The organism is Pseudomonas sp. 29 (assembly GCF_002754355.1).
In the GTDB taxonomy this organism is placed as follows: Bacteria; Pseudomonadota; Gammaproteobacteria; order Pseudomonadales; family Pseudomonadaceae; genus Aquipseudomonas; species Aquipseudomonas neuropathica.
This window is the reverse complement of sequence record NZ_PEEY01000001.1, coordinates 1,230,001-1,343,970: the sequence shown is the minus strand read 5'-3', so window position 1 is coordinate 1,343,970 and position 113,970 is coordinate 1,230,001. Positions and strand designations below refer to the sequence as shown.

The 113,970-nt window shown below is 58.6% G+C and carries 103 protein-coding genes, 4 tRNA genes, 4 pseudogenes and 1 riboswitch (1 of these 112 only partly in view); of the genes and pseudogenes, 67 read left to right on the top strand and 44 right to left on the bottom strand.

All coding sequences use genetic code 11. From position 1 onward, the window contains the following. From CLU80_RS06305 to gap, 4 genes are all read right to left on the bottom strand, one after another. Positions 1-613: the 5' portion of a TonB-dependent receptor gene (locus tag CLU80_RS06305; protein ID WP_099756998.1), read on the bottom strand. It extends 1,973 nt beyond the left edge of the window; only the first 613 of its 2,586 coding nucleotides appear in the window; its start codon is at positions 611-613; the stop codon falls past the left edge of the window. Between the two features lie 122 nt (positions 614-735). Next, positions 736-1,701 (bottom strand): FecR family protein, encoded by a 966-nt coding sequence (locus CLU80_RS06300; RefSeq protein WP_099756997.1) that lies wholly within the window; start codon positions 1,699-1,701, stop codon positions 736-738. A 125-nt stretch (positions 1,702-1,826) separates the two neighbouring features. Continuing rightward, positions 1,827-2,345, bottom strand: coding sequence for an RNA polymerase sigma factor (locus tag CLU80_RS06295; protein WP_093430467.1), 519 nt, complete (start codon positions 2,343-2,345; stop codon positions 1,827-1,829). 190 nt (positions 2,346-2,535) lie between these two features. Next, on the bottom strand, positions 2,536-3,537 hold the full coding sequence (gene gap, locus CLU80_RS06290; protein ID WP_099756996.1) for a type I glyceraldehyde-3-phosphate dehydrogenase: 1,002 nt from the start codon (positions 3,535-3,537) through the stop codon (positions 2,536-2,538). A 220-nt stretch (positions 3,538-3,757) separates the two neighbouring features. Between gap and edd the strand changes: the two genes are divergently transcribed. The 11 genes from edd to CLU80_RS06230 all read left to right on the top strand — a co-directional run bounded on the left by edd (position 3,758) and on the right by CLU80_RS06230 (position 17,489). After that, a complete protein-coding gene (gene edd, locus CLU80_RS06285) occupies positions 3,758-5,584 on the top strand; it encodes a phosphogluconate dehydratase (protein ID WP_093430466.1) in 1,827 nt (608 codons plus the stop codon). Continuing rightward, a complete protein-coding gene (locus tag CLU80_RS06280; RefSeq protein ID WP_099756995.1) occupies positions 5,581-6,540 on the top strand; it encodes a glucokinase in 960 nt (319 codons plus the stop codon). The genes edd and CLU80_RS06280 overlap by 4 nt, the downstream gene beginning before the upstream one ends. A 179-nt stretch (positions 6,541-6,719) precedes the next feature. Next, on the top strand, positions 6,720-7,451 hold the full coding sequence (locus CLU80_RS06275; protein WP_003227460.1) for a response regulator: 732 nt from the start codon (positions 6,720-6,722) through the stop codon (positions 7,449-7,451). After that, positions 7,441-8,910 carry an ATP-binding protein gene (locus tag CLU80_RS06270; RefSeq protein WP_099756994.1) on the top strand — a complete coding sequence of 490 codons (1,470 nt, stop codon included), beginning with the start codon at positions 7,441-7,443 and terminating at the stop codon, positions 8,908-8,910. Before CLU80_RS06275 ends, CLU80_RS06270 begins: the two co-directional genes overlap by 11 nt. A gap of 311 nt (positions 8,911-9,221) precedes the next feature. Next, the gene (locus CLU80_RS06265; protein WP_099756993.1) at positions 9,222-10,481 is read left to right on the top strand and encodes a D-mannose isomerase; all 1,260 of its coding nucleotides are present in this window, start codon (positions 9,222-9,224) and stop codon (positions 10,479-10,481) included. 130 nt (positions 10,482-10,611) lie between these two features. Beyond that, complete coding sequence (locus CLU80_RS06260) at positions 10,612-11,913, top strand: ABC transporter substrate-binding protein (RefSeq protein WP_016983700.1); 1,302 nt, start codon at positions 10,612-10,614, stop codon at positions 11,911-11,913. A gap of 157 nt (positions 11,914-12,070) precedes the next feature. After that, the gene (locus tag CLU80_RS06250; protein ID WP_007917874.1) at positions 12,071-12,979 is read left to right on the top strand and encodes a carbohydrate ABC transporter permease; all 909 of its coding nucleotides are present in this window, start codon (positions 12,071-12,073) and stop codon (positions 12,977-12,979) included. Next, the gene (locus CLU80_RS06245; RefSeq protein ID WP_093430462.1) at positions 12,972-13,817 is read left to right on the top strand and encodes a carbohydrate ABC transporter permease; all 846 of its coding nucleotides are present in this window, start codon (positions 12,972-12,974) and stop codon (positions 13,815-13,817) included. Before CLU80_RS06250 ends, CLU80_RS06245 begins: the two co-directional genes overlap by 8 nt. 2 nt (positions 13,818-13,819) lie before the next feature. Beyond that, positions 13,820-14,980: an ABC transporter ATP-binding protein gene (locus CLU80_RS06240; protein ID WP_095048187.1), complete on the top strand. Its 1,161-nt coding sequence runs from the start codon at positions 13,820-13,822 to the stop codon at positions 14,978-14,980. Positions 14,981-15,171: 191 nt separating this feature from the next. Further along, the gene (locus CLU80_RS06235; protein WP_093430461.1) at positions 15,172-16,521 is read left to right on the top strand and encodes a carbohydrate porin; all 1,350 of its coding nucleotides are present in this window, start codon (positions 15,172-15,174) and stop codon (positions 16,519-16,521) included. A gap of 113 nt (positions 16,522-16,634) precedes the next feature. Further along, positions 16,635-17,489 (top strand): D-hexose-6-phosphate mutarotase, encoded by an 855-nt coding sequence (locus CLU80_RS06230; protein WP_093430701.1) that lies wholly within the window; start codon positions 16,635-16,637, stop codon positions 17,487-17,489. A gap of 208 nt (positions 17,490-17,697) precedes the next feature. Here the strand turns inward: CLU80_RS06230 and CLU80_RS06225 are convergent, their stop codons facing one another. Then, positions 17,698-18,558 (bottom strand): MurR/RpiR family transcriptional regulator, encoded by an 861-nt coding sequence (locus tag CLU80_RS06225; RefSeq protein ID WP_171057240.1) that lies wholly within the window; start codon positions 18,556-18,558, stop codon positions 17,698-17,700. Positions 18,559-18,784: 226 nt separating this feature from the next. Here CLU80_RS06225 and zwf point away from each other — a divergent pair, with 226 nt between their 5' ends. From zwf to CLU80_RS06205, 4 genes are all read left to right on the top strand, one after another. Beyond that, positions 18,785-20,251 (top strand): glucose-6-phosphate dehydrogenase, encoded by a 1,467-nt coding sequence (zwf, locus tag CLU80_RS06220; RefSeq protein ID WP_064119140.1) that lies wholly within the window; start codon positions 18,785-18,787, stop codon positions 20,249-20,251. Next, positions 20,238-20,948, top strand: a complete 711-nt coding sequence (pgl, locus tag CLU80_RS06215) for a 6-phosphogluconolactonase (protein ID WP_095048185.1) — start codon at positions 20,238-20,240, stop codon at positions 20,946-20,948. Before zwf ends, pgl begins: the two co-directional genes overlap by 14 nt. A 17-nt stretch (positions 20,949-20,965) precedes the next feature. Further along, positions 20,966-21,631 (top strand): bifunctional 4-hydroxy-2-oxoglutarate aldolase/2-dehydro-3-deoxy-phosphogluconate aldolase, encoded by a 666-nt coding sequence (locus tag CLU80_RS06210; RefSeq protein ID WP_008082815.1) that lies wholly within the window; start codon positions 20,966-20,968, stop codon positions 21,629-21,631. 172 nt (positions 21,632-21,803) lie between these two features. Next, a complete protein-coding gene (locus CLU80_RS06205) occupies positions 21,804-22,379 on the top strand; it encodes a peptidase associated/transthyretin-like domain-containing protein (RefSeq protein ID WP_099756992.1) in 576 nt (191 codons plus the stop codon). On the opposite strand, the gene CLU80_RS06200 is transcribed toward CLU80_RS06205, so the two are convergent. After that, the gene (locus CLU80_RS06200) at positions 22,376-23,557 is read right to left on the bottom strand and encodes an aminotransferase class V-fold PLP-dependent enzyme (protein ID WP_099756991.1); all 1,182 of its coding nucleotides are present in this window, start codon (positions 23,555-23,557) and stop codon (positions 22,376-22,378) included. The genes CLU80_RS06205 and CLU80_RS06200 overlap by 4 nt on opposite strands. 29 nt (positions 23,558-23,586) lie before the next feature. After that, positions 23,587-23,823 carry a DUF3820 family protein gene (locus CLU80_RS06195; RefSeq protein ID WP_003227425.1) on the bottom strand — a complete coding sequence of 79 codons (237 nt, stop codon included), beginning with the start codon at positions 23,821-23,823 and terminating at the stop codon, positions 23,587-23,589. 205 nt (positions 23,824-24,028) lie between these two features. Here CLU80_RS06195 and CLU80_RS06190 point away from each other — a divergent pair, with 205 nt between their 5' ends. Beyond that, positions 24,029-24,496 carry a ferritin-like domain-containing protein gene (locus CLU80_RS06190; protein ID WP_016983691.1) on the top strand — a complete coding sequence of 156 codons (468 nt, stop codon included), beginning with the start codon at positions 24,029-24,031 and terminating at the stop codon, positions 24,494-24,496. Between the two features lie 255 nt (positions 24,497-24,751). Here CLU80_RS06190 and CLU80_RS06185 read toward each other — a convergent pair whose 3' ends face one another. Then, on the bottom strand, positions 24,752-25,222 hold the full coding sequence (locus CLU80_RS06185) for a MaoC family dehydratase (protein ID WP_093099066.1): 471 nt from the start codon (positions 25,220-25,222) through the stop codon (positions 24,752-24,754). 42 nt (positions 25,223-25,264) lie between these two features. Beyond that, positions 25,265-26,209 carry an alpha/beta hydrolase gene (locus CLU80_RS06180; RefSeq protein WP_099756990.1) on the bottom strand — a complete coding sequence of 315 codons (945 nt, stop codon included), beginning with the start codon at positions 26,207-26,209 and terminating at the stop codon, positions 25,265-25,267. Between the two features lie 199 nt (positions 26,210-26,408). Between CLU80_RS06180 and fadD2 the strand changes: the two genes are divergently transcribed. Both fadD2 and fadD1 read left to right on the top strand, forming a co-directional pair. Beyond that, the gene (fadD2, locus tag CLU80_RS06175; RefSeq protein ID WP_099756989.1) at positions 26,409-28,097 is read left to right on the top strand and encodes a long-chain-fatty-acid--CoA ligase FadD2; all 1,689 of its coding nucleotides are present in this window, start codon (positions 26,409-26,411) and stop codon (positions 28,095-28,097) included. 346 nt (positions 28,098-28,443) lie between these two features. Then, on the top strand, positions 28,444-30,141 hold the full coding sequence (gene fadD1, locus CLU80_RS06170) for a long-chain-fatty-acid--CoA ligase FadD1 (RefSeq protein ID WP_099756988.1): 1,698 nt from the start codon (positions 28,444-28,446) through the stop codon (positions 30,139-30,141). A gap of 339 nt (positions 30,142-30,480) precedes the next feature. Here fadD1 and CLU80_RS06165 read toward each other — a convergent pair whose 3' ends face one another. Then, positions 30,481-30,858: a hypothetical protein gene (locus tag CLU80_RS06165; protein ID WP_007917843.1), complete on the bottom strand. Its 378-nt coding sequence runs from the start codon at positions 30,856-30,858 to the stop codon at positions 30,481-30,483. A 197-nt stretch (positions 30,859-31,055) separates the two neighbouring features. Here CLU80_RS06165 and CLU80_RS06160 point away from each other — a divergent pair, with 197 nt between their 5' ends. From CLU80_RS06160 to def, 3 genes are all read left to right on the top strand, one after another. Next, positions 31,056-31,247: a CsbD family protein gene (locus CLU80_RS06160; protein WP_093430455.1), complete on the top strand. Its 192-nt coding sequence runs from the start codon at positions 31,056-31,058 to the stop codon at positions 31,245-31,247. Positions 31,248-31,411: 164 nt separating this feature from the next. After that, positions 31,412-32,362, top strand: a complete 951-nt coding sequence (locus CLU80_RS06155) for a YihY/virulence factor BrkB family protein (RefSeq protein WP_007917840.1) — start codon at positions 31,412-31,414, stop codon at positions 32,360-32,362. Positions 32,363-32,364: 2 nt separating this feature from the next. Continuing rightward, positions 32,365-32,904, top strand: a complete 540-nt coding sequence (def, locus tag CLU80_RS06150; protein ID WP_099756987.1) for a peptide deformylase — start codon at positions 32,365-32,367, stop codon at positions 32,902-32,904. A gap of 120 nt (positions 32,905-33,024) precedes the next feature. Here def and CLU80_RS06140 read toward each other — a convergent pair whose 3' ends face one another. Continuing rightward, complete coding sequence (locus CLU80_RS06140) at positions 33,025-33,441, bottom strand: GNAT family N-acetyltransferase (protein ID WP_099756986.1); 417 nt, start codon at positions 33,439-33,441, stop codon at positions 33,025-33,027. Positions 33,442-33,766: 325 nt separating this feature from the next. On the opposite strand from CLU80_RS06140, the pseudogene CLU80_RS06135 reads away from it, so the two are divergent. The 3 genes and pseudogenes from CLU80_RS06135 to CLU80_RS30590 form a co-directional block, all read left to right on the top strand. After that, positions 33,767-33,958 (top strand): annotated as a pseudogene (locus CLU80_RS06135) (fatty acid desaturase); the annotation flags it as partial. A gap of 546 nt (positions 33,959-34,504) precedes the next feature. Next, positions 34,505-35,281: pseudogene (locus CLU80_RS30595) on the top strand (PAS domain-containing protein); the annotation flags it as partial. A 3-nt stretch (positions 35,282-35,284) separates the two neighbouring features. Beyond that, entirely contained in the window at positions 35,285-35,824 is a 540-nt protein-coding gene (locus CLU80_RS30590; RefSeq protein ID WP_225919999.1) for a methyl-accepting chemotaxis protein, read from the top strand. Between the two features lie 135 nt (positions 35,825-35,959). Here CLU80_RS30590 and CLU80_RS06125 read toward each other — a convergent pair whose 3' ends face one another. The 3 genes from CLU80_RS06125 to CLU80_RS06115 form a co-directional block, all read right to left on the bottom strand. Further along, positions 35,960-36,505, bottom strand: coding sequence for a hypothetical protein (locus tag CLU80_RS06125; protein ID WP_095048171.1), 546 nt, complete (start codon positions 36,503-36,505; stop codon positions 35,960-35,962). Between the two features lie 153 nt (positions 36,506-36,658). Next, positions 36,659-38,083, bottom strand: coding sequence for an MFS transporter (locus CLU80_RS06120; RefSeq protein ID WP_099756984.1), 1,425 nt, complete (start codon positions 38,081-38,083; stop codon positions 36,659-36,661). A gap of 125 nt (positions 38,084-38,208) precedes the next feature. Beyond that, positions 38,209-38,649, bottom strand: a complete 441-nt coding sequence (locus tag CLU80_RS06115; protein ID WP_034153370.1) for a PACE efflux transporter — start codon at positions 38,647-38,649, stop codon at positions 38,209-38,211. A 122-nt stretch (positions 38,650-38,771) separates the two neighbouring features. On the opposite strand from CLU80_RS06115, the gene CLU80_RS06110 reads away from it, so the two are divergent. Continuing rightward, entirely contained in the window at positions 38,772-39,644 is an 873-nt protein-coding gene (locus CLU80_RS06110; protein ID WP_099756983.1) for a LysR family transcriptional regulator, read from the top strand. Positions 39,645-39,685: 41 nt separating this feature from the next. On the opposite strand, the gene gntR is transcribed toward CLU80_RS06110, so the two are convergent. After that, on the bottom strand, positions 39,686-40,717 hold the full coding sequence (gene gntR / locus CLU80_RS06105) for an HTH-type transcriptional regulator GntR (RefSeq protein WP_093430446.1): 1,032 nt from the start codon (positions 40,715-40,717) through the stop codon (positions 39,686-39,688). A 216-nt stretch (positions 40,718-40,933) separates the two neighbouring features. Between gntR and CLU80_RS06100 the strand changes: the two genes are divergently transcribed. Continuing rightward, positions 40,934-41,467 (top strand): gluconokinase, encoded by a 534-nt coding sequence (locus CLU80_RS06100; protein WP_095048167.1) that lies wholly within the window; start codon positions 40,934-40,936, stop codon positions 41,465-41,467. An 82-nt stretch (positions 41,468-41,549) separates the two neighbouring features. After that, positions 41,550-42,905, top strand: a complete 1,356-nt coding sequence (locus tag CLU80_RS06095) for a GntP family permease (RefSeq protein WP_099756982.1) — start codon at positions 41,550-41,552, stop codon at positions 42,903-42,905. A gap of 181 nt (positions 42,906-43,086) precedes the next feature. On the opposite strand, the gene alaC is transcribed toward CLU80_RS06095, so the two are convergent. Next, positions 43,087-44,304, bottom strand: coding sequence for an alanine transaminase (gene alaC, locus CLU80_RS06090; RefSeq protein ID WP_093430443.1), 1,218 nt, complete (start codon positions 44,302-44,304; stop codon positions 43,087-43,089). Positions 44,305-44,443: 139 nt separating this feature from the next. Here alaC and CLU80_RS06085 point away from each other — a divergent pair, with 139 nt between their 5' ends. From CLU80_RS06085 to CLU80_RS06075, 3 genes are all read left to right on the top strand, one after another. Then, entirely contained in the window at positions 44,444-45,106 is a 663-nt protein-coding gene (locus tag CLU80_RS06085) for a LysE family translocator (protein ID WP_099756981.1), read from the top strand. Positions 45,107-45,174: 68 nt separating this feature from the next. Continuing rightward, a complete protein-coding gene (locus tag CLU80_RS06080; protein ID WP_093430441.1) occupies positions 45,175-45,669 on the top strand; it encodes a GyrI-like domain-containing protein in 495 nt (164 codons plus the stop codon). A 324-nt stretch (positions 45,670-45,993) separates the two neighbouring features. Next, on the top strand, positions 45,994-46,482 hold the full coding sequence (locus CLU80_RS06075) for a GNAT family N-acetyltransferase (RefSeq protein ID WP_099756980.1): 489 nt from the start codon (positions 45,994-45,996) through the stop codon (positions 46,480-46,482). Between the two features lie 59 nt (positions 46,483-46,541). Here CLU80_RS06075 and CLU80_RS06070 read toward each other — a convergent pair whose 3' ends face one another. Further along, positions 46,542-47,147, bottom strand: coding sequence for a pyridoxamine 5'-phosphate oxidase family protein (locus tag CLU80_RS06070; protein WP_099756979.1), 606 nt, complete (start codon positions 47,145-47,147; stop codon positions 46,542-46,544). An 18-nt stretch (positions 47,148-47,165) separates the two neighbouring features. Further along, the gene (locus CLU80_RS06065) at positions 47,166-47,651 is read right to left on the bottom strand and encodes a GNAT family N-acetyltransferase (RefSeq protein WP_099756978.1); all 486 of its coding nucleotides are present in this window, start codon (positions 47,649-47,651) and stop codon (positions 47,166-47,168) included. A 145-nt stretch (positions 47,652-47,796) separates the two neighbouring features. Here CLU80_RS06065 and CLU80_RS06060 point away from each other — a divergent pair, with 145 nt between their 5' ends. Genes CLU80_RS06060 through CLU80_RS06050 form a run of 3 tightly spaced genes read left to right on the top strand, consistent with a single transcriptional unit; the run spans position 47,797 to position 49,841 of the window. After that, a complete protein-coding gene (locus CLU80_RS06060; protein ID WP_099756977.1) occupies positions 47,797-48,222 on the top strand; it encodes a YybH family protein in 426 nt (141 codons plus the stop codon). A gap of 40 nt (positions 48,223-48,262) precedes the next feature. Continuing rightward, a complete protein-coding gene (locus CLU80_RS06055) occupies positions 48,263-48,607 on the top strand; it encodes a YciI family protein (protein ID WP_099756976.1) in 345 nt (114 codons plus the stop codon). Next, positions 48,600-49,841, top strand: a complete 1,242-nt coding sequence (locus CLU80_RS06050; protein ID WP_099756975.1) for an RNA polymerase sigma factor — start codon at positions 48,600-48,602, stop codon at positions 49,839-49,841. The genes CLU80_RS06055 and CLU80_RS06050 overlap by 8 nt, the downstream gene beginning before the upstream one ends. Positions 49,842-50,204: 363 nt before the next feature. On the opposite strand, the gene CLU80_RS06045 is transcribed toward CLU80_RS06050, so the two are convergent. After that, a complete protein-coding gene (locus tag CLU80_RS06045) occupies positions 50,205-51,059 on the bottom strand; it encodes a LysR family transcriptional regulator (protein WP_093430435.1) in 855 nt (284 codons plus the stop codon). Between the two features lie 89 nt (positions 51,060-51,148). Here CLU80_RS06045 and CLU80_RS06040 point away from each other — a divergent pair, with 89 nt between their 5' ends. Then, positions 51,149-51,586 carry a multidrug/biocide efflux PACE transporter gene (locus CLU80_RS06040; RefSeq protein WP_093430434.1) on the top strand — a complete coding sequence of 146 codons (438 nt, stop codon included), beginning with the start codon at positions 51,149-51,151 and terminating at the stop codon, positions 51,584-51,586. Positions 51,587-51,704: 118 nt separating this feature from the next. On the opposite strand, the gene CLU80_RS06035 is transcribed toward CLU80_RS06040, so the two are convergent. Next, entirely contained in the window at positions 51,705-52,463 is a 759-nt protein-coding gene (locus tag CLU80_RS06035; RefSeq protein ID WP_099756974.1) for an SDR family NAD(P)-dependent oxidoreductase, read from the bottom strand. Positions 52,464-52,583: 120 nt separating this feature from the next. Here CLU80_RS06035 and CLU80_RS06030 point away from each other — a divergent pair, with 120 nt between their 5' ends. Beyond that, positions 52,584-53,480 (top strand): LysR family transcriptional regulator, encoded by an 897-nt coding sequence (locus CLU80_RS06030; RefSeq protein WP_099756973.1) that lies wholly within the window; start codon positions 52,584-52,586, stop codon positions 53,478-53,480. 123 nt (positions 53,481-53,603) lie between these two features. On the opposite strand, the gene CLU80_RS06025 is transcribed toward CLU80_RS06030, so the two are convergent. Together CLU80_RS06025 and CLU80_RS06020 are read right to left on the bottom strand one after the other, a co-directional pair. Then, positions 53,604-55,217, bottom strand: a complete 1,614-nt coding sequence (locus tag CLU80_RS06025; protein ID WP_099756972.1) for an inorganic phosphate transporter — start codon at positions 55,215-55,217, stop codon at positions 53,604-53,606. Positions 55,218-55,465: 248 nt separating this feature from the next. Then, the gene (locus tag CLU80_RS06020) at positions 55,466-56,488 is read right to left on the bottom strand and encodes a transporter (protein WP_099756971.1); all 1,023 of its coding nucleotides are present in this window, start codon (positions 56,486-56,488) and stop codon (positions 55,466-55,468) included. Between the two features lie 277 nt (positions 56,489-56,765). Here CLU80_RS06020 and CLU80_RS06015 point away from each other — a divergent pair, with 277 nt between their 5' ends. After that, positions 56,766-58,388 (top strand): methyl-accepting chemotaxis protein, encoded by a 1,623-nt coding sequence (locus CLU80_RS06015; RefSeq protein ID WP_095048152.1) that lies wholly within the window; start codon positions 56,766-56,768, stop codon positions 58,386-58,388. A gap of 110 nt (positions 58,389-58,498) precedes the next feature. Further along, the gene (locus CLU80_RS06010; protein ID WP_093430428.1) at positions 58,499-58,945 is read left to right on the top strand and encodes a hypothetical protein; all 447 of its coding nucleotides are present in this window, start codon (positions 58,499-58,501) and stop codon (positions 58,943-58,945) included. A 279-nt stretch (positions 58,946-59,224) separates the two neighbouring features. Here the strand turns inward: CLU80_RS06010 and CLU80_RS06005 are convergent, their stop codons facing one another. Both CLU80_RS06005 and CLU80_RS06000 read right to left on the bottom strand, forming a co-directional pair. Then, positions 59,225-59,530, bottom strand: coding sequence for a PepSY domain-containing protein (locus tag CLU80_RS06005; protein ID WP_099756970.1), 306 nt, complete (start codon positions 59,528-59,530; stop codon positions 59,225-59,227). 161 nt (positions 59,531-59,691) lie between these two features. Continuing rightward, positions 59,692-60,819, bottom strand: coding sequence for a glycerophosphodiester phosphodiesterase (locus tag CLU80_RS06000; protein WP_099756969.1), 1,128 nt, complete (start codon positions 60,817-60,819; stop codon positions 59,692-59,694). A gap of 221 nt (positions 60,820-61,040) precedes the next feature. Here CLU80_RS06000 and CLU80_RS05995 point away from each other — a divergent pair, with 221 nt between their 5' ends. Then, a complete protein-coding gene (locus CLU80_RS05995) occupies positions 61,041-61,367 on the top strand; it encodes a DUF2025 family protein (protein ID WP_093430425.1) in 327 nt (108 codons plus the stop codon). Positions 61,368-61,492: 125 nt separating this feature from the next. Here CLU80_RS05995 and CLU80_RS05990 read toward each other — a convergent pair whose 3' ends face one another. After that, positions 61,493-61,798, bottom strand: a complete 306-nt coding sequence (locus CLU80_RS05990; RefSeq protein ID WP_099756968.1) for an antibiotic biosynthesis monooxygenase family protein — start codon at positions 61,796-61,798, stop codon at positions 61,493-61,495. Further along, positions 61,798-62,502, bottom strand: coding sequence for a CTP synthase C-terminal region-related (seleno)protein (locus CLU80_RS05985; RefSeq protein WP_099756967.1), 705 nt, complete (start codon positions 62,500-62,502; stop codon positions 61,798-61,800). The genes CLU80_RS05990 and CLU80_RS05985 overlap by 1 nt, the downstream gene beginning before the upstream one ends. Before the next feature lie 15 nt (positions 62,503-62,517). Here CLU80_RS05985 and CLU80_RS05980 point away from each other — a divergent pair, with 15 nt between their 5' ends. Beyond that, positions 62,518-63,459: a LysR family transcriptional regulator gene (locus CLU80_RS05980; RefSeq protein WP_099756966.1), complete on the top strand. Its 942-nt coding sequence runs from the start codon at positions 62,518-62,520 to the stop codon at positions 63,457-63,459. On the opposite strand, the gene CLU80_RS05975 is transcribed toward CLU80_RS05980, so the two are convergent. From CLU80_RS05975 to CLU80_RS05960, 5 genes and pseudogenes are all read right to left on the bottom strand, one after another. Further along, entirely contained in the window at positions 63,460-63,993 is a 534-nt protein-coding gene (locus tag CLU80_RS05975) for a DUF1003 domain-containing protein (protein WP_099756965.1), read from the bottom strand. A gap of 177 nt (positions 63,994-64,170) precedes the next feature. Then, positions 64,171-64,608 (bottom strand): annotated as a pseudogene (locus CLU80_RS30585) (methyl-accepting chemotaxis protein); the annotation flags it as partial. A 108-nt stretch (positions 64,609-64,716) separates the two neighbouring features. Then, positions 64,717-65,400: pseudogene (locus tag CLU80_RS30580) on the bottom strand (PAS domain-containing protein); the annotation flags it as partial. Positions 65,401-65,680: 280 nt separating this feature from the next. Continuing rightward, a complete protein-coding gene (locus tag CLU80_RS05965) occupies positions 65,681-66,748 on the bottom strand; it encodes a diguanylate cyclase (protein WP_099759345.1) in 1,068 nt (355 codons plus the stop codon). A gap of 156 nt (positions 66,749-66,904) precedes the next feature. Then, positions 66,905-67,513 carry a TetR/AcrR family transcriptional regulator gene (locus CLU80_RS05960; RefSeq protein WP_093430419.1) on the bottom strand — a complete coding sequence of 203 codons (609 nt, stop codon included), beginning with the start codon at positions 67,511-67,513 and terminating at the stop codon, positions 66,905-66,907. A gap of 217 nt (positions 67,514-67,730) precedes the next feature. Here CLU80_RS05960 and CLU80_RS05955 point away from each other — a divergent pair, with 217 nt between their 5' ends. After that, positions 67,731-68,786 (top strand): MBL fold metallo-hydrolase, encoded by a 1,056-nt coding sequence (locus CLU80_RS05955; protein WP_099756963.1) that lies wholly within the window; start codon positions 67,731-67,733, stop codon positions 68,784-68,786. A gap of 36 nt (positions 68,787-68,822) precedes the next feature. Here the strand turns inward: CLU80_RS05955 and CLU80_RS05950 are convergent, their stop codons facing one another. Next, entirely contained in the window at positions 68,823-69,140 is a 318-nt protein-coding gene (locus tag CLU80_RS05950; protein ID WP_099756962.1) for a helix-turn-helix domain-containing protein, read from the bottom strand. A gap of 93 nt (positions 69,141-69,233) precedes the next feature. Beyond that, positions 69,234-70,001 carry an AraC family transcriptional regulator gene (locus CLU80_RS05945; protein WP_099756961.1) on the bottom strand — a complete coding sequence of 256 codons (768 nt, stop codon included), beginning with the start codon at positions 69,999-70,001 and terminating at the stop codon, positions 69,234-69,236. A gap of 112 nt (positions 70,002-70,113) precedes the next feature. Here CLU80_RS05945 and CLU80_RS05940 point away from each other — a divergent pair, with 112 nt between their 5' ends. The 3 genes from CLU80_RS05940 (at position 70,114) to CLU80_RS05930 (ending at position 73,002) form a co-directional block, all read left to right on the top strand. Continuing rightward, complete coding sequence (locus CLU80_RS05940) at positions 70,114-70,929, top strand: sulfite exporter TauE/SafE family protein (protein WP_099756960.1); 816 nt, start codon at positions 70,114-70,116, stop codon at positions 70,927-70,929. Between the two features lie 77 nt (positions 70,930-71,006). Then, positions 71,007-71,726, top strand: a complete 720-nt coding sequence (locus CLU80_RS05935) for a DUF6933 domain-containing protein (protein ID WP_099756959.1) — start codon at positions 71,007-71,009, stop codon at positions 71,724-71,726. An 85-nt stretch (positions 71,727-71,811) separates the two neighbouring features. After that, positions 71,812-73,002, top strand: a complete 1,191-nt coding sequence (locus CLU80_RS05930) for a hypothetical protein (RefSeq protein ID WP_099756958.1) — start codon at positions 71,812-71,814, stop codon at positions 73,000-73,002. Between the two features lie 3 nt (positions 73,003-73,005). Here the strand turns inward: CLU80_RS05930 and CLU80_RS05925 are convergent, their stop codons facing one another. The 5 genes from CLU80_RS05925 to CLU80_RS05905 all read right to left on the bottom strand — a co-directional run bounded on the left by CLU80_RS05925 (position 73,006) and on the right by CLU80_RS05905 (position 78,005). Continuing rightward, the gene (locus tag CLU80_RS05925) at positions 73,006-73,992 is read right to left on the bottom strand and encodes a hypothetical protein (protein WP_099756957.1); all 987 of its coding nucleotides are present in this window, start codon (positions 73,990-73,992) and stop codon (positions 73,006-73,008) included. A 250-nt stretch (positions 73,993-74,242) separates the two neighbouring features. Beyond that, on the bottom strand, positions 74,243-74,956 hold the full coding sequence (locus tag CLU80_RS05920) for an HNH endonuclease (protein WP_099756956.1): 714 nt from the start codon (positions 74,954-74,956) through the stop codon (positions 74,243-74,245). A gap of 113 nt (positions 74,957-75,069) precedes the next feature. Then, on the bottom strand, positions 75,070-75,603 hold the full coding sequence (locus tag CLU80_RS05915; protein ID WP_099756955.1) for a BRO-N domain-containing protein: 534 nt from the start codon (positions 75,601-75,603) through the stop codon (positions 75,070-75,072). A gap of 348 nt (positions 75,604-75,951) precedes the next feature. Then, positions 75,952-77,202 carry a ribonucleotide-diphosphate reductase subunit beta gene (locus tag CLU80_RS05910; protein ID WP_093430406.1) on the bottom strand — a complete coding sequence of 417 codons (1,251 nt, stop codon included), beginning with the start codon at positions 77,200-77,202 and terminating at the stop codon, positions 75,952-75,954. A gap of 542 nt (positions 77,203-77,744) precedes the next feature. Then, entirely contained in the window at positions 77,745-78,005 is a 261-nt protein-coding gene (locus tag CLU80_RS05905; RefSeq protein WP_093430405.1) for a DUF2790 domain-containing protein, read from the bottom strand. A gap of 464 nt (positions 78,006-78,469) precedes the next feature. Between CLU80_RS05905 and acs the strand changes: the two genes are divergently transcribed. From acs to argR, 7 genes are all read left to right on the top strand, one after another. Next, positions 78,470-80,425 carry an acetate--CoA ligase gene (gene acs, locus CLU80_RS05900; protein WP_007912698.1) on the top strand — a complete coding sequence of 652 codons (1,956 nt, stop codon included), beginning with the start codon at positions 78,470-78,472 and terminating at the stop codon, positions 80,423-80,425. A gap of 729 nt (positions 80,426-81,154) precedes the next feature. Beyond that, complete coding sequence (aotJ, locus tag CLU80_RS05895; RefSeq protein ID WP_038366516.1) at positions 81,155-81,928, top strand: L-arginine-binding protein AotJ; 774 nt, start codon at positions 81,155-81,157, stop codon at positions 81,926-81,928. Positions 81,929-82,019: 91 nt separating this feature from the next. Further along, positions 82,020-82,709 carry an ABC transporter permease gene (locus tag CLU80_RS05890; RefSeq protein ID WP_007912702.1) on the top strand — a complete coding sequence of 230 codons (690 nt, stop codon included), beginning with the start codon at positions 82,020-82,022 and terminating at the stop codon, positions 82,707-82,709. Next, a complete protein-coding gene (locus CLU80_RS05885; protein WP_007912703.1) occupies positions 82,706-83,404 on the top strand; it encodes an ABC transporter permease in 699 nt (232 codons plus the stop codon). Before CLU80_RS05890 ends, CLU80_RS05885 begins: the two co-directional genes overlap by 4 nt. 1 nt (position 83,405) lies before the next feature. Then, positions 83,406-84,518: a M14 family metallopeptidase gene (locus CLU80_RS05880; RefSeq protein ID WP_099756954.1), complete on the top strand. Its 1,113-nt coding sequence runs from the start codon at positions 83,406-83,408 to the stop codon at positions 84,516-84,518. Positions 84,519-84,545: 27 nt separating this feature from the next. Continuing rightward, a complete protein-coding gene (locus CLU80_RS05875; protein ID WP_007912705.1) occupies positions 84,546-85,310 on the top strand; it encodes an ABC transporter ATP-binding protein in 765 nt (254 codons plus the stop codon). A 245-nt stretch (positions 85,311-85,555) separates the two neighbouring features. After that, a complete protein-coding gene (gene argR, locus CLU80_RS05865) occupies positions 85,556-86,548 on the top strand; it encodes a transcriptional regulator ArgR (protein WP_176471324.1) in 993 nt (330 codons plus the stop codon). A gap of 7 nt (positions 86,549-86,555) precedes the next feature. Here argR and CLU80_RS05860 read toward each other — a convergent pair whose 3' ends face one another. Further along, positions 86,556-94,343 carry a dermonecrotic toxin domain-containing protein gene (locus tag CLU80_RS05860; protein ID WP_099756952.1) on the bottom strand — a complete coding sequence of 2,596 codons (7,788 nt, stop codon included), beginning with the start codon at positions 94,341-94,343 and terminating at the stop codon, positions 86,556-86,558. Between the two features lie 304 nt (positions 94,344-94,647). On the opposite strand from CLU80_RS05860, the gene CLU80_RS05855 reads away from it, so the two are divergent. The 7 genes from CLU80_RS05855 (at position 94,648) to astE (ending at position 102,514) form a co-directional block, all read left to right on the top strand. Next, the gene (locus tag CLU80_RS05855) at positions 94,648-95,868 is read left to right on the top strand and encodes an aspartate aminotransferase family protein (RefSeq protein ID WP_008077923.1); all 1,221 of its coding nucleotides are present in this window, start codon (positions 94,648-94,650) and stop codon (positions 95,866-95,868) included. 202 nt (positions 95,869-96,070) lie between these two features. Beyond that, on the top strand, positions 96,071-97,090 hold the full coding sequence (gene aruF, locus CLU80_RS05850) for an arginine/ornithine succinyltransferase subunit alpha (RefSeq protein WP_099756951.1): 1,020 nt from the start codon (positions 96,071-96,073) through the stop codon (positions 97,088-97,090). A gap of 51 nt (positions 97,091-97,141) precedes the next feature. After that, the gene (astA, locus tag CLU80_RS05845; RefSeq protein WP_093430400.1) at positions 97,142-98,167 is read left to right on the top strand and encodes an arginine N-succinyltransferase; all 1,026 of its coding nucleotides are present in this window, start codon (positions 97,142-97,144) and stop codon (positions 98,165-98,167) included. Continuing rightward, positions 98,164-99,633, top strand: a complete 1,470-nt coding sequence (gene astD / locus CLU80_RS05840; protein ID WP_286079815.1) for a succinylglutamate-semialdehyde dehydrogenase — start codon at positions 98,164-98,166, stop codon at positions 99,631-99,633. The genes astA and astD overlap by 4 nt, the downstream gene beginning before the upstream one ends. Positions 99,634-99,796: 163 nt before the next feature. Then, entirely contained in the window at positions 99,797-101,143 is a 1,347-nt protein-coding gene (astB, locus tag CLU80_RS05835) for an N-succinylarginine dihydrolase (RefSeq protein ID WP_099756949.1), read from the top strand. 57 nt (positions 101,144-101,200) lie between these two features. After that, positions 101,201-101,491 carry a hypothetical protein gene (locus CLU80_RS05830; RefSeq protein WP_016983958.1) on the top strand — a complete coding sequence of 97 codons (291 nt, stop codon included), beginning with the start codon at positions 101,201-101,203 and terminating at the stop codon, positions 101,489-101,491. A 12-nt stretch (positions 101,492-101,503) separates the two neighbouring features. Next, entirely contained in the window at positions 101,504-102,514 is a 1,011-nt protein-coding gene (gene astE / locus CLU80_RS05825; protein WP_093430392.1) for a succinylglutamate desuccinylase, read from the top strand. A 156-nt stretch (positions 102,515-102,670) separates the two neighbouring features. Here astE and CLU80_RS05820 read toward each other — a convergent pair whose 3' ends face one another. Further along, positions 102,671-103,180 carry a 6,7-dimethyl-8-ribityllumazine synthase gene (locus tag CLU80_RS05820; protein ID WP_093430389.1) on the bottom strand — a complete coding sequence of 170 codons (510 nt, stop codon included), beginning with the start codon at positions 103,178-103,180 and terminating at the stop codon, positions 102,671-102,673. Between the two features lie 101 nt (positions 103,181-103,281). Continuing rightward, positions 103,282-103,453, bottom strand: a riboswitch (FMN riboswitch). A gap of 198 nt (positions 103,454-103,651) precedes the next feature. Between CLU80_RS05820 and ltaE the strand changes: the two genes are divergently transcribed. The 8 genes from ltaE to CLU80_RS05780 all read left to right on the top strand — a co-directional run bounded on the left by ltaE (position 103,652) and on the right by CLU80_RS05780 (position 109,763). Continuing rightward, positions 103,652-104,656 carry a low-specificity L-threonine aldolase gene (gene ltaE / locus CLU80_RS05815; protein WP_099756948.1) on the top strand — a complete coding sequence of 335 codons (1,005 nt, stop codon included), beginning with the start codon at positions 103,652-103,654 and terminating at the stop codon, positions 104,654-104,656. Positions 104,657-104,802: 146 nt separating this feature from the next. Next, positions 104,803-107,421: an alanine--tRNA ligase gene (gene alaS / locus CLU80_RS05810; RefSeq protein ID WP_095048115.1), complete on the top strand. Its 2,619-nt coding sequence runs from the start codon at positions 104,803-104,805 to the stop codon at positions 107,419-107,421. Positions 107,422-107,511: 90 nt separating this feature from the next. Continuing rightward, a complete protein-coding gene (locus CLU80_RS05805; RefSeq protein WP_007919332.1) occupies positions 107,512-108,753 on the top strand; it encodes an aspartate kinase in 1,242 nt (413 codons plus the stop codon). Positions 108,754-108,940: 187 nt separating this feature from the next. Beyond that, positions 108,941-109,129 carry a carbon storage regulator CsrA gene (gene csrA, locus CLU80_RS05800; protein ID WP_002554426.1) on the top strand — a complete coding sequence of 63 codons (189 nt, stop codon included), beginning with the start codon at positions 108,941-108,943 and terminating at the stop codon, positions 109,127-109,129. A gap of 62 nt (positions 109,130-109,191) precedes the next feature. Continuing rightward, a tRNA-Ser gene (locus tag CLU80_RS05795) sits at positions 109,192-109,282 on the top strand. Between the two features lie 107 nt (positions 109,283-109,389). Beyond that, positions 109,390-109,466: transfer RNA gene (locus tag CLU80_RS05790), tRNA-Arg, on the top strand. Positions 109,467-109,538: 72 nt separating this feature from the next. Beyond that, a tRNA-Arg gene (locus CLU80_RS05785) sits at positions 109,539-109,615 on the top strand. Positions 109,616-109,686: 71 nt separating this feature from the next. Next, positions 109,687-109,763 (top strand) — tRNA-Arg (locus CLU80_RS05780). Between the two features lie 19 nt (positions 109,764-109,782). Here the strand turns inward: CLU80_RS05780 and CLU80_RS05775 are convergent. Next, a complete protein-coding gene (locus CLU80_RS05775; protein ID WP_099756947.1) occupies positions 109,783-110,301 on the bottom strand; it encodes a cell envelope protein SmpA in 519 nt (172 codons plus the stop codon). Between the two features lie 320 nt (positions 110,302-110,621). Between CLU80_RS05775 and mgtE the strand changes: the two genes are divergently transcribed. Continuing rightward, positions 110,622-112,064 carry a magnesium transporter gene (mgtE, locus tag CLU80_RS05770; RefSeq protein ID WP_007919330.1) on the top strand — a complete coding sequence of 481 codons (1,443 nt, stop codon included), beginning with the start codon at positions 110,622-110,624 and terminating at the stop codon, positions 112,062-112,064. Between the two features lie 114 nt (positions 112,065-112,178). Here the strand turns inward: mgtE and CLU80_RS05765 are convergent, their stop codons facing one another. Next, complete coding sequence (locus tag CLU80_RS05765) at positions 112,179-112,505, bottom strand: Arc family DNA-binding protein (protein WP_003178899.1); 327 nt, start codon at positions 112,503-112,505, stop codon at positions 112,179-112,181. Positions 112,506-112,895: 390 nt separating this feature from the next. On the opposite strand from CLU80_RS05765, the gene phnN reads away from it, so the two are divergent. Beyond that, positions 112,896-113,465 (top strand): phosphonate metabolism protein/1,5-bisphosphokinase (PRPP-forming) PhnN, encoded by a 570-nt coding sequence (gene phnN, locus CLU80_RS05760; RefSeq protein WP_099756946.1) that lies wholly within the window; start codon positions 112,896-112,898, stop codon positions 113,463-113,465. Here the strand turns inward: phnN and CLU80_RS05755 are convergent. Both CLU80_RS05755 and CLU80_RS05750 read right to left on the bottom strand, forming a co-directional pair. After that, positions 113,440-113,619, bottom strand: coding sequence for a PA3371 family protein (locus CLU80_RS05755; RefSeq protein WP_099756945.1), 180 nt, complete (start codon positions 113,617-113,619; stop codon positions 113,440-113,442). The two genes, phnN and CLU80_RS05755, sit on opposite strands and share 26 nt — an antisense overlap. A gap of 20 nt (positions 113,620-113,639) precedes the next feature. Continuing rightward, positions 113,640-113,876, bottom strand: coding sequence for a hypothetical protein (locus CLU80_RS05750; RefSeq protein WP_093430377.1), 237 nt, complete (start codon positions 113,874-113,876; stop codon positions 113,640-113,642). Between the last annotated feature and the right edge of the window lie 94 nt (positions 113,877-113,970).

The window sequence follows — 113,970 nt, the reverse complement described above, 5'->3', positions numbered from 1 at the left end:
CGACGCCATCCACCTGAGTCAGGATGCGGTCGCCGTCGATGCCGCGAATGTTATAGCCGCTGATGCCGCCGCGGGTGCCGGCGCCGCCGACGGAAACACCCGGTTCGTAGCGGACCAGATCCTTGATGGTGTTGACGTTGTTGCGGTCCAGATCCTGACGGGTCTGCACGGTGACAGTGGCCGGCACGCTGTTGACCGACTGCTCCTGCCGGGTGGCGCTGATGGTCACCTGATCGAGATTGAGCGTGCCGCTGGCGTTGCGCTTTTCCAGCACGACATTGTTGTTGCTGATTTTGCGGAAGCTCAGGTTGGTCCCCACCAACAGACGCTCGAGGGCTTTTTCCGGTGGCAGCGAGCCACGCACGCCCGGTGACGACACGCCTTGACCCAATTCTGCCGGCAAGCCAACCTGCCAACCGGTCACGGCGGTGAAGGCATTGAGCGCCGACACCAGCGGCTGCTGGCCGATGGCGAACGAGTAATCGCCCATGTTGCGCGACGGTTGTTCGGTCGCAGCCATCAGCGGCGCAGCACCGGCCATCAGGATGGCAGCGGTCAGCAGCGACAGCACGCGGGAAGGGGAGGAGGTCTGGCGGGTAAGGCGTGAGGACATCGATAGCGCTCCGTGTCGCACGAATCTTTATAGGGGCTGATTGGCTTCGCGTGTTGCGAATCAATTGCATTGGCTATAACGAGACGTACTGACGTTGGCTATCGAGTAAAAATAATTCTCATTTAGTTCAGGATGACCAAGGCGGGGAATTCTTTCAGTTGCGCCGAGGTGATGTGCGCGAGGGAACGGACCACGTCGAGCGGCTGGTCGAGTCGGTAATTGCCGGTTACGGCGACGTCGGCCAACTGCTCGTTGGTGTTGATGATCCAGCCCGGATAGTAGCGGCGCAATTCGGCCAGCACCTGATTCAGCGGGCAGTTCTCGAACACCAGTCGGCCCTGGACCCAGGCCAGGTCCGTGTTGGCATCGAGTTTGGCCGGGCGGTCGAAACCGTTGGGGCCGATGCGGATGCTCTCACCGGCAGTCAGACGCACGCGGGCGTCGTTGTGCGTGGCGCGCAAATCGACGTCGCCGCGCTGCACATTGACCTGCGCGACGCCATCGAGATAACGCACGGCGAACGCGGTATCGCGCACGCTGGCGGTGACCGGGCCGGCATCGATTTCCAGCGGTTGACTGCGGCCGCTGGCGATCTCGAAAAACGCTTCGCCCTGAAACAACCGGGCAACACGCTGTTGATCGTTGATGGTGCTGGAGAATGCCGAATTGGTATTGAGCAGGACTTTCGAGCCGTCCTCCAGTTGCAGACGCTGGCGCTCGCCAACCACCGTGAGGTGATCGGCCTGAAGGCGCATCGGCAAGTTGCTGAAACTGAACAAACCGAGGATCAGCACGGCGGCAGTGGCCAGTGGTTTCCAGTGCGGACGCAGACGCTTGAGAAAAGTGACCTTCGCAGGTTTGGCCGCCAGGCTTTGCGCGCATTGGGCGACTTGCGGGCCATCCCAGATCGCCTGGGCCTTGGCGAACGCTTCGGCATTCAACGGATCGGCCGCCAGCCAGGCATGAAATTGCCGGGTCTGCTCCTCGTCCGGGCTGCCGAGCACGATGAGCCAGTCCAAAGCCTGGTCCATTGCGTTGGCAGCGTCCTGCACCGAATCCGGCGAAGGCGAGCGGTGGGTGTCCGTCACGGTGTTTCCTCGGCAGTGTCTGCGCACGGCTGTTTTTTTAAGTGAAGCGTGAAAGTCGGGCAAGGGTAACAAAGCCCGATGATCCGTGCAGGCGATCCTGGCACTTACAGAAAAGGCCTACGACCTCAGTCGCCATTCAGACGCTCGGCGACGCCGATACAAATGCTCATGATCAGCTTCAGTTCTTTTTGCACGGTGCTGAGGGAAACATTCAGCTCATCGGCGATTTCCTGATAACTGTTTCCGTGCAAACGGCTGAGGATGAAAATCTGTTGCTGGCGGGGGCTGAGTTGACTGAGGCTCACGTTCAGGCGCTCCAGCATCTGTTCGGCGTGGGCGGCGTCTTCGGCGCTGCTGGCAGGGGCGGCGACGCTGTGCACGACATCCTGCGGCACATCATCGACCATGGTTCGCGAATGGATCTTGCGCGCACGCAAGTGATCCAGCGCCAGATTGCGTGCGGTCTGGAAGACAAAAGGTTCGAGGTGATCGATGGCCCGCTCGCTCAACGCCCGCGTCACGCGCAGGTAGGTCTCCTGCAACAGGTCTTCAGCGGTGCTGTGATTGTTGACCATCCGTTCCAGCGTACGCAGCAAGGATGTGCGCTGGGTGAGGAAAACGTGGTTGAAGCGCGATTGACTCACGGGAGGACCTGATCGATTTCAAGCGAATGATAATGCTTATCATCTAGTCGAATGGTCAAGTGTTGATTTCAAATTGAAATCGAAACCCTGTGGGAGCGAGCTTGCTCGCGAAGGCGTAGTGTCAGCCAATTCAACTAGCGACTGACCCACCGCTTTCGCGAGCAAGCTCGCTCCCACAGGGATAGGGGGATTACTCGGCGTTACACAGCGCCAGGCAGTTATCCAGCATACGGTTGGAGAAGCCCCACTCATTGTCATACCAGGCCAGCACTTTCAGCAGTTTGCCGCTGGCTTTGGTGTGGTTGGCGTCGAAGATCGACGACAACGGGTTGTGGTTAAAGTCACTGGACACCAGCGGCAGGGTGTTGAAGCCGAGAATCTTCGAATGTTGGCTCGCAGCTTTCATCAGCGCGTTGACTTCCTCGGCGCTGGCTTCTTTTTTCAGCTGCACGGTCAGGTCCACCAGCGACACATTGATCACCGGCACCCGCACGGCCATGCCGGTCAATTTGCCCGCCAGTTCCGGCAGCACCAGGCCCACCGCTTCAGCCGCGCCGGTCTTGCTCGGGATCATGTTCTGTGTGGCCGAGCGCGCGCGGTACGGGTCGGTGTGATAGACGTCAGTGAGGTTCTGATCGTTGGTGTAGGCGTGAATGGTGGTCATCAAACCGCTTTCGATCCCCAGCTCGCGGTGCAGCACTTGCGCCACTGGCGCCAGGCAGTTGGTGGTGCACGAAGCGTTGGAGATGATCTGGTGCGACTGGCGCAGAATGTCGTGGTTCACACCATATACAACCGTGGCGTCGGCACCTTTGGCCGGCGCCGAGATGATCACTTTGCGTGCGCCGGCAGTAATATGCGCGGCCGCTTTGGCGCGATCGGTAAAGAGACCGGTGCATTCGAACACCACATCAATCTTTTCCGCCGCCCATGGCAATTCGGCCGGGTTGCGAATCGCGCTGACCGCAATGCGGTCGCCGTTGACGGTCAGACTTTCGTTGTCATGCTCGACCTGAGCGTCGAACGTGCCGTGAACGGTGTCGTATTTGAGCAGATGAGCATTGATCGAGCTGTCGCCCAGATCATTGATGGCGACGATCTGCAGATCCTGTCGATAGCCTTGGGTATACAGTGCGCGCAGGACATTACGGCCGATGCGGCCAAAACCATTGATTGCGATTCGAAGAGTCATGGAACAGCGCCGCCGTCGTTTTGTTGTTGGAATTACAAGATTATTCGCATAAAAATAGAAAACAAGCCTTTTTAGTGGCAATATTTTGTTTTATCTACAACGAGTGACCTGAATCAACTGGTCCGAATGGTCAAAAAAGCCGTCTGTCATTCCAACAACAACGGCGTTTGATCAGCATAGACAATCAGGTCGCCACATCCGTTAGCCTGGAGTTCTACACATGCATCCCCGCGTCCTTGAGGTCACCGAACGGCTTATCGCCCGCAGCCGCGCCACGCGTCAGGCTTACCTTGCACTGATTCGCGGCGCCGCCACCGACGGGCCGATGCGCGGCAAGCTGCAATGCGCCAACTTCGCCCACGGCGTGGCCGGTTGCGGCAGCGAAGACAAGCACAGCCTGCGGATGATGAACTCGGCGAACATCGCCATTGTTTCTTCGTATAACGACATGCTCTCGGCGCACCAGCCGTACGAAGTGTTCCCGGAACAAATCAAGAATGCCCTGCGCGAAATCGGCTCGGTCGGCCAGTTCGCTGGCGGTACGCCGGCGATGTGCGACGGTGTGACCCAAGGCGAGCCGGGCATGGAACTGAGCCTGCCGAGTCGCGAAGTGATCGCCATGTCGACCGCCGTGGCGCTGTCGCACAACATGTTCGACGGCGCACTGATGCTCGGCATCTGCGACAAGATCGTGCCGGGCCTGATGATGGGGTCGCTGCGTTTCGGTCACCTGCCGACGATTTTCGTCCCGGGCGGGCCGATGGTCTCGGGGATTTCCAACAAGGAAAAAGCCGACGTCCGTCAGAAGTACGCCGAAGGCAAAGCCACCCGCGAAGAGCTGCTGGAATCGGAGATGAAGTCCTACCACAGCCCGGGTACCTGCACCTTCTACGGCACCGCCAACACCAACCAGTTGCTGATGGAAGTCATGGGCCTGCACTTGCCGGGCGCCTCGTTCGTCAACCCGAACACGCCGCTGCGTGATGCGCTGACCCGTGAAGCCGCGCACCAAGTCACGCGTCTGACCAAACAAAATGGCAACTTCATGCCGATCGGTGAAATCGTCGACGAGAAGTCGCTGGTCAACTCGATTGTTGCGCTGCACGCCACCGGCGGCTCGACCAACCACACCCTGCACATGCCGGCCATCGCCATGGCGGCGGGCATTCAACTGACCTGGCAGGACATGGCCGACCTCTCCGAAGTCGTGCCGACCCTGAGCCACGTTTACCCGAACGGCAAAGCCGACATCAACCACTTCCAGGCAGCGGGCGGCATGTCGTTCCTGATCCGCGAACTGCTCGGCGCCGGGCTGCTGCACGAAGACGTCAACACCGTGCTCGGCCACGGCTTGAGCCAGTACACCAAAGAGCCGTTCCTCGATAACGGCCAGTTGGTATGGCGCGAAGGCCCGACGGACAGCCTCGACGAAAACATCCTGCGTCCAGTGGCGCGTGCGTTCTCGGCGGAGGGTGGTCTGCGCGTGATGGAGGGCAATCTCGGTCGCGGTGTGATGAAGGTTTCTGCGGTCGCGTTGGAAAACCAGATCGTCGAAGCGCCAGCCATGGTGTTCCAGGATCAGCAGGACTTGGCCGATGCATTCAAGGCCGGTTTGCTGGAGAAGGATTTTGTCGCCGTGATGCGCTTCCAGGGCCCGCGTTCCAATGGCATGCCGGAACTGCACAAGATGACGCCGTTCCTCGGCGTGCTGCAGGATCGCGGCTTCAAAGTGGCATTGGTGACTGACGGCCGGATGTCCGGCGCCTCGGGGAAAATCCCCGCAGCGATTCACGTCAGTCCGGAAGCTTATGTCGGTGGCGCTTTGGCGCGCGTGCAAGAGGGCGATATCATCCGCGTCGATGGCGTCAAAGGCACCTTGGAACTGAAGGTCGACGCCGCCGAATTTGCAGCGCGCGAACCCGCCAAAGGCCTGTTGGGCAACAACATCGGCAGCGGGCGCGAACTGTTCGGCTTCATGCGCATGGCCTTCAGCTCGGCGGAGCAGGGCGCCAGCGCCTTCACTTCTGCCCTGGAGACGCTTAATTGAAACTGGCTTTGGTCGGTGACATCGGAGGCACCAACGCGCGGTTTGCGTTGTGGAAAAACCAGCAACTGGAATCGGTTCAGGTGCTGGCCACGGCCGACCATGCCAGCCCGGAAGAGGCAATCAGCCTCTATCTGAGCGGGCTCGGTCTGGCGCCTGGTTCGATCGGTTCGGTGTGCTTGTCCGTGGCAGGTCCGGTCAGTGGTGATGAATTCAAATTCACCAACAATCACTGGCGCTTGAGTCGCACCGCGTTCTGCAAAACCTTGCAGGTCGAGCAGTTGTTGCTGGTCAACGACTTCTCGGCGATGGCGCTGGGCATGACCCGTTTGCAGCCCGGCGAATTCCGCGTGGTCTGCGAGGGCACGCCGGAGCCGTTGCGCCCGGCGGTGGTGATCGGCCCGGGCACTGGCCTTGGCGTCGGCACCTTGCTCGATCTTGGCGAGGGCCGTTTCGCGGCGTTGCCGGGCGAGGGCGGGCATGTTGATCTGCCGTTGAGCAGCCCGCGTGAAACGCAGCTGTGGCAGCACATCCACAACGAAATCGGCCATGTCAGCGCGGAAACTGCGTTGAGCGGCGGCGGTTTGCCACGGGTTTACCGGGCGATCTGTGCGGTGGATGGGCACGAGCCAACGCTTGATACCCCGGAAGCGATCACGGCGGCCGGTCTTGCGGGTGATCCGATTGCCCTGGAAGTGCTGGAGCAGTTCTGCTGCTGGCTCGGCCGTGTGGCCGGCAACAACGTGCTGACCACGGGCGCACGTGGCGGGGTGTATATCGTTGGCGGGGTGATTCCCCGGTTTGCCGATTTCTTCCTCGAAAGCGGTTTTGCCCGCAGCTTTGCTGACAAAGGCTGCATGAGCGATTACTTCAAAGGCATTCCGGTGTGGCTGGTGACAGCGCCGTATTCCGGACTGATGGGCGCGGGTGTGGCCCTCGAGCAATCCATCCCTGTCTGAAATGCAATCAAACTGTAGGAGTGAGCCTGCTCGCGATAGCGGCATATCAGTCAACCAATGTGTTGAATGCAAGACCTCTATCGCGAGCAGGCTCACTCCTACAGTTGTTTTGTGGTGTTTGTAAAATCAGTGCTTAAGGCATAATCCGCCCCAATTCCAACAACAAGGATGCCTTCGAAGTGAGCTCAGTCAACAAGTCGATATTGTTGGTCGATGACGACCAGGAAATACGCGAGTTGCTGGAAACCTACCTGACCCGCGCCGGGTTTCAGGTACGGGCCACCGCCGACGGTGCCAGTTTCCGTCAGGCCCTCAACGAGGCGCCGAGCGATCTGGTGATCCTCGATGTCATGCTGCCCGACGAAGACGGCTTCAGCCTGTGCCGTTGGGTGCGTCAGCATCCGCGTCAGGCGCAGGTGCCGATCATCATGCTCACCGCCAGTTCCGACGAAGCCGACCGCGTGATCGGTCTGGAACTCGGCGCCGACGACTACCTTGGCAAACCCTTCAGCCCCCGCGAACTGCAAGCGCGCATCAAGGCGTTGCTGCGGCGTGCGCAATTTGGACAGGAGCGCAGTGGCAGCGACGTGCTGGCCTTTGACGAGTGGCGGCTGGACATGGTCAGCCATCGCCTGTTTCACACCGATGGCGAAGAAGTAATTCTCTCCGGTGCCGACTTCGCCCTGCTGAAACTGTTCCTCGATCACCCGCAGGAAATCCTCGACCGCGACACCATCGGCAACGCCACCCGTGGTCGCGATTTGATGCCGCTCGATCGCATCGTCGACATGGCCGTCAGCCGTTTGCGCCAACGCCTGCGCGACACGGAAAAACCGCCACGGCTGATTCGTACCGTGCGCGGCAGTGGCTACCAACTGGCAGCCAACGTGGTTGCCGGCAATGGTCACTGAGTCGCTGCGCAAATTCGCCGCCAAAGTGCCGATGCCGCGTTCGCTGCTCGGGCGGATGTTGCTGCTGACGTTGCTCGCTGTGCTGTTCGCGCAGACCTTGTCGAGCGTGATCTGGGTCTCGCAACTGCGCGCTACGCAACTCGAAGGCCTGGTCACCAGCGCCCGCAGCCTCGCCCATTCGATGACCGCCAGCGTCAGTTACTTCCGCTCGTTGCCGGTGGCTTATCGGCCGTTGGTGCTCGATCAATTGCGCAGCATGGGCGGCACGCGATTCGTGGTGACGCTCAACGACAAGCCACTGGGCATGGATGTGCTACCGGTGACGCCGCGTAAAGCGGCGGTGATGAAAGCGGTCGACGAAGTGCTGCGTCAGACGCTCGGTAATGACACGGATATTTCGGTGACCTTTGTCAGCCCCGAAGATCTGCGGATTTTCAACGCCGGGCTGAAGCTTGATGAGCTGCCGCGCTCTTGGGCGCATTACGCGCTGACCCTGGAACCGGTGAATCCACCCGTGCTGGTCACGCAGATTCAAATGGCCCCGGGCGAATGGCTGTACATCGCCTCGCTGTTGCCGGAGCCGTACACCAGTCTTGAAGAGCAAGGCCTGCCATCGCAGCAGGTGTGGTTCATCGTCCTCACCAGTGGATTCCTGCTGCTGTTTATCGGCCTGCTGGTGCATTGGCAGAGCCGGCCGCTCAAGCGTCTGGCGCGGGCGGCGCGGGATTTGTCGCTGGGTGCCGACGTCGAGCCCGTGGCCGAGGGCGGCGGCAGTGAAGTGGTGGAAGTGGGGCGCGCCTTCAACACCATGCGCGAGCGCATCAGCCGTTACCTGACCGAGCGCAGCCAGTTGTTCAGCGCGATCTCCCATGACCTGCGCACGCCGATCACCCGTTTGCGCTTGCGCGTCGAATTGCTTGAAGACGAACAGCTGCAGGCCAAGTTCGGCCGTGATCTGGATGAGTTGGAACTGCTGGTCAAAGGCGCGCTGCAATGTGTGAAGGACACCGACATCCACGAGAACATCGAGCCGGTGGACTTGAACCACGTGCTCGACTGTCTGGTGGAGCCGTATCTGGCGCCGCACGGCAATGGCCGCGTGACGCAGCAGGGCAAGGCGCTGGCGGCTTATCCGGGCAAGCCGCTGGCGTTGAAACGCTGCATCGGTAACCTGATCGACAATGCGTTGAAGTACGGGCAAAACGCGCATTTGCACATCGACGACGATGAGCGCGCGTTTGTTCTGCACGTCGACGATGAAGGGCCGGGTGTTCCAGAGCAGCGGCTGGAGCAAGTGTTCGAACCGCACTTCCGTCTGGCGGGGCAGCAGCAGGGTTATGGCTTGGGGTTGGGCATCGCGCGCAATATTGCCCACAGCCATGGTGGGGAAGTGACGCTGCAGAATCTGCGTGAGGGTGGGTTGCGGGTGACCCTGCAATTGCCGCGTTCGGCGGATTGAGTCAAAGGCTTTCCCTCACCCTAGCCCTCTCCCAGGGGGAGAGGGGACCGATCGCGTTGTTCATTCGAATTGCGCCGACCTGATGCATTGAGTCGATTATGGATTCGGTACAGCTCTTTCAGGTCGGCGCAACTCTTCAGCATTCTGCGATCGGCCCCCTCTCCCTACGGGCGGTCCGACGTTTCGGGAGGGCTGGGGTGAGGGGTAGCTCTTTGTCACCGCTCAGTGACAAACCCCGCCCCCTTCGTTACAAGCCCACCCCGACCCGTTGTTTAGACTCCCCGCAGTCATAACAACAAAAAAGGCCACCCATGGATCTCTTCCACCCAGGCTTCAGCAGTTGGCTGAACGCCCCTGCTCACCAGCAATGGCTTGCCGCCGAAGGCCTGCGTCTGCTGGATTTTGCCAAGGCATCGAAACTGCCCGAAGGCTTTGGCAACCTCGACGAGCGCGGCCGTCTGTCAGCGAACGCACAAGCCGAAACCATGAACACCGCGCGCATGACCCACAGCTTCGCCATGGCCCACATTCAGGGTTTTCCGGGTTTTGCCGAATTGGTCGATCATGGCATCGCCGCCCTGCGCGGGCCGTTGCGTGATGCCCTGCACGGTGGCTGGTTTGCGGTCGCCGAACACCGCGATGACAACACCGGCAAGAACGCCTATCTGCATGCCTTCGTTGCGCTTGCGGCCAGCTCTGCGGTGGTCGCACAGCGCCCTGGCGCACAGGCGTTGCTGGATGATGCGATTGACATCATCGACACGTATTTCTGGAGCGAAGAAGAGGGCGCCATGCGCGAATTCTTCAATCGCGACTGGAGCGAAGAAGAAGCCTATCGCGGTGCCAACAGCAACATGCACGCGACCGAAGCGTTCCTTGCGCTGGCCGATGTCACTGAAGATCCGCGCTGGTTGATTCGCGCGCAACGCATCGTCGAACGCGTTATTCACGGGCACGCCGCCGCCAACGGTTACATGGTCATCGAGCACTTCGACCGCGACTGGCAGCCGCTACGCGAATACAACCACGACAATCCCGCCGACGGCTTCCGCCCTTACGGCACCACGCCGGGCCACGGTTTCGAATGGGCGCGGCTGCTGCTGCACCTCGAAGCTGCGCGGGTGCAAGCCGGCATGCTCACGCCCGGTTGGCTCGCCACCGATGCGCAAAAACTGTTCGAGAACAATTGCCGCAACGGTTGGGATGTCGATGGTCTGCCGGGCATCGTCTACACCCTCGACTGGGACAACAAAGCCGTCGTTCGCCATCGCCTGCATTGGACGCACGCCGAGGCCAGTGCCGCTGCCAGTGCTTTGCTCAAACGCACGGGTGATGCGCAATACGAAACCTGGTACCGGCTGTTCTGGGAATTCTGCGAAGTGAATTTCATCGACCGTTGCAACGGTAGCTGGCACCACGAACTCAATCCGCAAAACCTGCCAAGTGCCGATATCTGGCCGGGCAAACCCGATCTCTATCACGCCTGGCAAGCCGTGCTGATCCCTCGTCTACCCTTGTCACCGAGTATGGCAACGGCTCTGGCGCAGTTGTCCCAGAGCGTTGCCATGTGACCAATCATGTAACCATGTAGTGACATTCGCGCGTCCCTTCGTTACCTGCGAAGGGAAACGTCCTGTTTAAACTCCTGTGCAGCGCAAGCACCAGACTTGCATGCATAACAACAAGAAAGGTACATCTCAGATGAATGCGATTTCTCGCCTCGCTACTGTCATTTCTGTCGCCTCCCTGTTCCCGCTCGCAATTCTGCCTCTCAGTGTTTCTGCTGCCGAATCCAAAGGTTCGGTCGAAGTCGTGCATTGGTGGACGTCCGGTGGCGAAAAAGCTGCCGTTGATGTGCTCAAGGCCCAAGTCGAAAAAGACGGTTTCACCTGGAAAGACGGCGCTGTCGCCGGTGGTGGCGGTGCAACTGCCATGACCGTGCTGAAAAGCCGCGCAGTCGCCGGCAACCCGCCTGGCGTAGCCCAGATCAAAGGACCGGACATCCAGGAATGGGCGTCGACCGGTCTGCTCGACACTGACGTGTTGAAAGACGTCGCCAAGTCGGAAAAGTGGGACAGCCTGCTCGACAAGAAAGTCTCCGATACCGTGAAGTACGACGGTGATTACGTGGCCGTGCCGGTGAACATTCACCGTGTGAACTGGCTGTGGATCAACCCGGAAGTGTTCAAGAAAGCCGGGATCACCAAGAACCCGACCACCCTCGAAGAATTCTATGCCGCTGGCGACAAGCTGAAGGCTGCGGGCTTCATTCCGCTGGCCCACGGCGGTCAGCCTTGGCAGGACAGCACCGTGTTCGAAGCCGTGGTGCTCTCGGTCATGGGTGTCGATGGCTACAAGAAAGCCCTGGTTGACCTGGACAATGCCGCGCTGACCGGCCCGGAAATGGTCAAGGCGCTGACCGAGCTGAAGAAAGTCGCGACCTACATGGACGCCGATGGCAAAGGTCAGGACTGGAACCTGGAAGCGGCCAAGGTCATCAACGGCAAGGCCGGCATGCAGATCATGGGTGACTGGGCCAAGTCCGAATGGACCGCTGCCAAGAAAGTCGCCGGCAAGGATTACGAGTGCGTAGCCTTCCCGGGCACCGACAAGGCGTTCACCTACAACATCGACTCGCTGGCCGTGTTCAAGCAGAAGGACGCAGGCACTGCGGCCGGTCAGCAGGACATCGCCAAAGTCGTGTTGGGTGAAAACTTCCAGAAAGTCTTCAGCATCAATAAAGGTTCGATCCCGGTACGCAACGACATGTTGAACAACATGGACAAGCTCGGTTTCGACTCTTGCGCGCAAACCGCTGCCAAAGACTTCCTGGCGGACGCCAAGTCCGGCGGCCTGCAGCCAAGCATGGCGCACAACATGGCGACCACGCTGGCGGTGCAAGGCGCGTTCTTTGATGTCGTGACCAACTACATCAACGACCCGAAAGCCGACCCGGCCGACACCGCCAAGAAACTGGGCGCAGCGATCAAGTCGTCCAAATAAGCGTCGGTAGCGCAGGCTTCTCCTGTGGGAGCGAGCCTGCTCGCGAAGGCGTCGTGTCAGTTGCTCCATCCGTCGACTGACACACCGTTTTCGCGAGCAGACTCGCTCCCACAAGGGATCTCACTGTAGTTTTTTATTCCCTGTACTGGATTTCCCCATGAGTTCTGTTGCTGTGTTCAGCAAGGCCTCGCCGTTCGATGCATTGCAACGCTGGCTGCCAAAACTGGTGCTGGCGCCGAGCATGTTCATCGTGCTGGTGGGCTTCTATGGCTACATCCTGTGGACGTTCGTGCTGTCGTTCACCACCTCGACGTTCCTGCCCAACTACAAATGGGCCGGTCTGGCGCAATACGCGCGGTTGTTCGACAACGATCGCTGGTGGGTCGCGAGCAAGAACCTCGCAGTTTTCGGCGGCATGTTCATCGGCATCACCTTGGTGATTGGCGTGTTGCTGGCGGTGTTCCTCGACCAGCGCATCCGTCGCGAAGGCTTTATCCGCACCATTTACCTGTACCCGATGGCGCTCTCGATGATCGTTACCGGTACCGCTTGGAAATGGCTGCTCAACCCGGGCATGGGCCTGGACAAACTGTTGCGTGACTGGGGCTGGGAAGGCTTCCGTCTCGACTGGCTGATCGACCCGGATCGCGTGGTCTACTGCCTGGTGATCGCCGCTGTCTGGCAAGCCTCGGGCTTCATCATGGCGATGTTCCTCGCCGGCCTGCGTGGCGTTGATCAATCGATTATCCGCGCTGCACAGATCGATGGCGCGAGCATGCCGACGATCTACTGGAAAGTGGTGCTGCCAAGCCTGCGTCCGGTGTTCTTCAGTGCAGTGATGATTCTGGCGCACATCGCGATCAAGAGCTTCGACCTGGTCGCGGCGATGACCGCTGGTGGCCCGGGTTATTCCTCCGACCTGCCGGCGATGTTCATGTATTCCTTCACCTTCAGTCGCGGCCAGATGGGCATGGGCTCGGCCAGTGCGATTCTGATGCTCGGCGCGATCCTCGCGATCATCGTGCCTTACCTGTATTCCGAGCTGAGGACCAAGCGCAATGACTAGTCTCGCCGCCAAACCTGCGATCAGCCTGAGTCGCATCGCGATCTACGCGGTGCTGATCATCGCCGTACTGCTTTATCTGGTGCCGCTGGTGGTTATGTTGCTGACCAGCTTCAAGACCCCGGAAGACATCAGCACCGGCAACCTGCTGAGCTGGCCGACCGTGGTCAGCGGCATCGGCTGGGTCAAGGCCTGGGCCACGGTTGACGGTTACTTCTGGAACTCGATCAAGATCACCGTTCCGGCGGTAATCATCTCCACCGCCATCGGTGCATTGAACGGTTATGTGCTGTCGTTCTGGCGCTTCCGTGGTTCGCAGTTGTTCTTCGGTCTGCTGTTGTTCGGCTGCTTCCTGCCGTTCCAGACCGTGCTGCTGCCGGCCTCGTTCACCCTCGGCAAGATGGGCCTGGCGAGCACCACCACCGGTCTGGTGTTTATCCACGTGGTTTACGGTCTGGCGTTCACCACGCTGTTCTTCCGTAACTATTACGTGAGCATTCCGGATGCGCTGGTGAAAGCCGCACGCCTCGACGGCGCAGGTTTCTTCACGATTTTCCGCCGCATCATTCTGCCGATGTCGACGCCGATCATCATGGTCTGCCTGATCTGGCAGTTCACCCAGATCTGGAACGACTTCCTGTTCGGTGTGGTGTTCTCCAGCGGTGATTCGCAACCGATCACGGTGGCGCTGAACAACCTGGTCAACACCAGCACCGGCGCCAAGGAATACAACGTTGATATGGCAGCGGCGATGATCGCCGGCCTGCCGACCCTGCTGGTCTATGTGGTCGCAGGCAAGTATTTCGTGCGCGGGCTGACAGCCGGCGCAGTCAAGGGGTAATCATGGCAACGCTCGAACTTCGCAACGTCAACAAGACCTACGGTGCCGGCCTGCCGGACACCCTGAAGAACATCGAACTGTCGATCAAGGACGGTGAATTCCTGATCCTCGTCGGCCCGTCGGGCTGCGGCAAGTCGACCCTGATGAACTGCATCGCCGGTCTGGAAACCATCACCGGCGGCGCGATCATGATCGGCGATCAGGACGTCAGCGGCATGAGCCCGAAGGATCGCGACATCGCCATGGTGTTCCAGTCCTACGCGCTGTACCCGACCATGAGCGTGCGCGAGAACATCGAATTCGGTCTGAAGATCCGCAAGATGCCGCAGTCGGCGATCGACGAAGAAGTCGCGCGCGTCGCCAAGCTGTTGCAGATCGAACACCTGCTGAACCGTAAGCCGGGTCAACTCTCCGGTGGTCAGCAACAGCGTGTAGCGATGGGCCGTGCCTTGGCGCGTCGGCCGAAGATCTACCTGTTCGACGAACCGCTGTCCAACCTCGACGCCAAGCTGCGCGTCGAGATGCGCACCGAAATGAAACTGATGCACCAGCGCCTGAAAACCACCACGGTCTACGTGACCCACGACCAGATCGAAGCAATGACTCTGGGCGACAAGGTGGCGGTGATGAAGGACGGCATCATTCAGCAGTTCGGCACGCCAAAAGAGATCTACAACGATCCGGCCAACCTGTTCGTGGCGAGCTTCATCGGTTCGCCGCCGATGAACTTCATTCCGCTGCGCCTGCAGCGCAAGGACGGTCGTCTGCTGGCGCTGCTCGACAGCGGTCAGGCGCGTTGCGAGTTACCGATGAGCATGCAGGACGCCGGGCTTGAAGATCGCGAAGTGATCCTCGGCCTACGCCCGGAGCAAATCGTACTGGCGAACGGCGAGGGCAATGGCCTGCCGAGCATTCGCGCCGAAGTACAGGTGACCGAGCCGACCGGTCCGGACACGCTGGTGTTCGTCAATCTGAATGAAACCAAAGTCTGCTGCCGTCTGGCGCCGGATGTGGCGCCGCAGGTGGGCGAGAACCTGACACTGCAATTCGATCCATCGAAAGTGCTGTTGTTTGATGCCAACACCGGTGAGCGCCTCGGCACTGCCGGTCAACCACAGACCGATGCGCGGTCTGCGAACGTCGCCCAGTTCAAGGGGCGCTGAGGAACAGTGTAGGAGTGAGCCTGCTCGCGATGACGGTGTATCAGTCGACAGAGATGTTGAATGTAAAACCGCTATCGCGAGCAGGCTCACTCCTACAAGGAGCACGCGGTGTCCGGCCTGTCGAGCACCGCACTTTATGTAAACCGCGTTAGATAAAAACAGTTAATAACAATAAAGACGAGGATGTAGGGATGAAAAAGAAACACGTCAATGCCCGGTTGATCTGCCAAGTGTCGGCTGCGGCGGCTTTGGTGCTGGCCGGTAACGCCATGGCGGCGGATGCCTTCAGTTCCGATTCGAAATGGATGACCGGCGACTGGGGTGGCGAGCGTACCAAGCTGATCGAGCAGGGTATCGACATCAAGGCTGACTACGTTGGGGAAGTCGGTGGCAACCTGCACGGTGGCTACAACGACGACAAGACCGCGCGTTACGCTGACCAGTTCGGTCTGGGCGTGGCACTCGATCTGCAAAAGCTGTGGGGCTGGGATAACACTCAGGCGAAGATCCAGCTGACCAACCGTAACGGCTACAACATCTCCAACGACCGCGTTGGCGATCCGCGTGCCGGCACCTTGAGTTCGTCGCAGGAAGTCTACGGCCGTGGCCACATGGTGCGTCTGACCCAGTTGTGGATTCAGCACCAGTTCTTCGACAACAAGCTCGACGTCAAGGCCGGTTACTTCGGTGAAGGCGAAGACTTCAACACCTTCCCGTGCGACTTCCAGAACCTCGCGTTCTGCGGTTCGCAAGTGGGTAACTGGGCGACCAACATCTGGTACAACTGGCCGGTCAGCCAGGCCGCGATCCGTGTGAAGTACAACATCAACGACGAGCTTTACGCGCAGATCGGTGCGTACAACCAGAACCCGTCGCAGCTGGAACACGGCAACGGCTTCAAGCTCAGTGGCAGCGGCACCAAAGGTACCGTTCTTCCGGTCGAGCTGGTCTGGTCGCCGAAGGTCAACAGCCTGCCAGGCGAATACCGTGTGGGTTACTACAAGAGCACGGCCGATGCCGACGACGTTCGTGAAGACGTCAACGGTTTCGACGCAGCCACCACTGGTGATGCCTACAAAACCCACAGCAGCAAAAGCGGCTACTGGTTTGTGGCGCAACAGCAACTCACCAGCCACAACGGTGATGCTTCTCGCGGTCTGAATATTGCCGCCAACGCCACGTTCCACGACAAGGACACCAACTTCATCGACAACTACCAGTCGGTGATGTTTGTCTACAAAGGCCCGTTCGACGCGCGTCCGAAGGATGACGTCGGTATTGGCGCGGCGCGTATCCACGTTAACGATGACGTGAAGAAAAACGCCGAACTGCTGAACGCTTCCAACGGGGTTTCGGACTACGACAATCCGGTGTTCTCGCCGATTCGTGAAACCGAATACAACTACGAGATCAACTACGGCTTCCACGTCACCAACTGGCTGACCGTACGTCCTAACCTGCAATACATCACTCACCCGGGTGGTGTGGATGAAGTGGACAACGCTTTGGTCGCTGGCCTGAAAATTCAGTCTACGTTCTAACGCGTCTGCGATAAGCTCCTCTCTATGTGCGCATATTTGCGGACAGCCCAGGCTGTCCGCTTTTTTTTGGGGGCTGGCGCAGCCCGTAACAGATGAATTCGGAACCGTGGCAAATGCATGAGCATCCGCTACAACGCTTCTTCAAATCCTTGCGTGAACAACCGGTGTTCGCCTGGGAGCGCTATCAGATGCGCGACGTGTTGGTGATCGATCATCCGCTGTGTCAGGCGGTGTTCAGTCGTCAGGGCGCACAGTTGCTGCACTTTCAGCCGCGTGGGCAAAAGCCGTGGTTGTGGTGCGCGGCGAAGTGGCCGCACGTGGGTGCCATTCGCGGTGGCGTGCCGGTGTGCTGGCCGTGGTATGGCCGTCATCCCAGCGAAAACGCCTGGCCATCGCATGGTTGGGCGCGCTTGCTCGACTGGAAGTTGCTCGACAGCAGCAGCGCCGAAGACGGCGTGCGCCTGCATTGGCAATTGCAGCTGTGCGACTGGCAGGTCGACCTGCACGCGCATCTGGGCGAACGCATGGAATTACGCCTGAGTACCGAGCATCAGGACGACATGCCATGCCAGTTGAGCCAGGCTTTGCACGCTTACTGGCGTATTGGTGATGTCGGTGAGATAGCGCTGTCTGGGCTTGAAGGGGCGCAGGGCTATGACCAGTTGAACCGGCAGATTTGTCAGCAGGAAGGCGAGTTGCGAGTGGATGGCGGCTGTCAGCGGGTGTTCCAGCATGACGGTGAATTGCAGCTGAAAGATCACGCCTGGCAGCGCGAGTTGTGCATTGATACCGGTGACAGTGCGGATACGGTGGTGTGGCATCCGGGCGCGCGGCCGTTGTTGGGCGTGACGTGGGATGAGATTTCGGAGTTTGTCTGTGTGGAAGCGGCGGCGGGTGGGACTGACAGCCTGCATTTAGCGCCGGGGGAGAAGGCGCATTTGAGTTTGCAGGCGTGGGCGGCGGCTTGAGTGTGTCAAGTACACCGCTACCCTCACCCTAGCCCTCTCCCAGAGGGAGAGGGGACTGATTGCGGGATATTGGAGAGTTTCACCGAAATGAAAGATCGGCTGTGAATCCATAATCGACTCGGTCTCTCAGGTCGATGCATGACGGAAGACACGTCGGTCGGCCCCCTCTCCCACCGGGAGAGGGCTGGGGTGAGGGTGCTTTTGATCTTTAGTTGAATTCATCCCCAACCGGATACCGGCTGGCATTCAAACTCTCTTTGATCTTGCGCAGATGCGGCTGGAAATCCACCCCGCGACGCAAGGTCATACCCGTCGCCAACACATCCAGCACGGTCAACTGAATGATCCGCGATGTCATCGGCATATAGATGTCAGTGTCTTCCGGCAACGGAATGTTCAGGCTCAAGGTACTCGCCTTGGCCAGCGGCGAATTCTCCGCCGTCAAACCCAACACCGAAGCACCGTTTTCCCGAGCAATACGCGCCACTTCGACCAGCTCACGGGTGCGCCCGGTGTAGGAAATGATCACGAACAACTCACCGGTGTGCGCCACCGACGCAATCATCCGCTGCATCAGCACATCGGCATGCGCGGTCACCGCCAGGTTGAAGCGGAAGAACTTGTGCTGCGCATCCAGTGCCACCGGTGCCGAAGCGCCGAGGCCGAAGAAGTGGATCTGCCGCGCCTGAATCAACAGGTCGACGGCGCGGCTGATCAGGTTCGGGTCCAGCGCCTGACAAGCACTGTCCAGCGAGGCAATGGCACTGCCGAAAATCTTTTGCGTGTACGCCTCTGGATTGTCGTCGGCCTCGACCGCGCGGCTGACATACGCCGCGCCGCTGGCCAGACTCTGCGCCAGTTGCAGTTTGAGTTCGGGATAGCCGCTGACACCGAACGAACGGCAGAAACGGTTGACCGTCGGTTCGCTCACCGAGGCTGCCTGGGCGAGGGCGGCGATGCTGAAGCGGGTGGCCTGCTGCGGGTTGAGCAGGATCACCTCGGCGACTTTGCGTTCGGCCTTGTTCAGGTCTTCAAGGCGACTCTGGATCTGTTCCAGTAAATTTCGCACGCGGTCCATATGGAATTCCTAATTCACCTGCGCAAAGGTGCGCCGGGCTATGCAAATTGGGCCTTTGATATGGCCCGTAACGGTGGCCTATCCTACTGATGCGTCCGAGCGACCACCACTCGGAATCTGTATTTTGCGAAAATGTTGTGGTTATTACTACATTTTCCCTTGAGTGATGCCTTGAAAAAAGGTATTTGTAGCTTAACTTGATAAAAGAACAAACATCATGCCTTCGATTACGGTTGAACCGTGCACCTTTGCCTTGTTCGGCGCGCTTGGCGATCTAGCCCTGCGCAAGCTGTTTCCTGCCCTTTATCACCTCGATGGCGCCGATCTGTTGCACGAGGACACGCGCATCATCGCGTTGGCCCGTGAAGAAGGTTCCGAGCAACAGCACATGGCGTTCATCGCCGCCGAACTGCGTCGTTATGTGGGCAAAGAGCTGGACGAGGCCGTCGCTGAGCGTTTTCTCGCACGCCTGACCTACCTGCACGTCGACTTCCTCAAATCCGAAGATTACGTGGCGCTGGCCGAACTGGCTGGCAGCACGCAACGCATGATTGCCTACTTCGCCACCCCTGCGGCGGTGTACGGCGCGATCTGCGAGAACCTGGCGAAAGTCGGTCTGGCAGAAAATACCCGCGTGGTACTGGAAAAGCCGATCGGCTCCGACCTCGAATCCTCGCGCAAGGTTAACGACGCCGTGGCGCAGTTCTTCCCGGAGAACCGTACCTACCGCATCGACCACTACCTGGGCAAAGAAACCGTTCAGAACCTGATCGCCCTGCGTTTCGCCAACAGCCTGTTCGAAACCCAGTGGAACCAGAATTACATCTCCCACGTGGAAATCACCGTGGCCGAGAAGGTTGGCATCGAAGGCCGTTGGGGCTACTTCGACAAGGCCGGCCAACTGCGCGACATGATCCAGAATCACCTGTTACAGCTGCTTTGCCTGATCGCCATGGACCCGCCGGCCGACCTGTCCGCCGACAGCATCCGCGACGAAAAGGTAAAAGTGCTCAAGGCCCTGGCGCCGATCAGCCCGGAAGGCCTCACCACCCAAGTAGTGCGTGGCCAGTACATTGCCGGCCACAGCGAAGGCAAATCCGTACCGGGTTACCTCGAAGAACCGAATTCCAATACCCAGAGCGACACCGAAACCTTCGTCGCTTTGCGTGCCGATATCCGCAACTGGCGCTGGGCCGGCGTGCCGTTCTACCTGCGCACCGGCAAACGCATGCCGCAAAAACTGTCGCAGATCGTCATCCACTTCAAGGAACCGTCGCACTACATCTTCGCCCCTGAGCAGCGTTTGCAGATCAGCAACAAACTGATCATTCGTCTGCAACCGGACGAAGGCATTTCCTTGCGCGTGATGACCAAAGAGCAGGGCCTGGACAAAGGCATGCAACTGCGCAGCGGCCCGCTGCAACTGAATTTCTCCGACACCTGGCGTAGCGCGCGGATCCCCGATGCCTACGAGCGGTTGTTGCTGGAAGTGATGAACGGCAATCAGAACCTGTTTGTCCGTAAAGATGAAATCGAAGCCGCGTGGAAGTGGTGTGACCAACTGATCGCCGGGTGGAAAAAATCCGGTGACGCGCCCAAGCCGTATGCGGCCGGGTCGTGGGGGCCGATGAGCTCCATTGCATTGATCACGCGGGACGGGAGGTCGTGGTATGGCGATATCTGATGTGCAACTGCCTGCGGGCGTGAACGCTCACGAATTCAAGAGCCCGGTGTTGTTGGCCGAAGGTCTGGCGCTGAACGTCGCCAAGCAATTGAGCGACGCCATTGCTGCACGCGGCAACGCGGTGCTGGTGGTGTCCGGCGGTCGTAGCCCTGTGGCGTTTTTCCAGCACCTGGCCAAGCAGGAACTGGACTGGTCGAAGGTCGTCGTGACCCTCGCCGACGAGCGCTGGGTACCGGTTGAACATGCCGACAGTAATGCCGGTTTGCTCAAGCAATACCTGCTCAAAGGCCCGGCAGCCAAGGCGCAGTTCCTCAGCCTGTATAGCGCGGCGGCCAACGTCGAGCAGGCTGCTGAACAGGCTGATCGCTTGCTTGCCGAATTGCCGCCGATTGACGTGCTGGTATTGGGCATGGGCGATGACGGTCACACCGCGTCGCTGTTCCCCGACAGCCCGAACCTCGCCGAAGCGCTGCAGGCTGATGGCACGCGCCGTTGCTGGCCGATGCTGGCGCCAAGCGTGCCGCGTCAACGCCTGACCATGAGTCGTGCGCTGCTGGCCTCGGCCAAACACAAGATTCTGTCGATTTCCGGTCAGTCGAAACTGACCACCCTGAATGCCGCGCTGGCATCCGACGTCGCCGCCATGCCGGTGCGCGCGTTTCTGCAACCTACGTTAGAGATTTACTGGTGCCCATGAGCCAAGGAACAGCCGCTATGACAACCCCATCCCCGACCGTTTCCATGGCGGACAAAGTTGCCCTGATCGACAGCCTCTGCGCCAAGGCGCGGATCCTGCCGGTGATTACCATCGCTCGCGAACAGGACGTGCTGCCACTGGCTGACGCTCTGGCTGCCGGTGGCCTCACCGCGCTGGAAGTGACCCTGCGTTCGCAGTTTGGCCTCAAGGCCATCCAGATCCTGCGCGACCAGCGTCCGGAATTGATGACCGGTGCTGGCACCGTGCTCGATCGCAACATGCTCGCGGCTGCCGAAGCCGCTGGCTCGCAGTTCATTGTCACCCCAGGCATCACCCGCGACCTGCTGGAGGCCAGCGTCGACAGCCCGATTCCGCTGTTGCCGGGCATCAGCAACGCCTCCGGCATCATGGAAGGCTACGGTCTGGGTTATCGCCGCTTCAAGCTGTTCCCGGCTGAAGTCAGCGGTGGTGTAGCAGCAATCAAGGCCCTCGGCGGTCCGTTCGGCGAAGTGAAATTCTGCCCGACTGGCGGCGTCGGCCCGGCCAACATCAAGAGCTACATGGCGCTGAAAAACGTCATGTGCGTGGGCGGTAGCTGGATGCTTGATCCGGAGTGGATCAAGAACGGCGACTGGGCCCGTATTCAGGAATGCACCGCTGAGGCACTGGCGCTGCTGGACTGATTGTTACCAGACACTTCGTTGTGTGTTCTACGGCTTTACGGTGCGCTTGGTCGGTGCACCGTTTTTTTTTGCCTTGAAGAAAGTGTCAGGACATCACGCGATACATAGTTACCGCACAGCCGCGTTTGCGTGGCGCTAATCTGCGTTCATCTTACGGAAGAGAGAACGCCTCATGGACGACCATCAATCTTTAGCTTTATCAGTCAACGCTCTGCACCCACGGCAGTTGCCCGTGGTTGGCAGTTTCGATTGGCACAACAGCCAGGGCAAGGTGCGCAACATCAGCGCGGGCATCGAAGGCTTGCCTCTTCTATTGCGGCTGGCCCTGGTCGATGCCATGACCGGCGAGCCGGTCAGTGGCGCCGTGGTCCGCATCGAGCAGCACATTGGCACCGACACACTGTGCGGCAGTCAGTCGACCGACAGTAAAGGCATCGTTCGTTTCACCAGCCTTTATCCGGATCGGCAAACTGCCTTTTCATGCATCGCTCTGAGCGTCGCCATCGCCAATGACGATCAACAGCCGCAGCTGTACCAAGAGGCCTGGGCGGGGCGCCTGCATCTGCCCTGTGCCTGCAATTGCACAGCCACTGATAACGATGCCGTTCGGCTGGCGTTGCGGCCGATCACAGACGATGGCCCGGAGGACGGCTACTTCGGCAACCTGACGATCGGCGTCGACACCTTTGCACTGTCATCGCAGATCGGCGTAGCGGGCTACGACAAATACCTGATCACGGTGTTTTAACGCAGCTCGTTCAGCGCCCGCACCAGTAACTGCATGTCGGCAGCGGTGGTGGTCAGCCCCGGTGTAATGCGGATGCTCGGCCCGCTGGCTGCGCCATGGCGCACCACGGTGAACAGGTTGTAGTCGTTGAGCAGACGCTCGGCCATCGCCTGTTGATCGTCGTGCCGAGTGAAGCGCATGGATGTGATGCCGCAATACAGCCGAGGGTCGTCTGGCGTCATCACTTCGATGCCCGGCAAGTGCCGCACCGCGCTGACCCAGAGGTTGCGCAGATAATTGAGGCGAGCGCCCTTGGCTGGTGCGCCGCCGAGGGAACGGTGCTCTTCGAACACCAGCGGCAAGGTCATCAGCGCCGGAATGTTGGGCGTGCTGTACGAAGTGCGCGCACGGATGTCATTGCCCGGGTAATGCATTTCACCCATGTCCGGATCAATGTCGGCCAGGCGGTGTGGCGCGATATAGAGGAAGCCGAGGGTGAGCGGTGCGCCGATCCATTTGTGCAGGTTGTATCCGGCGAAAGCGATGCCGAGGGCATCAAGATCGAACTCGATCTGACCGAGTGCATGGGCGCCGTCGAGGATGACATCGACGCCATGCTCTTTGGCCAGCGCGGCGATGGCTTGCACTGGCATGACCAGACCGGTGCGGTGAGTGACGTGAGTCAGGGCCATCAGCTTGATTTGCGGATGACCGACGAAGGCTTCGCGGTAAGTCTCCACCAGGCTGTCGTAGCTCGCCGGGTGCGCGTGAGCAATCTCGATCACCTCGGCGCCGCGCTGCCTAGCGAGCCAGCGCATGGCGCCTTTGACCGTGTCGTATTCCAGATCGCTGATCAGCACCTGATCGCCCGGTTGCAAGCGGTTGTAGTTGCGAATCAGCGACTGCAGACCTTCGGTGGCATTGCGGGTGAACGCCACACTCTGCGCACGCACGCCAATCAACTCGGCCAGTTGTGCGCGTATATCGAGGTTGTCGTGCTGCTCGAAACGCTGGCGCACGTACACCGAGTTGCTGGTGTTGATCAGCTCGATGTTGCGCTGGTATTCCTCGATCACCGTGCGCGACATGCGCCCGAAATAACCGTTTTCCAGGTTCACGGGACCGGGTTGAACGTCGTAGCGATCGGCGAACGTTCGCCAAAAGGCTTCGTCACGGGCGCGGCGGGTGTTATCGGGCATGGTCGGCTGACTCTAGAGAGGAGGGCGCTTCAGTGGCGCGGGGCAGGTTTGCCGTGTTTGGCGCGCAGCGGTTCGAGCAGGTCCGAGAGGCCGTTATGGTCGATCTCCTGCATCAGCGCGAGCAAGCCACCGAGTTCGCCGTGAGGGAAACCTTCGCGGGCAAACCAGTTCAGGTATGGGCCTGGCAGGTCGGCAATGATCCGGCCCTTGTACTTGCCGAAGGGCATTTCGCGGGTGATCAGCAGTTCGAGTTTTTCGGGATTCATCAGTGAGATCGTCTGGCTTCAAATCAGCTTGGAAAATACAGGCATTCTGCATGCAGGCCAAATGACAGATCATGCAAATAACCGTGATACAGATAGTTCACTTATCTTTAACTTGCTGATTTATAAGTATTTTTTAAAAATAAAAAAGCTGGCATGCACACTGCAATATCCCTTGCATCTTCAACCAATCGCAAGGAATTGAAAAATGACCGACATGAATAAAGAAGCCATCTCTGTACTCAATGACCTGATTGAAACCAGCAAGGACGGTCAGGAAGGGTTCAAGACTTGCGCTGAAGACATCAAGCACCCAGAACTGAAAACCCTGTTTGTAACTCGCTCCGCTGATTGCGCCACCGCTGCAGCAGAACTGCAAGCCGAAGTTCGCAAGCTGGGCGGCGATCCGGAAACTTCCACCAGCGTCAGCGGTGACCTGCACCGTCGCTGGGTCGACGTCAAAGCCATGTTCACCGGCAAAGACGAAGAGGCTGTGCTGAACGAAGCAGAGCGCGGTGAAGACCATGCGCTGAAGGCTTACAAAGAAGCCCTCGAGAAAATCAGCAAGCATAATCTGGTGGGTATTCGTGATCTGGTTGAACGCCAATACCACGGCGTACAACGCAACCACGACCAGGTGAAAGCCCTGCGTAACCAGGCTCGCGCTCGTTCGTAAGCGTTTGCCGGTTATAAAAAACGCCAGCTAGTCTGGCGTTTTTTGTGTCTGGAAAAAGCACAAGCCCCTCACCCTAGCCCTCTCCCGGAGGGAGAGGGGACTGACCGAGGTGGCTGTTGGAGATACACCGACTTGAGCGATCTGAGGTGAACTCAGGTTTTGAAAAGCACGAAGATCGGCTCCCTTTCCCCCTCGCCCCCCTGGGGAGAGGCTGGGGTGAGGGGGAAAAGCTTTACCTGACACCCCACCAATCAATCAGCCAATGCTGATCGGCGGCAAAGTCGGCAACGTCACCGTCTGCTGCTTACGCGGCGCCAGAATCTCAGCCTCGCCATCCACCACCAGCTCATCACGCTGGTTGAACACACGAGTGGCAATGCGCACGCGAAACTTCGGCAGCTTCTCGAGAATTTCCAGGCGCACGGTCAGCGTGTCACCGATCTTCACCGGTTTCTGAAAGCTCATCTGCTGACCGATATAAATAGTGCCCGGCCCAGGCAGCTCGCAGGCAACGGCGGCACTGATCAGCGCGCCACTGAACATACCGTGAGCGATACGCTCCTTGAACATGCTCGCGGCGGCAAACTCGGCGTCCAGGTGCACCGGGTTGTGGTCGCCCGACATCGCGGCGAACAGCTGGATGTCGCGCTCTTCGACGGTCTTGCTGTAGCTGGCGGTCTGGCCGACTTCGAGGGCTTCGTAAGGGATGTTGGTAACCTGGGTCATCGGTCTCGATTCCTGTGACGGATTCAGTGAATCCACAAAAAATTATTCGCTGCGATGAGGGCGCGGATGGCTCAAGGCCTGATCGATCCAGGCCAGCACATCAGCGATCACTTCGTCGCGGTTGGTTTCGTTGAACAATTCGTGCCGCGCCTGCGGGTAGATCTTCAGTTGCAGGTGCTGGCTGCCGGCCGTGCGCAAGGCATTGGCCAGATCTGTCAGACGCTTGCCTTCACTCACCGGATCACATTCGCCGCCGATTACCAGCAGCGGCAGGCCCGGGTCGATCTGGGCGAGATTGGACGCTTTGCTGATCTGCTGCAAGCCGCCGAGGAGGTCTATCCACAGTTGATTGGTGCAGCGAAAGCCACACAGTGGGTCGTTGGCGTACAGGTCGACCTCGGCCGGGTCGCGGCTCAGCCAGTCGAACGGTGTGCGCGCCGGTTTGAACTTGTTATTGAACGAGCCGAACGACAGCCACTCGATCAGCGCACTGCGACCCTTGCCACCCTGACGCAATTTTTCCAGGCGAGCGATCTGCCGCGCAGCGCGGTACAGCGCAACGGGCTGAAAGTTGGAACCACTGAGAATCGCTCCATGCAGGCTGGCGCTGTGATGCAGCAAATAACCTTGGGCGATATAGCTGCCCATGCTGTGTCCCAGCAGGATGATCGGCACGCCGGGGTGCTGCTGGCCGATGTGCTGATTGAGGCTGGCCAGATCGCCGAGCACTTTGCACCAGCCGTCGTTATCGGCGAAGTGGCCGAGGGTACCGTGATTGGCGGTTTTGCCATGTCCGCGCAAATCCGGGGCGTACACGCCATATCCTTTGTCGCAAAACGTCTCGGCCAGTCGCGCGTAGCGGCCGCTGTGTTCGGCCATGCCATGGGCCAGCAGGATTACCGCTTTCAACGGCACCGCCGGCAGCCATTGATTGACGAACAGGCGGCTGCGGTCACTCGCGTCCAGCCATAGGGTGTCGTGGATCATGGCGATTCCTTTGCTCAGAGTCGGATCATTGTATAGCGCGTCTGATCAGCTCACGCCACGGCAGGAAGATTCACACGATCAATGACGGCTTTGGCCATATTTGCCTCAATGGCCATAACTGCTAGTGTCCGTGAAGCTCCGCTTTTTCAGAAATGACAGAAAGCGGCCCGGATCGGCTCAGGTAAAGAGGACAAGAACAATGCAACCTGATTTCTGGAACGACAAACGCCCGGCCGGCGTACCGCTGGACATCGACATGGGCGAGTTCAAGTCGGTGATCGAGGTGTTCGAGCGTTCCTGCAAGAAGTTCGCTGATCGCCCGGCGTTCAGCAATATGGGGATCACCCTGACTTACGCTGAACTTGAGCGGCAGAGCGCCGCCTTCGCCGGTTACCTGCAGGCGCATACCGATCTGGTTCCGGGCGATCGCATCGCCGTGCAGATGCCCAACATCCTGCATTACCCGATTGCCGTGTTCGGTGCACTGCGTGCCGGGCTGATCGTGGTCAACACCAACCCGCTGTATACCGCACGGGAGATGCGCCACCAGTTCAAGGATTCCGGCGCGCGGGCGCTGGTGTACCTGAACATGTTCGGCCAGAAGGTCCAGGAAGTGCTGGCCGATACCGACATTCAGTACCTGATCGAAGCGAAGATGGGCGACCTGATGCCCAGCGCCAAGGGCTGGCTGGTCAACACCGTGGTCAGCAAAGTGAAGAAAATGGTCCCGGCGTATTCGTTGCCGCAGGCGATCTCCTTCAAAAGCGCACTGCGCATGGGCCGTGGCCTGGGGATCAAGCCGCTGAAGGTCAGCCTCGACGACATCGCCGTGCTGCAATACACCGGTGGCACCACCGGGCTGGCGAAAGGCGCGATGCTCACCCACGGCAATCTGGTGGCGAACATGCAGCAAGTGCGCGCCTGTCTCGCGCAACTCGGCCCGGACGGGCAGCCGCTGCTGCGCGAAGGCCAGGAAGTGATGATCGCGCCGTTGCCGCTGTATCACATCTATGCCTTCACCGCGAACTGCATGTGCATGATGGTTTCCGGCAACCACAACGTGCTGATCACCAACCCGCGCGATATTGCCGGCTTCATCAAGGAGCTGAAGAACTGGCGCTTCTCCGCGCTGTTGGGCCTGAACACCTTGTTCGTGGCGCTGATGGATCACCCGGATTTCAAGACCCTCGATTTCTCCAGCCTGAAGCTCACCAACTCCGGCGGTACCGCGCTGGTCAAAGCCACCGCCGAGCGCTGGGAACAGATGACCGGTTGCCGCATCACCGAGGGTTACGGCCTGACCGAAACCTCACCAGTGGCCTGCACCAACCCGTACGGCGACCAGTCGCGGCTGGGCACGGTCGGCTTGCCGGTGCCGGGCACCTTGCTCAAAGTCATCAACGATGACGGTGTCGAACAGCCGATGGGCGAGCGCGGCGAGTTGTGCATCAAGGGCCCGCAGATCATGAAAGGTTATTGGCACAAGCCTGAGGCCACTGCCGAAGTGCTGGATGCCGAGGGCTGGTTCAAGTCCGGTGACATCGCGGTGATCGATCCGGACGGTTTCGTGCGCATCGTCGATCGCAAGAAGGACATGATCATCGTCTCCGGTTTCAACGTTTATCCGAATGAAATCGAAGATGTGGTCATGGCCCATCCGAAAGTGGCCAACTGCGCGGTGATCGGCGTACCGGACGAGCGTTCGGGCGAGGCGGTGAAGCTGTTTGTGGTGGCGCGGGAAACCGGGGTCAGCCTCGAAGAGCTCAAGGCCTACTGCAAAGAGAATTTCACCGCGTACAAAGTGCCGAAACACATTGTGTTGCGTGAGTCATTGCCGATGACGCCTGTCGGGAAAATTCTGCGGCGTGAGTTGCGCGATATCGCGTAAAAGTCAAAAACACAAAGATCGCAGCCTTCGGCAGCTCCTACCTTGGAATGCATTTCCTGTAGGAGCCTGCCTGGCTGCGATCTTTTGCTTTAAGTCCCCGAAAACCGGGGCTTCAAAGGTGTTCTAGGATTTTTGCTCTAAAATGACTGCTAGGTAGTCTTGAGTCATTAATATGACTGTAGGGGCCGCTTTTGGCTCTAGTCGACCCTTGGCAAAGCTGCTACTCTCGGCGCGCTTTGTGACTTCTCGGCCTATGTAAAAGCCAGATTCACCAATACCAAACACACACCAATAATAATCGCATCAAATGCGGTGAAGAATTCGCGTTGCTGAGGAGTGGGCTTCCATGATCGAAGACTTTTGGAAGGATAAATACCCGGCTGGAATTGCTGCCGACATCAATCCGGACGAGTATCCGAACATTCAGGCAGTGTTGAAGCAATCCTGCCAACGCTTCGCCAACAAACCGGCTTTCAGCAACCTGGGCAAGACAATCACTTACGGTGAATTGTACGAATTGTCCGGTGCGTTTGCCGCGTATCTGCAACAGCATACCGATTTGCAGCCCGGCGATCGAATCGCCGTGCAACTGCCCAACGTTCTGCAGTACCCGGTGGCCGTCTTCGGTGCGATTCGCGCCGGGCTGATCGTGGTCAACACCAACCCGCTGTACACCGCGCGGGAAATGGAACACCAATTCAACGACTCCGGCGCCAAAGCCCTTGTTTGCCTGGCGAACATGGCGCATTTGGCTGAAACCGTGGTGCCGAAAACCGGCGTCAAACACGTCATCGTCACCGAAGTCGCCGACCTGCTGCCACCGATCAAGCGCCTGCTGATCAACAGTGTCATCAAGTACGTGAAGAAAATGGTTCCGGCCTATCACTTGCCCAAAGCCGTCAAGTTCAATGACGTGCTGAGCAAGGGCCAGGGTCAACCGGTGGCCGAAGCCAATCCTGACAGCGGCGACGTTGCGGTGCTGCAATACACTGGCGGCACCACCGGCGTGGCCAAAGGCGCGATGCTGACCCATCGCAACCTCGTCGCCAACATGCTGCAGTGCAAGGCGCTGATGGGTTCCAACCTCAACGAAGGTTGCGAGATCCTGATCACGCCGCTACCGCTGTACCACATCTATGCGTTCACCTTTCATTGCATGGCGATGATGCTGATCGGCAACCACAACATCCTCATCAGCAACCCGCGCGACCTGCCGGCGATGGTCAAGGAACTGTCGAAGTGGAAGTTCAGCGGTTTCGTCGGCCTCAATACGCTGTTCGTCGCGCTGTGCAACAACGAAGGTTTCCGCAAGCTGGATTTCTCGGCGCTGAAAGTTACGTTGTCCGGCGGCATGGCCTTGCAACTGGCCGCTGCCGAGCGCTGGAAAGCGGTCACCGGTTGCGCCATCTGCGAAGGTTACGGCATGACCGAAACCAGCCCGGTGGCCACGGTCAACCCGATCCAGAACATCCAGATCGGCACCATCGGTATTCCGGTGCCATCGACCCTGTGTAAAGTCATCGATGATGCCGGTGTCGAGCAGCCGCTGGGTGAAATCGGCGAACTGTGCGTCAAGGGCCCGCAAGTGATGAAAGGCTACTGGCAGCGTCAGGAAGCCACCGATGAAATGCTCGACAGCGAAGGCTGGCTGAAGACCGGTGACATCGCGCTGATCCAGCCGGACGGCTACATGCGCATCGTTGATCGCAAGAAAGACATGATTCTGGTCTCCGGTTTCAACGTCTACCCGAACGAACTGGAAGACGTGCTGGCGACCCTGCCGGGTGTGTTGCAGTGCGCGGCCATCGGCGTGCCGGACGAGAAGTCGGGCGAGGCGATCAAGATTTTCATCGTCGCCAAACCGGGTGTCACGCTGACCAAGGAAATCGTGATGGAGCACATGCGCGCCAACGTCACGGGTTACAAGGTGCCGCGTTCGGTGGAGTTCCGCGATGCGTTGCCGACCACCAACGTCGGCAAGATCCTGCGCCGCGAGTTGCGTGATGAAGAGCTGAAGAAGATCAAGGCCAAGTCCGCCGCCTAAAACACGAAGCCCCGCAGATGCGGGGCTTTTTGTTGGGTGCGGGGCAGGGCTTGGATTTCGCGTTGAGCCTACCCCTCACCCCAGCCCTCTCCCGAGGGAGAGGGAGCCGAACGGGGGCTGTTCAGAACCCGAATTCGACTCGATATCTCAGGTCGGTGCAGCTCATCCAGACACCTCGGTCAGTCCCCTCTCCCAATGGGTAAGGGAGCAGATCTTCATGCTGTTCAGAACCTGAGTTCGACTCGATATCTCAGGTCGGTGCAGCTCATCCAGACACCTCGGTCAGTTCCCTCTCCCTTGGGAGAGGGCTAGGGTGAGGGGAAGGGGGCTGCACAAATCCTACTGACGAAACGGCGCGAAATTTACGTTAGTCCCCGCCGGACGCATGTCCTGCAGATACGAATCCTTGTCCGCACTCAGTTCCAGGCTCAACGCCGCCTTGCGCTTGCCTTCGTTGCGAATCACCAGCCCCTCCAGCTTTTCACGCAGAAATACCGTCGGTACTTTCAGGTGCAGCAATTCGTCAGTGGCTGGCGTGTGCATCAGCAGGTGAATCCACTCGTACTGACCGATGGCCAGACGCGACACCGGCAGGTCGAACCACCAGATGTTGCGGTTACGGTTCAGTTCGGCGAAGTGGCAGTTGTTGGTGCCGAGCACGGCGCCGCCCAGTTCCTTGTTGCGACGGGCAATGGCCTGCGTTTTATCGAGTTTCATAACATTCCTGCGGGATCGGTTCCTGGCGCTTGACGCCCATATGTTGCGCATTCTCGGGGCTACGCACGCAAACATAAAGCCCAACCTGCACGCCGCGACGAAATGAGCCGCTGAAAATAAATGAAACTTGGCGCAAACCCGGCCAGTCAATCATTACGTACTGACTTTTCCCCCTAATTGCACCAAGGAGAAACACCATGAGTAGCACAGGCGATAAAGTAAAAGGCATGGCCAACGAAGCAGTCGGCAACATCAAGCAAGGCGTCGGCAAAGCCACCGACAACACCAAGCTGCAAGCCGAAGGCAAGATTCAAGAGAAAAAAGGTGAGGCCCAGCAAGCGGTCGGCAAAGCCAAGGACGCGGTCAAAAAAGGCGTCGACAAGGCGTAATTCAGCCTTGAACGAAATACATGAACGGCCATCCAAGGATGGCCGTTTTTGTGTCAAAAGCCTGCAGTAACCCGACGAGGTTCGCCAAACAGGCTACCGTGATGTAAAAAACGGCCCCTGAGTCGCCACGACTTCAACCTGTATTGCGGCGAAAGGAGACGCGAATGATTTTTCCGGACATGAAAGGTCTGCCCCTGCACCGGGTGATGGTGCGCACGGTCACTGAATTCGTCGACGACGAGATGTCGACCTATGCCTCGGCACTGGCCTACCAGATGCTGTTCTCGCTGTTCCCGTTCATTCTGTTCCTGATCGCCCTGATCGGTTTCCTGCACCTGCCGGACTTTTTCTCCTGGCTGCGCCTGCAATCGGAACTGGTCCTGCCACCGCAGGCGCTGGAGCAGGTCAACCCGGTGATCGACCAGTTACAGCAGTCAAAGGGTGGCCTGCTTTCCGTCGGTATCGTTATCGCCCTGTACACCGCCTCCGCGGGCGTGCGCTTGATGATGAGCGCGATGAACGCCGCGTATGACGTGGTCGAAGGCCGGCCGATCTGGAAGCGTTTTCCGCTGTCGATTGTCTACACCGTCGGCATTGCCGGCATGCTCCTGGTGGCCGCTGCGCTGATGGTGCTCGGGCCGCAGGTGATGGGCTGGATCGCCGCGCAGGTGGGGCTGGAAGACTTCATCGTCACCGTGTGGACCATCGCGCGTTGGCCGGTGATCGTGATTCTGATGATGGTCGCGGTGGCACTGATCTACTACGTCATGCCTGACGTCAAACAGGAATTCCGCTTCATCACCCCCGGTTCGGTATTGGCCGTGGTGGTGTGGATCATCGCCTCGTTGGGTTTCGCCTTCTACGTGAAGACCTTCGCCAACTACAACGCGATGTATGGCAGCATCGGGGCGATCATCGTGCTGTTGCTGTACTTCTACATTTCCGCTGCGGTGCTGTTGCTCGGCGCCGAGATGAATGCGGTGATCGAGCACATGTCCAGCGAGGGCAAGGATGCGGGTGAGAAAGTCCCCGGCGAACTCGATGAACATCCCAAACAACACGTCTCGGGCCTGGGCCGCGATCATTCGCTCAAGCCGGACACTGACGAAGTCTGATCATGATCCGTGAAATTCTGAAAATGGGCGACGAGCGCCTGCTGCGCATTGCCCCGCCCGTGCCGGTCGAGATGTTCGACAGCCCCGAGCTGTGGCAACTGATCGACGATATGTTCCAGACCATGGAAAGCGTCGGTGGCGTTGGCCTGGCGGCGCCGCAGATCGGTGTCGATCTGCAACTGGTGATCTTTGGTTTTGAACACAGCGAACGTTACCCGGACGCTGAAGCGGTGCCGCAGACGATCCTGATCAATCCGCTGATCACGCCGTTGAGTCCGTTGATGGAGGAGGGCTTCGAAGGGTGTCTGTCGGTGCCGGGTTTGCGTGGTGCGGTGGATCGTTATCAGCAGATTCGCTATGAAGGGTTTGATCCGAAGGGCGAGCCGATTGTGCGTATCGCGTCAGGTTTCCACGCCCGCGTTGTGCAGCACGAATGCGATCACCTGATCGGCCGGTTGTACCCGTCGCGGATCACCGACTTCACTAAGTTCGGTTTTACCGAAGTGATGTTCCCGGATCTTGATCCCACAGCTGACGATTGATCCCCGAGAACACCACGCCCCCCTGTAGGAGTGAGCCTGCTCGCGATAGCGGTCTGTCAGTGACATTTTCGGTGACTGACACACCGCTATCGCGAGCAGGCTCACTCCTACAGGGTTTTGTTAGGCGGAGGGGGCCTGCTCCATCGCAATCATCGGCTTGCTCCGCGCATACCGGCTCAAGCGCTCCGCCATCGCCTGGGGCAGGGCCGGGTCGAACGTGAACCCGCGTCGCTCATAAAAACCGCGCAAATCCGGATGGCAGAACAGCCACACCGGCTCGCTCACATCCTGCACCGCCGCTGCAATCAGCTTTGCGGCAACGCCCTGTTCACGACACCCCGGATCAACGAACAACCCGGTCAACCAATGCCCGCCGGACACTGGCCGCAAGCACAACGCGCCCACAATCTCTCCGCGCCGCGCCACCCATAACTGTGCCTCGCGAACCGCTTTCATCGAGGACTGGTGGCTGCGGTAAAACTTGTTCATCAACGGCCAAAGCGACTCGTCGAGCAGGCTGTATTGAGTGTCGGGCATGGGATCGGACTGTCGGCGTGTAAAGCGCCGATTATAAAAGAACGCACGGCTCTGGATAGGTGTATACCTGACCTCACATCCCCTGTGAGTGGAGTACGCATCATGTCCAAAGGTATGGATTCAAAGAAAGCCGCGAAGAAGAAACCGGCCAAGACCGCGATTGAAAAGCGCGCGGAGAAGAAAGCCAAGAAAGTCGACATCTTCGGCCATTGATCACGCCTTTCCGGAGCCCGGTTCTCGGGCTCCTGCCTGAACCTGAAAATAATCTGCAAGATTGCGCAGCGTCGTTGCACAGATGGGCAAGAATCCCGTTCCGAGCAACGCCATGCCCCATTACTTCGACGCCGCCTATCGTCAGCAGGTCGAAACCCTGCGCCAACGTTTCACTGCCCGTACCGAGTGGCCGACCTGGCTGTTACTGATCGGCGTCTATGGCGGCTGGTTCGCTATTGTTCTTAATAGTCATTGGCTGGGCCGTGCCTTGAGCACCTTGCTGCTGATTCCGCTGTTGTTTTTGTAGCGCTACAACTTTTGCCTTCGCGAGCAGGCTCGCTCCCACAGGAGAGACGCATTCCAATGTGGAGCGAACTTGCTCGCGAAAACGTCCGCCCCGCCAACAATTCTCCCCGCGCTGAACCGTTTCTTGTGCAAAAAGTGCCAGATACTGGCCGACTAGTGGCCTTGCGCAGGTCTTGGCACTGGCTATGCTTCTCGTAACTAACTATGTCGACCGTCATGTCAAAACTTGCCGGACGCACAGCGTTAGTCCGTGAATTCATGCTGCCAGAGTGCGCAACCCAAGGCACCGACACTGAACCAACAAGGAGCGTCGCTTACATGGAAGTTCTTCAACGCGTTAGGGCTGGCCCGCGTGCGGGCTATCAAGAGAAGGATGTCTTGATTAGAGCGTCGCTGCATGGACGCTCCGATTGATCATCATTTATCACCTGACAACTTCCTCCCGTGGAGGAATGCGTGTGCCTGTTCTGTGGAACGTAGTGGTGGATCGTGAAAGAACTGAACTTTCATCAAATCAAAAGTCCGCGCGGAAGGTGATACAACCATGTTCAACCTACATCACAAGGCTGACCTGCAGGAAATCGAGCGCTTCAGCTGCGCCCTGACCGAGGCCAACGCCAAGTTGGCTGCGATCAGCCGCTCGATGGCAATGATCGAGTTCTCCCCTGACGGCATCGTTCTGGATGCCAATGAAAATTTTTGCAAGACCATGGGCTACAGCGCCGATGAAGTGCGTGGCAAACATCATCGGGTGTTTTGTGAAGAGATGTTCTACCGCAGTGAGGAATACGCAAAGCTGTGGCGTGACCTGGCCCGTGGTGAACCGATCAGCGGGACTTTTCTGCGTTTGAACAAGGCCGGCAGGGAAGTTTGGCTCGAAGCCAGTTACATGCCGGTGTATGGCCCGGACAAACAGGTCCAGAGCGTGATCAAAGTGGCCGCCGACATCACCGCCCGAGTGAATAAAGAACACGAAGAAGAAAGCATGCTGGCAGCGATCAGCCGCTCGATGGCGGTGATCGAGTTCACCCCGGAAGGTAATGTTATCGCCGCCAACGACAACTTTCTGAAGACCATGCAGTACTCGCTCAACGAAATCGTCGGCCATCATCACAGTCTGTTCTGCCATCGCGCCGAAGCCGAGTCCGCGCAGTACAAGGCATTCTGGGCCTCGCTCAACCGCGGCGAATATCACTCGCACCGTTTCGAGCGCAAGAACAAGTCGGGGCAGATGGTTTATCTCGAAGCTTCGTACAACCCGTTGTTCGACGCCAAGGGCCGCTTGTACAAAGTGGTCAAGTTCGCCAGCGACATCACCCATCAGATGACCACGCTGCAGAACGCTGCTGAATCGGCCCACAGCACCTCGGTACAAAACGACGCCTGCGCGCAAAAAGGCTCACAGGTCGTGCAGCAAACCGTGCAGATCATTCAGGACATCTCCCGCGACCTCAACGAAGCTGCCGCCAGCATCGATGCAGTGAGCAAACAGTCGGACATCATCGGCACCATCGTTCAGACCATTCGCGGCATTGCCGATCAGACCAACTTGCTGGCGCTCAACGCGGCGATTGAAGCGGCGCGGGCCGGGGAACACGGGCGCGGTTTTGCCGTGGTAGCGGACGAGGTGCGTAGCCTCGCGGCGCGCACCAGTCAGGCGACGCTGGAGATTGTCGAGGTGGTGCGCAAAAACCATGACCTGTCGCTGAGTGCGGTGTCGAGTATGCAATCAAGTCTGAGCCGCACCGGGCTCGGGGTTGAGCTGGCCAATGAGGCGGGGGAGGTGATTCTGGAAATTCAGCAGGGCTCGCGGCATGTGGTGGACGCGATCAGTCAGTTCAATGAGACCCTGCAACTGAACTGATTTCTTCAGCTGGATACAATCAATGTGGGAGCGAGCTTGCTCGCGAAAGCGATGTGTCAGTAGGTGGAAATTTCACTGATACACCGCCTTCGCGAGCAGGCTCGCTCCCACATTTGATTTCGGGTGACTTGAAGATCAGAGCGCAGCAAGAAACTTGTTGGCCTGCTTGTCACTGTCCTTCACATCGTTGTCTTTTTCCGCCTGCGCCAACTTCATCTTGTCCTGCAAGCGCTCGGCGATCTCTTTGCCGATGGCCAGTTGTTTCTCCGGCGGCATGGCTTTGATGTCGTCTTCGGTCAGCCCCATGGACTGCAGGATACTGTCGCGCAGACGCTGTTCCGGCGTCTTGCTCATGTAGTCCTTGAACTCGTCGGTGGCGGATGTCGCTGAGGTGCTGGTGGCGTCGGTCGATTGCAGGTTCACGCGGGTCTTGGCGAACGCTTCGTCGACGTTATCGCTGATGCGTGTGGCTTCGCTGACTTGCTGGGTGGCGATCTGCGTCGCCGAGTCCTGCACCTTGGCAGTGGCTTCAGCGGTTTGCGCCTGGGTCTGGTTTTGCAGGGTTTGCAGCATGGCGCCGTGCAGGCCACCTTGCAGACCGGCGGCTGCCGTGGTGGTGGCATCGTCATTCAGCGCTTTGGGCAGGTGAATGATTTGCTGTTGTTTGGCACTGATCAACATGACGTGTAGACCTGTAGGTAATTGCTGACTCGCGTATCGGAGCAATTACCGTGCCTTTTGAATAAATCCTTTTATTTCAACAGCTTGATCATCAGTCAGGTATTCGTGGCGGTCATCCCTTGCCGATAAGCGGCAGAGGATGACCGTTGTCCATCAGCGATGAGCGATGTTTTCCAGCGCCAGATTGCGCGTGCGCGGGCCGAACCAGCCGATGGTCAGCATCACGATTAGCATGCTGCTGACGATAAACGCCAATACCCCCGGCGTACCGAAATTGTCGAGAAACAAGCCGATCAACAAGCTGCTGAACACTGTCGACAAGCGACTGAACGAATAACAGAAACCCACGGCGCGCGCGCGGATGTTGGTCGGGAACAATTCGCTCTGGTACGAGTGATAGCTGAAACTCAGCCAGGCGTTGCAGAAAGTGATCATCACCCCGCAGAAGATCAGCCCGAATGCGCTGGTCTGCAGGGCGAACAAGGTGCCGAAGGTCATCGCGCCGAGGGCCGAACCGACGATCTGCCATTTGTTCTCGAAGCGGTTGGCGAACTTGACGAACAGCAGCGGCCCGAGCGGGTAGGCGAGGGTGATGATGAAGGCGTACATCAAACTGTGAGTGACGCTGACGCCCTGACCGGACAGCAGCGCCGGCAGCCAGTTGCCGAAACCGAAGAAACCGATTGCCTGGAAGATGTGGAACACGATCAGCATCAACGCGCGGCGGCGATACGGCGGCTGCCAGATATCGGCAAAACGGCCCTTGCCTTCGACGTCGACGGGCACGGCTTCGGGGGCGTCCAGCGGTTTGCCGTAGTCCTTCTGGCAACGGGTTTCAATGTGGTCGAGAATCCGGTTGGCTTCCTCAAAGCGGCCATGCTGCGCGAGCCAGCGCGGCGATTCCGGCAGACGTTTGCGCAGCCACCAGATAAACAGCGCAAACACCGCGCTGGCCAGCACCACCCAACGCCAGCCGGAGACCCCGAACGGCGCTTGCGGCACCAGCCACCACGACATCAATGCCACCGCCGGCACCGACAGGAACTGCACGAAAAACGCGAAGGCAAAGGCTGAACTGCGCATGCGTTTCGGCACCAGTTCCGAGAGGTAAGCATCAATGGTGACCAGCTCGATGCCCAGGCCAATGCCAACCAGAAAGCGCATGCAGATGATACCCAGCGCCGAACTCTGAATCCCCATCAACACCGTCGCCGCCGTGTACCAGACCAGCGCGAAGGTGAAGATCGCACGGCGGCCGAAACGATCCGCCAATGGGCTGAGCAGACTGGCGCCGAGGAACAGGCCGAGAAACGTTGCCGAGGCAAACGCCGCTTGATCAGAGAAACCGAACACGCCCTGATTGCCAGTGGCAAAGATCCCGTCGCGGATCAGCCCGGGGCTGATGTAAGCGGTCTGGAACAGGTCGTAGAGTTCGAAAAATCCACCGATCGACAGCAGCGCCACCAGCCGCCAGATCGTCGCGACCGCCGGAAGGCGATCGATGCGGGCGGACACCTGAGCGGCGCGGATCGGGTCGATGCCGTCGCTTTGCGCGGCGGCGGGGGCGTGTGCAGTCATGGGCTGGTCCATTTTTTATTGATGGAAAAGCTTAGCCTGCTATCGGAGTTCACGGATTGTGAATATCGGCGGATTAAACAGATAAACCGCTGAATTCTCACAATATCTGCTTACGAATTAACGATTTATGCCGCAGCCGCCGAATCCGGTAGCGCCGAGGCTGGCAGCCCGAAAATCCGGTCAAACAGCCAATTGAAGGCAAACGTGTAGCAGGGGATGAAAATGATCAGCGCCAGATCCAATAGAAACGCCTGCACCAGACTGATGTTCATCCACCACGCGATCAACGGAATCAGAAACACGATCAGCGTCAGTTGAAAGCCCACCGCATGAGCGATACGGCGTTTCACTGTGCGCGTGCGCGATTGCTGGCGGCTTTCCCAGTGCTCGAACAACGAGGTGTAAATGAAGTTCCAGGTCACGGCGATGGTGGTGATGATCACCGCCAGTGGCCCGGTGCTGCCCGGTGAAGTGCCGGACAACAGCGCCAGACCGAGGGCGGAGAAGGTCATGCCGATCACTTCATAGAGCGACACATAGACCAGTTTGCGTTTGACGCCTTGCATGGGGAGTTGCCTCTTTCTTGCCGTTTGTTGGCCAGCGGGACTGGCGAAGGCGGCAAAAGATAGCTTCAATAGAGCTGACAGAAAAAGTCAGTAGCTTTCAGTTTTGTTGATAGGTGTGCAAAGTGAATTTCAACAGTGACAGCATCGAGCTGTTTCTTGCCGTAATCGAACGCGGCTCGTTTTCGGCGGCGGCGCGTGCGCTGGGCAAAGTCCCGTCGGCCGTAAGTATGGGCATCGGCAACCTTGAGGCGGAACTCGGTTATCTGCTGTTCGACCGCAGCCATCGCGAACCACAACCCACGGCAATGGCGCTGTCGCTGGTGCCACACGCGCGGCTGATTGCCGAGCAACTCAAGCAGTTGCAAGTGCATGCGGTGGAACTGTCGTTGGGGCTGGAGAGCAAGTTGTCGATCGGCGTAGTCGCGGACATCGACCGGCGCCGTTTGCTGGCGGCGATCAAGGTGATCGCCGAGCACCATCCGTTGCTCGATATCGAAGTGCTGACCGCACCGCAGGACGACGTGTTGGCGATGCTGCACAGCGGCCGCGTCAGCCTGTGCCTGGCGTTCGCCGGATTGAGCATGAATGTGCTGGAGCGTTTTCAGTTTGTCGGCAGCGAACGGATGATTGCCACCCTGGCGGCGGACAGTCCGTTGTTGCGGGGTCAGGATCTGTTTCTTGAGGATCTGGTGCATGTACGGCAAATCATCGTCGCCAGTCGTGACTTGCCGATCAGTGAAACGCGGCCGTTGGTGGCGGAGTCGTATTGGCGCACCGACAGCCTTGAGACGGCGATGGAAATGGTTGAGGCGGGGTTGGGATGGGGTAATTTTCCGCTGTCGGTGGTGCAGGCACGGTTGGACAAAGGACGGCTGAAACGCCTGAATTTCCGCAACATCGAAAACGGACTGGTGATGCCGGTGCATGCGGTGTGGCTCAAGAGCCAGCCATTGCAGAAGGGCGCGCATGCCCTCGTCGAATTGTTGGGCGGTTGATCGTTCCCACGCAGAGCGTGGGAACGATCGGTTACCTGTTGTCAGGTGCTTTCGCGAATCTTCAGTTCAAAGCCCATGTCTTCCACCGGACGCGCCACGCTGTTACCGGCCATCAACGTCAGCATCTGCTCCGCCGCGCGCCGGCCAATCGCTTCACGCGGGGTGTTGATGCTGCTCAGGCGCGGCACCATGTGTTCGGACATTGGCAAGTCGTTGAAACCGAGAATCGCTACCTGCTCAGGAATCTTGATGCCGTTGCGCAGCGCCTCCAGCAACGCCCCCTGCGCCAGGTCATCGTTACCGAAGAAGATCGCATCAACGTCCGGATGCGCCGCGAGCAATTGCAAAAACAACTCCCCGCCCAAGCCCACCGATGAAGAACGAGGCGTCAGTACTTCCAGATCCGGGTCGTAACGTCCGGCCTTTTGCAACGCTTTGCGAAAGCCTTCACCGCGCAACAAGGTGCGCTGATCAAGTTGCGCACCGATGTAAGCCAGACGCTTGCGCCCACGCGAAAGCAAATGTTCGGCCGCCGTTTCACCGGCACTCAGTTGCGAGAACCCTACGCAATTCACTCCGGCAGCGCTGTCCAGTTCCATCATGTACACGCAGGGAATATTGCTCGCCTCGATCATTCGTCGTGAACTTTCCGTGCGATCAAACCCGGTCAGCAAAAATCCACGCGGCTGATAGGCCATGTAGTTGCGCAGCAGGTTTTCTTCTTCATCACGTGAATAGTGGAAGTTGCCGATCAGCACTTCGAAGCCTTTGGGCGTCAGTACCCGATGAATGGCTTCCAGCGTATCGATGAACAGCAAGTTGGATAACGAAGGCACCAGAACCACCACCGAATGGCTCTGCGCCGAGGCCAATGCGCGGGCGGCAGGGTTGACCACGTAGTTGAGTTCGAGCGCGGCTTTCTGGACTTTTTCCACAAGGTCAGTGGCCACGGTGCTGACACCGCGCAAGGCCCGGGAGGCAGTAATCGGGCTGACACCGGCCAGGCGGGCAACTTCATTCAGGGTGGGACGGCCGGTGGTGCGAGTGTTTTTATCGTTTTTAGGGGAGGTCATCGGGCGGCTTGCCAAACAAAAATCAAGGCACTAAGGTAGCGCTGTCCTGATGCAGCTGTAAATGCGTAAGCGAGGTCCTGCCTGATCTTCGCTTTTTGGCGTTGGGAACAAACCTGCTGCAACCCAAAAAAACGACAAGAAGGCGTCGGCAACTTCTGCCTGTGCACTAGAGTCATAGCTAGCAAAGGTAGCGCTGTCTGCGCGCTGAGGTGTTATATGAGTCATCCCATCACCGCCCTGGTCATCATGGGCGTTGCCGGTTGCGGCAAGACGTGCGTCAGCGAGGCCCTGTGCCAATTGAGCGGCGCCACTGCCATTGAAGGCGATACTTTCCATCCGGCCGCGAACATCGAAAAGATGAGCGCGGGGATCCCCCTGAACGACGACGACCGTGCCGGCTGGCTCGACAGCCTGTGCGATGAACTGCGTCGCGTCGACGCGCTGGGCAAACGCCCGGTGCTGACTTGCTCGGCCCTTAAACACAGTTATCGCGAAGTGTTGCGCAGCGCCTTGCCGGGCCTGGGTTTCGTGTTTCTTGAATTGACCCCTGAAGTTGCCGCTGAACGTGTGTCCCACCGTCCGGGCCACTTTATGCCCGCGACGTTGATCGAAAGCCAGTTCGCCACCCTCGAATCGCCGAAGGGTGAGCCGTTGACGTTGGCGTTGAATGCTTCGATCCACAGCGTTGAAGAGCTGGCGTCCCAGGCTCACGTCTGGTGGCAGGCCCACGGTCTGAAGCAGGCGGTATGAGTGTGTTGAAAGAGATAGCGCTGTCCTTCCGACTTCTGTTTAACCCGCTTTAATAACAACAACAATCCAGGAGACACCCCCAATGTTTGGCATGTCCCACGACGCCTACCTGCTGCTCGATGCAGTGGTCACGGTAATCGGCCTGATTATCCTGATCACCAAATTCAAGATTCACCCGTTCATTTCCCTGACCATCGCCGCCGCGTTCCTCGGCTTGACGTCGGGCATGCCGATCGGCACCATCATCAAAGCGTTCCAGGACGGCTTCGGTGGCGTGCTCGGTTTTGTCGGCATCATCCTTGCGCTGGGCACCATGCTCGGCAAAATGATGGCCGAATCGGGCGGGGCGGATCAGATCGCCCAGACCCTGATCCGTGCGTTCGGTAAAGACAAAGTCCAGTGGGCGATGATGTTCGCCGCGTTTCTGGTGGGCATCCCGCTGTTCTTCGAAATCGGCTTTGTCCTGCTGATTCCGTTGGTGTTCATCGTTGCGCGCCGCACCGGCGTGTCGATCATCAAGATCGGTATCCCACTGCTCGCTGGTCTGTCCGCCGTGCACGGTCTGGTGCCACCGCACCCGGGTCCGCTGCTGGCCATCGGCGTGTTTGGCGCTGACATCGGCAAGACCATTCTCTACGGTCTGATCGTTGCGCTGCCGACCGCGATCATTGCTGGTCCGATCTTCGGTACGTTCATCGCCAAGCACATTCCGGGTCACCCGAATCAGGAACTGGTCGATCAACTGGCCCGCGAAAACGACGACTCGGCCAAGCTGCCGAGCTTCACCATCACCCTGATCACCGTGCTGTTGCCGGTGTTCCTGATGCTGCTGAAAACCTTCGCTGACGTGGCGCTGCCGGACGGTCACTTCTTCCGCACCTGGATGGACATGATCGGTCACCCGATCTCGGCACTGCTGCTGGCGTTGCTGCTGTCGCTGTACACCTTCGGCCACAAGCAGGGCATCGGTTCCCAGCAGATGCTCAAGTGGCTCGACGCGAGCCTGGCGCCAACCGCTGCGATCATCCTGATCATCGGTGCTGGCGGTGGCTTCAAGCAGATGCTGGTCACCAGCGGTGTGGGCGACGTGATTGGCCACATGGCGGTCAGCGCGCAGATCTCGCCGATCCTGTTGGCGTGGCTGGTGGCGGCGGTGATCCGTATCGCGACCGGTTCGGCGACTGTGGCGACCATCACGGGCGCGGGCATTGTCGTGCCGGTGGTGGGGATGATTCCGGGCGTTAACCGTGAGCTGTTGGTACTGGCCACCGGCGCCGGTTCGCTGATCCTGTCCCACGTGAACGACGCCGGTTTCTGGCTGGTGAAGCAGTACTTCAACATGACCGTGGCCGAGACGTTCAAGACCTGGACGGCGATGGAAACCATCCTGTCCATCGTTGCGTTGGGCTTTATCCTGCTGCTGTCGCTGTTCGTTTAAGCAGCTTCACGCAGGCACAAAAAAACCGCAGCGATGCGGTTTTTTTGTGGGTGATGATTTCTTCGCTACACACAAAACCAATGTGGGAGCGAGCTTGCTCGCGAAAGCGGTGGGTCAGTCAGCATTGATTTAGCTGACACGACGCCTTCGCGAGCAAGCTCGCTCCCACAGGGGATAGGTGTCAGGCGGAAGTTTTTGGACTCAGGCCATCCGCCCGGAACATGCCGCGAATCCCGCGCACCGCCTGACGTATGCGGTCCTGGTTTTCGATCAGCGCAAAGCGCACGTGATCGTCGCCATACTCACCAAAACCCACCCCCGGCGAGACGCAGACCTTGGCCTCGGCCAGCAGTTTCTTGGCAAACTCCAGCGAACCCAGATGCGCGTACTGCTCAGGAATCTTCGCCCAGACGTACATCGACGCCTTCGGATTCTCAACCATCCAGCCCAGCTCATGCAGGCCTTTGACCAGCACGTTGCGGCGCTGGCGATACTGCTCGGCGATGTCGCGCACACACTGCTGATCGCCTTCCAGCGCGGCAATCGCCGCGACTTGCAGCGGGGTGAAGGTGCCGTAGTCGTGGTAGCTCTTGATCCGCGCCAGAGCGTTGACCAGTTCCGGATTACCGACCATGAAACCGATGCGCCAGCCGGCCATGTTGTAGCTCTTGGACAGGGTGAAAAACTCCACAGCAATGTCCTTGGCGCCCGGCACTTGCATGATCGACGGGGCTTTCCAGCCGTCGTAGACGATGTCGGCGTACGCCAGATCGTGAATTACCAGCACGTCGTACTGCTTGGCGAGGGCGATCACCCGTTCGAAGAAGTCCAGTTCCACGCACTGTGCGGTCGGATTCGATGGGAAGCCGAGGATCATCATTTTCGGTTTCGGAATCGAACCGCGAATGGCCCGTTCCAGTTCGTCGAAGAAGTCCACGCCCGGCACCAGCGGCACCGAACGCACCTGGGCACCAGCAATCACCGCACCGTAGATGTGAATCGGGTAGCTCGGGTTTGGCACCAATACGGTGTCGCCCTGATCCAGGGTTGCCAACATCAAATGCGCCAGGCCTTCCTTGGAACCGATGGTGACAATGGCTTCGCTTTCCGGGTCGATGTCGACCTCGTAGCGTTGCTTGTACCAGTTGGAAATGGCCCGGCGCAGGCGCGGAATGCCCTTTGACGTGGAGTAACCGTGGGTGTCTTCGCGTTGGGCAACCTGGACAAGTTTTTCGACAATATGCGGCGGCGTGGCGCCGTCGGGGTTGCCCATGCTCAGGTCGATGATGTCTTCACCACGACGCCTGGCAGCCATTTTCAGCTCGGCGGTGATGTTGAAAACGTAAGGGGGGAGTCGATCTATGCGCGCAAAGCGGCGCGGCGAACCTTGTTCAGCCATTGTTGCCTCGGATAACGTAAGCGCCCGGAACCGTCCGAGCGACGCTGGTCACTGCGGTGACCTGTGGCGGAAGATAAGGGCTGTGATGGCATACTGTCCAGCGCGTTTTTCAAACATATTTGCCCAAGGAAATCGGTAGATGGAATTCACCAGCGGCTTCTTGCTGAGCCTTTCGCTGTGCCTGGATATCGGCGTGGCCAACATCGCCATGATCACCCTGGCGATGCAGCGCGGTTACTTTCAGGGCTTCGCGCTGGGCCTCGGTACCTGTGTCGGCGACCTGATTTACGCGGTGCTGGCGCTGGCGGGCATGACGGTTTTGCTGCAATACGAAACAGTGCGCTGGGTGCTGTGGATTGGTGGTTCGGCGCTGCTGATCTACTTTGCGGCGAAGATGATTTACTCGGCGATCCATCACGAAGCGCTGCTGGCCGAGACGGCGAAAGTGGGGCAGAACTCCCATCGCAAAGAGTTCTTCCGGGGGATATTTCTCGCCATGTCGTCGCCGAGCGCGATTCTCTGGTTCGCGGCGGTGGGCGGCACCTTGATTGCGCGTTCCGGTGGTGGCGGTCCTTTGAGTTCGGCGCTGTTCCTCGGTGGGTTCCTCTGCGCCGGACTGCTGTGGTCCGCCGGTTTGTGCTTCGCTGCGAGCCATGGCGGCAAGCTCTTGGGCGATAAGCTATTACGCTATTCCTACATGGCATCTGCAGCGATCTTCTGCTATTTCGCGGTGTACGTGATCGTATCTGGCTACAACGAATTTGTCGGTTCGGGCGCCGTCGAGCAGTTGCACGCGCTGTAACCGTGCGATTTGGATCGGGCTTTCTATACTCCCAGCCGAACCCCTTTTTTTGTTCCAGGAGTCGAGTCATGGATGAGCAAAAACGCGTCGAAGTGGCTGAACCTCGCTTCGAACATGGACACTTCTTGCTGATTGCAGGTTTTCGCGGTCGATTTACCCAAGACACAGCCAAGGACATTCCGGCGCTGTGGGAAAAGTTCTTGCCGCACCTGGGAAAAATCCAGGGGCAAAAGAACGAAGTGACCTACGGTGTCTGCAGCAATTTCGACGGCAAGGGCGGCTTCGATTACATCGCCGGGGTGGAAATCAGCAAGCTCGATGACCTCGACCAGAAGGTCTACCAGTGGGTCGAAGTGCTGCCTCGGCAATACGCGGTGTTCGAGCACAAGGGGCCGCTCGAACAGCTGCCGCAAACCCTGCAATACATCTACAAGACCTGGCTGCCGACCTCGCACTACGTAGAGCTCAATGCCCCGGAACTGGAGCGCTATAGCGCCGATTTCAATCCGCGGCTGCACACCGGCAAACTGGAAATCTGCGTGCCGGTCGATACCAAGGGCTGAACCAACAGACATGAGGCGGATCACTGATCCGCCTCATGGTTTTCAACCGCGTTTACTCTTGCCCAACCGTCGCGCCCGCAACAGGTCGATGCCCAGAGTGATAAAGCCGAACGTACTGATGCCCAACACCATCAACATGCCGATTTCAACGCTGCTCATAAACGGTTTCCCCCAAGGGTGATCAGAGACACACCTGAGAAATAGCCCGCCGCGAACCCGAAGAAAAGCACTTATACGCAGGCTTTACGCCGCCCTTGCGCATCGATATGCAGGCCTTATTCCTTTATGCTTTCGGCACTTTCTTCTGCCGATTTCCGAGCCGCCATGAACACCGTTATCCGCAACGTCACCGCCGCCGACCTGGACCGCTGCTACGCCATCGAAACCGTTGCCTACGAAGGTGACGAAGCGGCCACCCGCGAGAAGATCGCCACGCGCATTGCCACCTGGCCGGAAGGTTTTGTCGTCGCCGAAGTGGAGGGCGTGGTGGCAGGCTTCGTCAATTCTGGCGCGGCGTTTGATGTGCAGATGTCGGACGAGGCGTTCAAGGAATTGATCGGCCACGACCCGAAAGGGCCGAACGTGGTGATCATGTCCGTGGTGGTGCACCCGGATTATCAGGGGCAGGGTTTGGCCAAGCGCTTGATGGGCGAGTTCATCGAGCGCATGCGCGGGATGGACAAGGCGACGATTCATCTGATGTGCAAGGAAAAGCATATCCCGTTGTATGCCGGGTTTGGTTTTGCCTACATCAAACCGTCTGAGTCCGACCACGGCGGCATGGCGTGGCACGAGATGATCCTTACCCTCTAAAACCAGCCCGATACTGATCGTTCCCACGCAGAGCGTGGGAACGATCATTTACGGGAGTGTCAGTAGAGGGTGTCGGTTACGCGTTTCGGTGCTTCGCGGTCGTAGGTTTCGGCGTCGAACTGGCCGTCATTCAGACGTTTGTGGAAGGCGCCAGCAGAGGGCAGGGCGGAGCGCGGCAGATGGGTTTCCGGGTTCCACGCATCCGAGCGGACGAACGCTTTCGAGCAATGAAAGAACGCCGCTTCCACCGTCACCAGCAACACCGTTTTCGCCGGTTTGCCGTTCACCGCAAAGCTTTCCAGCAACTGCGGCTCAGCACTAATCACCGCCGTACCATTGACCCGCAACGTCTCGCCAATCCCCGGAATAATGAACAACAACGACACCCGCGAATCGTGCAACACATTGCGCAGGGTATCGATGCGGTTGTTACCTGGGCGATCGGGCAACGCCAGCGTGCGTTCGTCAATGATCCGCACAAACCCGGCTTTGTCACCGCGCGGCGAATTATCCAGGCCATCGGTGCCCATCGAGCTGACAATCACCAGCGGCGACAGGCGCACCATTGCCTGATAATCCTCGTTGAGAAAACCGATCTGCTTGCGCAGCGCTCGTTCATGCGGCAGTCCGTAAATCGCTTCCAGTGCTTCGATTGAGTCGATCATCGTGCTTCCCTCGATGACTTAGAAAAACAGGCCCATGCGCCGTTCGTAACCGATCCGGCCCTTGTACGCTTCGCCGCTGTCGACATAGCCGTGTTTGGCATACAGCGCGATGGCTGCGTCGTTATCCGCGTCCACCGACAATTCCAGTCCTTTGATCTCCGGCCACGCCTGACGTGCAACGTCGGGCAACGCTTGCAGACACGCCTTGCCGTAACCCTTGCCCTGAGCGCGGCGATCGACCTGCAACGCATGCAGGGTGGCGCTGTGTTCATCGGCCCAGGCCGGCAACACTGGCGGGCGCTTGAGCAACAGAAACGCCACGGGTACTTCATCCGCCAGCAGCGCAAAACCCTTCACACCCGGTCCGGGTTTCGACAGCAGGGTGTGCAAAGCCCCATGGATATCGCCGGAGAACTTGATCTGCTCGGCATGGATTTCAATCGCCTCGACTTGCTCACGCTGCAAGGTGTTAAGGCTGTCGTACGGCACGAGTTGGGCTGACACGGGAATTTCCTTTTTCCTACAAAGATGAGATGAGGCTCGGATTCTAGCGATTTTGTCTTCTGCGGAAATTTTTTGTTTCGCCTGTCGATCAGCTCAAGTGCCGAACGACTAAGGGTGTCTTCACAACAAAAACACGGAGAACACCATGAGCGCACAAACCGAGATCCAGACTCTGATCAACACCTACCGCGAAGCCGTCATGAAAAAGGACGTGGAGAAAGTCATGGCGTTGTACGCCGACGACATCGTCTCCTTCGACGCGATCAAGGCCCTGCAATTCAAGGGTAAAGCCGCCTACCGCGCGCACTGGGTCGAGTGCATGGAAATGTGCCCCGGCCCGCACATTTTCGAGTTCCACGAAATCGCCATCGAAAGCGCGGACAGCATCGCCTTCGCCCACTGGGTGGCCAATTGCGGCGGCACCAATGACAAGGGCGAAACCCAGAGCTGCTGGATGCGCGTCACCGCTTGCTATCGGCAGGTTGGCGGGACATGGAAAATCGTCCACGAACACTGGTCGGCGCCGTTCGATCCGATGAGCGGCGCGACCCTGTTCGATGTGACTCCTTGATCTTCAGCCATAGTTGAACCGTCCGATTCAGGAGAACGCCATGAAGTATTTATGCCTGGTCTACAGCGATGAACACTTGTTGCACTCGTCGCTCGACAGCCCGGAAGACGCCGAGTGCTGGGCCTACGCCGAGTCGATTCAGGGCAGCGGGCGAATGGTCGCCGCCGAGGCGCTGGAGTCGGTGCAGACCGCCACCACGGTGCGTATGCGCAACGGCAAACTGTCGATCACCGACGGCCCGTTCGCCGAAACCAAGGAGCAATTGGCCGGTTTCTACCTGATTGACGCCAAGGACCTCAACGAAGCGATTCAGGTTGCCGGCAATATTCCGGCCGCGCGGGTGGGCAGCGTGGAAGTACGACCGGTGCGGCAGCTGAATGTCTGAGGTCAAGGCGCGGGTCGAGCAGGTCTACCGCGAAGAGTCGCGGCGGATCCTGGCGACGCTGATTCGCTTGCTGGGTGATTTCGACCTCGCCGAAGAAGCCTTGCACGAGGCGTTCTTCGTCGCGGTCGAACGCTGGCAGCGCGACGGCGTGCCGGACAACCCGCGCACCTGGCTGGTGTCCACCGGGCGCTTCAAGGCAATTGATGTGTTGCGCCGCCGCGCGCGGTTCAAGGCCTCGCAGCCATTGTTGTTGGCGCAGCTGGAAGAACTGGAACAGGCCGACTGGAGTGGCGAAGACGTGGAAGACGATCGCCTGCGGCTGATCTTCACCTGCTGCCACCCGGCGCTGGCGGCGGATGCGCAAGTGCCGCTGACCTTGCGCGAAGTCTGCGACCTGACCACCGAGGAAATCGCCCGCGCCTTTCTCTCCGCGCCGGCAGCGATTGCCCAGCGCATCGTGCGCGCCAAAGCGAAGATTCGTGACGCGAAAATTCCCTATCAAGTACCGAGCCTGAGCGAACTGCCCGAGCGCCTCGATAGCGTGTTGCGGGTGATTTATCTGGTGTTCAACGAAGGGTATTCGGCGTCGTGCGGGGCCGAGTTGATCCGTGAAGATCTGACCCGCGAGGCGATACGGCTTGGCCGACTGTTGATGGAATTGCTACCGGAGCCGGAGGTGATGGGGCTGCTGGCGATGATGCTGTTGCACGAGTCGCGACGGTCGGCGCGCACTTCGCCGAGTGGTGAACTGGTGCTATTGGATGATCAGGACCGTTCACTGTGGGATGCCGGGTTGATTGCTGAGGGATGTGCGCTGGTCGAGCATGCGCTGACCACGCGGCGCTTTGGGCCATATTGTTTGCAGGCGGCGATTGCGGCGGTTCATGCTGAGGCGCCGTCGGCGGGGGAGACGGATTGGGAGCAGATCGTTGGTTTGTATGACGTGCTGTTGCGTGCGGTGCCTTCGCCGGTGATCGAGTTGAACCGGGCGGTGGCGGTTGCCAAGCGGGATGGGGCGCTGAACGGTTTGAATCTGATTGAAGGGATTTTGGGTCGCGGCGAGTTGCAGGATTACCACTTGGCGCATTCGGCGCGGGCGGAGTTTTGTCGGCAGTTGGGTCGGGTGGCGGAGGCGCGGTTGGCGTATCTTCGAGCGTTGGAATTGACGCGGCAGGAGCCAGAGCGGCGGTTTATTGAAGGGCGGCTTTCGGCACTGGAATTGCCCTCACCCTAGCCCTCTCCCAGGGGGAGAGGGGACTGATTGGGGGATGCTGTAGAAGTACGCCGACCTGAACGCTCAGCGGTGAATCCATAATCGACCCAAATTTCACGACCATATATAACGCAGCAATCAATCCATAATCGACTCGATCTCTCAGGTCGATGTATGACGCAACACAATGCGGTCGGCCCCCTCTCCCCCCGGGAGAGGGCTCGGGTGAGGGGCTTTTGAGCTCATATCCAATGAATCCATAATCGACTCGGTCTCTCAGGTCGATGTATGACGCAAGACACCTCGGTCGGCCCCCTCTCCCTCCGGGAGAGGGCTGGGGTGAGGGGCTTTTGGCTTCATGCCGGCTAGCGATTAGGCGCGCCGCTATTCCAGCATCTTGCTCAACAACCAGCTCCCCGCCGGCCCCGGCGGATACAGCCGCGACCACAACGCATCAACAAACACCGGCTTAGGCCAGCCGCGCACCTTCAACTCCACCAACAAATCATTGCCAAAACGCTGCGCCAGCCAACGCGGCAACGGCGCCCAGCCAAAACCTTTCTCGGCCATTTCCAGCAACATCAGATAACTCGGTGCCGACCACACCCGACCTTTGCCGCGACTGTCGTAAGGATTGACGATGGTCGCCAGGCGCAATTCACGGTGCTGTTCCAGGACGTGTTGATCAACGTGATCAAGCTTGGCCAGCGCGTGATCGCGATTGACGAACAGGGCGATTTCCGTGCGCTCGGCCACCGTCGACGTTGCCAGGTCCGGTGGGTAGTTCTCTTGCATCTCGGCGAAGGCCAGATGCGCACGACCGCGCTGCACCAGCTCGATCAGGTCATCGCATTCGGCGATCAGGCATTCCAGCTCCAGATCCGGATAACGCTGCTCAAACCCGACCAGCGCCGCTTCAAAACGGTACGACTGATAAGTGTCGGAAATCGCCACGGTCAGCTTCGGCTCGACGCCTTGGGACAATTGCCGCGCAGTCATTTCCAGACGACTGCTGGCCGCCAGAATCGCCTCGGCGCGTTGCAGCATCACATGCCCGGCCGGCGTCAGGGTTGGTTTGCGGCTGCTGCGATCGAACAGCACCAGATCCAGATCGATCTCAAGGCTGGCCACCGCCGCGCTGATGGTCGACTGACTGCGCCCCAGTTTGCGCGCCGCTGCCGAAAACGAGCCTTGGGTCGCCGCCTGGACAAACGCCAACAGCACTTCCTGCGAGATCATCAACTATCGCCTTGATCGATGGTTATTGGTTATGAAGTATCGATGCGAGCATAGATCATGGCAACCTTCTTCACTCAAGGAGTCAGGCCATGACTGCCCACAAATCGATCACTGAACGTATTTTCCAGGCCGTTGGTTTCGAACTGCTGGCCATCCTGATCTGCACCCCGTTGCTGGCGTGGATCATGCAAAAACCGATGCTTGAAATGGGCGCGGTGACCGTGTTGATCGCGTTGCTGGCGCTGGGCTGGAACGTGGTGTTCAACCGTTTCTTCGACCGGATGCTGGAACGCATGAACGTCGCGCACAACGCTTGGATACGTGTGGTGCACGCGCTGCTGTTTGAAGGCGGCTTGATCGTGATGGGCGTGCCGCTGATTGCCTGGTGGCTGTCGGTCAGCCTGTGGCAGGCGTTTTTGCTCGACATCGGCGTGTTGCTGTTTTTCCTGCCGTACACCTATGTTTATCACTGGGGTTATGACGTGGTACGTGAGCGCTTCATGACCCGTAACGCTTGCCAAGGCTAACACCACCCCCGTGTAGGAGCTGCCGAAGGCTGCGATCTTTTACTGTTGATCTTCAAGGGCAACATCAAAAGATCGCAGCCTTCGGCAGCTCCTACCAGGGAAAGTATTTCAGCGTTGGTTAGAGGAACATGCCGCCGGATGCCTCGACCCGCTGACCATTGATCCACTGCGCCCCCGGCGACAGCAACAACGCCAATGCCCCGCCAATGTCATCCGGCTGCCCGGCACGGCCCAGCGCGGTGTTGCTGGCGACCATTGCATTCAGCGCCGAGTTGTCTCTTACGGCGCCACCGCCGAAGTCAGTTTCGATGGCGCCCGGGGCGAGAATGTTCACGCCGATCTGCCGGGCCCCCAGCTCTTTGGCCTGATAACGGGTCAGCACTTCCATCGCGCCTTTCATTGCCGCATAGGCGCCGTAACCCGGCAGACTGAAACGGGTCAGGCCGCTGGAAATATTGATGATCCGCCCGCCATCGTTGATTAGCGGCAGCAACTGCTGGGTCAGGAAGAATGGCCCTTTCAACTGAATGTTCATCAGCAAATCAAACTGCTCCGGGGTGGTCTCGGCAAACAGCGCATGCACGCCGATCCCGGCATTGTTGATCAGGAAATCAAAACGCTGACGGTCAAACGTCTGCTGCAACGCCTGCTCAACACGTGTACCGAAATCGGCAAAGCTTTCGCTGCGGCCGACGTCCAGTTGCAGCATCACGGCTTTCGCGCCGAGTGCCTGCAGTTCGGTTGCCAGCGCCTGGGCTTCATCGGCGCGGCTGTGGTAGGTGCCGATGATGTCGATGCCCTGAGCGGCGAGGTGCAGGGCGGCGTTTTTGCCCAAGCCGCGACTGGCGCCGGTGATCAATGCGATTTTGCGATTCATGGAGGCTTCCTCGATTGCGGTGAGTGGTGATGGGCTCAGTTTATTTGTCCGCCAAGGGGTGATAAACAGGTTGAAAACGGAATCACTGATCGGCTCAGCCGAACAATCCATAGGTGCCTTATGAACAAACTGGAACTGCTGCGCACCTTCGTCCGGGTCAGCGAACTGTCGAGTTTTACCCTCGCGGGCGAGAGCCTTGGCTTGCCGCGCTCGACCGTGTCCGAACATGTGCAAGCGCTGGAAACCCTGCTCGGCACGCGTCTGCTGCAACGCACCACACGCAAGGTGCAGGCGACGCAGGACGGGCTGGTGTTGTACGAGCGCAGCAAGGACCTGCTCTCGCACATGGACGAGATCGAGGGCTTGTTCCGCCAGGACGAGGCGTCGCTGACCGGGCGCATTCGGGTCGACATGCCGAACATTCTCGCGCGGCGTCTGATCATGCCGCGCCTGCCGCAATTCATGGAGCGTCATCCGAACCTGGAGCTGGAAATCAGCAGCACCGATCGCCGCGTGGACTTGCTTAGCGAAGGCTTCGATTGCGTGGTGAGGATTGGCGCGCAGCCGGATCAATCGGTGGTCGCGCGACATCTCGGTGACTTCCCCATGGTCAACTGCGCCAGCCCCGCCTACCTTGAGCGCTACGGTGTGCCGCAAACCCTTGAGGATCTGGCGCAGCATCGACTGGTGCATTACGTCGGCGTGCTCGGTTCGCGTTCGGAAGGTTTTGTGTACGAGGAGGGCGGTCAGGTTAAACGCTTGCCGATGGCTGGCAGCATTACGGTCAACAGCACTGACGCTTACGAGTCGGCGTGCCTGGGCGGTTTTGGTCTGACGCAGGTGCCGCGCACCGGCATGCAACCGCATCTGGAAAACGGCGAACTGGTCACCGTGCTGCCGCAATTCACCGCGCCGGCGATGGGGATTTCATTGTTGTATGCGCGGCAACGGCATTTGCCGTTGCGGGTGCGAGTGTTTATGGATTGGCTGGGCGATCTGATTCGCTCCGCGCTCTGAACCTGAATACAAAACCAATGTGGGAGCGAGCTTGCTCGCGAAGACGGCGTGTCAGTCAATTCAGAGTTGACTGATCCACCGCTTTCGCGAGCAGGCTCGCTCCCACAAGGGGAGTTGTGGTGATTAGAAGATCTGGGTGAACAGCCAGTAGAGGCTGCCTGACAGCAGAATGGCGGCGGGGAGTGTCAGCACCCACGCCATCAACAGATTGCGGATGGTCTTCATCTGCAACCCGCCACCGTTGGCGACCATGGTCCCGGCTACCCCTGAAGACAACACATGCGTGGTCGACACCGGCAAGCCAAACATGTCCGCCGCGCCGATGGTCAACATCGCCACGGTTTCCGCCGAGGCGCCCTGGGCATAGGTCAGGTGGGTCTTGCCGATCTTCTCGCCGACCGTCACCACAATCCGCTTCCAGCCGACCATGGTGCCCAACCCGAGCGCGATGGCGACGGCGATCTTCACCCACAGCGGAATAAACCGTGTGGCGTTGTCGATCTGCTGCTTGAACAATTGCAGTTTGCTGCTGGTGTCAGCGTCGAAATTGCCGACCTTGTTCTTGTCCATCAGGCGAATGCTTTCGCTGGTCAGGTACATGTCGTTACGCACGTTGCCCATGGCTTCGGCCGGGACTTTCGCCAGCGAGCCGTAGCCTTTGACTTCTTCACCGATGTGCCCGGTGAGGGCGGCGAGGGCGGGGATCAGTTGCGGCGTGGCGTCCTTGCTGCGCACGTAATCGGAGAGCACCGCACGCGGATCGGCCGGCGTCGGCAGCGGGGCACTTTTCACCAGCGCTTGCTGGGTGACTTGCGCCACGGCGGCAAACTGCAGCGATTGTTCTTCGGGCATGGTGCGGTTCAAGGCGTAGGCCATCGGCAATGTGCCGACCAGAATCAGCATGATCAGGCCCATGCCTTTCTGGCCGTCATTGGAGCCGTGGGCGAAGGACACGCCGGTGCAGGTCAGAATCAGCAAACCGCGAATCCACCACGGCGGCGGGGTGTTGCCTTTAGGGGCCTTGTACAGCGCGCGATTCTTCACGAATGCACGCAGCGCCAGCAGCAACAGCGCCGCGCAGCCGAACCCCACCAGTGGCGACAGGAGCAAGGCGTAACCGATCTTGGTCGCCTGCGCCCAATCGACACCGCTTGTGCCGTCGCGGCCGTGCATCAAGGCATTGGCCACGCCGACGCCGATGATCGAACCGATCAGCGTGTGCGAAGACGATGCCGGCAAACCGAGCCACCAGGTGCCGAGGTTCCACAGGATCGCCGCGATCAGCAGGGCGAAAATCATCGAGAAACCGGCAGACGAACCGACCTGCAGAATCAACTCCACCGGCAGCAACGCGATGATGCCGAACGCCACCGCGCCGCTCGAAAGCAACACGCCGAGAAAGTTGAAGAACCCCGACCAGACCACTGCCACATTCGGCGGCAGCGAGTGGGTGTAAATCACCGTCGCCACGGCGTTGGCGGTGTCGTGGAAACCGTTGACGAACTCGAAACCCAAGGCAATCAGCAGCGCCACACCGAGCAGCAGGAACGGCGTCCACGCGGTGACCACCGTGCCGAGTTCGTGCATGTCGTGCATCAGGCTGTAGGCGGTGAACAGCATCCCCATCGCCAGCACCGCGAAAAAGATCACGTAGGTGAACGGGCCGGTTTTCTTGTCGAGGGCTGGCCTGCCGCTGGCGGCGGACGCAGGGCTGGCGGTCAGGGAGGGAGTAGCCATGAGCGGACAATCCTGAGCGAGGGAAGGAATGTCGCCCATGATCGTTGCAGAATGTTACAGAGAGACTGCGCCATGTCAGTGTTTGGGGTTTTAGCTCCACCGCTGATCCGAAGACTGAAGAAGATCCCTGTGGGAGCGAGCTTGCTCGCGAAAGCGGTGTGTCATCCGACAATGATGGAGCCTGACACTCCGTCTTCGCGAGCAAGCTCGCTCCCACATTGGGCCTGCGGTGGCAATGCGTTTTGTGGTCAGTAATCGCCTCTTTTACGAAACGCCCACCGCCCGGCGATCACGGTAAACGTCGCCACCAGTGCAACCAGAATCCAGAACCCTTCCGGATCTTGCGACAACGGCACCCCGCCCACATTCATTCCGAAAAAACCGGCAATGATGTTGATCGGCAGCGCCAGTACCGTCACCACGGTCAGGGTGAAAAGCGTGCGGTTGCTCTGTTCGTTGAGGTTGGCGGCGATCTCTTCCTGCAACAGTTTGATCCGCTCACCCAGCGCAGTGAGGTCGTTGATGATCAGCGCAAACTCCTCGGTGGATTTGCGCAGCTCCTTGACGTCCTCCTTTTGCAACCAGGGCGGCGGCCGGTTGAGCAGACGCAACAGCGAACCCGGCTCCAGCGCCAGCAGCCGTTGCAGCCGCACCAGCACACGGCGATTGGCACCGAGTTCGGCACGGTTGGTCGACAGCCGCGAGGAGAGCAATTCGTCCTCGACCTGATCGACGCTCATGCTGGTCTTGCGCACGATCTGCGTGAGTACTTCGCCCTGATCGCGCAGCAGATGCACGAGCAATTCCGAGGGCGAACGAAAACGCTCGCCGGCCTTCACCGACGAGCGCAATTTATCCACCGAGTGCAGCGGTTGCAGACGCGCACTGACGATCAGTTTGCTGCGCACACAGACCCACAGCGTCGACACGTCCGAGGAGACCATGCTGCTGAGGTTGAACACCACATCGTTGACCACCGCCAGCAACGCCGAGTCGACATGCTCGATGCGCGTCGACCGCGAACCTTCGTGCAACGCTTCGAAAAACTCCTCGGGCAATTGCAGATGACTTTTCATCCAGCGCTCGCACGCCGCGTGCGCCAGATTGAGGTGCAGCCAAAGGAATTCGCCCGTGTCGTTATCGTCCTGCAAGCAGCGCAACGCTGTCGCCGAGTCGACTTCGCGGCCACGTTCGCCGGGCAGGAAACGAAAGCCGTAGAGCAGGCCAAACAGATCGGGATCGCGATGGCTGATATCGAGGCTGTGGTTCATGAAGGCTCGCTGCGAGGAGGGTGCGTCGGTCGCGCAAATGGCAGGTTCACTGAGCCGCATCATCGCAATGTCACATGACGTTTGTGTGACAGCAAAGTGACGCCAAATCAGCGACTTACCGGCGGTCGGAATTTCTTCAAGAAGCGCTCTGGTGCGCCGATCACGCTTGGGTTACGTTGCGCGCGCTTGGCCATGAGCCAAGGCGTGCCGACAGGGATGTCCGGCAAAATTTCACGCCTTACCGGGCGTGCCTCATCCTTGTCCTGAGTATCTTTCGATGCTGCAAAAATCCCTGAGAGCGCAAATTCTCGCCCTGCTGAGCGGCAGCCTGCTGGCGGTGCTGTTGATTGCCCTAGCCTGTTTTCATTTCCTCTCCAACGGCGTGCAGAGTTACAGCCAGTTGATCGCCGGTCCCTTGCACACTTCGCAATTGATCGACGAGGCCAACCTGCAATTCAAGGTGCAGGTGCAGGAATGGAAAAACGTTCTGCTGCGCGGCAAGCAGCCGGCGGATCTGGCCAAATATTGGGGTCAGTTCGAGGATCGTCAGCGCGATGTGCAGAACATCCTCGGTGAACTGGCCAGCCAGAAAGGCATCGAGCCGAGCCTGAAAAACCGCATCGAACGTCTGCGTGAAGAACATCGTCTGCTCGGCGCTGCCTACCAGAAGGGCCGCGATGCCTACGTAGCGGCTGGTGGCGATCCGACGGCGGGCGACAGCGCGGTCAAAGGTGTCGACCGTGCCGCCAGCGACCAGATGAGTGAACTGGTTGCCGAACTGCGCAAACAGGGCACCGCGCAATCGGCGCTGATCAGTGCTGACGCCGATCGCACCGTGTGGCTGGGGCTGTTGGTGATGCTCGCATCGGGCCTGCTGATCGGCCTGCTGAGCCTGTGGCTGGTCAACCGCAACCTGGTCGAACCGATCCGCAAACTCATCGATTACGTCACTCAGTTGAGTCGCGGCAAACTCGCCGAGCGCGTGGTCAGCGACCGCCAGGATGAGCTGGGCAACCTCGCCGCCGCCGCCAACACCTTGCGCGATTTCCTCGCCGAAACCTTCACCCGTTTGCAACGCAGCGCCAGCGATCTGGATAGCGCCAGTGGCGAGTTGAATGCGATCGCCACGACCATGGCCGGCGGCACCAACGAACAATTCAATCGCACCGATCAAGTGGCCACGGCGATGAACGAAATGTCCGCCACCGCGCAAGAAGTCGCACGTCACGCCGCTGATGCTGCGCGTGCGGCCGACGATGCCGACCAGTCCGCTCAGCAGGGTGAAAAGGTCATGCAGAGCACCATCCACTCGATCACCCAGATGCGCGGCGAAATCGCCAATACCGCCACGGTGATCCGTCGTCTGGAAGCCGACAGCGGCCGCATCGGCAAAGTGCTGGAAGTGATTCGCGGCATCGCCGAACAGACCAACCTGCTGGCCTTGAACGCGGCCATCGAAGCGGCGCGCGCCGGTGAGGCCGGTCGTGGTTTTGCCGTGGTCGCCGATGAAGTACGCAACCTCGCACAACGCACCGCCGAGTCGATCATCGAGATCAACCAGATTATCCAGAGCGTGCAGACCGGCGCGGTGGACGCGGCGCAAGCCATCGACAGCGGCCAGACGCGCAGTGATGAAAGCGTCGAGCAGGTGACCCAGGCCGGCGCGATGCTGGAGCGCATCACCCACGCGGTGGAAGCGATCCGCGACATGAATCGTCAGATTGCTACCGCCGCCGAAGAGCAGACCTCGGTGGCCGAGGACATCTCGCGCAACCTCACCGAGATCACCTCGATCGCCAGCACCAACCTCGACAACGTGCAGCGCACCGAAAGCGCGAGTCAGAACCTGCACAGTCTGTCGGGGGAGCTGAACGAAGTCACCGCGCGTCTGAGTGCCTGACGCAAACGACCGTGTACCGGTTCGGATACCGAGTCGGTACACAGTCGATCTCAAATTGAGGCGGCCGTGGTCGATGACCGGTTATCTATAACCGGCATTGGAGTATTTCCATGGTCAGCATCACTTCTGTTTCGATCAATCAGACTCTCAGCACACCCACCAGCAAAACGTCGATTAGCGACGTTGCTGACGACACGTCTACCTCAGCAACCGCCAGCACGGGCGCGACTGCCGATAGCGGTAAAGTCGCCGCCGGTGGTGGGGCCGCTCCGGCGGGTGACAGCAGCTCCAGCAGCAGTGAAGAATCGGATTCGGTGAAAGAACTGCGCAAGCAGATTGCCGAGTTGCAGAAGCAATTGCAGGAGGAGCAGCAAGCGCTGCAAGCGGCCCAGGCGAAGCAGGAAAGTTCGGATGCCAAAACCGCCGAAGTAGCTGCCGCACAAGCGCAGATCACCGCCACCTCGGCCTCCCTGTCGACCGCCACAGCTTCATTGTTGCAGGCGTTGCAGGACTCCGACTCGAGCACTTCGGGCTCGTTGGTCAGCACCTCGGTGTGATGCCTTTTCCCCTCACCCTAGCCCTCTCCCGGAGGGAGAGGGGACTGACCGTGGTGATTATGCGAGCTACGCCGACCTGAGATTTCGAGGCGCACTCAGGCCTTGAATAGCCCCCGATCGGCTCCCTTTCCCCCTCGCCCCCTTGGGGGCGGTCCGACGTTTCGGGAGGGCTGGGGTGAGGGGGAGAAAATCTCACTGACAACACATCAACCGGGCCAAACACCAGACACAAAAAAGCCGCACGATCTCTCAATCGTGCGGCTTGCTTTATACGCGGTATCAAGTGTCTTGCTTGTTGCTCAACACCTTGCCAGTGGTCGCATCAAAGTCCACATCGAACTCTTTGCCATCAGCAGTTTTCAATTCAACTTCATACTCATAACCGTTGAAGTGGTTATCCAGGTCAGTGTCAGTAATAGTTGCACCCGGATACAGTTTCAGCGCATCGGCATTCATCGATTCCAGCGACTTGATCTTGCCTTCCTTGACCAGTTGCGGGATCTGGTCGACGCGGACATCAGCCAGGGCCACGCCAGCAGTGAGGGTCAGGGCAGTGGCGGTAAACAGGGCAGTCAAAGTTTTCATCGGTTCATTCCTTGGGTGACTCGTTTAAGTGGCCTCAGGTTAACCAGCGCAACTTAACTCACCCTTAAAACCCTGCACCCAAACAAAACGGGCAAGCCATGCACCTGCACAGAACCTGTGAGAGCGTGGCTTGCCCGTGATGAAGGCGCCTGGATTTCAGATCAGAAACCGTTGTTCTTCAACACCTGATCAACCGTGCCAGCCGCCGGGCGTTTGTAGAACTTCAACAATTCGCTGGCGCGGTTGGTGAAGATGCCGTCGACACCGGCCGCCATGACTTTCTCGAAGTCCACCGGCTCATCAACGGTGTAGACGTGCACCAGCATGCCCTGATCGTGGGTGTACTGGTTCATCCACGGTTGCACCAGATCCGAATAGCTCTGGTCGCCGCCCTTGGTCAACTTCGCCGACGGGCCGGTACCGATGGCACCTTGCGACTTGGCGTAGTCCACCCATTGCTTGAATTCGGCTTCGGACTTCGGCTCTTGTTTGCCGTAGAAAACGTTTTTGTCTTTCTCGCCGGACTCGGCAAAGGTCACTTTCGATTTCGGCTCGATGCTGCCTTCGCCGACCCACAGCAGGAGGATCTTCGGCACTTGCGGCATTTCTTTTTCCAGCAGGGCAAGGCTGTTCTTCTCGAACGTCTGCAGGATCACCTTGCCTTTACCCTGACCCACGCCCAGCGCACTTTTCGCCAGTTTCGAACCGGCCGGGCTCAGCCAGCCGCGATCCTGGAGTTTTTCCTTGAGGTCTTTCTCGATCCCGGGAAACAGCTGCGGCTCTTTGGTCTCGATGTACAGGCCCGGCTTGTGTTGCGGATTGGCCTGAGCGATGTCGATGATTTCATCGAGGGTCAGAATTTTCAGTCCGGCGTAGGACGGGCGGGCGCGATCTGGGTACTTGGCGTTGAACCAACTGCCGGCGTCGAGGGTTTTCAGTTCGGCCATGGTAAACGCGGTGGCCGAGGCGTCCTTGCGCTCCGGAAACTTGCTGGCGACGTCGGTGGTGCGTTGCAGGTTGTCGTCGTGCAGGGCGAACAACACGCCGTCCTTGCTGCGCTGCAGGTCCATTTCCAGGTAATCGGCGCCGAGGTCGCGGGCCAGTTTGTAGGACGCTGCGGTGGATTCCGGTGCATCGAAGGACGCGCCACGGTGAGCAATCACGGCCGGGTGCGGGATGCCGTTGGCAGCAGCGATCGCTTTCGGGTCGGTCTGGCTGGCAGCGTGTGCCTGACCAAGACCGAGCAGCAGGCTCAGGACCAGAGCGCTTTTGGTGAAAGTGGCGGGCATGTTCGAGTTCCTTTCGCAGGGCATTTTCAAAGACGTACCTTTTAACAACTGAATCGATTGCGTGCTATCGCAGGACCGACATAAACGTATTAAAAGCGATTTTTCCTGCGCTTTTGTGGCGCGGTTTGCAGTACGCTTGCCCACGGCAGACGTCCCGGCAGAGGGCGCGCCGCTCCGTTGCCCTGCGTGTAAACCATCGATCATTTTTCGTGAGGTTTACCATGCGCATCACCTCCCAACTCATCTGCCAGGCTGCCGACGATCTCAAGGGTTTTGTCGGCCTCAACCGCAAGACCGGCCAGTACATCGTGCGTTTCAGCGAAGATTCGTTCGGCATGGACGTGGCGGATGACGGCATTATTCCTGTGAATGAATTCGTCTGGGCGCCGGCGACGGCGCAGACCATGACCCTTAAGCGCGAGTTGATTCAGTTGTTGCTGGATCAGAACATCGATGAGCGGATCAACATCACCGAGCCGTTGCGCGTTTATATGAGCAGGGTTGAAGTGCCGGAGATTGTCGCGGTGCGGAGTCTGGTGCGCGGCTGAGATTATCTGTGACAGTGCGGGCCTCTTCGCGAGCAAGCTCGCTCCCACATTGGATCTGCGTCGATCACAAATCCATTGTGGGAGCGAGCTTGCTCGCGAAGGCGGCCGAAAGTATGACCCTGCAATTACTGGCTGAACCGATATTCACGCTCAACCCGGCACACCCGCGTATGAAACGCCGAATACCACTGCAAGCGTCCGCGCTCCTGAATCAGCCGATGCTCAGGGTTCTGTCGCCACGCCAGAATCGCCGCTTCGCTCTGCCAATACGACACCGTAATCCCGACGCCATCCGCGCCGCGAACCGACTCCACCCCGAGAAATCCCGGCTGTTCACGCACTAACAATTCCATGCGTTCAGCCGCCTCGGCATAGCCGTTGTCACCCTCGGTTCGAGTCGAGGTAAAAATCACCGCAAAGCAGGAAGCCATCAACGTGCCTCCGCACAAGCTTCGACAAACGCGCGCACCAGCGGCGGCATCTGCCCTTTTAGCGCGGCACGCTCCGGTTGAAACAACGTCGCGACAAAAAATCGGTGATCCTTGAGTTCAATCGCGCGCAAATCCCCTGCCGAATCATGACCCACGGCTTGTAGCCGATCATTCAACAATTCCTGTTCGAACAGCGGATTCACACCGAAGCGGCAGCGATAACCTTCACGAATCTCAGACGTTTCGTACGCCTTGGCGATCAACGAGCCGGGCACCAAGTGAATGCTGTCCACCGCTTCGACCAGCGAACAGGTCAACGGCGTGAGTACCGCGCGTTCTGAGTCGGGTGATGTTTCACCATGTTCCGCATCCACCCAGCCCAACACGTTGCGGGAAAATTCCAGCACCGCATGCTGAAAACCGCCGCAGGTGCCGAGGAAAGGGCGCTGCTGTTCGCGGGCAAAACGGATCGCCCGAAGTGCGCCGGCTTCACTTTTGTAAGGGCTGGCGGGTACGCACCAGAAACCGTCGAACCGCTCGAGCGGCGTATCGGCGTGGATCTGCTCGGTGGCCAGCCATTCGAATTGCACGTTGCGATTGAGGTGTTCGGCGACCAGACCGAGGGCGACGGGAATGGCTTGGTGGGCGGTGACTTGCGGGTCGTAATCGCCAATCAGGGCGATACGGATGGCGCTGTTTTCCATGGGAGTTCCCTGCGCTTGTTGATTGATGGCACTCACTATAGATTGGCGTTCACGCACTCAACATTGGCGTTTGCCCAAGTGATCAATGCAGCCACGCACTATCAGCTCGACTACCCCGACCTCGCCCTGATTCTCGCCTTGGTGCGTGGCGGCTCTCTGGCCCGGGCTTCGCAGCTGTTGAAGGTCGATGTGTCGACGGTATTCCGCGCCGTGCGCCGTCTCGAAGCCGCACTCGGCCAGCAATTGTTCGAAAAAAGCCGTGCCGGTTACCTGCCGACGAACCTCGCGCAGACGCTGGCCGAGCAAGCCGAACGTGCCGAACAGGCATTGGAAGCCGCACGTATCGGCGTGGAGCAGGGCGGCGAAGTGGTCAGCGGCACGGTGCGTCTGACCTGCACCGATTCGGTGTTGCAGGGTTTGCTGCTGCCGGCGCTGGCGCAGTTCATGCCCAATTATCCGGCGTTGACCATCGAACTGAGCACCTCCAACGACTTCGCCAACCTCAGTCGCCGTGATGCCGACATTGCTCTGCGCCTGACGCGGACACCGCCCGAGCATCTGGTCGGACGGCAACTGGCGAAAATTTCCTACCGGGTCTGCGCCAGTTCGCGCTATCTGCAAAATGTCGATGCTTCGGATCTGACGGCGTTGACCTGGATCGCCCCGGATGACTTTTTGCCCGATCATCCGACTGTCGCCTGGCGTCGCCAGCACTTGCCCGGCGTCACTCCGGGGTATCGCTGCAACAGCATGTTGTCAGTCACGGAACTGGTTCGTGCAGGCCTCGGCGTGGCGGCGTTACCGGACTTCCTGATCACCGAAGCTGTGCAGGCGTTGAGCGAGCCGCTGCACGGTTACGACACCGCGCTGTGGTTGCTGACACGCCCGGATTGCCGAGCCTTGCGCTCGGTGGTGACGTTGTTCGATGAACTCGGGCGGGTACTGCGTTTGCCGTGATCAGCGCTGCGGGTTCTGGCGCATATGATCGTGCAGTTCGCTGGTCAGACTGGCGATGCGTTCGGTGAGGTTTTTGGTCATCTCGGTGAGGCGGGTGTTCTGCTCCAGCAACTCAAGCAGTTGCGCGGTGTTCTTCGCCGCTTGGGCCTGACGCTCGGTATTGGCCTGTGCCAGCGCTTCACGGTGTAGCGCATCGGCATCGGCTTGTGCCTTGTCGCGCGCGGCCTGACGGGTTTGTGCCAGCAGAATCAGCGGCGCGGCATAGGCGGCCTGGAGGCTGAACGCGAGGTTGAGCAGGATGAACGGGTAAACGTCGAATTGCGTCACGCCCGACACGTTGAGGCCGATCCACACCGCGACGATCACGGTTTGCGCACCGAGAAACAGCGGCGTGCCGAAGAACCGCGCGAACGCCTCGGCGCGCAGCGCAAACTTGTCGTTGCCGAAGGTGGTGTTGAGGTGGGCGTGGGGGCGGTGGAAGCGCAGGTGATCGACGGGAGCTGATTCAGGTGTTGCGGGTTTTTCAGTGGTCATGGTGCACTCGGCAGGGCATGGGACGTGTAGTCACTATAGCCCTGCGTTGTGGCGGCCGGCCCCTTCGCGAGCAAGCTCGCTCCCACAGGTATCCGGGGTGTTCACACATATTGTGATCAACCTAACCCCTGTGGGAGCGAGCTTGCTCGCGAAGGCAACGACGCGGTCTACCTGCCTTTAACCCGGCACCCGCTCATTGGCAAACATGCTCACCGCATCCACCGCCTCACTGGCACCATCACGAATCTGCAGAATCACCGTCCCCGCCTGATTCGCCAATTCGACGCCTTCAGCCGCACGGCCCCGGGTGCCTTCCATGCTCTTGATGGCCTGACGGGTTTCGCTCTGGATCAAACCGATCATGGTGGATATCTCCGCCGTCGAGCCGCTGGTACGCCCCGCCAGCAGGCGCACCTCGTCGGCAACCACGGCAAACCCGCGGCCCTGTTCACCGGCGCGGGCGGCTTCAATTGCAGCGTTGAGCGCCAGCAGATTGGTCTGGTCGGCAATCGAGCGGATGGTGTTGACGATGGCGGTGATCTGCTCGGAGCGTTCCCCCAGTTGCGCAATCAGCGTTGAAGACTCGGCAATGTCTTCGGCGATTTCGCGCATTTCGCTGGCGGCTTGCTGGATCACCTGCGTACCTTGCTCGGCGACTTTTCGCGTCGCTACCGAGATGTGATAAGCCGCGCTGGCACTGCGTGCGTCCTGTTCGTGTTGCTCGACGCGCGCGGTCACATCGGAGGCGAACTTCACCACTTTGCACAAGCGCCCGGCAGCGTCGTAGACCGGGTTGTAGTTGGCTTCCAGCCACACCGTTTGCCCGCGTTTATCCACGCGTTCGAACTGCCCCTGGAAAAGTTCGCCCTGATTCAAGCGCCGCCAGAAATCCTCATAAACGCTGCTGTTGACCAGTGCCGGCGTGCAGAACAAACGGTGATGTTTACCTTTCAGCTCGGCGAGGGTGTAACCCATGCGCGTCAGAAAATTCTGATTGGCCGTGAGAATACTGCCGTCGAGGTTGAATTCGATGACCGCCATTGCCCGGTCGATCGCCTGCAACTTGGCGTTGGCTTCGCTTTCCTGCTGCACCTTGGCGGTCACGTCCATGGCGTACTTGACCACTTTCACCACCCGTCCCGAAGCATCCTTGATCGGGTTGTAGCTGGCTTCCAGCCAGATCGGCTGGCCCTTGCCGTCGACCCGTTCAAACGTACCGGACTGAAACTGGCCGTTTTTCAGACGTGACCACAGATCAGTGTATTGAGCACTGCGCCCGAACTCCGGTGTGCAAAAACGCCGATGGGGCTGGCCGATCGCTTGTTCGGCGGTGTAACCCATGGTCTTGAGAAAGTTGTCGTTGGCGCGCAGCACCACACCATCGAGGTCGAACTCGATGACCGCCATCGAGCGATTGATCGCATCGAGCAGGCCCGTTTGTTCGGTGAGGGTGCGCTGAAGATCGTCGACGACGGCTTTGTGGCGATTAAAGAACATGTTCGCAGTACTCAGGAAGTGGGGAAGATCGAGGATTCAGTCCCTATTTCCGCGCCGGCAGACCGAATGCGCGGACGGCATTCGGCAATGACTGCTCAATACCAGTATTCCTTAGCTGGCAGATGGCTACTTATACAAAACTTCATAAACTTGTACAAGGAAGTAATTATTTGTAATTTTGTATAACTTTTTAGGCGTCGGCGTTGTCTGTCGCGGTCCTGGTCAAGGCCACACTGATGGTGTTGCGGCCCGTGTGTTTAGCGATGTAGAGCGCTTTGTCGGCATCGTCCAGCCAGTCCAGTGCATCCTTGTACAAGTATTGATAGCGCGCCAAACCGATACTCAGGCCCACTCGCAACTCTGGCACCTGCGGATGACGGTACTGCTGCAATGCCTCGCGCAATTGCTCCATCAGGGCCTCGGCCTTGTGCAGGGGCAGTGTCGGCAGGATCACGCAGAACTCGTCACCGCCGTAGCGCCCGGCCAATTCGTACTGTTCCAGCAGGCGTTTGAGCTCCTGACTCAATTGCCGCAGTACCTCATCGCCGACGATGTGCCCAAAGCTGTCGTTGATCTCCTTGAAATGGTCGATGTCGATCAACGCCAACGTGGCTTGGGTGTTGTGTTGGCGGCATTGCTGAAATTTCAGGTGCAGCAGGTCTTTCCAGGCCCCGTGATTGAGCAGGCCGGTGAGGCTGTCGGTGCGGCTCAGGGCACTTAGTGCGCGTTTGTGTTGGGAGAGTTTGATCGCCAGGTGATAACAGACCATGCCCAGCGCGAGCGGATACAGGGTGAGCATCGGCAGGCAGGCCCAGACTTGCGTTTGGGTCATCGTCAGGCTGAATTTGACACCGAAAATGGCCCAGCCCAGCAGTACACCGGCGAGTTGCGCGAGGGCGCCGAACACGAACAGACGTTGGCCGCCGGCGGCAACGTTGTTCATGGTCATCATCGACAGGATGGTCACGGTGGTCAGCGGGTTGAACTGAAAGCACGCCGCCCAAAAACCGCCGAACATCGAGTCGTATAACAAATTGCGGCGTTCAGCCTGATACGGGAACGCCGAGCGCGTGGAGATCTGGTAAGCCAAGTGCGGCCAGGCGAAACCGTTAAACAACAACAGCGCCCACAGCCAGTCGGGCATGGTCAGCGGATACAACGCCGCAGCGACGCTGAAGAATCCCACGCCCAAGCCAATGGCTCTGGGCAGATAAATACGTCTGGCGAATGACAAGCCTTTGCCGCGTTGGTTTTCCATGATGCCCTGCGCGAAATTCATCCTGAAATACTTTGCAGTATTTTCTCAGGCTAACCGTTCGTCGGTCGATTGTCGGACATTGTCATTTATTCCAACGGGAATAATCAGTGTCCTTCCGAGCCATTTAGTCGATGGTTCGCGCAGGAGAGGGGCGATTTAGAGCTGATAGTGGGCCAGAAACATCTGCAGCGCCGATTCGGCGACGCTGTTCTGCATATCGACATCGAGGGCGGCGCGGCCCATCGACATCTGCGGCCAGAAAGCAAAGGTCTTGAGCAAGCCTTGTACTTGCTGTGCGGCGAATTCCGGATCGACCGGTTTCAGTCGGCCGTCAGCCTGCGCGGCGCGAATCCACACGGTCAGACCTTCCTCGCGCTTGCCCATGCGCTCGACCATGTTCTGCGCGCGCTCCGGCGAGTGAATGGTGGCGGCAATTGCCACACGGGCCAGGGTCAGGAAATTCTCGTCAGCCATCAACTGCATTTTGGCCTGGAGCATCTGCCTTAATTGCTCGCGCAAGGGCTGATCGCGGTTATAGACGACGGATTGCTCTGCGCTGATTCGTGCCCACAACTGGTTGAGAATTTCGGCGAACAGCTCTTCTTTGCTGGGGAAGTGGTTATACACCGTACGCTTCGACACACCAGCCGTGGCGGCAATCTTGTCCATGCTGGTGATCTCAAAACCGTTGGCACGGAATTCGGTAATCGCCGCTTGAATAATGGCTTCGCGTTTACGGTCGGTGAGGCGTTGTGGAGCTGTCATAAGTACGCTTCGGCAGTGAAAGGGTGAAATTACACTTGGCAGTTTACTTGTCATCCGCTTTGATGCAACCTAGAAACTACACCGCCCAGTGTAATGTTGCGTTAATCCTCGCAACCTAAAAAACAGACAGTTCGGCCTATGCGTGCAGCTTTGGCCATTTATCGTCCCAACCGTGGAGAAACCGCGAATTGCGCGGTTTTTCTGGAGTCATTCAGTCATGGCCAATCCAGTTTCGATCCCGGATAACACATCCACGCCTGAAGCCTCTCGACAGGCTCAAGGCCTGTTTCGTAATCATGCGCCGGTGCAACGCGAAGGCCTGCGCAAAATGCTGCGGATCATGTGGAACATGATTTTCCACAAACCGCGCAACACCCGGCCCGCCGCGCCTATCCCGGTGCAAGCATTGACTCGGGAAGAGCTGCTGGCAGCGCCCAATCACAGCGTCTATCGCCTCGGTCACTCGACCTTGCTGCTGAAACTGCGCGACAAATTCTTCATCACCGACCCGGTCTTCGCCGAGCGCGCATCACCAGTGCAGTGGGCCGGGCCGAAACGCTTCCACCAGCCGCCGATCAGCATCGATCAGTTGCCGCCGATCGAAGCGGTGATTCTGTCGCATAACCACTACGACCACCTCGATTACCAGGCCGTGCTCAGACTGGCCGCCAAGACCAACCTGTTCCTCACGCCACTGGGCGTCGGCGACACTCTGATCAAATGGGGCATCGATGCCAGCAAAGTCCGTCAGTACGATTGGTGGCAGGGCGCCGAGATTGCCGGCATCCGCTTCGTTGCTACACCGTCGCAGCATTTTTCCGGCCGTGGCCTGTTCGATGGCAACAGCTCCCTGTGGGCATCCTGGGTAATGATCGACGGCGACACGCGGATCTTCTTCAGCGGCGACAGCGGCTACTTCGACGGCTTCAAACGCATCGGCGAACAGTTCGGCCCGTTCGACCTGACCCTGATGGAAACCGGCGCCTACAACGTCGAATGGCCACACGTGCACATGCAGCCGGAAGAAACCTTGCAAGCGCACATCGACCTCAAGGGTCGCTGGCTCTTCCCGATCCACAACGGCACCTTCGACCTGGCGATGCACGCCTGGCACGAACCGTTCGACCGGATTCTGGCACTGGCGTGGGAACGCAGTATTTCCATTACCACGCCGCAGATGGGGGAGGCGTTCAATATCGCTCAACCGCAACGCGGGGAGGCATGGTGGTTGGCGGTTGAAGGGGAGAGTGAGGCGGTGGTGCAGAGCGCCTGATAGCTCGCCCAGTTCGCCCCTTCGGGGGCGATTGTCTTATTCAGCCATCGCAAAATCCCCACGCCCCATCGCTTCCGACGACACGCCCTGAACACTCGCACTACGCCCCGGTGCAAACCCGGGAAAGAACACCAGCCCCTGCGCCTCGAACCGGTAAGCCAACGCCAGCCGCGCCGCATCGGCCACGTCCTGCTGCGCTTCAAACCGTTGAATGTCTTCAACCGAAACCTCAGCCTCGCGCGATAGCTGTTCCACGCTCCAGCCCAGCATCGCTCGGGCCTGGACGCAGTGCGTCGGGGTGAACTGGAAAAGGGCAATGCGTTCGAGGATGTGGTTCATCGCAAGAGAGGCCATGGTGTGCTCCGGGCTCAAGAGTGCTGATTGAAAATGTACTGTGTTTTTGTACAGTTGTTTTCGGCCGGGATCAAACGCATTTTTTGATTTGCGCTAATTTGCCGCCTCCAACCAGACGGACGGTGCCTGCCCGAGGATCCGCCGGAACATCGTCGAGAACGCCGCCGGGCTCTCATAACCGAAGTCCAGCGCGATGCGCGTCACCGCTTCACCCGAGGCCAAGCGTGCCAGCGCCAGAACCACGCAAGCCTGCTGCCGCCATTGTCTGAAGCTCAGCCCGGTTTGTTGGCGAAACAGTCTGTTGAAGGTACGCAAGCTTATGTGTAATTGGTCAGCCCATTGCTGTGGCGATTGGTGGGCGTACGGCTGATGCAGAAAGTTCTGACACAGAGACAGGAGCTTTCCGTCAGTCGGCAGCGGAATGTGCAACGGCAGCGGCGCACTGCGCGTCAATTCATGCAGCAACAGATCAATCAACACGCCATCGCGTCCGTCCAAGTCATAGGTCAGCAATAACTCCACGGCCTCCATCAGCAAATGCCGCATTAACGGCGACACACTGATTACCTGGCAATGTTCCCCTAAATCCACAGCACCCGGTTCGATGTACAAGCTGCGAGTGCTGACCCCAAGCATCACCACCTCATGCGCCACCCCCGGCGGGATCCACACCGCTCGCTGCGGCGGCACCACCCAGTTGCCGTCATGGGTGCTGACCTGCATCACCCCGGTCGCGCCGTACAACAATTGCGCCCGACGATGCGTGTGAAAAGGCAGCAAGTGACCGTGGGAATAATCCGTACCGATCGCCACCACCGCGCGCGGTGTGTCATCCAGCAGATTGATCGAAACATTGCGCATCAGGCGTTACTCGGTGGTTGGCGTAAACGCAAACATTATTGGCTGACTTGCTGAAGCAGGCCAAGCGATGCCGCTCTATCGTCGAGCGCTCCCCCACCACGGACACCTCGACATGTTGTATTTATTGCTGACCCTCTTCGGCTGCCTGACCGGCATCACCGCCGTCCTGTTCGGCTTCGGCGGCGGCTTCGTCGTGGTGCCGCTGCTGTATCGCCTGCTCACCGCCAGCCACGGCGCCGACGACCCGATCGGCCAATCGGCGATGCACATCGCCGTCGCCACCTCGACCTGCGTGATGATCGTCAACGCCCTGATCGCCACCGACAAACACCGTCGCGCCGGCAATCTCATCCGCCATTACCTGTGGCCGTTGGGTGGGTTCATCGGAGTGGGTGCGGTCGTTGGCGCAATAGCGGCGGTGTGGGTCAGCGGCGACGTGATTCGCTACGCGTTCATCGCCTACCTCGGCGTGACCATCGTCGATTGCCTGTTACGACGCGGATTCCTCACGCAAAACGCAGACGTCATCCCACGCCGACTTGGCGCTATGGAAACTTCCGCAGGCGGTGTAGGCATCGGCGTCATCGCGACGTTTCTCGGTGTAGGAGGCAGCGTCATGACCGTGCCGCTATTGCGCCGTTGCGGGCTGAGCATGTCGCAAGCGACGTCCATGGCCAATCCGTTGAGTGTGCCGGTGGCATTGGCGGGGACGCTGACGTACATGGCGTTGGCCGGGTTCAGTCAGGCAGAGCTGGGCGCGTGGTTTGTCGGGTATGTGGATTTGCTCGCGTTTGCGGTGCTGACGGTTGGCTCGCTCATCGGGATTCGATTGGCCGCGCCATGGATTGGACGAATACCGGATCGGGTGCATGCCTGGGTCTATATCGGGTTGCTGATTATTGTGCTGCTGTGCATTTCGCTTAAATGAATCATTGCCAGGTTACAGCGGAAGAAATCAAAATCGGTAACTGAGCGCCGTCTTCCAGCAACTACCAGAGAACCAGGATGTTGATCTTCAATTGCACCGAAGCCGCCAGCAAATTCTTCAGCCGTGTTCACAAGGGCAAAAAGATCACGCCGGTGGATGCTAAACCGCCGTCCGCAATCATTGAAGATGATGAGCTGAGCGGCGCTGATGAGCAGTGGCTGGTGCACGCGATAACGGTACAACGCAAGCATGTGTTGCTGGTCATTCACGTCCAGACCCGCTATTGCCTGATTTTCGCTGATGCGAAAAAGGCTGACACAGAAGACTTTGTTGATCGGTTTGTGGATCGTTGGGTCAAGGGGATAGTGATCAACGCACATCATCATGACCTCGGGCAGTGGCTTAACCCGGAGTTGATGTTGGCGCGGCTGAAACAGACTTGTGAGCATCAAAAGTTCTATCGACGTAGCCATCGCAGCGCGCAGAAACACATTGATGAGATTGCATGGATGTTCCAGGACAAGGTCGCCCATACGGGGTCTTTGCCACCGGATGACATCACAGCGATGGTATTCGACGAGCAAATGAATGACACGCCGAGGAACAGCAAGGGCGCCAAGTCTTACTATTTTCCGAATGAGGAAATGGCGCTTCACTGGCTGCGTCATTACTGCTTTCTTGATGACGTCCAGCTTCATGCTGCCAAGGAGCGTCGCCAACAAATGGTTCGGGAAATTGCTGCCCTCGAGCGCGAAGCGTGGCTTAAAAAGTACGAGCAAGAAAACTCGAATAGTTAAGCGGCCCCCGTCATAATCCGCAGCGTATTTTTAGCGCCGGCGCCTATGTGCCGACGCGACTTCCGACTCCTTCAAGGATTGATTCATGCTCAAGGGACTGATGCGCTTGGCGCCATATGCCACGGCGCTGTTCACACTGATTTCCACTGCCCATGCCGAAGATGGCCGGCGCGTATTTACCGGTACGTTGGGCAAGACGGCGATTGTTGTTGAACTCAACACCACACAGCAGGACGAAGTCACCGGCCGCTATTTCTACGAGAAATATCACCGTGATCTAGCCCTCAGCGGTTCGCTGCAGGACAGCACGCTGAGCCTCGTCGAAGGCAATAACCGCTACGGTGACGACAAGCCGCTGCCAACCTTGAAGCTGAAAGAAACCGGCAGCGGCTGGCAGGGCGAGTGGCAAAGTCCGCAGGGCAAAAAGCTGCCGGTGAAACTCACCGAGGCCAGACTTCCCGCGCCCACCTCAGCAACTTTGCCGTTCATTGCCGCACTGCCATACGGCGAGCCTTACGAGTATTTGCGCCTGCAGGGACTCAAGCTCAAACCGGCAAAGAAAGAATACTTCATGGGCTATGACCTGCAATGGTGGACCGAGCCTGAGACAAAGATTTCGCTGTTCAGCGTGGAGTCCGGATTGCCGAAAGATGATCAGCAACGGGTTAACCAGCAGTTGCTCGGGCGCCTCTGGAGTGAAGTCATCAGCTATCACGGCTGCCAATTACAGGGCGGCGAAAACGTCGAATTCATGCAACAGGCAGAACCGAAAATGATCTCGCCAGCCGTGGTCAGCCTGAACATCTCGACCAGCTATTACTGCGGCGGCGCGCATCCGGACTTCGGTGATTCACCCCTCAACATTGATGTAAAAACCGGCCATCCATTGTCACTCGAAGATGTCTTTTGGGTAGGTAAGGGCACGCCGATTTTGCATGCCGAGCGCGACAGCCTGGGCGACAAACCGCTGAGCGAGGCCGAAAGTAACGCGCGCTATCAGTACGTAAGCAAAGAGTTGGTACCTTGGGTGATCAAGCAGTTCACCGCCCTGTACCCCACAGAAATGAAGAAACCGACGGGAGATGACGACTGCAACTTCCAGGATGAGAGCATCTGGGGCACTTCACCTTGGTACTTCACCGAGAAGGGCTTGTACCTCGGCGCCTACTTCGCCCGCGTGCAACGCTCTTGCGATAGACCTGACTGGTCGATCCTGCCGTACTCACTCGTCAAACAACACCCCGGCGCCGTCAACCTGCAACTGCCCCAGGGTTAACCGTCACTCCAGCCCCGGCGCTTCACGAATAATGAAGTGATCCAGGTTCTCGATATTGGCATTGAAGACCTCGAAAGGCTTTTCGGGGTTCTTCTTGCCGGGCACCTGCTTCAACTCCGGCGTCACCCCATAGAAAAAACAGAACAACGCCTTGTCGCTATCCACCGCGTGCTTGATCTCTTCCAGAAACGCCTTGCGCTTGCGGTAGTTGTCGATCAGCTTCTTGTTCAGATAAACGCTGACCGGATACGGCTTCTTCTTACTGTCCTCGGGCTTCTTAAACCAGACCTTGTCTTCGAAGTCGATGCGAAAACTGGCACTGTGGAAGTCCTCGATCTTCTTGATCCGCCCCCAGTAAATCAGCCCCTTGTTGTCCGTCAGATACTCAATCTTCTTGAAGAACGAACTGTACGGCGCCGTATGCTCACCGACCTTCAACGGCATCCGCTTGAGCAACTCCTTGTCCGCGAAGTTGGAAACAAAACACTCCACCGGATGTGCAAACACACTGGTCTTGTCCGGCGCCGATTCACGACCCGCCGACTCTTTACCACTCTCCGCCGCCACCCGCACCGGATCATCGCGCAACACATCCGCCGCCCCCGCTGGCGCGACAGGCTTGCGCAAATACTCACGCCGCGTCAGCAACAACTCTGATGGGAAGTGTTCCTCACGCCCGTCATCCACCTCTCCATCCGCCGTCTCAACACCAGATGCCGACGCCTTCAAACTCACATACGGACAACCCGCCACATGCTGCGTAGTGGGCAGATTCTTGAAGTGCGGCGTGCGCACGTAATTCACGTTCTTGGCGTTGAACGTACCCAACTCATTGGACGCCTCGAACGCCGAACGACAAGCATCGTTGGGGCACTGGAAGTGTTCCTTCGCAGAGTCAAACGCCACCGTCTCATCGAAATTGAGATCGCGAACGTCATAGATCGACAACTTGTCGTCGAGGCTGAGGCAGTAGGCGAGATCGAATTTCATGGTGGGGCTCGGATCCTTGAGTGGGGGAGGGGTATTAATAGCGGGAGGTGGAGCGGGTTGCACTGATTGTTTTCAGGGTGATGCGGAATCTGTGGGAGCTAGCCTGCTGGCGATTCTAGGCTTCAACAAGATTTCAATCCTCACACCGCCACTGCAGACCATGCACCACATTGTGGCAAGGGAGCTTGCTCCCGCTGGGGTGCGAAGCAGACCCAAGAACAACAAATACGGTTAGTCAGATAAACCGCGATTATTCCTTTTCGAGTCTTCCAACGTTGTCATACAGCCAAGCAGTGAAAGCCTCTCTGTCGTCCGAATGGTGGCAGCGTTGGTGACAGTTGGGACACAACGCCACAACATTCGTCTCAAGGTCCGAACCCTTTTGCGACATATGCTTGACGTGATGCACTTCTAAAAACGGTTTCCCATCCTTTTCAAATGGCGCGGCTTTGCCACAACCTTCGCACTTTCCATTGGCTTGCTGACGAACCCAGCCCCTCAATTCAGGATCGCGAAAGTAAACCTTTCTAGTGGAAGTCGTTTGGGGTGGTGTTTTTATCCCTTTGGGGACGTAATCAAATTGCTTTCGCTCAAATTTAGCCGCGCGTTGCTCGAGCAATGCTTCGTCCGCCGTTGGATCAGAATCTTCAAGTGTCAGAACAGGAGAAGCATCAAGTGCCTTACGGATGCTGCGCGCTACATTCGCGCCAACATTCTTGGCAGGTTTGTAGCCTTCAATACGCGTTCGACCCATTTCTACCAGCACGGTAGAGATGTTCTGCATCCGAAACTCGACCGAGCCTTTAGTCCGACCGGCTAAGGGGCCTTCACGCAAGATTCGATTTTCCTCAGTCTTGACGAATTTCTGGCCGCTCTGCTCGCGTGCCAGCATTTTGAGATAGGCGTCGACCGCCGCCTGAATCTCTACGTCACTCCAATCGCTATTACTTTTTTCCGTGTCCATACAATCGCCGAGGGTTGAAAACCCTCGGACGATACTGAGTGGCCATCACATCTGTCTACGAAAAGTCCTACAGGAAATAACGACGAATCCTGCGCGGTCCTACAAACTTGTTCCTAACCCATCGAGTGCTTCGAAGACTGAAACGCTTGCGTAACCCTTCGCCACCATGGCTTCTCTACCGAAGCTCGTCTTGGATTTTGTTCGTTTAACAGGTGTGGCATATCCCGTAGCCGAATCCAGCCCTCATCTTGCCAATGCAGCAAACTCAAAGACATCTCCGGCCAATCCAACAAGCTCAACATTGGCCGATTTGAATCACCCAAATCCGCAGCATCCCGCAAGGTTGGCACTACCTCGTTGGTCAGCCACTCACGCAACAACCGATTCCCCGGAACGTAGTGATAAACCAACAGCGCATACACCCCAGATTCACTGAGCATCAGATGCTGTTCTGGTTCTCGAAAGTACTCAATCCACATGACGCGGCGTTGATCGCTATCTAGCTTGTTGACCACCCGATCATTCATGTGGAAGCCCATCAAACGGCCAACATCCCGGGCGGAGAACCATGGCTGGTTTTCGAGTAGAAGGGCATGTAGAGAAAGGTTGTGGCGAGAGAAGACTATTACCGAGCATGGATCAGACATATTTATGACCTCTACGTTTTGGATTTTGGGAGGGCCTGACCCCAACGTAGAGCGGACTTAAGAAATCCCAACGAGCAGAGCAGTTACCACCGACGAATTACACGTCTGTGTCACTGACCAAGCTTTCTACGTTGGGCGTTTCTTAGGCACCTGCGATAGAGCTTAGTAGTGCTCGTAGCAGGGTTCAATGGGAAGTGACTGTAAGTGCTGTAGGAGATTGAGCGCTGTGGCGTAGGCGTAAAAAGGTTTACCGATCGCCCATAAAAAAGCCCCGATCAGATCGGGGCTTTTTGCTATCTCGACTCGCCGACTCAAACCACAATCGTCAAATCGTACCAAGCGAGACCATTAGTCCCAGCTCAACGCACCACCAGTTTGGTATTCGATCACGCGAGTCTCAAAGAAATTCTTCTCTTTCTTCAAGTCCATAATCTCGCTCATCCAAGGGAACGGGTTAGTCGTCCCTGGATACTCTTCTTTCAAACCGATCTGCGACAAACGACGGTTAGCGATGAACTTCAGGTAGTCCTCCATCATCGCCGCGTTCATACCCAACACCCCGCGAGGCATGGTGTCACGTGCGTATTCGATCTCCAGCTGCGTACCCTGCAGAATCATCTGGGTCGCTTCTTCCTTCATTTCGGCATCCCACAGATGTGGGTTTTCGATTTTGATCTGGTTGATCACGTCGATGCCGAAGTTCAGGTGCATGGATTCGTCGCGCAGGATGTATTGGAACTGCTCGGCGACGCCGGTCATTTTGTTGCGGCGGCCCATGGAGAGGATCTGGGTGAAGCCGCAGTAGAAGAAGATGCCTTCCAGAACGCAGTAGTAGGCGATCAGGTTGCGCAGCAACTCTTTGTCGGTTTCGACGGTGCCGGTTTCGAACTTCGGATCGGAGATCGAACGGGTGTATTTCAGGCCCCAGGTGGCTTTTTTCGCGACCGATGGGATCTCGTGGTACATGTTGAAGATCTCGCCTTCATCCATGGCCAGCGATTCGATGCAGTACTGGTAGGCGTGGGTGTGGATCGCTTCTTCGAAAGCCTGGCGCAGGATGTACTGGCGGCATTCCGGGTTGGTGATCAGGCGGTACACGGCCAGGACCAGGTTGTTGGCAACCAGGGAGTCGGCGGTGGAGAAGAAGCCGAGGTTGCGCATGACGATGCGGCGCTCGTCGTCGGTCAGGCCTTCCGGGTTTTTCCAGAGGGCGATGTCGGCGGTCATGTTGACTTCTTGCGGCATCCAGTGGTTTGCGCAACCGTCCAGGTACTTCTGCCAAGCCCAGTCGTACTTGAATGGCACGAGTTGGTTGAGGTCGGCGCGGCAGTTGATCATGCGCTTTTCGTCAACGGCGACACGGGCGGAGGCGCCTTCGAGCTCGGCGAGGCCTTCGGCAACGTCGAGGGAGTTCAGTGCAGCCTTGGCGCGGGCGACAGCGGCCGAGTCGTCGGCGGTCACGGCGCGGGCTTCCAGCGCGGCGGCGCCGCCGGCGTTGTCCAGGCGGTCCATGTTGGCTTCGCTAGCGTGGCCGGCGTTGGCGCCTTTCACTGCTGCTACTTCACTGTCTTCTTTGTCGAATTCGTCCCAGCTCAGCATGACGTGTCGTCTCCTGCGTGAGGGCCTGTGCCCGTGTGAAACCTGATTGGTTGGTTTTTCACACGGTCGTACAGACCGCGTTGGATGTCGTTTTTTGCAGCGATGCACGCAGGCAAATAAACAGAAATTTTGACGGGTTCCGAGAGCCTCTGATGGGCGCAATCAGCGTTGAACGCTGCTGCGGGGCTTCAGAATGGCTTTTGCTCCCTGTAAGGGAATATTGCTGACCCGTATGGGGCGGCATTATAGGGAAAAAAACACGGCTGTGCTGAGGCGAATCCGCGCATGGAGCGGTCGAGGAGGGCGGATATTCGATGAGAGTGAGGGTTTACAGGGCTTTGCCGGGGATAGATTTTTTTTCGTAAAAATCTCGCCATTGTGAATTTGCTCAAAAAACGAACAAAAAAACCGGTTTTTCACTACATCTAGTGTTTTGCAAGCATTTTTGCCGGCTTCAAACACAACTGAGCCCGACCGAAGTCGGGCTGGAATCGACCCTCAATGAAGCGCTGAGAGATCCAATTCGGTGCAGTCTCGAATCATCAATTGGTGCAGCCGTTGCCCATGATGCTGTAGCGCAGGATGTGACGCTGACCTTTGGAGTCGTCGTATTCCATTTTGGCTGGAACCACTTCGCAGACATTCGGAACTTCGCTCATGGAAACAACTTTGGCGATGTCCAGGTGAGTCGAGTAAGTGTATTCCTCAACAACCGGTTGTTGCTGTGCGACATCAGTCGGGACCTCATCTGCCATGGCGGTTGCGCACAGACTGCTGAGGGCCAGAACCAATAAAGCTTTCATTTCAGATTTACCTTTTTGAGGTCGAGTGGGGTCACGCAACCTTTTTAGGGTTGCGTGTGGAACTTCATCGTTTGCAGTTATTACTTGAGAGCTGGATTAACGGCCTTCGTGGGGGCTGTAACGTTGTTAATCGCGTTTGCCTTGTCGGCGAGGTGAATTTTAGGGAGATGGGGCGGGGGTAAACAGACCGGGTTTTGATAAACACCTTTGGCAGATTTGGTAACAATCCCTTGAGATGGGGATTGATAACCGGGTGTTCTGTCTGTGGGACCGAGTTGTCTGAATCGCTTGCAGGCAAGCTTCCACAGGGTTGTGGGGTGTCTGAATAAATGGCGTGGGGCCTGCGTTTGGGGTATCTGGATGTTTTGTAGGGGCTTGTTACTACCATCGTCGAATGGTTCTATGGCCCCCGCCCCGTTACAACAGGGTCATACAAAAACAACTATTACACCGAGGTAGGAAAGATGAGTGCGGCTTCTCTGTATCCCGTTCGTCCCGAGGTTCTGGCTAACACGCTGACTGACGAGGCGACCTACAAAGCCATGTACCAGCAGTCGGTCGTCAACCCTGACGGCTTCTGGCGTGAGCAAGCCAAGCGTCTCGACTGGATCAAGCCTTTCACCACGGTGAAACAGACGTCGTTCGACGATCACCATGTCGACATCAAGTGGTTCGCCGACGGCACCCTGAACGTTTCCTACAACTGCCTCGACCGTCATCTGGCCGAGCGCGGCGATCAAGTCGCGATCATCTGGGAAGGCGACGATCCTTCCGAGAGCCGCAACATCACCTACCGCGAACTGCACGAGCAAGTGTGCAAACTGGCCAACGCCTTGCGTGGTCAGGACGTGCACCGTGGCGACGTAGTGACCATTTATATGCCGATGATTCCCGAAGCCGTGGTCGCCATGCTGGCCTGCACCCGGATCGGCGCGATTCACTCGGTGGTGTTCGGCGGTTTCTCGCCGGAAGCCCTGGCCGGTCGCATCATTGACTGCAAATCGAAAGTGGTGATCACCGCTGACGAGGGCATCCGTGCCGGCAAGAAGATTTCCCTCAAGGCCAACGTCGACGATGCGCTGACCAATCCGGAAACCAGCAGCATCCAGAAAGTCATCGTGTGCAAGCGCACCGGCGGCGACATCAAGTGGAACCAGCATCGCGACATCTGGTACGAAGACCTGATGAAAGTGGCGGGCACCGTTTGCGCGCCGAAAGAGATGGGCGCCGAAGAAGCTCTGTTCATCCTTTATACCTCCGGCTCGACCGGCAAGCCGAAAGGCGTGCAGCACACCACCGGCGGTTATCTGTTGTATGCGGCGATGACCCACGAGCGCGTGTTCGACTACCGTCCGGGCGAAGTCTACTGGTGCACCGCCGACGTCGGCTGGGTCACCGGCCACAGCTACATCGTCTACGGCCCGCTGGCCAATGGCGCGACCACGCTGCTGTTCGAAGGCGTGCCGAACTATCCGGACATCACCCGGGTGGCGAAGATCGTCGACAAGCACAAGGTCAATATCCTCTACACCGCACCAACCGCGATTCGCGCGATGATGGCCTCGGGTCAGGCCGCCGTTGAAGGTGCGGATGGCAGCAGCCTGCGTCTGCTGGGTTCGGTCGGCGAGCCGATCAACCCGGAAGCGTGGGATTGGTATTACAAGAATGTCGGCAAGTCGCGCTGTCCGATCGTTGATACCTGGTGGCAGACCGAAACCGGCGGCAACATGATGAGCCCGTTGCCGGGTGCCCACGCGCTGAAGCCGGGTTCGGCGGCACGTCCATTCTTTGGTGTGGTGCCGGCGCTGGTCGACAACCTCGGTAACATCATCGAGGGCGAGGCCGAAGGCAATCTGGTGATTCTCGATTCGTGGCCAGGTCAGGCACGTACGCTGTATGGCGATCACGATCGTTTCGTCGATACTTACTTCAAGACCTTCCGTGGCATGTACTTCACCGGTGACGGCGCACGTCGTGACGCCGATGGTTACTACTGGATCACCGGGCGTGTCGATGACGTGCTTAACGTTTCCGGTCACCGCATGGGCACGGCCGAGATCGAGAGCGCGATGGTTGCGCATCCGAAAGTTGCCGAGGCGGCTGTTGTGGGTGTGCCGCATGACATCAAGGGGCAGGGCATTTATGTCTATGTCACGTTGAAGAATGGCGAGGAGCCGACCGAGCAATTGCGTCTGGAGCTGAAGAACTGGGTGCGCAAGGAGATCGGGCCGATCGCTTCGCCGGACGTGATTCAGTGGGCACCGGGGTTGCCGAAGACGCGTTCGGGCAAGATCATGCGCCGCATTCTGCGCAAGATTGCGACGGCGGAATATGACGGGTTGGGGGATATCTCGACCTTGGCGGATCCGGGTGTGGTGCAGCATTTGATTGATACGCACAAGACGATGAATGTTGCTTAAGCATTCGGTTTGATGCATTGAAAGGCCCCGTCCGGTGTTTGCCGGGCGGGGCTTTTTTGTGTCTGGGGGTTTTGTGGTGGCTGGGCGGGCCTCTTCGCGAGCAAGCTCGCTCCCACAGTTTGACCGAGTACCTTCAGACAAAATGCAGCCCCCTGTGGGAGCGAGCTTGCTCGCGAAAGCAATTTGTCAGACGCCGGTGTAGTCCCTCGTCGGAACCCAGGTCCATCCAACCAATAATTATCGATCTCCCCCGTAAGACATTTCCCACTGTTACCCAACACCTTCCTCGTAACCGAATGTGTAACCGCCCGCCCCGCGACGGGGCAAAGGGAAACGCATTGCCCCGTTTTAGAGCCTCGAAACCCCCGGTGAAAAATAAGACACAACGCTGCGCTTGCCGGATTAGAAGGGTTTGCGAATAATAGGCCCGCAATTTGCAGCATAGATCGGTTCACTGTCTTTCGCTCTTGCATGAAATTGCAAGGCTGTCAATGTGCTCAAGTCGCTTTCTCTGTGCATCTGTAATTAGTTGTCGCATTGAAGAAATATCGGCTTCGGGCCTGTCGTTAGAATGCCGATCACTCGCTCATCGTGGCTGACGTTGAAATCTCCGACGGTTTCAATGGGAAATTTCCCACTGATGCAGCAACCGATTTCCCGATTCACCCATTCGCATATTGGGCTGTCGCTCACTCTGCCGTTTTTGCCCTTTACCGATGGAGTCCCAAGATGAAGAAACTTGTGCTGCTTGGCGCCCTGGCACTGTCCGTGCTGTCGATGAACGCCTTCGCTGACGAAAAACCTCTGAAGATCGGTATCGAAGCGGCTTACCCTCCGTTCGCTTCGAAAGCACCGGACGGCAGCATCGTCGGTTTCGACTACGACATCGGCAACGCTCTGTGCGAGCAGATGCAGGTCAAGTGTGTGTGGGTCGAGCAAGAGTTCGACGGTCTGATCCCGGCACTGAAAGTGCGCAAGATCGACGCGATCCTGTCGTCCATGTCGATCACTGAAGACCGCAAGAAGTCGGTCGACTTCACCAACAAGTACTACAACACTCCGGCACGTCTGGTCATGAAGGCCGGTACTCAGGTCAGCGAAGGTCTGGCTGAGCTGAAGGGCAAGAACATCGGCGTACAGCGTGGTTCGATCCACGAGCGTTTCGCCCGCGAAGTCCTCGCCCCGCTGGGTGCCGAGATCAAGCCGTACGGTTCGCAGAACGAAATCTACCTCGACGTGGCCGCCGGTCGCCTCGACGGCACCGTGGCTGACGCCACCCTGCTGCAAGACGGCTTCCTCAACACCGACGCCGGCAAAGGCTTTGCGTTCGCCGGCCCGGCGTTCACCGACGTCAAATACTTTGGCGACGGCGTAGGCATCGCAGTCCGTAAGGGCGACGCCCTGAAAGACAAGATCAACGCGGCCATCGCGGCCATCCGCGAAAACGGTAAATACAAAGCAATCCAGGACAAGTACTTCGCCTTCGATATCTACGGCAAGTAACACGTCTCTGCGACAAGTCCGAAATGGCGCAAGCAACAGGATCTCTGCGGTTTGCGCCATTTTTTCATCCCAACTTTCGAGGACCTGAATCATGTTGAAAGGCTACGGGGCTGTCATCCTCGATGGCGCATGGCTGACGCTTCAGCTCGCCTTGTCGTCCATGGCTCTGGCCATCGTTCTCGGGCTGATCGGTGTCGCGTTACGCCTGTCGCCGGTGCGCTGGCTGGCGTGGCTGGGCGATCTGTATTCCACGGTTATCCGCGGGATTCCTGATCTGGTGCTGATCCTGCTGATCTTTTACGGCGGTCAGGATTTGCTCAACCGCGTCGCACCGATGCTCGGCTATGACGATTACATCGATTTGAATCCGCTGGCCGCCGGCATCGGCACCCTCGGTTTCATCTTCGGTGCGTACCTGTCGGAAACCTTCCGTGGCGCGTTCATGGCCATTCCAAAAGGTCAGGCCGAAGCGGGCATGGCGTACGGCATGAGCAGTTTTCAGGTGTTCTTCCGGGTGATGGTGCCGCAGATGATTCGCCTGGCGATTCCGGGCTTCACCAACAACTGGCTGGTTCTCACCAAGGCCACCGCGCTGATTTCCGTGGTCGGTCTGCAAGACATGATGTTCAAGGCCAAGCAGGCGGCAGATGCCACCCGCGAGCCTTTCACCTTCTTCCTCGCAGTGGCGGCGATGTACCTGGTGATCACCAGTGTTTCGTTGCTGATCCTGCGTCAACTTGAGAAGCGCTACTCGGTAGGCGTAAGGGCGGCTGATCTATGATCTTCGACTACAACGTCATTTGGGAGGCCATGCCGCTGTACCTCGGCGGCCTGCTGACCACCCTCAAACTGCTCGCGCTGTCGCTGTTTTTCGGTCTGCTCGCGGCCCTGCCGCTGGGGCTGATGCGCGTCTCGAAGAACCCAGTCGTCAACGGCGCCGCGTGGCTTTACACCTACGTGATTCGTGGCACGCCGATGCTGGTGCAACTGTTCCTGATCTACTACGGTCTGGCGCAGTTCGAAGCGGTCCGCGAAAGCTTCCTGTGGCCATGGCTGTCCAGCGCAACGTTCTGCGCGTGCCTGGCCTTTGCGGTCAACACCAGCGCCTACACCGCGGAAATCATTGCCGGCAGCCTCAAAGCCACGCCGAACGGTGAGATCGAAGCGGCCAAGGCCATGGGCATGTCGCGCTTCAAACTGTACAAGCGCATTCTGCTGCCATCGGCCCTGCGCCGGGCACTGCCGCAGTACAGCAACGAAGTGATCATGATGCTGCAGACCACCAGTCTGGCCTCCATCGTGACCTTGATCGACATCACTGGCGCAGCGCGCACGGTCAACGCGCAGTTCTATCTGCCGTTCGAGGCGTACATCACCGCTGGCGTGTTCTACCTGTGCCTGACGTTCATTCTGGTCAAGCTGTTCAAACTGGCCGAGCGTCGCTGGTTGAGCTACCTGGCCCCGCGGAAGCACTGATATGGAACGCATCGACCACGTATTGCCGTGGAGCCACTTGGGCAGCGAGCGCAAGATTTCGGTCTTTCGCTTCGGTCGCGGCGAGCGCAAGGCCTATATTCAGGCCAGCCTGCACGCTGACGAGTTGCCGGGCATGCGCACCGCCTGGGAGCTGAAAAAGCGCCTCGGCGAACTCGAAGCCAAAGGCCTGCTCAACGGTGTCATCGAGCTGGTGCCAGTCGCCAACCCCTTGGGTCTCGGGCAATTGCTGCAAGGCAATCACCAGGGCCGTTTCGAGGCCGGCAGTGGCAAGAATTTCAATCGTGATTTCGTCGAACTGAGCGCGCCGGTTGCGGCCGCTTTGGCCGACAATCTCGGTGACGATCCACACGCCAATGTGCGCCTGATCCGTCAGGCCATGGCCGATCACCTGGCGGCATTGCCAGAGGCGAGCAGCCAGTTGCAAGGCATGCAGCGCGTGTTGCTCAGCCATGCCTGCACAGCCGACGTGGTGCTGGACTTGCACTGCGATGCCGAAGCCGCACTGCACATGTACGCGTTGCCGCAGCATTGGCCGCAGTGGCGCTCACTGGCCGCGCACCTGAATGTGAAGGTCGGATTGCTCGCGGAAGACTCCGGCGGCAGCTCGTTCGATGAGGCTTGTTCGCTGCCATGGCTGCGTCTGTCGCGGCAGTTCCCTGATGCGCAGATTTCACTGGCGTGTCTGGCAACGACCATTGAGCTGGGCGGTCAGGCCGATACCGGTCGCGCCGAAGCTTGCGCGTATGCTGAAGGCATTCTCGCGTTCCTCGCCGAGCAAGGTTTGATTACCGGCGAGTGGCCGAACCCGGCGCACGAGGCCTGTGACGGCATGCCGTTCGAAGGCACCGAGTTGCTGTTCGCGCCGCATCCGGGCGTCGTAAGTTTTCTGCGCAAGCCCGGCGAGTGGGTCGAGGCCGGCGACGAGATTTTTGAAGTGATTGATCCTCTGTCCGATCGGGTCAGCACGGTGTGTGCTGGTACCTCCGGGGTGCTGTTTGCCATTGAACGGCTGCGTTATGCCCAACCCGGTTTCTGGCTGGCCAAGGTGGCGGGGCGCGAAGCGCTGCGTCACGGGCGCTTGCTCAACGACTGACTGACTGTTTTTGTGAGAACCGACCGCATGTACAAACTTGAAGTCCAAGACCTGCATAAACGCTATGGCAGTCACGAAGTGCTCAAGGGCGTGTCCCTGAAAGCGGCAGCCGGCGATGTGATCAGCATCATCGGCTCCAGTGGCTCCGGCAAAAGTACTTTCCTGCGCTGCATCAACCTGCTCGAGCAGCCGCACGCGGGCAAGATTCTGCTCAACAACGAAGAGCTGAAACTGGTGGCGAACAAGGACGGCGCGCTGAAAGCCGCTGATCCGAAACAGCTGCAACGCATGCGTTCGCGCCTGTCGATGGTGTTCCAGCATTTCAACCTGTGGTCGCACATGACTGCTATTGAAAACATCATGGAAGCGCCGGTTCACGTACTGGGCGTACCCAAGTACGAAGCCCGCGAAAAAGCCGAGTACTATCTGAACAAGGTCGGTGTGGCCCATCGTAAAGACGCGTTCCCGGGGCACATGTCCGGTGGCGAGCAGCAGCGTGTGGCGATCGCCCGTGCGCTGGCGATGGAACCTGAGGTGATGCTGTTCGACGAACCGACTTCAGCCCTCGACCCGGAGTTGGTGGGAGACGTGCTGAAAGTCATGCAAGCGCTGGCTCAGGAAGGTCGCACCATGGTCGTGGTCACGCACGAAATGGGCTTTGCCCGTGAAGTGTCGAACCAGTTGGTGTTCCTGCACAAAGGTGTTGTTGAAGAAAGCGGCAACCCGCGTGAAGTGCTGGTGAATCCGCAGTCTGAACGTTTGCAACAATTCCTCTCGGGCAGCCTCAAGTAATCGCTGCCGTTATGCACCAGATTAGGTCATGCTTCGCGACCTAGAGACTGACCAAAATCCCCTGTGGGAGCGAGCTTGCTCGCGAAAGCGGTAGTTCAGATAGCAACGATGGTGACTGATACACCGCCTTCGCGAGCAAGCTCGCTCCCACAATGGATCTCTGTCAGCCTCATGATTTGTGTTCATTTACGGGCTAGCATTGGCCCATGCCTTCATCACTGTTCTTCGTTTCGGATCGCCCGCCCATGACTGCCCATCGAATTGGTTTCCTGATTTGGCCCAGCACTAAAGCGTTGACGCTGGCGCTGGCGGAGGAAGCCTTGCGTGTTGCTCAGCGTGTGCACCCGGAGGTGGTTTACGAGCTGTCGTTCCTGCAGGCGGAAGCCGTGACCGCAGCGGCGGCCGAAGGCGCCTGGCAATTGCCCGGTGAAGCCTGGACCGGCAAACTCGAAAACTTCCAGAAACTGTTCCTGCTCGCTGACGAGCCGCCGACCACATTGGCGCCGGCACTGAGCAGTGCGCTCAAGCAATTGGTACGTGCGGGTACGGTCATCGGCGGTCTGTCGGCCGGTGTCTATCCGTTGGCGCAACTGGGGTTGCTCGACGGTTATCGTGCTGCCGTGCACTGGCGCTGGCAGGACGATTTCGCCGAGCGTTTCCCTAAAGTCATTGCCACCAGTCACCTGTTCGACTGGGATCGCGATCGCCTGACCGCGTGCGGCGGCATGTCCGTGCTTGATCTGCTACTGGCGGTATTGGCTCGCGATCACGGTGCAGAGTTGGCCGGAGCGGTTTCGGAAGAACTGGTCGTTGAACGCATTCGCGAGGGCGGCGAGCGTCAGCGCATCCCGTTGCAGAACCGTCTCGGCTCCAGCCATCCGAAGCTCACCCAAGCGGTGTTGCTGATGGAAGCCAACATCGAAGAACCGCTGACCACCGACGAAATCGCCCAGCATGTGTGCGTGTCCCGTCGCCAGTTGGAGCGGATCTTCAAGCAATACCTCAACCGTGTGCCGAGCCAGTACTACCTGGAGCTGCGCCTGAACAAAGCCCGGCAGATGTTGATGCAGACCAGCAAGTCGATCATCCAGATCGGCCTGTCCTGTGGCTTCTCCTCGGGGCCGCATTTCTCCAGCGCCTATCGCAACTTCTTCGGTGCCACGCCGCGGGAAGATCGCAACCAGCGGCGCAGCAGCAGCCCGTTCGAGTTGTCGTCAGTGCCGCCAGAACGTGGCTGACGGCGGGTCAGCTATGCCTTGTCGATGGTAATGGTCGCTCCTCGCCATCGGAAAAATCCGAATCCACGAAGTCGTCAAGTTCGCGCCGGCCCCCCGTCCTCCATCTTTCGTTCATTTGCTCGTTAAACGCCGTGGTGTATCTGTACAGGCGTTGCTGACTTTCCGGGTGAAGGGGGTTGTCGTCGAAGTTGTATTCGGTCACCGCGTCGCCGGGCTGTGAAGGAAACTCGCCTGGCAACTCGGTAATCGCGTTCCCGGACAAGTCCGCGCTCGTCAATCGAGGCAGCTCGAACAGACCGTCAGGCACCTTGCTCAAGGCGCAATTGCCGAGACGCAGATTGTCCATCTGCGGGAAATGTCTCAGGTCTGGAACAATGTTGAGCGGATTGTTGCTCAGGTCCACGGAACTCAGGTTTTTCCAGCCTACGAAGGCCTCTGCAGCCGGTTCCGTCAGGGTGATTCGACAGTCGGGCAGATGCAGGCTGCGCAGCCTGTCCATAGCGAAGATCGGGGCGGGAATCTCGCCCAGCGGAAATTTGCGGATGTCGATGTCTTTGAGCTTGGGAAAAAGCTCCAGCAGACGATCAACCCGAGGCGGGGCGGACGCTTTGGTGGTCAGATTCAATTTTTCAATGTGGTCAAAGCGTGCGGTCAGCGGCGGCAGCTCACCGGTAAACGACAACTCGCAGTAAACCGCTGGATCTGTCAGGAACGTGGGCGTTAGGCGCAGTTCCTTTTCCAGGTTGAGCCTGAAGGTTTGGCGATTGAGTTTTTCCGTCGCTGCAGCGTCGTTCCCAAGTGGCATCTGCGTTACAGGATCGCTGGGAGGCTCATTTGCCCAGGTGCCCAGGCGGTCGAGCAGGCCGGTCAGCTCGGTTTTGCGGCGCATCAGCTCAAGACGTCCATCGGCCAGCGTACCCGGAAGGCTGTAGATAAGATCGTTGGCGTCGAAACCGGACAGCGATGGGTAAAGACTTTGAGCCAGTTCGATGTCGTCCTGTCGAGCGGAGATACCAAAGTTGTCGGCCTTGGCCTGGAAAGCGGCTTTGACTCGTTCTCTGGAAGCCTCTGACAGCGGGTTGCTGCCCAGTTCCATGCCGCGACCAGAATAACGCGTCAGTTCCGCCGGCAGTTCGATGATGTTGTTGTCGCTCAGCAACGCCACTTCCAGATGCGGCAGCTGTTCCAGCCCGGCAGGCACACTATCGATCCCGGTGTTGATCAGATCGATGAACGTCAGGTTTTGCAGTGTCGATACATCGGGCGTGGCCTGCAATGTGTTGGCGTACAAGTCCAGCGATTTCAATCGGGTCAGCGTGGACAGGATCGCTTGTCCTTCAGGATCCAGAGTGATCTGGCACTTGCTCAGCATCAACGTTTCGAGCGACGGCAGGCTTTGAAGCGCTTGAGGTATGCGGCCGAGGCCGAAGCCCTGCAGTTCCAGTCCCTGCAATCCGCTGAAGCTTCTGAGAAAACCCCCGGAAACCTTCAGCCCTGGATTGCCCTGAAGATTGAGATGCGTGATGTGAGTGAAATCAGTGCTCAGCTCCGGTAACTCACCGGTAAACGCCGGCTTGGCATCGAAGGTGTTGAACCGTAGTGCTGAATTGTCGTTACGCCGGCCGCGCCAGAGTTGCTCAAGCTTGTCGCTGAATTCTTGTCTGGCGGCGAGTTCTGTGGCTTTTTCCTGAGCAGTCCATGGCAGTTCAGTCAACGGATTGTTGACCGGCAGACGCTCACGCCACGCGTTGAGATCACCCATCATTCGGGCGATTTCTGCCTCCCAACTGAGCAGTTGAGTCGTGCCGGCCAGCAATGTCCCGGGCAGGCGATAAATCATGTTGATGGCCGCGTTGTCACCCAGTCGCGGGAACAGTCTTTGCGCCATGGCAATGTCAGCCGATGCCGGTTTGACCCGGAAGTTGCGTCCCTGTGTGGCGTAGTAGCGCTTGATGCGCTCGCGAGCATTCAAGGACAGCGGATTATCGTTCAGATATACGCCGTCGGCCTGATCGGCACTCAAGCTGAAAAAAGCGTCCGGCAGCTCGGTGATGTTGTTGTTATTGAGATGGAGAATTTCAAGAGCCGGATGCTCGGCGATACCCTCGGGCACGCTGCTGATATCTGTATGGGCAAGTGAAACGCTCGTCAGGTCTGGCAAGGCGTTCAAATCAGGTGCGATTGTCAGCGGGTTGTGGCTCAGATCGAGCAACTGCAGTTTGGACATGGCACCGAGCAGTTGCTGCCCTTCAGGCGTGAATGTCAGCGCGCAGTCAGTCAGTTTGAGCTCTTTGAGATCCTTGAGGCGCCCGACGAATGAGGGGATGTCATCGAGCGCGAAGGCTTTCAGTTCCAGCGCCTGAAGATTCGGGAACAAGGCAGCAAATGCATCGATGCCTGTGGTCGTTGCATTGCCTGCAAGCTTGAGGCTTGTCACGTGATCGAAGTTCACAGTCAGGCGGGGCAGTTCGCCGAAGAACTTCAGGTCTGTCGCAAAAGACGCGGTGCGCGCGCCGGTGTCAATTGACCTTTCACGCCAGAAATCCTCCATGAGCTCCTTGAAGGCGGAACGCGCGTCTTGTTGCTCCAGACGCTCGCCTTCGCTAAGCACCTGACCTGTAACCGGGTGCGCTGATGGAGTTTCCAGGCCCCAGCGCGCCAGATCCTCGCGCATCTGTTGCAGCTCCGCTCTCCAGCGCACGAGTTGTTTTCGACCGCCGGCCAGGTCGCCAGGCAAGTCGTAGATCATCTCGCTGGCCTCTTGGGCGTTAAGACCGGGAAACAACTGCCGGGCGAGGGCAACGTCTTGCTCGTCAGCCATTACGTCAAAGTCGTTTCGATGGCTGCGGAAGTAATTCTTGATCTGGTCGCGGGAGGCTGCCGACAGCGGGTTGTCGGCCAGGTCAATGCCGTCACTGCGATCGGCGGGAAGGTCGAACAGCGCGTCAGGCAGTTGCGTGATGCGGTTCCCCGCAAGCACTACGGTTCGAAACCCCGGATGGCTGGTCAATCCTTCAGGCACGACGGTCAGCCCGCAGTTGGACAGGTCGAGATCGTCCAGTTGGGGCAGCAGGTTCAGGTCGGGGAACGTCCCCAGCGGATTGTTGCTCAAGTTCAGCGAGTCGAGGCTGTCGAGTGAAAGCAGCACAGCCTGATTTTCCGGGGTCATGACCACGCCACAATTTTTCAGCTCCAGGTCGGTCAGTCGAGGCAGTTTTACTTCGCCAAGCGCAAGCGGCTCCAGTTCGAAGCCGTTCATTTTCAGCTCGGCCAGGTTCGGGAAGCACTCGACGAAGCGCAGGGCGTTGGTGATATTGGCGTTGCCGTTGAGGTCCAGCCGGGTAACGTGCTCGAAATCGGCGCTGAGCGTCGGCATATCCCCCGTGAACGTTGCCGTTGCCCTGAGTACTTTGAGGCGGTAGTAGCCGGGCGGGCTGCGCCAGAGCTGCTCGATCTGTTGCGCAAAGGATCGCCTGGCGTTCAGTTCGCGGGTTTGTGCTTCAAGGGGCAGACGTTCGCCCGTCTCAGGGTCAAGGACGGCGGCCTGGTTGGTCCATTGATTGAGTTCGAGATTCAGGGCGCCGAGTTCATCTTCCCAGCGCGACAACTGTGCACCGAATTCGGCCATCGGCCCGGGCAGTCGGTACAACACCTGTGTAGCTTTTTCAGCATCAAGGGCTGGGAACAAGGCGATCGTGCGCTGCAGATCTTCCTGCACAGGCCGGACACCGAAGTACTTTCCGGTGTGCTCGAAGAACACTTTCACCCGTTCGCGAGAGGCCGCACTCAACGGGTTGTCAGCAAAGGTGTAACCGTCGCTGAGGGAGCTGGGCAGGTTGAAAAACCTTTCCGGTATCCGGGTGATGCGGTTGCGATCGAATTGCGCCGAGATCAGGCGTGGATGATCCAGCAAGTCGTCGGGCACCGTGTAAATACCGGTATTCGACAGGTTGACGTAACGCAATGCAGGCATCGAGTGCAGGTCCGGCGGCAAGCCCAGCGCGTTGCCTTCCAGATCGAGCAGAGTGAGTTGCGGCATAGAGGCGAACACCGACTCGGTGACCGTTGTCAGGCTGACTCGGCAATCGCGTAATCTCAATTCGCGCAGCGAGCGCATCGAGGTCAGCGCTTGTGGCAGGCTTGGCAGGTTGAGGTTGCGCGCATCCAGAATCTGCAACTGACTGAAAGACTGCAAAAAGCGCTCGACCGAGGTGGTCATGGGGCTGCCATCAATGCCGAGCGAAGTGATATGGCTGAAATCGCTCGAGAGGACGGGCAAGTCGCCGATGATGGCGTGCTTAAGCTGCACGGCGTGCCCGGCGGCGAAGCCCTGTTGATCGTAGTGCGTGACGTTCTCCCGTCGCCAGCTTTTGAGTAACTCGTCCCTGAGCAACCTGCGGTTCTGGATTTCGGCGCGCTTCTCCAGCGGCGTGAGCGCCATGCCGGTTTCGGGGTGAATGGCGGGCGGATTGTTGGCCCAGACATGCAGTTCGTTCTGCGATTGCAGGTAGTCATTTTGCAAGCGAAGTATCTCTGCGCGCGGGCCAGCGGGACTGCGTAGCATGCTTTCGGCGAGATAACCCACCTCACGGTTCGACATTCGCGGATAGAGCACCCGGATGTCTTCTTCGAGTGTGCGCGGTTGGGAACTGGGGCGCGACGGACGTGGTGGAGCAGGGGGATAACCATCGGTCCCCAGCAGCCGCAGTGTGTCGACAGCCGACGGTTGGGTCGGCGTATCGCCGATCACCTGACGCAGCTCATTGCGCTCAAGCGTACGTTCGCGAATGGTCGCCTTCAGCGCCTGGCCCTGGCCAATCCGGATGTCGAGGTTCTGGCGCTCGCTGTCGGGTAATGCGTACAACAGGCTGGAATAGAAATCGCTGAACGAATGCAGCTGCTGCCCACGATCGTCGTAAGGTTGATATTGGCCATCGTCGCGGCGAACCAGAACCTTGTGTGCGGCTGCATCTTCACGGCCGATGGTGTCCAGTAACGGGCCCTCGTAGCGCCTGTCCCGGATCTCGATGCGTACATCGCCGCTCCAGCCTGGCAACAATTTGAGGCTGTGCAGCGCCAGAGAGTCGGAGTCGGAATTGCTCACCGAGTCCAGCTCCAGGCCTTCATAGGCGCGGGTAACGCGCACCTCCTGACTGGCCATCTGCATGAGTGCCTGCTGGCGCGCGGGCAATTGTCCTTCGTTGATCTGCAACAGTTCGCTACCGGTCGCGGTATCGAGCAGTTCGCGGGTGATGCTGGCCGGCAGTTCGGGAGGGTGAGCCTTGAGTCGTGCCGCCAGCGGATCATCGAGGTGCTGAAGGGCCTGATAACGCGTCTCGAACAGCGCGCTCCTGTTGCGTTTGGCGAGATCGGCCACTTGCTTGCGCAGGTTCTGGCTGCGTACCTCGACGGACTGCGTCGGTCCCGCAAAGGGTTCGTTCAACAAGGCTTTGATCTGCGTCTCGTCGAGGCTATAGAGCAGGGTTTTGAGCACGTCGTCACCGACCAGACTGTCCTGGCGCAGTTCGGTCACGGGCAGGCTTGCGTCCGCAGACGATTGCCACAGCTGCTGCCCTTGTCGATCGAGCAGACGCAGGCACTTATCGCTTGGCCAACGCCCGTATTCGCTGAGCACCTGCAGCTGTGTGACCGGGTCGGCGCGCAAAAACTCTTCGGCGACATGGCTGTCGAGCTGATCGATGAAGCGTTGCAACTGCTGATCAATCTTGAAGCGCTGGATGCTGTCGGCAAGCAAAGGCGGGACTTTTTCCTGATTGACATGCATCTTGCGCAACGCGTCTTCGCTGGTTCCGCTGATCCGCAAGACGGTTTCGCGCTCGTTCGGCGACAGGCTCTCGACGGAAGAACCGATACGGCGCAGAACCGTCTCGCCATCCCATTCCAGCGGTTGCTCGAGTTCAGTGTGCCAGGCGCCTTCGCCATTGTGGCGCACCACCGGCTGGTAAGCGTCGGGGCGGCTCGGGTGTTCGATGCGGTACTGCCCCGGCACCTGGCTTTCTTTTACTGCAAAGTGGCCATCCTCCAAGGGCAGCAGGCGCTTGCCCTGATGCGTGTGCAAACCCAGCGCATCGGGTTGCGAATCTGCCGTTGGAACCTGCGGGTGCTTGTAGCGTTCGAGATCCGGCTCCCAATAGCGGGTCTTGCCACTGGCCAGTTTTACCGGTTTGAAGCGGTCGATGAACGCCACGACTTCCTTGGGCAAAATCTTGCGGAACTCGGCCGCGCCAATCTTGCCGCCCACGGCGAACAGGCCCAACTGGATCATCGATTCCACGGTGCCCATCAAGTGCTCCAAGGCTTCAGTCGTTCGCCCCTGCGCCCACTCGATGACGCCTTCGAACGCTTCATCGAGCATTTGATAGGCCATGTACGCCATCATGGCTTCACCCAGCACCGGGACGAACGGCGCAACGATCAGCGCGGCGGTCTGCACGATGGTGGAAATGATGTTGCTCACCGAGTCCCAGAAGGCCCAGCGCGCTTTCTGGTCGACCACTGCGGTGGGTACGGCGATCACCCGGGCGTCATTGAAGATCTTGTTCAGTTTCGCGTGATGGATGTGTTGCCAGAGATTGTCATGGAACGCGGTCAGCGTGGTTTGCAGATCCGGGCGCTCGACAGCGGTGTCGCGCCATGCGGGCAGCGAGCTGCCGGACTCGGGCGGGTGCCACATGATCTGGCTCAAGCGGCTATTGAGGGTGCTGAAGAAAACACCTCGATGTTCGTGGTTCACGAATCGGCTGAAAAACTGCTGGTAGTCTTTCGAGCGCAACTGGCGGGTCAGTTCGGCGACCAGTTCGTAGGTCGAGGCGTATTCCTTGAAAGGGTGCTCGGGATCATCGGGGATATAAGCCACCACCCGTGCCGGGTCTCGCGAGGCGTACAGATCGGGGGCAAACACGACGATACCGGTCAGCGGTGCGCACAGCATCCCCATGTCATGGCACAACACCGCTGCCCCGCTGATGTACAGGCCCTTCATGCCGTCGAGCACGGCATCGATCAAGCGAAAATAGCTTTCCGACACATCGCGGTTCATCCGCGCCCACTGCAGGGCGGCTTTCATCGTGGCTTTCTGGCTGTCATCGATTTTGTTGCGCAGCACGGTGGCCACCATCGGATCGGTATAGCCGAGGTTGTCTTTGAGATGGGCCTTGTATCGCGCGCCGATGTCCAGTCTTCGGCACAATCGGGTGAAAGCGGCGATGCTCATTTTCGCCTTGATCGCCGGCAGGGGACTGAACTGGCCGCTGACGGTGGGACGAGTGACGAAGGTCGAGTCAGCTTCGAAGGCATCGTCACGGGTTTCCGATTCCTCGAAGTTGTGCAGCGCGGCCTCCAGTAACGACACGGTCCAGGCGCGCGTGCCGGTGCGGATCGGAAACCACGGAGTGGTTGCGGGGATGTACAGGCGCACGAAGGTGTTGCGCACATCCAGGTCCAGGCCGAACCAGTTTTTCAGTTCTTGCTGGAGCAAGGGCTCGGCAAAGGTGCTGGCGTCCTGCAAGTGCTCCAGGCTTTGATCGACCTTGCTTTGCGCGGCCCATTGCGTGGCGTTGAGGCTATTCATCTGCTGATGTTGCTCGGCAGGTGCCGACTGGAGAGTGAGGGACAGGCGCGGCAGGCTGTTCGTGAGTGCCAGGCGGCGAGTCGGTGTCGCGGCGCCGAGCCAATCGGGCAAGGCATTTTTCAGCGGCAGGTAATGATCGTCTGGATGCAGCGCGTTGTTCGTGGCGGTCGAGGCTGTCGGAGGGTGTCGCTGAGTCAGGTGCATGGGCCATTCCTTGGCGTTGAAAAGAACGCGCAGCAAATCAGCAACCGGCCACCCTTGTGCGGTACATATTTATATCTTTGTCGCAGGGTTGAGTTGGTATTCTCTGCAGCCTGCCGCAAATCGACGGTGCCAGTTAAACTGCGCCTTTGCGACGCTATATGTCGCATTGCCGTAAACCCGGGAAAATCCGGGGTTTGCGCTATAAGAAGTTGTCGCTTGGCGACAAGGCCGGGCTGAAAACTGTCCTTACAATCCTCACCAAGCTCGCCAGTTTCAGGCGAGTGTTCCTCTTCAGGAGACTCCGATGTCCGTTGAGCACGCTGCGGTACAACGCGCCGATTTCGACCAGGTAATGGTTCCCAACTACGCGCCTGCCGCTTTCATTCCGGTGCGTGGCGCCGGTTCCCGCGTCTGGGATCAGGCCGGCCGCGAGCTGATCGACTTCGCCGGCGGGATTGCCGTTAACGTATTGGGCCATGCGCACCCGGCGCTGGTCGGTGCACTGACCGAACAGGCGAACAAGCTGTGGCACGTGTCCAACGTGTTCACCAACGAACCAGCCCTGCGCCTGGCGCACAAGCTGATCGATGCCACGTTCGCCGAGCGCGTGTTCTTCTGCAACTCGGGCGCTGAAGCCAACGAGGCCGCGTTCAAGCTGGCCCGTCGCGTTGCGTTCGACCGTTTCGGCACTGAGAAGTACGAAATCATTGCGGCGCTGAACAGCTTCCACGGTCGTACCCTGTTCACCGTCAACGTCGGTGGCCAGTCGAAGTACTCCGACGGTTTCGGCCCGAAAATCACCGGCATCACCCACGTGCCTTACAACGACCTGGCCGCGCTGAAAGCTGCGGTTTCCGACAAGACCTGCGCGGTCGTGCTGGAACCGATTCAGGGCGAGGGCGGCGTACTGCCGGCCGAACTGGCTTACCTGCAAGGTGCCCGCGAACTGTGCGACGCGAACAACGCGCTGCTGGTGTTCGACGAAGTGCAGACCGGCATGGGCCGCAGCGGCAAGCTGTTCGCTTACCAGCATTACGGCGTGACCCCGGACATCCTGACCAGCGCCAAGAGCCTGGGCGGCGGTTTCCCGATTGCGGCGATGCTGACCACCGAAGCGCTGGCCAAACATCTGGTCGTCGGCACTCACGGCACCACCTACGGCGGCAACCCGCTGGCGTGTGCGGTCGCTGAAGCGGTGATCGATGTGATCAACACCCCTGAAGTGCTGAACGGCGTGAACGCCAAGCACGACAAGTTCAAGGCGCGCCTTGAGCAGATCGGCGAGAAATACGGCCTGTTCACTCAGGTGCGTGGCCTCGGCCTGCTGATCGGTTGCGTGCTGAGCGATGCCTGGAAAGGCAAGGCCAAAGATATCTTCAACGCCGCTGAAAAAGAAGGCCTGATGATTCTGCAAGCCGGCCCGGACGTGATTCGTTTTGCCCCGAGCCTGGTGGTGGAAGACGCTGATATCGATGCCGGTCTGGATCGTTTCGAGCGCGCGGCTGCTGCATTGACGCAAGCCTGATAGACCCTTCGGCGCCTGGAGTTTTCAGGCGTCGAACCCAATTTTTGATGCCGGTGAGATTCATTGTGGGAGCGAGCTTGCTCGCGAAGAGGGAGTTTCAGTCGCCATCTATGCTGACTGATACACCGCTTTCGCGAGCAAGCTCGCTCCCACAGTGTCCGGTGTTTTTTTCTGTGAATTTATAAGAGAAAGGAGTGACACCATGCTGGTGATGCGCCCCGCGCAAATGGCTGATCTGGGCGAGGTACAGCGTCTGGCTGCGGACAGCCCGATTGGTGTCACTTCCTTGCCGGATGACGTGGAACGTCTGAGCGACAAGATCGCCGCGAGCGAAACCTCGTTTGCTGCCGAAGTGAGCTTCAACGGTGAGGAAAGCTATTTCTTCGTCCTCGAAGACACCGCCACCGGCAAGCTGGTCGGCTGCTCGGCGATTGTTGCTTCGGCGGGCTACTCGGAGCCGTTCTACAGCTTCCGCAACGAGACGTTCGTGCATGCCTCCCGTGAGCTGAAGATCCACAACAAGATCCACGTGCTTTCGCAGTGCCACGACCTGACTGGCAACAGCTTGCTGACCAGTTTCTACGTGCAGCGCGAGCTGGTCGGTTCGCCGTGGTCCGAGCTCAACTCCCGTGGCCGTCTGCTGTTCGTCGCCAGCCACCCTGAGCGTTTCGCCGATTCGGTGGTGACCGAGATCGTCGGTTACAGCGATGAGAACGGCGACTCGCCATTCTGGGATGCCATCGGTCGCAATTTCTTCGATCTCAATTACGCCGAAGCCGAACGCCTGTGCGGGCTGAAAAGCCGTACGTTCCTTGCCGAGCTGATGCCGCATTACCCGATCTACGTACCGCTGCTGCCGGATTCCGCCCAAGAGGCGATGGGCCAGGTGCACCCGCGTGCGCAGATCACCTTCGACATCCTGATGCGCGAAGGCTTCGAGACCGATCACTACATCGACATTTTCGACGGTGGCCCGACCCTGCATGCACGTGTGTCGGGGATCCGTTCGATCGCTCAGAGCCGCGTGGTGCCGGTGAAGATCGGCGAGCCGGTGAAAGGTGCCGGGCGTCAGTATCTGGTGGCTAACGCGCAGTTGCAGGATTACCGCGCGGTGTTGCTGGAGCTGGATTACGCACCGGGCAAACCGGTGACTCTGGATCTGGAAGCGGCCGAAGCCCTGGGCGTCGGTGAAGGTGCCAGCGTGCGCCTGGTGGCGGTTTAACGCCTTAGCGAGTTTTACGGGTGGCGAAGGCGGCCCGTTTGAGGAGATAGCATGATTGTTCGTCCCGTACGCAGCAGCGATTTATCCGCTCTGATCGACCTGGCCCGCAGCACCGGCACCGGCCTGACCACGTTGCCGGCCAATGAAGAACGTCTGGCCCACCGGGTCGGCTGGGCCGAGAAGACCTTTCGCGGCGAAGCTGGCCGTGGCGACGCGGACTACCTGTTCGTGCTCGAAGACGACGATGGCCGCGTGGTAGGGATTTCCGCCATTGCTGGCGCCGTTGGTCTGCGTGAGCCGTGGTACAACTTCCGTGTCGGTCTGACCGTCAGCGCTTCGCAAGAGCTGAACATCTATCGCGAGATCCCGACGCTGTTTCTGGCCAACGATCTGACCGGCAATTCCGAGCTGTGCTCGCTGTTCCTGCACGCCGATTACCGCAACGGTCTGAACGGTCGCATGCTGTCGAAGGCGCGGATGCTGTTCATCGCGGAATTCCCTGAATTGTTCGGCAACAAGATCATCGCCGAAATGCGCGGTGTGTCCGATGACGCCGGCCGTTCGCCGTTCTGGGAAAGTCTCGGTCGTCACTTCTTCAAGATGGAATTCAGCCAGGCCGATTACCTGACCGGTGTCGGCAACAAGGCGTTCATTGCTGAGCTGATGCCGAAATTCCCGCTGTACACCTGCTTCCTCTCCGAAGGCGCACGTAACGTCATCGGTCAGGTGCACCCGGACACCGAGCCCGCCTTGGCGATGCTCAAGAGCGAAGGTTTCAGCTACCAGGGTTACGTCGACATCTTCGACGCAGGTCCGGCCATCGAATGCGAAACCGGCAAGATCCGCGCAGTGCGTGACAGTGAAGCGCTGGTGCTCGCCGTTGGCACGCCGGGCGAAGACGCGACGCCGTTCATCATCCATAACCGCAAGCGCGAAGATTGCCGCATCACTGCTGCGCCGGCGCGTCTGGCTGCCGGCACTCTGGTGGTCGATCCGCAGACCGCCAAACGTCTTCAACTCAACGCTGGCGATCAAGTGCGCGCCGTGGCGTTGTCCGCTGCACGGGAGTCGAAATAATGAATTCGCTATACATCGCAGGTGAGTGGCTGGCCGGTCAGGGCGAAGCCTTTCAATCGCTGAACCCGGTGACCCAGCAAGTGCTGTGGTCGGGGGAGGGCGCCACGACTGCTCAGGTTGAATCGGCTGTGCAGGCTGCGCGTCAGGCGTTCCCGGGTTGGGCGCGTCGTACGCTCGACGAGCGCATCGCTGTGCTTGAAGCGTTCGCCGCCGCGCTGAAAAACCACGCAGACGAACTGGCTCGCACCATCGGTGAGGAGACCGGCAAACCATTGTGGGAATCGGCGACCGAAGTAACCAGCATGGTCAACAAGATTGCGATCTCGGTGCAGAGCTACCGCGAACGTACCGGCGAGAAGAGCGGCCCGTTGGGCGACGCGACTGCCGTGTTGCGTCATAAGCCGCACGGTGTGGTTGCGGTGTTTGGTCCTTACAACTTCCCTGGGCACTTGCCGAACGGTCACATCGTTCCGGCGTTGCTGGCGGGTAACAGCGTGCTGTTCAAGCCAAGCGAACTGACGCCGAAAGTCGCCGAGCTGACGGTCAAGTGCTGGATCGAAGCCGGTCTGCCGGCAGGCGTTTTGAACCTGCTGCAAGGCGCTCGCGAAACCGGCATCGCACTGGCGGCGAACCCGGGCATCGACGGTCTGTTCTTCACCGGTTCGAGCCGTACCGGCAATCATCTGCACCAGCAATTCGCCGGGCGTCCGGACAAGATTCTGGCGCTGGAAATGGGCGGCAATAACCCGCTGGTGGTGGATCAGGTCGCGGATCTGGATGCGGCGGTTTACACGATCATTCAGTCGGCGTTCATCTCTGCCGGTCAGCGTTGCACTTGTGCACGCCGGTTGTTGGTGCCGCAAGGCGCCTGGGGCGACAGCCTGCTCAAGCGTCTGGTTGAGGTCAGCGCGACCATTGAAGTCGGCGCGTTCGACCAGCAGCCGGCGCCGTTCATGGGCTCGGTGATTTCCCTTGGCGCGGCGAAAGCACTGATGGACGCTCAAGCACATCTGCTGGCCAACGGCGCAGTATCGCTGCTTGAAATGACTCAGCCGCAGGCGCAAGCGGCGTTGCTGACGCCGGGCATTGTTGACGTGACGGCGGTTGCCGATCGCCCGGACGAAGAACTGTTCGGCCCGTTGCTGCAAGTAATCCGCTACACCGATTTCGAAGCGGCGATCGCTGAAGCCAACGACACTGCTTACGGCCTGGCCGCAGGTCTGTTGTCGGATTCTGAAGCGCGTTATCAGCAGTTCTGGCTGGAAAGCCGCGCCGGTATCGTCAACTGGAACAAGCAGCTGACCGGCGCTGCGAGCAGCGCGCCGTTTGGTGGTGTCGGCGCTTCGGGCAACCACCGCGCCAGCGCCTATTACGCGGCGGATTACTGCGCGTACCCGGTGGCCTCGCTGGAAACCCCAAGCCTGGTGTTGCCTGCTGCCCTGACGCCTGGCGTGAAAATGGCGTGATGCCCATTCGCGAGCAGGCTCGCTCCCACAGATTCAGTGGTGTTCACACATTTTGTGTTCAACATAAATCCTGTGGGAGCGAGCTTGCTCGCGAAGGCCGCGCCTCGGTCTAAAAGAATAGTTACTGAAGCCTATAACAACAGATTCTCGTGGAGCCTCGCTGATGAAATCCTATGAAGTCAATTTTGACGGTCTAGTGGGGCCGACCCATAACTACGGTGGTCTGTCCTACGGTAACGTTGCTTCCCAGAGCAACAGCCAGCAGTCTTCGAACCCGAAGGAAGCGGCCTTGCAAGGTCTGGCGAAGATGAAAGCGCTGATGGAAATGGGCTTTCAGCAAGGCGTGCTCGCACCGCAGGAGCGTCCGGACGTGGCCGCTCTGCGCCGTCTGGGCTTCAGCGGTACCGACGCGCAAGTGATCGAGCGTGCCGCCAAAGAGGCGATGCCTCTGCTGGTCGCCAGTTGTTCCGCGTCGAGCATGTGGGTGGCTAACGCCGCGACTGTCAGCCCGAGTGCCGACACCGCAGACGGTCGGGTGCATTTCACCGCAGCCAACCTCAACTGCAAATACCACCGCAGCATCGAGCACCCGACCACCAGCCGCGTGCTCGGCGCGATGTTCGCCAATCAGCAGCACTTCGCCCATCACGCCGCGTTGCCGGCAGTGGCGCAGTTCGGCGACGAAGGTGCGGCCAACCACACACGTTTCTGCCGCGAATATGGCGAAGCGGGCGTCGAGTTTTTCGTATTCGGTCGCAGTGCCTTCGACAATCGCTACCCGGCGCCGCAGAAATATCCGGCGCGCCAGACCCTCGAAGCCTCGCAAGCCGTTGCGCGTCTGCACGGTCTGCGTGACGAAGGCGTGGTTTACGCGCAGCAGAACCCGAACGTGATCGATCAAGGCGTGTTCCACAACGACGTGATCGCCGTCGGTAACGGTGAAGTGCTGTTCTATCACGAGGACGCGTTCCTCGACACCGATCAGATGCTGGCCGAACTGCAAAGCAAGCTCGCCAAAGTCGGCGGCAACTTCCAGTCCGTGTGTGTGCCGCGTTCGGCAGTCACCGTGGATGATGCGGTGCGTTCCTACCTGTTCAACAGCCAGTTGCTCTCGCGTCCTGACGGTTCGATGCTGCTGATCGTGCCGCAAGAGTGCCAGGCCAACGAGCGCGTCTGGACTTACCTGCAAGAGCTGACCAGCTCCGGCGGCCTGATCCGCGAAGTGAAAGTCTTCGATCTCAAGCAAAGCATGCAGAACGGTGGTGGCCCGGCGTGCCTGCGACTGCGCGTCGCGCTTAACGAAACCGAACTGGCGGCGGTCAACCCAGGGGTTATCATGACGCCACCGTTGTACGGTTCGTTGACCGCATGGGTTGAAAAGCACTACCGCGACCGCCTGAGCGAAACCGATCTGGCGGATCCGCAATTGCTGCTTGAATGCCGGACGGCACTGGATGAACTGACGCAAATCCTTAAACTGGGCGCGGTTTATCCATTCCAGATCAATTGATGGCCGGCGCGTCGCCTGAACGCGGCGCGCGGCTTGTCTCCCCAAGAGAGTAAAAACATGAGCGATTCCCTGCAGTTGATCCTTGAAGACACCGACGGCACGCAACTGCAAACCTCGTGCACCCGCGTCGCGGTCATGTGGCAAGGCAAAGAGCTGTGGATCCAGCAGGACGGCCGTGGCCAACTGCTGATCGGCGTGGACGTTGAAGAAGGTGACGCCGAGTATGCCAACCTGCTGCTGCGCCCATTGGCGACTAATCTGGTAAGTCTGCAACTGGAAATGGAACCGGCTGACGTCGGCGACGACGAAGACCACGTGCACGGCCCGGATTGCAACCACGATCACTAAGGAAACCGCTCTATGCTCGCCCTCGGCAAACTGCTTGAACTGACCCTCGCCGGCCGTGAACCGGCGGAGAAGACTCAACTGACTGTCGAAGGCGTGCGTATGCGCTGGTTGAGCGAAGGTGCGCTGGAAGTGCGGCCACCCGAAGCGCGCGACAATGGCCTGGACCTGCTGCTGTCGGCAGGTATTCACGGCAACGAAACAGCGCCGATCGAGTTGCTTGACCGGCTGCTGCACGACATCGCCCGCGGCGATCTGAAGCCGCGCGCACGCATTCTGTTCCTGTTCGGCAACCCGGAAGCGATTCGCAAGGGCGAGCGTTTCGTCGAGCAGGACGTCAATCGGCTGTTCAACGGCCGTCATGAACAAAGCAGTGGCAGCGAAGCGCTGCGTGCCTGTGAGCTGGAACGTCTGGCGGCGAGTTTCTTCAGCCTGCCGGATCGCCAGCGTCTGCACTATGACCTGCACACGGCGATTCGCGGTTCGAAGATCGAGCAGTTCGCGCTGTATCCGTGGAAGGAAGGTCGTCAGCATTCGCGTCTGGAGCTGGCACGTCTGCGCGCTGCCGGAATGGAAGCGGTGCTGTTGCAGAACAAACCGTCGATCGTCTTCAGCTCGTACACCTACGACAAGCTCGGTGCCGAGGCTTTCACGCTGGAACTGGGCAAGGCGCGGCCGTTCGGGCAGAACGACGGGGTCAATGTGTCGCTGCTGGAAACCCGTCTGCAACAGATCATTGAAGGCAACGAGCCGGAGATGGCGGAGCAGGGGCTGGACGGTTTGCAGCTGTTCAGCGTCGCCCGGGAAATCATCAAACACAGCGATGCATTCCGTCTGAACCTGCCGCAGGACATCGAAAACTTTTCAGAGTTGGAGATGGGCTATGTGTTGGCCGAAGATCTGGCCAATACCCGTTGGGTCATTGAGGAAGAGGGAGCACGCATCATCTTTCCCAATCCCAAGGTCAAGAACGGCTTGCGCGCGGGCATCCTGATCGTCCCGACCACCGACGAAAACCTCGCCTGACCTCAATCGCAAGGTCTACACAGAACCACTGTGGGAGCGAGCTTGCTCGCGAATGCAATCGGGCATTCAACATTTAAGTTGGCTGTCAATCCGCTTTCGCGAGCAAGCTCGCTCCCACAGGGGAATGAGTGAGACCAGAGATCTCACTCATCGTGTTTACACCGCTACAGCATGCGGCTCGGTGCGGCGCAGTGCGCGAACCTTGCGCAGCGTATCGGCGCAAGTCCGCGCCGCTTCCTGGCCCTTGTGTACAAAGTGCTCGAAGAAGAACTTCTGATGCTCGTCACCGGCATGGAAGTGATGCGGCGTCAGGGATACCGAGAACACCGGCACTTCAGTTTCCAACTGCACTTGCATCAGGCCGCTGACCACCGACTGAGCGACGAACTCGTGACGGTAGATGCCGCCGTCCACGACCAGGGCTGCGGCGACGATGCCGGCATAACGACCGGTCTTGGCCAGCAACTTGGCGTGCAGAGGCATTTCAAAAGCGCCGCCGACTTCGAAGATGTCGATGTCCGATTCCTGATAACCCAAGGCAAGCATTTCGGCGACGAAGCCTTTACGGCTCTGGTCGACGATTTCCTTGTGCCAGCAGGCCTGAATGAACGCGACGCGCTCGCCGTGAGGGTGTTTGCTTTTGCTGTCGATAGCGGTGGGTTGCATGTTCTGACTCCTGTTTGTGTGAAAAACAGGGCGTTATGAATCGAAAGGGATTCAAGGGTGCGCACACGCACAACATCGCGCGGACGGCCCTTTGGCGTTAATCCCGTTCTCTCTTCATCCGGACTATGACCGTCGGCCCCGGAATCACACCGGGTCTGCTGACCTTGCCATCGCGCACAACCGAAGCTGTGTTCGTCGCCAAGCGCTCGCGGGCTATGCGCATTGCGCGCAATTACCGCCGGTGGGGAATTGCACCCCGCCCTGAGAACGTTTTTGCCGCCCTTTCTCGGGCGGCGCAGCGTTTTTAACACAGATTGTGGCTGTGTGCATTGCGCCTTTCTGATGATTGCCATCGAATTTTCTGGCGGTTCGAAACGACTTTTCCTTGCGCAAGGGTTGATTAATCCGAGCGATGACCGCAGTAATTCAACTTCGTAAAGGGATTTCCCCTGCTGATTAGAGGCCAGGTTCATGAGCGTTATCGATCTTCGCAGCGACACCGTCACCCAACCGACTCCCGCCATGCTCGATGCGATGACCGCAGCGGACACCGGTGATGACGTTTACGGCGAAGATCCGACGGTCAATCGTCTCGAGGCCGAACTGGCCAAGCGACTGGGTTTTGCTGCCGCGTTGTTCGTACCGACGGGCACCATGAGCAACCTGCTGGGGTTGATGGCGCACTGTGAGCGCGGCGACGAATACATCGTTGGCCAGCAGGCGCACACCTACAAATACGAGGGCGGTGGCGCGGCGGTGCTGGGCTCGATCCAGCCGCAGCCGCTGGAAGTGCAGGCCGACGGTTCGCTGGATCTGGATCAGGTCGCGGCGGCGATCAAGCCTGACGACTTCCATTTCGCTCGGACTCGTTTGCTTGCGCTGGAAAACACCATGCAGGGCAAAGTGCTGCCGCTGGAGTATCTGGCCCGCGCCCGCTGCTTCACTCAGGACAAAGGCTTGCAGTTGCACCTCGACGGCGCGCGTCTTTACAACGCGGCAGTCAAGCTGGGCGTCGATGCCCGGGAAATCACTCAGTACTTTGATTCGGTGTCAGTGTGCCTGTCCAAAGGCCTTGGCGCGCCGGTGGGCTCAGTGCTGTGTGGCTCTGAGCAGTTGATCGGCAAGGCCCGTCGCTTGCGCAAAATGGTCGGCGGCGGCATGCGTCAGGCTGGGCTGCTGGCAGCGGCGGGGCTGTATGCGCTGGACCACAATGTTGATCGCCTGGCAGACGACCATGCCAACGCACAGTTACTGGCCGAGGGCTTGCGTGAAGCAGGTTTCATCGTCGAACCGGTGCAAACCAACATGGTTTATGTGCAAATGGGTGAAAAAGCTGAAGCGATCAAGGCCTTTGCCGCCGAGCGCGGGATCAAGTTGAGCGCTGCCGCGCGTCTGCGCATGGTCACGCACATGGACGTCAATCGCTCGCAAATCGAGCAAGTGATCGCGACATTCGTCGAGTTTTCGCGCAAGTGACAGCGTTAGCCGTCCAATTGACCGTTTCTATCGTATAAACACGCTGTACCCCGCGCGCAGGGCCGATATAATGCGGCCCTTTGCCGTCGCTTCGTCTGTTGACGTTTCGAACAGGCCTTTGGCCGCAGCCTCCGTGGAAGAACCTAATGAAAAGCGCAGAAATCCGTGAAGCCTTCCTTCGCTTCTTCGAAGAGCAAGGCCACACCCGTGTAGCCTCCAGCTCTTTGATTCCGGGCAACGACCCAACCCTGCTGTTCACTAACGCGGGGATGAACCAGTTCAAGGACTGCTTCCTGGGCCAGGAAAAACGTGCGTACACCCGCGCGACCAGCAGCCAGAAATGCGTGCGTGCCGGTGGCAAGAACAGCGACCTGGAAAACGTCGGTTATACCGCTCGTCACCACACATTTTTCGAAATGCTCGGTAATTTCAGCTTCGGCGACTATTTCAAGCACGACGCGATTACCTTTGCCTGGACCTTCCTGACCGGCGTTCTGAAACTGCCGAAGGAAAAACTCTGGGTCACTGTCTACGCCTCCGACGACGAAGCGTATGACATCTGGACCAAAGAAATCGGTGTGCCGGTCGAGCGCATGATTCGCATCGGCGACAACAAAGGCGCGCCTTACGCCTCCGACAACTTCTGGACCATGGGCGATACCGGCCCGTGCGGCCCATGCACCGAGATTTTCTACGATCACGGCGACCACATCTGGGGCGGCCCACCGGGCTCGCCGGAAGAAGACGGCGACCGTTACATCGAGATCTGGAACAACGTGTTCATGCAGTTCAACCGCACCGCCGATGGCGTGTTGCATCCGTTGCCAGCGCCGTCGGTCGACACCGGCATGGGCCTGGAGCGGATCAGTGCGGTGATGCAGCACGTCAACTCCAACTACGACATTGACCTGTTCAAGAACCTGCTGAAGGCCTCGGCTGAAGCCATCGGTTGCGAAAATGGCGATCAGTCGTCGCTCAAGGTTGTTTCCGACCATATCCGTTCGTGCGGCTTCCTGATTGCTGACGGCGTGCTGCCGTCCAACGAAGGTCGCGGTTATGTGCTGCGCCGGATCATCCGTCGCGCCTGCCGTCACGGTAACAAACTGGGCGCCACCGGCAGCTTCTTCTACAAGATCGTCGCGGCGCTGGTCGCCGAGATGGGCGAAGCGTTCCCGGAACTGAAAAAGCAGCAGAGCAACATCGAACGTGTGCTCAAGGCTGAGGAGGAGCAGTTCTCCAAAACGCTGGAGCACGGCCTGAAGATCCTTGAGCAGGATCTGCTGGAACTCAAAGGCACCGTGGTGCCGGGCGACGTGGTGTTCAAACTCTACGACACCTACGGTTTCCCGATGGACCTGACCGCCGACATCGCCCGTGAGCGCAGCCTGACGGTCGACGAAGCCGGTTTCGAGCGTGAGATGGAAGCCCAGCGTGTTCGTGCGCGTTCGGCCAGCTCGTTCGGTCTGGATTACAACACCCTGGTCAAGGTTGATGTCGCCACCGAGTTCACCGGCTACAAAGACACCAGCGGTTCGGCAAAAATTGTCGCTATCTATAAAGATGGCCAGTCGGTCGACGTCTTGAATGAAGGCGAAGAGGCGGTGATCGTTCTGAATCAGACGCCGTTCTACGCTGAATCCGGCGGCCAGATCGGCGACTGCGGTTTCCTGCAGGCAGGTAACGCGCGTTTCGACGTACGTGACACCACCAAGACCGGCGGCGCATTCCTGCACCACGGCGTGCTGGATTCGGGCAGCCTGACCATTGGCGCTCCGGTGGAAACTCACGTCGACGCCGAAGTGCGTCACGCCACTTCGCTGAACCACTCGGCCACGCACTTGCTGCACGCTGCATTGCGTCAGGTCTTGGGCGAGCACGTTCAGCAGAAAGGTTCGTTGGTGGATAGCCAGCGTCTGCGTTTCGACTTCAGTCACTTTGAAGCGATCAAGCCGGAACAGATCAAAGCGCTGGAAGATATCGTCAACGCGGAGATCCGTAAGAACTCCGCGGTTGAAACCGAAGAAACCGACATCGAAACCGCGAAGAACAAAGGCGCCATGGCGCTGTTCGGCGAGAAGTATGGCGACAACGTGCGCGTGCTGAGCATGGGCGGCGATTTCTCCGTCGAACTGTGTGGCGGTATCCACGCCAACCGTACCGGCGATATCGGCCTGCTGAAAATCATCAGCGAAGGCGGTGTGGCATCAGGCGTGCGTCGTATCGAAGCAGTCACTGGTGCTGCAGCACTGGCTTACTTGAACGCGGCAGAAGAACAACTCAAGGAAGCGGCCAGCCTGGTCAAGGGCAGCCGCGACAACCTGATCGACAAGCTGTCGGCTGTGCTGGAGCGCAACCGCCAACTGGAGAAACAGCTAGAGCAGTTACAGGCCAAGGCTGCCAGTGCCGCGGGCGACGATCTGTCGAACTCGGCAGTGGACGTCAAGGGTGTGAAGGTTCTGGCCGCACGTCTGGATGGTCAGGACGGCAAGGCGCTGCTGGCGCTGGTTGATCAGCTGAAAAACAAACTCGGCCGCGCAGTGATCCTGCTCGGCAGTGTCCATGAGGAAAAGGTCGTACTGGTTGCAGGCGTAACCAAGGACCTGACTGGCCAACTCAAAGCCGGTGATTTGATGAAGCAGGCTGCTGCGGCAGTGGGCGGGAAGGGCGGTGGTCGTCCGGACATGGCGCAGGGCGGCGGTGTCGACGCCGGCGCACTGGATGGTGCTTTGGCGCTGACCGTTCCATTCGTCGAGCAGGGTTTATAAGGCAGTCCGCCCGGCCCGCAGTCTAGTGGCGGGTCCGGCGGCTGTTCGAGTGATTATTGGGCGCCCTTCATGGGCAGAGGCGGCTTTGAAATGGCTTTGATCGTACAGAAATTTGGAGGCACCTCGGTCGGTACCGTCGAGAGAATCGAGCAGGTCGCCGACAAGGTTAAGAAATTCCGCGATGCCGGCGATGACCTGGTGGTTGTGCTGTCTGCAATGAGCGGCGAAACCAACCGTCTGATCGATCTGGCCAAACAAATCAGTGGCGACACTCAACCGGTTCCGCGTGAGCTGGATGTGATCGTTTCCACTGGTGAGCAGGTGACGATTGCCCTGTTGGCCATGGCGCTGATCAAGCGCGGCGTGCCGGCGGTGTCGTACACCGGTAATCAGGTGCGGATCCTGACGGACAGTGCGCACAATAAAGCGCGTATCTTGCAGATTGATGACCAGAAGATTCGTGGTGATCTGAAAGCCGGTCGCGTTGTCGTTGTCGCCGGTTTCCAGGGCGTCGACGAGCACGGCAACATCACCACTCTCGGTCGTGGCGGTTCCGACACCACCGGTGTGGCACTGGCTGCCGCGTTGAAGGCTGACGAGTGCCAGATCTACACCGACGTTGACGGTGTTTACACCACCGATCCACGTGTTGTGCCAGTCGCTCAACGTCTCGACAAGATTACCTTTGAAGAGATGCTGGAAATGGCCAGCCTCGGTTCCAAGGTGTTGCAGATCCGTGCGGTGGAATTCGCCGGCAAGTACAACGTTCCGCTGCGCGTACTGCACAGCTTCAAGGAGGGTCCGGGCACCCTCATTACTATTGATGAAGAGGAAACCATGGAACAGCCGATCATTTCCGGCATCGCTTTCAACCGCGATGAAGCCAAGCTGACCATCCGTGGCGTGCCAGACACCCCGGGCGTGGCGTTCAAGATTCTCGGCCCGATTAGTGCCGCGAACATCGAAGTCGACATGATCGTGCAGAACGTCGCGCACGATAACACCACCGACTTCACCTTCACCGTGCACCGCAACGACTACCAGGCCGCACAGACCGTGCTGGAAAACACCGCTCGCGAGATCGGTGCCCGTGAAGTGGTTGGCGACACCAAGATTGCCAAGGTTTCGATCGTCGGCGTCGGCATGCGTTCTCACGCAGGTGTGGCCAGCCGCATGTTCGAATCCCTGGCGAAAGAAAGCATCAACATCCAGATGATCTCGACCTCGGAAATCAAGGTTTCCGTGGTGATTGAAGAGAAGTACCTGGAACTGGCCGTGCGCGCCCTGCACACGGCTTTCGAACTGGATGCTCCGGCCCGTCAGGGCGAGTAATTCCGTTTCTTGAAGGGCGCGGTCTGACCGCGCCCTTTATTTTTTGAATGGCGCGAGCCCTGAACTGTTCTTTTGCTCGCGCTGGTCAATACTCAGGCATGTAGGGCTACGATCGCTCCGGTTGTAGGTCGGGTGCCTTTTTTTTGCAGACTGTTGTCCCTGAACTGAATTGCGTAAGGAGAAAGGTATGCTGATTCTGACTCGTCGGTGCGCAGAAAGCCTGATTATCGGTGATGGCGAAATCACCGTGACCGTGCTCGGCGTTAAAGGAAACCAAGTGCGTATCGGCGTCAACGCCCCGAAAGAGGTTGCCGTGCACCGTGAGGAAATTTACCTGCGTATAAAGAAAGAGAAGGACGAAGAACCAAGCCATTAATTTTTATCGATTTTTATGTTTGCAAACGGGGAAAAGGTTGGTTAAGATACGCCCCGTGTTGCGGAGAGCTGGCCGAGTGGCCGAAGGCGCTCCCCTGCTAAGGGAGTACACCTCAAAAGGGTGTCGGGGGTTCGAATCCCCCGTTCTCCGCCATTATTTGCTTAGTACGTTGTAATCTGGCTTTTTCTGTAAGTTGTTGAAATTAATAGAAAAAGTGGTTGGAATAGAGATTAGACGGGCTATAATGCGGCGCAACAAATGCACTCGTAGCTCAGCTGGATAGAGTACTCGGCTACGAACCGAGCGGTCACAGGTTCGAATCCTGTCGAGTGCACCATTTAAGAGTCAGTTACAGCAATGTAAGTGACTCGGCTTCAACCAGGTGTGATCTGGTCTAACAAACACAAATGCACTCGTAGCTCAGCTGGATAGAGTACTCGGCTACGAACCGAGCGGTCACAGGTTCGAATCCTGTCGAGTGCACCATTTAAGAGTTAGTTGCAGCAATGTGAATAACTTGGTTTCAGCCAGTTGTGGTCTGGTCTAAAAACACAAATGCACTCGTAGCTCAGCTGGATAGAGTACTCGGCTACGAACCGAGCGGTCACAGGTTCGAATCCTGTCGAGTGCACCATATACCAAAAAGCCCGCGTTTAACGCGGGCTTTTTGCTGTCCGGGATTTGGCTTTTGCTTTCACGCATCCTCGTTCGTCAAAATCAATTTGAGCCGAACGTCCTCGCTTGAGGTCGTATCGATAGCTCGTCGTCGATGTTCGGATATTTACCTTGTCCGGTTTACCTAGCGCGCTCTCGACATCTTGTTGGCTCATGCCGGCAATGACACGGCGATTGATGATCGCTTCGCGACGTTGCCTGGCGTCAATCAGGTTTCCGCATCTGTCTTCAGCGTGACCAACAATCCCCAGTGCTCGAGTTTTTGTTGTCATCCCGGATATTTTCTCATGGTTGTGTTCCGGCATCACCGCCACGACTGATCCGGGGGAATAGGGGTGAACTTCCTGTGCTGAGCGCCGCTCGCCGTGCGCACAACTCATCGAGGTGAAGGTGATGCTGCCATCATCGGCTTCGCAACGATGCAGTGTGAGGGCGGCTCCGCCAGGCGGCACGCAAAGCAGGCTGGCGAGTACAAGGTGAGATGTTTTCAAGGGCATTCGACGTCCTCCATGACGATCTATGCTCAAGGGTAGTCGCTACATTTTTCAGTGTCGGTGTGTTTTCTTTTCAGAATGAGTCGTCGCATAGCAAGGATCAGGACAGTGCTCAGGTTTGTTTCGCAAGCGCTTGTTTCGCCCGCGATTTTTTAACGTTTTAAACCGTCATGCGGTGTATCATTGCGCCCGTCAGCCCCGCCGGGGCTTATGGAAAAATTCCATGGACTTACCCAGTAGTTACTCAGTACCCCGTTTCACCAATCATGAATTGACTGATTGATTCTTCCGGCGTGCCCCGCTGCTGGGAGTGGAGTTCGCCTATGTCTGAAATCGAAGTAAAGAAAACGCAAGAAAGCCTGCAGGATCGCCTGGCTCAGGTCGTCGAGCTGCTGCAGCGTCAACGGGTCGTTGAAGACCTGACTCATCGCCAGGAAGGCGCGCATCACGATCGCGTCGAAAATCTGGTTCACCGGCAAAATCTCGTCGAGCTGCAACGCAAGCTCGATGATCTGCACTCCGCCGACGTCGCCTATATCCTTGAAGCCTTGCCGCTGGACGACCGTCTGACGCTTTGGCAATTGGTCAAGGCTGATCGCGACGGCGACATTCTTCTCGAAGTATCCGACTCCGTTCGTGAAACGCTGATCGCCGACATGGACGATCACGAGCTCCTGGCCGCCGCCAAGGACATGGATGCAGACGAACTTGCTGACCTGGCTTCCGAGCTGCCGCGAGACGTCGTCCATGAGCTGATGGAGAGCCTGGATAATCAGCAGCGTGAGCGCGTGCGTTCGGCCTTGTCCTACGACGAGGAGCAGGTTGGTGCGCTGATGGACTTCGAGATGGTGACTATCCGTGAGGATGTCAGTCTCGAAGTCGTTCTGCGCTATCTGCGTCGCCTTAAAGAGCTTCCCGGCCATACCGATAAACTGTTCGTGGTCGATTACGACGGTGTGCTCAAAGGTGTGCTGCCGATCAAGCGCCTTTTGGTTAATGATCCTGACAAACAAGTAGCCGAGGTGATGGCCAGCGACCCGGTGAGCTTTCACCCGGACGAAGATGCCTACGACGCCGCGCAGGCGTTCGAGCGTTACGACTTGATCTCGGCTCCGGTCGTCGACAAGAACGGCAAGTTGATCGGTCGTCTGACCATCGATGAAATGGTCGACCTGATTCGTGAAGAAAGCGAGAACGAAGTCCTCAACATGGCGGGTCTGCGTGAGGAGGAAGACATCTTCGCGTCGGTCTGGAAGTCGCTTCGTAACCGTTGGGCATGGCTGGCGATCAACTTGATCACTGCGTTTGTTGCATCGCGGGTGATCGGTCTGTTCGAGGGCTCGATCGAGAAACTGGTGGCGCTCGCTGCACTGATGCCGATCGTGGCGGGCATTGGCGGCAATTCCGGTAACCAGACGATCACCATGATCGTTCGCGCCATGGCGCTCGATCAGGTAAGCACCGGCAATACTTCGCGCCTGATGCGCAAGGAATTGGCCGTAGGCTTGATCAATGGCCTTGTCTGGGGCGGTGTGATTGGTGTCGTTGCTTATCTTCTTTACGGAAGTTGGTCGTTGGGTGTGGTGATGACCGCGGCAATGACACTCAACCTGTTGCTGGCTGCATTGATGGGGGTACTTATCCCTATGACCTTGGCGAAGATGGGGCGAGACCCTGCGATGGGGGCTAGCGTGATGATTACTGCGATGACCGACAGCGGAGGTTTCTTCATCTTCCTCGGGCTGGCGACAATATTCCTGCTCTGATCAGCTACAGCGAAACAGCCCGCCTATCTGGCGGGCTTTTTTTTGCCTGGGAAAACTCAAAATCCGCGCAAAAAAAAGCCAGCAATTATGCTGGCTTGAGATGTTCGTTATGGCTCAGGACGCGTCTGCTGCCATTTCGGCGTCATGGGCAATCAAGGACACCAAGGCGTTCTGCTGACGGTGAGACAGCTGGCGGAAACGTTGCAACAGCTCGCGCTCGTGCAACGACAGCTCCGGGCTGTCCAGGCGCATGCTCAGCTCTTCGCCCAGTGCACCTTCCTGAATAAGACTCTGCTCAAGGCGCGCAATGATCTCGGAGTTCATGCTGCGATGATGATTGCGAGCCACCTCGGCAATGCGTTCACGCATTCCGTCTGGCAGACGTACGACGAACTTGTCAGCCGTACGGCTGGAATAAATTGCCTGTTTCAATGGGCGCATATATTTAACCGGTTAGTTCAGGGGAGCGGTTCTCGGGATTGGCCGCAGGATGTGTGGTAGGACAAGCATCCGCGCCAAATGGTTCAACCTGAATTGTTAAGAGGCCCGCATCATGCCTCAAAATTGCCAGATCATTGGCGTCAATTCTGTGACAAATATTGAGCTGGGTAAAGGCGTAATGCCAGCACCAATTATCAGAAATGCGGACTGGTTAGAAATCTTCACCTCTGTCCGCATCCTTGTCCGCTTCCTGCTGCACATCAATTGATGTCCGAGGGCATCAGAACGTGCATGCTATGCGGGTTCTGCATCCTTGTTCCTTACCTGTACAGGATAGTGGCAAATTGCCGATTTACTAGTGGCATACACCTGCTGGAGGGCGTTTTCAGGATGGATGGCAAGCTAATTTACTTGATGGGGCCGTCCGGGTCAGGCAAGGACAGTTTGATCGAGGCTGCGCGAGCCCCCTTACGTGCATTGAACTGTGAGGTGATGCGTCGGGTGATCACGCGATCTGCCGAATCGGTGGGGGAGGATGCTGTTGGGGTGACACCGGATGAGTTTGAGCGGCGTGAGCGCGTCGGCGAATTTTCATTGGCCTGGCGTGCCAATGGTCTCGCCTACGGGATTCCAGTGGAAATGGATCAATGGCTGAATGCTGGACGGCATGTATTGGTCAATGGTTCGCGGGCCAATCTGCGTCAAGCAATGCAGCGCTATCCAGCGCTGCTGCCAGTCTTGCTGACAGTTCGGGATGAGGTGTTGCGAGAGCGTCTGCTCAAGCGTGGTCGAGAAACGCTTGAGCAAATTGACGCAAGACTGGATCGCAATGTGTTGTTCAAGGATAGGCGGTCAAGTGATGAGCCGGTAAATGTCATTGATAATTCCGGGGAGCTGGCGGAGGCCGTCAGTGATCTTTTGCGTCTGATCAGGCTCAGCGTAAAACCGGATCAAATTTGATCTTTCTTCCCGCAGCCAGCGCCAGCACAAATAGTGTGGCAAAAATGGCGCAGCCAATCAGGGGCAGGGTGATTTCAGCGCCCTCGAACAGCGATAAATGCACAGCGCCACTCAATAGAGCGAGGATCAGAAATCCCGCAGCTGACTTGGACATGTTTTACTCCTGAAGATGTTTCAAAAAACCAGATGTTCGGAGGTCAGTGCTGGTCGCACCTGCTCAGAGTTACTGACGGCCTGTGGGGTAGAGGTGTCCTGATCGTTCAGCACCGCCAGTTGGGGTGCTTTTTGTACCTGCAAGTAATGCGGCATGCGCTGGGCCAATGGCTTCTGTGTTGCATGCTCGGGCACAAACTGGAAGCTCACCAAAACCGCAAGAGCAATTGCATTTGCAAGCAAAAGGGTGGTGTTCATGGGTGTAGCTCCGAATGTTCTTCGATAGAACAGACAAAGCAGCCGTCGTGCCAACAGTTTAACCTCTGTTAAGTCCTTTAAAAACAAGCATTTG

Bases quoted from the DNA above. Each gene is read 5' to 3' on its own strand.
- astA (WP_093430400.1), top strand. From the start codon at position 97,142: ATGATTGTTCGTCCCGTACGCAGCAGCGATTTATCCGCTCTGATCGAC.
- CLU80_RS06245 (WP_093430462.1), top strand. From the start codon at position 12,972: ATGACTAGTCTCGCCGCCAAACCTGCGATCAGCCTGAGTCGCATCGCG.
- CLU80_RS05855 (WP_008077923.1), top strand. From the start codon at position 94,648: ATGTCCGTTGAGCACGCTGCGGTACAACGCGCCGATTTCGACCAGGTA.
- zwf (WP_064119140.1), top strand. From the start codon at position 18,785: ATGCCTTCGATTACGGTTGAACCGTGCACCTTTGCCTTGTTCGGCGCG.
- CLU80_RS06195 (WP_003227425.1), bottom strand. From the start codon at position 23,823: ATGAATCCCGAAAAACTCGAACTGCTGATCACCCGCGAAATGCCCTTC.
- CLU80_RS06020 (WP_099756971.1), bottom strand. From the start codon at position 56,488: ATGAACCACAGCCTCGATATCAGCCATCGCGATCCCGATCTGTTTGGC.
- CLU80_RS06230 (WP_093430701.1), top strand. From the start codon at position 16,635: ATGCATGAGCATCCGCTACAACGCTTCTTCAAATCCTTGCGTGAACAA.
- pgl (WP_095048185.1), top strand. From the start codon at position 20,238: ATGGCGATATCTGATGTGCAACTGCCTGCGGGCGTGAACGCTCACGAA.
- fadD1 (WP_099756988.1), top strand. From the start codon at position 28,444: ATGATCGAAGACTTTTGGAAGGATAAATACCCGGCTGGAATTGCTGCC.
- gntR (WP_093430446.1), bottom strand. From the start codon at position 40,717: ATGACCTCCCCTAAAAACGATAAAAACACTCGCACCACCGGCCGTCCC.
- CLU80_RS06185 (WP_093099066.1), bottom strand. From the start codon at position 25,222: ATGACCCAGGTTACCAACATCCCTTACGAAGCCCTCGAAGTCGGCCAG.
- CLU80_RS05830 (WP_016983958.1), top strand. From the start codon at position 101,201: ATGAGCGATTCCCTGCAGTTGATCCTTGAAGACACCGACGGCACGCAA.
- CLU80_RS05885 (WP_007912703.1), top strand. From the start codon at position 82,706: ATGATCTTCGACTACAACGTCATTTGGGAGGCCATGCCGCTGTACCTC.
- mgtE (WP_007919330.1), top strand. From the start codon at position 110,622: ATGTCTGAAATCGAAGTAAAGAAAACGCAAGAAAGCCTGCAGGATCGC.
- alaS (WP_095048115.1), top strand. From the start codon at position 104,803: ATGAAAAGCGCAGAAATCCGTGAAGCCTTCCTTCGCTTCTTCGAAGAG.
- CLU80_RS06260 (WP_016983700.1), top strand. From the start codon at position 10,612: ATGAATGCGATTTCTCGCCTCGCTACTGTCATTTCTGTCGCCTCCCTG.
- CLU80_RS05820 (WP_093430389.1), bottom strand. From the start codon at position 103,180: ATGCAACCCACCGCTATCGACAGCAAAAGCAAACACCCTCACGGCGAG.
- aruF (WP_099756951.1), top strand. From the start codon at position 96,071: ATGCTGGTGATGCGCCCCGCGCAAATGGCTGATCTGGGCGAGGTACAG.
- ltaE (WP_099756948.1), top strand. From the start codon at position 103,652: ATGAGCGTTATCGATCTTCGCAGCGACACCGTCACCCAACCGACTCCC.
- CLU80_RS06205 (WP_099756992.1), top strand. From the start codon at position 21,804: ATGGACGACCATCAATCTTTAGCTTTATCAGTCAACGCTCTGCACCCA.
- CLU80_RS06000 (WP_099756969.1), bottom strand. From the start codon at position 60,819: ATGCCCGCCACTTTCACCAAAAGCGCTCTGGTCCTGAGCCTGCTGCTC.
- CLU80_RS06015 (WP_095048152.1), top strand. From the start codon at position 56,766: ATGCTGCAAAAATCCCTGAGAGCGCAAATTCTCGCCCTGCTGAGCGGC.
- CLU80_RS05905 (WP_093430405.1), bottom strand. From the start codon at position 78,005: ATGAAAGCTTTATTGGTTCTGGCCCTCAGCAGTCTGTGCGCAACCGCC.
- CLU80_RS06190 (WP_016983691.1), top strand. From the start codon at position 24,029: ATGACCGACATGAATAAAGAAGCCATCTCTGTACTCAATGACCTGATT.
- CLU80_RS06120 (WP_099756984.1), bottom strand. From the start codon at position 38,083: ATGACTGCACACGCCCCCGCCGCCGCGCAAAGCGACGGCATCGACCCG.
- phnN (WP_099756946.1), top strand. From the start codon at position 112,896: ATGGATGGCAAGCTAATTTACTTGATGGGGCCGTCCGGGTCAGGCAAG.
- CLU80_RS05890 (WP_007912702.1), top strand. From the start codon at position 82,020: ATGTTGAAAGGCTACGGGGCTGTCATCCTCGATGGCGCATGGCTGACG.
- edd (WP_093430466.1), top strand. From the start codon at position 3,758: ATGCATCCCCGCGTCCTTGAGGTCACCGAACGGCTTATCGCCCGCAGC.
- CLU80_RS30590 (WP_225919999.1), top strand. From the start codon at position 35,285: ATGACCACGCTGCAGAACGCTGCTGAATCGGCCCACAGCACCTCGGTA.
- CLU80_RS06055 (WP_099756976.1), top strand. From the start codon at position 48,263: ATGAAGTATTTATGCCTGGTCTACAGCGATGAACACTTGTTGCACTCG.
- CLU80_RS06085 (WP_099756981.1), top strand. From the start codon at position 44,444: ATGGAATTCACCAGCGGCTTCTTGCTGAGCCTTTCGCTGTGCCTGGAT.
- CLU80_RS05995 (WP_093430425.1), top strand. From the start codon at position 61,041: ATGCGCATCACCTCCCAACTCATCTGCCAGGCTGCCGACGATCTCAAG.
- CLU80_RS06265 (WP_099756993.1), top strand. From the start codon at position 9,222: ATGGATCTCTTCCACCCAGGCTTCAGCAGTTGGCTGAACGCCCCTGCT.
- csrA (WP_002554426.1), top strand. From the start codon at position 108,941: ATGCTGATTCTGACTCGTCGGTGCGCAGAAAGCCTGATTATCGGTGAT.
- CLU80_RS06060 (WP_099756977.1), top strand. From the start codon at position 47,797: ATGAGCGCACAAACCGAGATCCAGACTCTGATCAACACCTACCGCGAA.
- CLU80_RS06005 (WP_099756970.1), bottom strand. From the start codon at position 59,530: ATGAAAACTTTGACTGCCCTGTTTACCGCCACTGCCCTGACCCTCACT.
- def (WP_099756987.1), top strand. From the start codon at position 32,365: ATGATCCGTGAAATTCTGAAAATGGGCGACGAGCGCCTGCTGCGCATT.
- CLU80_RS05755 (WP_099756945.1), bottom strand. From the start codon at position 113,619: ATGTCCAAGTCAGCTGCGGGATTTCTGATCCTCGCTCTATTGAGTGGC.
- CLU80_RS06115 (WP_034153370.1), bottom strand. From the start codon at position 38,649: ATGCAAGGCGTCAAACGCAAACTGGTCTATGTGTCGCTCTATGAAGTG.
- argR (WP_176471324.1), top strand. From the start codon at position 85,556: ATGACTGCCCATCGAATTGGTTTCCTGATTTGGCCCAGCACTAAAGCG.
- CLU80_RS05950 (WP_099756962.1), bottom strand. From the start codon at position 69,140: ATGGCCTCTCTTGCGATGAACCACATCCTCGAACGCATTGCCCTTTTC.
- CLU80_RS06155 (WP_007917840.1), top strand. From the start codon at position 31,412: ATGATTTTTCCGGACATGAAAGGTCTGCCCCTGCACCGGGTGATGGTG.
- CLU80_RS05910 (WP_093430406.1), bottom strand. From the start codon at position 77,202: ATGCTGAGCTGGGACGAATTCGACAAAGAAGACAGTGAAGTAGCAGCA.
- CLU80_RS06200 (WP_099756991.1), bottom strand. From the start codon at position 23,557: ATGCCCGATAACACCCGCCGCGCCCGTGACGAAGCCTTTTGGCGAACG.
- CLU80_RS06165 (WP_007917843.1), bottom strand. From the start codon at position 30,858: ATGAAACTCGATAAAACGCAGGCCATTGCCCGTCGCAACAAGGAACTG.
- CLU80_RS05920 (WP_099756956.1), bottom strand. From the start codon at position 74,956: ATGGACACGGAAAAAAGTAATAGCGATTGGAGTGACGTAGAGATTCAG.
- CLU80_RS05945 (WP_099756961.1), bottom strand. From the start codon at position 70,001: ATGCGCAATGTTTCGATCAATCTGCTGGATGACACACCGCGCGCGGTG.
- astB (WP_099756949.1), top strand. From the start codon at position 99,797: ATGAAATCCTATGAAGTCAATTTTGACGGTCTAGTGGGGCCGACCCAT.
- CLU80_RS05965 (WP_099759345.1), bottom strand. From the start codon at position 66,748: ATGGAAAACCAACGCGGCAAAGGCTTGTCATTCGCCAGACGTATTTAT.
- fadD2 (WP_099756989.1), top strand. From the start codon at position 26,409: ATGCAACCTGATTTCTGGAACGACAAACGCCCGGCCGGCGTACCGCTG.
- CLU80_RS05940 (WP_099756960.1), top strand. From the start codon at position 70,114: ATGTTGTATTTATTGCTGACCCTCTTCGGCTGCCTGACCGGCATCACC.
- aotJ (WP_038366516.1), top strand. From the start codon at position 81,155: ATGAAGAAACTTGTGCTGCTTGGCGCCCTGGCACTGTCCGTGCTGTCG.
- CLU80_RS05775 (WP_099756947.1), bottom strand. From the start codon at position 110,301: ATGCCCTTGAAAACATCTCACCTTGTACTCGCCAGCCTGCTTTGCGTG.
- gap (WP_099756996.1), bottom strand. From the start codon at position 3,537: ATGACTCTTCGAATCGCAATCAATGGTTTTGGCCGCATCGGCCGTAAT.
- CLU80_RS06035 (WP_099756974.1), bottom strand. From the start codon at position 52,463: ATGAATCGCAAAATCGCATTGATCACCGGCGCCAGTCGCGGCTTGGGC.
- CLU80_RS05925 (WP_099756957.1), bottom strand. From the start codon at position 73,992: ATGAAATTCGATCTCGCCTACTGCCTCAGCCTCGACGACAAGTTGTCG.
- alaC (WP_093430443.1), bottom strand. From the start codon at position 44,304: ATGGCTGAACAAGGTTCGCCGCGCCGCTTTGCGCGCATAGATCGACTC.
- CLU80_RS05875 (WP_007912705.1), top strand. From the start codon at position 84,546: ATGTACAAACTTGAAGTCCAAGACCTGCATAAACGCTATGGCAGTCAC.
- astE (WP_093430392.1), top strand. From the start codon at position 101,504: ATGCTCGCCCTCGGCAAACTGCTTGAACTGACCCTCGCCGGCCGTGAA.
- CLU80_RS05880 (WP_099756954.1), top strand. From the start codon at position 83,406: ATGGAACGCATCGACCACGTATTGCCGTGGAGCCACTTGGGCAGCGAG.
- CLU80_RS05805 (WP_007919332.1), top strand. From the start codon at position 107,512: ATGGCTTTGATCGTACAGAAATTTGGAGGCACCTCGGTCGGTACCGTC.
- CLU80_RS06235 (WP_093430461.1), top strand. From the start codon at position 15,172: ATGAAAAAGAAACACGTCAATGCCCGGTTGATCTGCCAAGTGTCGGCT.
- CLU80_RS06210 (WP_008082815.1), top strand. From the start codon at position 20,966: ATGACAACCCCATCCCCGACCGTTTCCATGGCGGACAAAGTTGCCCTG.
- CLU80_RS06095 (WP_099756982.1), top strand. From the start codon at position 41,550: ATGTTTGGCATGTCCCACGACGCCTACCTGCTGCTCGATGCAGTGGTC.
- CLU80_RS05975 (WP_099756965.1), bottom strand. From the start codon at position 63,993: ATGACCACTGAAAAACCCGCAACACCTGAATCAGCTCCCGTCGATCAC.
- CLU80_RS06270 (WP_099756994.1), top strand. From the start codon at position 7,441: ATGGTCACTGAGTCGCTGCGCAAATTCGCCGCCAAAGTGCCGATGCCG.
- CLU80_RS05860 (WP_099756952.1), bottom strand. From the start codon at position 94,343: ATGCACCTGACTCAGCGACACCCTCCGACAGCCTCGACCGCCACGAAC.
- CLU80_RS06140 (WP_099756986.1), bottom strand. From the start codon at position 33,441: ATGCCCGACACTCAATACAGCCTGCTCGACGAGTCGCTTTGGCCGTTG.
- CLU80_RS06025 (WP_099756972.1), bottom strand. From the start codon at position 55,217: ATGGCTACTCCCTCCCTGACCGCCAGCCCTGCGTCCGCCGCCAGCGGC.
- CLU80_RS06160 (WP_093430455.1), top strand. From the start codon at position 31,056: ATGAGTAGCACAGGCGATAAAGTAAAAGGCATGGCCAACGAAGCAGTC.
- CLU80_RS06070 (WP_099756979.1), bottom strand. From the start codon at position 47,147: ATGATCGACTCAATCGAAGCACTGGAAGCGATTTACGGACTGCCGCAT.
- CLU80_RS06075 (WP_099756980.1), top strand. From the start codon at position 45,994: ATGAACACCGTTATCCGCAACGTCACCGCCGCCGACCTGGACCGCTGC.
- CLU80_RS06100 (WP_095048167.1), top strand. From the start codon at position 40,934: ATGAGTCATCCCATCACCGCCCTGGTCATCATGGGCGTTGCCGGTTGC.
- CLU80_RS05930 (WP_099756958.1), top strand. From the start codon at position 71,812: ATGCTCAAGGGACTGATGCGCTTGGCGCCATATGCCACGGCGCTGTTC.
- CLU80_RS06240 (WP_095048187.1), top strand. From the start codon at position 13,820: ATGGCAACGCTCGAACTTCGCAACGTCAACAAGACCTACGGTGCCGGC.
- CLU80_RS05765 (WP_003178899.1), bottom strand. From the start codon at position 112,505: ATGCGCCCATTGAAACAGGCAATTTATTCCAGCCGTACGGCTGACAAG.
- CLU80_RS05915 (WP_099756955.1), bottom strand. From the start codon at position 75,603: ATGTCTGATCCATGCTCGGTAATAGTCTTCTCTCGCCACAACCTTTCT.
- CLU80_RS05960 (WP_093430419.1), bottom strand. From the start codon at position 67,513: ATGACAGCTCCACAACGCCTCACCGACCGTAAACGCGAAGCCATTATT.
- CLU80_RS06030 (WP_099756973.1), top strand. From the start codon at position 52,584: ATGAACAAACTGGAACTGCTGCGCACCTTCGTCCGGGTCAGCGAACTG.
- CLU80_RS06250 (WP_007917874.1), top strand. From the start codon at position 12,071: ATGAGTTCTGTTGCTGTGTTCAGCAAGGCCTCGCCGTTCGATGCATTG.
- CLU80_RS06050 (WP_099756975.1), top strand. From the start codon at position 48,600: ATGTCTGAGGTCAAGGCGCGGGTCGAGCAGGTCTACCGCGAAGAGTCG.
- CLU80_RS06180 (WP_099756990.1), bottom strand. From the start codon at position 26,209: ATGATCCACGACACCCTATGGCTGGACGCGAGTGACCGCAGCCGCCTG.
- CLU80_RS05990 (WP_099756968.1), bottom strand. From the start codon at position 61,798: ATGGCTTCCTGCTTTGCGGTGATTTTTACCTCGACTCGAACCGAGGGT.
- CLU80_RS06125 (WP_095048171.1), bottom strand. From the start codon at position 36,505: ATGTTGATCAGTGCCAAACAACAGCAAATCATTCACCTGCCCAAAGCG.
- CLU80_RS06010 (WP_093430428.1), top strand. From the start codon at position 58,499: ATGGTCAGCATCACTTCTGTTTCGATCAATCAGACTCTCAGCACACCC.
- CLU80_RS06080 (WP_093430441.1), top strand. From the start codon at position 45,175: ATGGATGAGCAAAAACGCGTCGAAGTGGCTGAACCTCGCTTCGAACAT.
- CLU80_RS06040 (WP_093430434.1), top strand. From the start codon at position 51,149: ATGACTGCCCACAAATCGATCACTGAACGTATTTTCCAGGCCGTTGGT.
- CLU80_RS05955 (WP_099756963.1), top strand. From the start codon at position 67,731: ATGGCCAATCCAGTTTCGATCCCGGATAACACATCCACGCCTGAAGCC.
- acs (WP_007912698.1), top strand. From the start codon at position 78,470: ATGAGTGCGGCTTCTCTGTATCCCGTTCGTCCCGAGGTTCTGGCTAAC.
- CLU80_RS06045 (WP_093430435.1), bottom strand. From the start codon at position 51,059: ATGATCTCGCAGGAAGTGCTGTTGGCGTTTGTCCAGGCGGCGACCCAA.
- CLU80_RS05750 (WP_093430377.1), bottom strand. From the start codon at position 113,876: ATGAACACCACCCTTTTGCTTGCAAATGCAATTGCTCTTGCGGTTTTG.
- CLU80_RS05985 (WP_099756967.1), bottom strand. From the start codon at position 62,502: ATGGAAAACAGCGCCATCCGTATCGCCCTGATTGGCGATTACGACCCG.
- CLU80_RS05935 (WP_099756959.1), top strand. From the start codon at position 71,007: ATGTTGATCTTCAATTGCACCGAAGCCGCCAGCAAATTCTTCAGCCGT.